108 protein-coding genes, 2 tRNA genes and 1 pseudogene (2 of these 111 only partly in view) are annotated in these 113,117 nt (G+C 69.3%); 38 read left to right on the top strand and 73 right to left on the bottom strand.

Annotated elements, in window-relative coordinates:
• The 5 genes from JOE57_RS13880 to JOE57_RS13860 form a co-directional block, all read right to left on the bottom strand.
• Positions 1-551, bottom strand: the start of a protein-coding gene (locus JOE57_RS13880) for a DEAD/DEAH box helicase (protein WP_275588511.1). It extends 2,308 nt beyond the left edge of the window; the window shows 551 of its 2,859 coding nt (coding positions 1-551); its start codon is at positions 549-551; its stop codon lies off the left edge, out of view.
• A gap of 272 nt (positions 552-823) precedes the next feature.
• Positions 824-1,180 (bottom strand): DUF2188 domain-containing protein, encoded by a 357-nt coding sequence (locus JOE57_RS19320; protein WP_239578948.1) that lies wholly within the window; start codon positions 1,178-1,180, stop codon positions 824-826.
• A gap of 34 nt (positions 1,181-1,214) precedes the next feature.
• On the bottom strand, positions 1,215-2,372 hold the full coding sequence (locus JOE57_RS13870) for an XRE family transcriptional regulator (protein ID WP_204918856.1): 1,158 nt from the start codon (positions 2,370-2,372) through the stop codon (positions 1,215-1,217).
• Between the two features lie 2 nt (positions 2,373-2,374).
• Complete coding sequence (locus JOE57_RS13865) at positions 2,375-3,121, bottom strand: hypothetical protein (RefSeq protein WP_204918854.1); 747 nt, start codon at positions 3,119-3,121, stop codon at positions 2,375-2,377.
• A 191-nt stretch (positions 3,122-3,312) separates the two neighbouring features.
• Positions 3,313-3,597 (bottom strand): hypothetical protein, encoded by a 285-nt coding sequence (locus tag JOE57_RS13860; RefSeq protein ID WP_204918852.1) that lies wholly within the window; start codon positions 3,595-3,597, stop codon positions 3,313-3,315.
• A gap of 657 nt (positions 3,598-4,254) precedes the next feature.
• Between JOE57_RS13860 and JOE57_RS13855 the strand changes: the two genes are divergently transcribed.
• The 7 genes from JOE57_RS13855 (at position 4,255) to JOE57_RS13825 (ending at position 10,748) form a co-directional block, all read left to right on the top strand.
• Positions 4,255-5,406, top strand: a complete 1,152-nt coding sequence (locus tag JOE57_RS13855) for a Mur ligase family protein (RefSeq protein ID WP_204920459.1) — start codon at positions 4,255-4,257, stop codon at positions 5,404-5,406.
• Between the two features lie 3 nt (positions 5,407-5,409).
• A complete protein-coding gene (locus tag JOE57_RS13850; RefSeq protein ID WP_204918850.1) occupies positions 5,410-6,135 on the top strand; it encodes a type 1 glutamine amidotransferase in 726 nt (241 codons plus the stop codon).
• Between the two features lie 134 nt (positions 6,136-6,269).
• Positions 6,270-7,154 (top strand): aldo/keto reductase, encoded by an 885-nt coding sequence (locus tag JOE57_RS13845; protein ID WP_204918848.1) that lies wholly within the window; start codon positions 6,270-6,272, stop codon positions 7,152-7,154.
• Between the two features lie 3 nt (positions 7,155-7,157).
• Positions 7,158-8,705 carry a phytoene desaturase family protein gene (locus tag JOE57_RS13840; protein WP_204918846.1) on the top strand — a complete coding sequence of 516 codons (1,548 nt, stop codon included), beginning with the start codon at positions 7,158-7,160 and terminating at the stop codon, positions 8,703-8,705.
• Positions 8,706-8,765: 60 nt separating this feature from the next.
• Positions 8,766-8,841: transfer RNA gene (locus JOE57_RS13835), tRNA-Lys, on the top strand.
• Positions 8,842-9,023: 182 nt separating this feature from the next.
• On the top strand, positions 9,024-9,668 hold the full coding sequence (locus JOE57_RS13830; protein WP_204918844.1) for a 3-keto-disaccharide hydrolase: 645 nt from the start codon (positions 9,024-9,026) through the stop codon (positions 9,666-9,668).
• Between the two features lie 45 nt (positions 9,669-9,713).
• Entirely contained in the window at positions 9,714-10,748 is a 1,035-nt protein-coding gene (locus JOE57_RS13825; RefSeq protein ID WP_204918843.1) for a synaptic vesicle VAT-1 family membrane protein, read from the top strand.
• Positions 10,749-10,754: 6 nt separating this feature from the next.
• Here the strand turns inward: JOE57_RS13825 and egtD are convergent, their stop codons facing one another.
• The 8 genes from egtD to JOE57_RS13785 all read right to left on the bottom strand — a co-directional run bounded on the left by egtD (position 10,755) and on the right by JOE57_RS13785 (position 19,371).
• Entirely contained in the window at positions 10,755-11,750 is a 996-nt protein-coding gene (gene egtD / locus JOE57_RS13820) for an L-histidine N(alpha)-methyltransferase (protein ID WP_338041314.1), read from the bottom strand.
• 30 nt (positions 11,751-11,780) lie between these two features.
• A complete protein-coding gene (gene egtC, locus JOE57_RS13815; RefSeq protein ID WP_204918840.1) occupies positions 11,781-12,518 on the bottom strand; it encodes an ergothioneine biosynthesis protein EgtC in 738 nt (245 codons plus the stop codon).
• Positions 12,518-13,846, bottom strand: coding sequence for an ergothioneine biosynthesis protein EgtB (gene egtB, locus JOE57_RS13810; RefSeq protein WP_204918838.1), 1,329 nt, complete (start codon positions 13,844-13,846; stop codon positions 12,518-12,520). Before egtB ends, egtC begins: the two co-directional genes overlap by 1 nt.
• Positions 13,843-15,057 (bottom strand): ergothioneine biosynthesis glutamate--cysteine ligase EgtA, encoded by a 1,215-nt coding sequence (gene egtA, locus JOE57_RS13805; protein ID WP_204918836.1) that lies wholly within the window; start codon positions 15,055-15,057, stop codon positions 13,843-13,845. Before egtA ends, egtB begins: the two co-directional genes overlap by 4 nt.
• A gap of 110 nt (positions 15,058-15,167) precedes the next feature.
• Complete coding sequence (locus JOE57_RS13800) at positions 15,168-16,043, bottom strand: ABC transporter permease subunit (RefSeq protein WP_204918834.1); 876 nt, start codon at positions 16,041-16,043, stop codon at positions 15,168-15,170.
• Between the two features lie 13 nt (positions 16,044-16,056).
• Positions 16,057-16,983 (bottom strand): ABC transporter permease subunit, encoded by a 927-nt coding sequence (locus JOE57_RS13795; protein WP_204918832.1) that lies wholly within the window; start codon positions 16,981-16,983, stop codon positions 16,057-16,059.
• A 1-nt stretch (position 16,984) separates the two neighbouring features.
• On the bottom strand, positions 16,985-18,178 hold the full coding sequence (locus JOE57_RS13790; RefSeq protein WP_239579781.1) for an extracellular solute-binding protein: 1,194 nt from the start codon (positions 18,176-18,178) through the stop codon (positions 16,985-16,987).
• Positions 18,179-18,558: 380 nt separating this feature from the next.
• On the bottom strand, positions 18,559-19,371 hold the full coding sequence (locus JOE57_RS13785; RefSeq protein ID WP_204918828.1) for a sugar phosphate isomerase/epimerase family protein: 813 nt from the start codon (positions 19,369-19,371) through the stop codon (positions 18,559-18,561).
• An 85-nt stretch (positions 19,372-19,456) separates the two neighbouring features.
• On the opposite strand from JOE57_RS13785, the gene JOE57_RS13780 reads away from it, so the two are divergent.
• Entirely contained in the window at positions 19,457-20,608 is a 1,152-nt protein-coding gene (locus tag JOE57_RS13780; protein WP_204918825.1) for a site-2 protease family protein, read from the top strand.
• Positions 20,609-20,878: 270 nt separating this feature from the next.
• On the opposite strand, the gene JOE57_RS13775 is transcribed toward JOE57_RS13780, so the two are convergent.
• Complete coding sequence (locus tag JOE57_RS13775; protein ID WP_204918823.1) at positions 20,879-21,901, bottom strand: acyltransferase family protein; 1,023 nt, start codon at positions 21,899-21,901, stop codon at positions 20,879-20,881.
• Positions 21,902-22,099: 198 nt separating this feature from the next.
• Between JOE57_RS13775 and JOE57_RS13770 the strand changes: the two genes are divergently transcribed.
• A complete protein-coding gene (locus JOE57_RS13770; RefSeq protein WP_204918821.1) occupies positions 22,100-23,131 on the top strand; it encodes an NAD(P)-dependent oxidoreductase in 1,032 nt (343 codons plus the stop codon).
• Positions 23,132-23,259: 128 nt separating this feature from the next.
• Here JOE57_RS13770 and JOE57_RS13765 read toward each other — a convergent pair whose 3' ends face one another.
• Complete coding sequence (locus tag JOE57_RS13765) at positions 23,260-23,556, bottom strand: GroES family chaperonin (protein ID WP_204920457.1); 297 nt, start codon at positions 23,554-23,556, stop codon at positions 23,260-23,262.
• A 63-nt stretch (positions 23,557-23,619) separates the two neighbouring features.
• Positions 23,620-23,943 carry a DUF3618 domain-containing protein gene (locus tag JOE57_RS13760; protein WP_338041313.1) on the bottom strand — a complete coding sequence of 108 codons (324 nt, stop codon included), beginning with the start codon at positions 23,941-23,943 and terminating at the stop codon, positions 23,620-23,622.
• Positions 23,944-24,046: 103 nt separating this feature from the next.
• Between JOE57_RS13760 and bcp the strand changes: the two genes are divergently transcribed.
• Positions 24,047-24,526 carry a thioredoxin-dependent thiol peroxidase gene (gene bcp, locus JOE57_RS13755; RefSeq protein ID WP_204918819.1) on the top strand — a complete coding sequence of 160 codons (480 nt, stop codon included), beginning with the start codon at positions 24,047-24,049 and terminating at the stop codon, positions 24,524-24,526.
• Positions 24,527-24,550: 24 nt separating this feature from the next.
• Positions 24,551-24,634 (top strand) — tRNA-Leu (locus JOE57_RS13750).
• 8 nt (positions 24,635-24,642) lie between these two features.
• Here JOE57_RS13750 and JOE57_RS13745 read toward each other — a convergent pair.
• The 12 genes from JOE57_RS13745 to clpS form a co-directional block, all read right to left on the bottom strand.
• The gene (locus JOE57_RS13745; RefSeq protein ID WP_204918818.1) at positions 24,643-25,182 is read right to left on the bottom strand and encodes a dihydrofolate reductase; all 540 of its coding nucleotides are present in this window, start codon (positions 25,180-25,182) and stop codon (positions 24,643-24,645) included.
• A 6-nt stretch (positions 25,183-25,188) separates the two neighbouring features.
• On the bottom strand, positions 25,189-25,983 hold the full coding sequence (locus JOE57_RS13740; RefSeq protein WP_204918816.1) for a thymidylate synthase: 795 nt from the start codon (positions 25,981-25,983) through the stop codon (positions 25,189-25,191).
• Positions 25,984-25,989: 6 nt separating this feature from the next.
• Entirely contained in the window at positions 25,990-26,661 is a 672-nt protein-coding gene (gene rdgB / locus JOE57_RS13735) for an RdgB/HAM1 family non-canonical purine NTP pyrophosphatase (protein WP_204918814.1), read from the bottom strand.
• Positions 26,658-27,377, bottom strand: coding sequence for a ribonuclease PH (rph, locus tag JOE57_RS13730; protein ID WP_204918813.1), 720 nt, complete (start codon positions 27,375-27,377; stop codon positions 26,658-26,660). Before rph ends, rdgB begins: the two co-directional genes overlap by 4 nt.
• Before the next feature lie 10 nt (positions 27,378-27,387).
• Positions 27,388-28,200 carry an MBL fold metallo-hydrolase gene (locus JOE57_RS13725; protein ID WP_204918811.1) on the bottom strand — a complete coding sequence of 271 codons (813 nt, stop codon included), beginning with the start codon at positions 28,198-28,200 and terminating at the stop codon, positions 27,388-27,390.
• 38 nt (positions 28,201-28,238) lie between these two features.
• Positions 28,239-29,045 carry a glutamate racemase gene (murI, locus tag JOE57_RS13720; protein ID WP_204918809.1) on the bottom strand — a complete coding sequence of 269 codons (807 nt, stop codon included), beginning with the start codon at positions 29,043-29,045 and terminating at the stop codon, positions 28,239-28,241.
• A gap of 26 nt (positions 29,046-29,071) precedes the next feature.
• Positions 29,072-30,259: an NAD(P)/FAD-dependent oxidoreductase gene (locus JOE57_RS13715; RefSeq protein ID WP_204918807.1), complete on the bottom strand. Its 1,188-nt coding sequence runs from the start codon at positions 30,257-30,259 to the stop codon at positions 29,072-29,074.
• Positions 30,260-30,327: 68 nt separating this feature from the next.
• The gene (locus JOE57_RS13710) at positions 30,328-31,278 is read right to left on the bottom strand and encodes a PLP-dependent cysteine synthase family protein (protein ID WP_204918805.1); all 951 of its coding nucleotides are present in this window, start codon (positions 31,276-31,278) and stop codon (positions 30,328-30,330) included.
• Positions 31,279-31,289: 11 nt separating this feature from the next.
• Positions 31,290-31,562, bottom strand: a complete 273-nt coding sequence (locus tag JOE57_RS13705; protein ID WP_204918803.1) for a MoaD/ThiS family protein — start codon at positions 31,560-31,562, stop codon at positions 31,290-31,292.
• A 69-nt stretch (positions 31,563-31,631) separates the two neighbouring features.
• Positions 31,632-32,051 carry a Mov34/MPN/PAD-1 family protein gene (locus tag JOE57_RS13700; protein ID WP_204918801.1) on the bottom strand — a complete coding sequence of 140 codons (420 nt, stop codon included), beginning with the start codon at positions 32,049-32,051 and terminating at the stop codon, positions 31,632-31,634.
• Positions 32,052-32,113: 62 nt separating this feature from the next.
• The gene (locus tag JOE57_RS13695) at positions 32,114-32,686 is read right to left on the bottom strand and encodes a DUF2017 family protein (protein ID WP_204918800.1); all 573 of its coding nucleotides are present in this window, start codon (positions 32,684-32,686) and stop codon (positions 32,114-32,116) included.
• Entirely contained in the window at positions 32,683-33,000 is a 318-nt protein-coding gene (gene clpS / locus JOE57_RS13690) for an ATP-dependent Clp protease adapter ClpS (protein WP_420827680.1), read from the bottom strand. Before clpS ends, JOE57_RS13695 begins: the two co-directional genes overlap by 4 nt.
• 137 nt (positions 33,001-33,137) lie before the next feature.
• Here clpS and JOE57_RS13685 point away from each other — a divergent pair, with 137 nt between their 5' ends.
• Both JOE57_RS13685 and JOE57_RS13680 read left to right on the top strand, forming a co-directional pair.
• Positions 33,138-34,493, top strand: a complete 1,356-nt coding sequence (locus tag JOE57_RS13685) for a nicotinate phosphoribosyltransferase (protein ID WP_338041403.1) — start codon at positions 33,138-33,140, stop codon at positions 34,491-34,493.
• Positions 34,490-35,062, top strand: coding sequence for an isochorismatase family protein (locus JOE57_RS13680; RefSeq protein ID WP_204918796.1), 573 nt, complete (start codon positions 34,490-34,492; stop codon positions 35,060-35,062). The genes JOE57_RS13685 and JOE57_RS13680 overlap by 4 nt, the downstream gene beginning before the upstream one ends.
• Before the next feature lie 31 nt (positions 35,063-35,093).
• Here JOE57_RS13680 and JOE57_RS13675 read toward each other — a convergent pair whose 3' ends face one another.
• From JOE57_RS13675 to JOE57_RS13665, 3 genes are all read right to left on the bottom strand, one after another.
• Positions 35,094-36,287 carry a homogentisate 1,2-dioxygenase gene (locus JOE57_RS13675; protein WP_204918794.1) on the bottom strand — a complete coding sequence of 398 codons (1,194 nt, stop codon included), beginning with the start codon at positions 36,285-36,287 and terminating at the stop codon, positions 35,094-35,096.
• A 9-nt stretch (positions 36,288-36,296) separates the two neighbouring features.
• Complete coding sequence (locus JOE57_RS13670) at positions 36,297-37,934, bottom strand: hypothetical protein (RefSeq protein WP_204918792.1); 1,638 nt, start codon at positions 37,932-37,934, stop codon at positions 36,297-36,299.
• 96 nt (positions 37,935-38,030) lie between these two features.
• Positions 38,031-38,420 (bottom strand): MmcQ/YjbR family DNA-binding protein, encoded by a 390-nt coding sequence (locus JOE57_RS13665; RefSeq protein WP_338041312.1) that lies wholly within the window; start codon positions 38,418-38,420, stop codon positions 38,031-38,033.
• Positions 38,421-38,483: 63 nt separating this feature from the next.
• On the opposite strand from JOE57_RS13665, the gene JOE57_RS13660 reads away from it, so the two are divergent.
• Both JOE57_RS13660 and fahA read left to right on the top strand, forming a co-directional pair.
• Complete coding sequence (locus JOE57_RS13660; RefSeq protein WP_204918791.1) at positions 38,484-39,353, top strand: hypothetical protein; 870 nt, start codon at positions 38,484-38,486, stop codon at positions 39,351-39,353.
• Positions 39,353-40,558, top strand: a complete 1,206-nt coding sequence (fahA, locus tag JOE57_RS13655; protein WP_204918789.1) for a fumarylacetoacetase — start codon at positions 39,353-39,355, stop codon at positions 40,556-40,558. Before JOE57_RS13660 ends, fahA begins: the two co-directional genes overlap by 1 nt.
• Here the strand turns inward: fahA and JOE57_RS13650 are convergent.
• Together JOE57_RS13650 and hppD are read right to left on the bottom strand one after the other, a co-directional pair.
• Positions 40,545-41,357: an RDD family protein gene (locus tag JOE57_RS13650; protein WP_204918787.1), complete on the bottom strand. Its 813-nt coding sequence runs from the start codon at positions 41,355-41,357 to the stop codon at positions 40,545-40,547. The genes fahA and JOE57_RS13650 overlap by 14 nt on opposite strands.
• Before the next feature lie 70 nt (positions 41,358-41,427).
• Entirely contained in the window at positions 41,428-42,627 is a 1,200-nt protein-coding gene (gene hppD, locus JOE57_RS13645; RefSeq protein ID WP_204918785.1) for a 4-hydroxyphenylpyruvate dioxygenase, read from the bottom strand.
• 102 nt (positions 42,628-42,729) lie between these two features.
• On the opposite strand from hppD, the gene JOE57_RS13640 reads away from it, so the two are divergent.
• Entirely contained in the window at positions 42,730-43,206 is a 477-nt protein-coding gene (locus tag JOE57_RS13640) for an Lrp/AsnC family transcriptional regulator (RefSeq protein ID WP_204918784.1), read from the top strand.
• A gap of 58 nt (positions 43,207-43,264) precedes the next feature.
• Here the strand turns inward: JOE57_RS13640 and JOE57_RS13635 are convergent, their stop codons facing one another.
• The 3 genes from JOE57_RS13635 to JOE57_RS13625 all read right to left on the bottom strand — a co-directional run bounded on the left by JOE57_RS13635 (position 43,265) and on the right by JOE57_RS13625 (position 47,956).
• Positions 43,265-44,659, bottom strand: a complete 1,395-nt coding sequence (locus JOE57_RS13635; RefSeq protein ID WP_204918782.1) for a pyridoxal phosphate-dependent decarboxylase family protein — start codon at positions 44,657-44,659, stop codon at positions 43,265-43,267.
• 77 nt (positions 44,660-44,736) lie between these two features.
• A complete protein-coding gene (locus JOE57_RS13630; RefSeq protein ID WP_420827679.1) occupies positions 44,737-46,485 on the bottom strand; it encodes a DEAD/DEAH box helicase in 1,749 nt (582 codons plus the stop codon).
• A gap of 70 nt (positions 46,486-46,555) precedes the next feature.
• Positions 46,556-47,956 (bottom strand): MFS transporter, encoded by a 1,401-nt coding sequence (locus tag JOE57_RS13625; RefSeq protein ID WP_204918778.1) that lies wholly within the window; start codon positions 47,954-47,956, stop codon positions 46,556-46,558.
• A 96-nt stretch (positions 47,957-48,052) separates the two neighbouring features.
• Between JOE57_RS13625 and JOE57_RS13620 the strand changes: the two genes are divergently transcribed.
• On the top strand, positions 48,053-48,319 hold the full coding sequence (locus JOE57_RS13620; protein WP_204918776.1) for a DUF3039 domain-containing protein: 267 nt from the start codon (positions 48,053-48,055) through the stop codon (positions 48,317-48,319).
• 30 nt (positions 48,320-48,349) lie between these two features.
• Here JOE57_RS13620 and JOE57_RS13615 read toward each other — a convergent pair whose 3' ends face one another.
• Positions 48,350-50,218, bottom strand: a complete 1,869-nt coding sequence (locus JOE57_RS13615) for an ABC transporter ATP-binding protein (protein ID WP_204918775.1) — start codon at positions 50,216-50,218, stop codon at positions 48,350-48,352.
• A 109-nt stretch (positions 50,219-50,327) separates the two neighbouring features.
• Here JOE57_RS13615 and JOE57_RS13610 point away from each other — a divergent pair, with 109 nt between their 5' ends.
• Positions 50,328-50,759 (top strand): MarR family winged helix-turn-helix transcriptional regulator, encoded by a 432-nt coding sequence (locus tag JOE57_RS13610; protein ID WP_275588348.1) that lies wholly within the window; start codon positions 50,328-50,330, stop codon positions 50,757-50,759.
• Between the two features lie 85 nt (positions 50,760-50,844).
• A complete protein-coding gene (locus JOE57_RS13605) occupies positions 50,845-51,393 on the top strand; it encodes a SixA phosphatase family protein (protein ID WP_204918771.1) in 549 nt (182 codons plus the stop codon).
• Positions 51,394-51,402: 9 nt separating this feature from the next.
• Here the strand turns inward: JOE57_RS13605 and JOE57_RS13600 are convergent, their stop codons facing one another.
• From JOE57_RS13600 to JOE57_RS13585, 4 genes are read right to left on the bottom strand one after another with little or no spacing between them, the layout of a single operon-like run.
• The gene (locus tag JOE57_RS13600) at positions 51,403-52,302 is read right to left on the bottom strand and encodes a transglutaminase family protein (protein WP_204918769.1); all 900 of its coding nucleotides are present in this window, start codon (positions 52,300-52,302) and stop codon (positions 51,403-51,405) included.
• Positions 52,299-54,842 (bottom strand): circularly permuted type 2 ATP-grasp protein, encoded by a 2,544-nt coding sequence (locus JOE57_RS13595; protein ID WP_204918767.1) that lies wholly within the window; start codon positions 54,840-54,842, stop codon positions 52,299-52,301. Before JOE57_RS13595 ends, JOE57_RS13600 begins: the two co-directional genes overlap by 4 nt.
• A gap of 26 nt (positions 54,843-54,868) precedes the next feature.
• On the bottom strand, positions 54,869-56,323 hold the full coding sequence (ahcY, locus tag JOE57_RS13590) for an adenosylhomocysteinase (protein WP_204918765.1): 1,455 nt from the start codon (positions 56,321-56,323) through the stop codon (positions 54,869-54,871).
• 51 nt (positions 56,324-56,374) lie between these two features.
• Positions 56,375-57,691, bottom strand: a complete 1,317-nt coding sequence (locus JOE57_RS13585; RefSeq protein ID WP_204918763.1) for a family 4 glycosyl hydrolase — start codon at positions 57,689-57,691, stop codon at positions 56,375-56,377.
• A gap of 157 nt (positions 57,692-57,848) precedes the next feature.
• Between JOE57_RS13585 and JOE57_RS13580 the strand changes: the two genes are divergently transcribed.
• Positions 57,849-58,898, top strand: coding sequence for a carbohydrate kinase family protein (locus tag JOE57_RS13580; RefSeq protein ID WP_204918761.1), 1,050 nt, complete (start codon positions 57,849-57,851; stop codon positions 58,896-58,898).
• 13 nt (positions 58,899-58,911) lie between these two features.
• Here JOE57_RS13580 and aroQ read toward each other — a convergent pair whose 3' ends face one another.
• From aroQ to JOE57_RS13550, 6 genes are all read right to left on the bottom strand, one after another.
• Positions 58,912-59,421, bottom strand: coding sequence for a type II 3-dehydroquinate dehydratase (gene aroQ / locus JOE57_RS13575; protein WP_204918759.1), 510 nt, complete (start codon positions 59,419-59,421; stop codon positions 58,912-58,914).
• A gap of 21 nt (positions 59,422-59,442) precedes the next feature.
• The gene (locus JOE57_RS13570; RefSeq protein ID WP_204918757.1) at positions 59,443-60,426 is read right to left on the bottom strand and encodes a cation diffusion facilitator family transporter; all 984 of its coding nucleotides are present in this window, start codon (positions 60,424-60,426) and stop codon (positions 59,443-59,445) included.
• A 63-nt stretch (positions 60,427-60,489) separates the two neighbouring features.
• Entirely contained in the window at positions 60,490-61,518 is a 1,029-nt protein-coding gene (locus JOE57_RS13565) for an SIS domain-containing protein (RefSeq protein ID WP_204918755.1), read from the bottom strand.
• Between the two features lie 15 nt (positions 61,519-61,533).
• A complete protein-coding gene (locus JOE57_RS13560) occupies positions 61,534-61,722 on the bottom strand; it encodes a Trm112 family protein (RefSeq protein WP_204918753.1) in 189 nt (62 codons plus the stop codon).
• Positions 61,723-61,772: 50 nt separating this feature from the next.
• Positions 61,773-63,167 (bottom strand): phosphomannomutase/phosphoglucomutase, encoded by a 1,395-nt coding sequence (locus JOE57_RS13555; RefSeq protein ID WP_204918752.1) that lies wholly within the window; start codon positions 63,165-63,167, stop codon positions 61,773-61,775.
• 103 nt (positions 63,168-63,270) lie between these two features.
• Positions 63,271-63,645 carry a DUF3499 domain-containing protein gene (locus tag JOE57_RS13550; protein ID WP_420827678.1) on the bottom strand — a complete coding sequence of 125 codons (375 nt, stop codon included), beginning with the start codon at positions 63,643-63,645 and terminating at the stop codon, positions 63,271-63,273.
• 91 nt (positions 63,646-63,736) lie between these two features.
• Here JOE57_RS13550 and JOE57_RS13545 point away from each other — a divergent pair, with 91 nt between their 5' ends.
• Together JOE57_RS13545 and JOE57_RS13540 are read left to right on the top strand one after the other, a co-directional pair.
• Entirely contained in the window at positions 63,737-64,186 is a 450-nt protein-coding gene (locus tag JOE57_RS13545; protein WP_204918748.1) for a metallopeptidase family protein, read from the top strand.
• Positions 64,164-65,003, top strand: a complete 840-nt coding sequence (locus JOE57_RS13540) for a GNAT family N-acetyltransferase (RefSeq protein ID WP_204918746.1) — start codon at positions 64,164-64,166, stop codon at positions 65,001-65,003. Before JOE57_RS13545 ends, JOE57_RS13540 begins: the two co-directional genes overlap by 23 nt.
• A 23-nt stretch (positions 65,004-65,026) precedes the next feature.
• Here JOE57_RS13540 and JOE57_RS13535 read toward each other — a convergent pair whose 3' ends face one another.
• The 4 genes from JOE57_RS13535 to JOE57_RS13520 form a co-directional block, all read right to left on the bottom strand.
• Positions 65,027-66,499: a DUF5719 family protein gene (locus JOE57_RS13535; protein WP_204918744.1), complete on the bottom strand. Its 1,473-nt coding sequence runs from the start codon at positions 66,497-66,499 to the stop codon at positions 65,027-65,029.
• Positions 66,496-69,690 carry a glycosyltransferase family 2 protein gene (locus tag JOE57_RS13530; protein ID WP_204918743.1) on the bottom strand — a complete coding sequence of 1,065 codons (3,195 nt, stop codon included), beginning with the start codon at positions 69,688-69,690 and terminating at the stop codon, positions 66,496-66,498. Before JOE57_RS13530 ends, JOE57_RS13535 begins: the two co-directional genes overlap by 4 nt.
• Before the next feature lie 233 nt (positions 69,691-69,923).
• A complete protein-coding gene (locus JOE57_RS13525; RefSeq protein ID WP_204920452.1) occupies positions 69,924-70,175 on the bottom strand; it encodes a WhiB family transcriptional regulator in 252 nt (83 codons plus the stop codon).
• 333 nt (positions 70,176-70,508) lie between these two features.
• The gene (locus tag JOE57_RS13520) at positions 70,509-71,600 is read right to left on the bottom strand and encodes a hypothetical protein (protein ID WP_204918741.1); all 1,092 of its coding nucleotides are present in this window, start codon (positions 71,598-71,600) and stop codon (positions 70,509-70,511) included.
• Between the two features lie 97 nt (positions 71,601-71,697).
• Here JOE57_RS13520 and cofD point away from each other — a divergent pair, with 97 nt between their 5' ends.
• The 3 genes from cofD to JOE57_RS13505 all read left to right on the top strand — a co-directional run bounded on the left by cofD (position 71,698) and on the right by JOE57_RS13505 (position 74,491).
• Positions 71,698-72,711, top strand: coding sequence for a 2-phospho-L-lactate transferase (cofD, locus tag JOE57_RS13515; RefSeq protein ID WP_204918739.1), 1,014 nt, complete (start codon positions 71,698-71,700; stop codon positions 72,709-72,711).
• Positions 72,708-73,622 carry a coenzyme F420-0:L-glutamate ligase gene (locus tag JOE57_RS13510; RefSeq protein WP_204918737.1) on the top strand — a complete coding sequence of 305 codons (915 nt, stop codon included), beginning with the start codon at positions 72,708-72,710 and terminating at the stop codon, positions 73,620-73,622. The genes cofD and JOE57_RS13510 overlap by 4 nt, the downstream gene beginning before the upstream one ends.
• A gap of 119 nt (positions 73,623-73,741) precedes the next feature.
• Positions 73,742-74,491, top strand: a complete 750-nt coding sequence (locus JOE57_RS13505; protein ID WP_204918735.1) for a DUF3105 domain-containing protein — start codon at positions 73,742-73,744, stop codon at positions 74,489-74,491.
• Positions 74,492-74,521: 30 nt separating this feature from the next.
• Here JOE57_RS13505 and JOE57_RS13500 read toward each other — a convergent pair whose 3' ends face one another.
• The gene (locus JOE57_RS13500; RefSeq protein ID WP_204918733.1) at positions 74,522-75,601 is read right to left on the bottom strand and encodes a mannose-1-phosphate guanylyltransferase; all 1,080 of its coding nucleotides are present in this window, start codon (positions 75,599-75,601) and stop codon (positions 74,522-74,524) included.
• 47 nt (positions 75,602-75,648) lie between these two features.
• Here JOE57_RS13500 and JOE57_RS13495 point away from each other — a divergent pair, with 47 nt between their 5' ends.
• Entirely contained in the window at positions 75,649-76,392 is a 744-nt protein-coding gene (locus JOE57_RS13495) for a TIGR03089 family protein (RefSeq protein WP_204918731.1), read from the top strand.
• A gap of 77 nt (positions 76,393-76,469) precedes the next feature.
• Here the strand turns inward: JOE57_RS13495 and JOE57_RS13490 are convergent, their stop codons facing one another.
• The 7 genes and pseudogenes from JOE57_RS13490 to iolC form a co-directional block, all read right to left on the bottom strand.
• A complete protein-coding gene (locus JOE57_RS13490; RefSeq protein WP_204920450.1) occupies positions 76,470-77,963 on the bottom strand; it encodes a CoA-acylating methylmalonate-semialdehyde dehydrogenase in 1,494 nt (497 codons plus the stop codon).
• Positions 77,964-78,077: 114 nt separating this feature from the next.
• Positions 78,078-79,133 (bottom strand): Gfo/Idh/MocA family protein, encoded by a 1,056-nt coding sequence (locus JOE57_RS13485; protein ID WP_338041311.1) that lies wholly within the window; start codon positions 79,131-79,133, stop codon positions 78,078-78,080.
• A complete protein-coding gene (locus JOE57_RS13480; RefSeq protein ID WP_204918729.1) occupies positions 79,126-80,064 on the bottom strand; it encodes a TIM barrel protein in 939 nt (312 codons plus the stop codon). The genes JOE57_RS13485 and JOE57_RS13480 overlap by 8 nt, the downstream gene beginning before the upstream one ends.
• Positions 80,061-82,016 carry a 3D-(3,5/4)-trihydroxycyclohexane-1,2-dione acylhydrolase (decyclizing) gene (gene iolD, locus JOE57_RS13475; RefSeq protein WP_204918727.1) on the bottom strand — a complete coding sequence of 652 codons (1,956 nt, stop codon included), beginning with the start codon at positions 82,014-82,016 and terminating at the stop codon, positions 80,061-80,063. The genes JOE57_RS13480 and iolD overlap by 4 nt, the downstream gene beginning before the upstream one ends.
• The gene (iolB, locus tag JOE57_RS13470) at positions 82,016-82,909 is read right to left on the bottom strand and encodes a 5-deoxy-glucuronate isomerase (protein ID WP_204918725.1); all 894 of its coding nucleotides are present in this window, start codon (positions 82,907-82,909) and stop codon (positions 82,016-82,018) included. Before iolB ends, iolD begins: the two co-directional genes overlap by 1 nt.
• Positions 82,910-83,004: 95 nt before the next feature.
• A pseudogene (locus tag JOE57_RS13465) lies at positions 83,005-83,895 on the bottom strand (Cgl0159 family (beta/alpha)8-fold protein); the annotation flags it as partial.
• Entirely contained in the window at positions 83,892-84,950 is a 1,059-nt protein-coding gene (gene iolC, locus JOE57_RS13460; protein WP_204918723.1) for a 5-dehydro-2-deoxygluconokinase, read from the bottom strand. The pseudogene JOE57_RS13465 and the gene iolC, both read right to left, overlap by 4 nt.
• A gap of 130 nt (positions 84,951-85,080) precedes the next feature.
• Here iolC and JOE57_RS13455 point away from each other — a divergent pair, with 130 nt between their 5' ends.
• Positions 85,081-85,827 carry a GntR family transcriptional regulator gene (locus tag JOE57_RS13455; RefSeq protein ID WP_204918721.1) on the top strand — a complete coding sequence of 249 codons (747 nt, stop codon included), beginning with the start codon at positions 85,081-85,083 and terminating at the stop codon, positions 85,825-85,827.
• 53 nt (positions 85,828-85,880) lie between these two features.
• Here the strand turns inward: JOE57_RS13455 and JOE57_RS13450 are convergent, their stop codons facing one another.
• The 3 genes from JOE57_RS13450 to JOE57_RS13440 all read right to left on the bottom strand — a co-directional run bounded on the left by JOE57_RS13450 (position 85,881) and on the right by JOE57_RS13440 (position 90,483).
• The gene (locus JOE57_RS13450) at positions 85,881-87,638 is read right to left on the bottom strand and encodes an alpha/beta fold hydrolase (RefSeq protein WP_204918719.1); all 1,758 of its coding nucleotides are present in this window, start codon (positions 87,636-87,638) and stop codon (positions 85,881-85,883) included.
• Between the two features lie 211 nt (positions 87,639-87,849).
• Entirely contained in the window at positions 87,850-88,914 is a 1,065-nt protein-coding gene (locus JOE57_RS13445; protein WP_239578943.1) for a glycosyltransferase family 2 protein, read from the bottom strand.
• A gap of 45 nt (positions 88,915-88,959) precedes the next feature.
• The gene (locus JOE57_RS13440; protein WP_204918717.1) at positions 88,960-90,483 is read right to left on the bottom strand and encodes an LCP family glycopolymer transferase; all 1,524 of its coding nucleotides are present in this window, start codon (positions 90,481-90,483) and stop codon (positions 88,960-88,962) included.
• Between the two features lie 147 nt (positions 90,484-90,630).
• On the opposite strand from JOE57_RS13440, the gene JOE57_RS13435 reads away from it, so the two are divergent.
• Positions 90,631-91,896, top strand: a complete 1,266-nt coding sequence (locus tag JOE57_RS13435; protein ID WP_204918715.1) for an LCP family protein — start codon at positions 90,631-90,633, stop codon at positions 91,894-91,896.
• Positions 91,897-92,727: 831 nt separating this feature from the next.
• On the opposite strand, the gene JOE57_RS13430 is transcribed toward JOE57_RS13435, so the two are convergent.
• Complete coding sequence (locus tag JOE57_RS13430; protein WP_204918713.1) at positions 92,728-93,897, bottom strand: acyl-CoA dehydrogenase family protein; 1,170 nt, start codon at positions 93,895-93,897, stop codon at positions 92,728-92,730.
• A 168-nt stretch (positions 93,898-94,065) separates the two neighbouring features.
• Between JOE57_RS13430 and JOE57_RS13425 the strand changes: the two genes are divergently transcribed.
• Complete coding sequence (locus JOE57_RS13425) at positions 94,066-96,588, top strand: glycoside hydrolase family 2 protein (RefSeq protein WP_338041309.1); 2,523 nt, start codon at positions 94,066-94,068, stop codon at positions 96,586-96,588.
• Between the two features lie 86 nt (positions 96,589-96,674).
• Here the strand turns inward: JOE57_RS13425 and JOE57_RS13420 are convergent, their stop codons facing one another.
• The 3 genes from JOE57_RS13420 to JOE57_RS13410 are packed head-to-tail and all read right to left on the bottom strand — an operon-like array spanning position 96,675 to position 99,162.
• Entirely contained in the window at positions 96,675-97,298 is a 624-nt protein-coding gene (locus JOE57_RS13420; protein ID WP_204918711.1) for a GDSL-type esterase/lipase family protein, read from the bottom strand.
• Positions 97,298-98,401, bottom strand: coding sequence for a Gfo/Idh/MocA family protein (locus JOE57_RS13415; RefSeq protein ID WP_204918710.1), 1,104 nt, complete (start codon positions 98,399-98,401; stop codon positions 97,298-97,300). Before JOE57_RS13415 ends, JOE57_RS13420 begins: the two co-directional genes overlap by 1 nt.
• Before the next feature lie 2 nt (positions 98,402-98,403).
• Positions 98,404-99,162: a sugar phosphate isomerase/epimerase family protein gene (locus JOE57_RS13410; protein WP_204918709.1), complete on the bottom strand. Its 759-nt coding sequence runs from the start codon at positions 99,160-99,162 to the stop codon at positions 98,404-98,406.
• Between the two features lie 202 nt (positions 99,163-99,364).
• Between JOE57_RS13410 and JOE57_RS13405 the strand changes: the two genes are divergently transcribed.
• Positions 99,365-100,408 (top strand): LacI family DNA-binding transcriptional regulator, encoded by a 1,044-nt coding sequence (locus JOE57_RS13405; protein ID WP_204918708.1) that lies wholly within the window; start codon positions 99,365-99,367, stop codon positions 100,406-100,408.
• A gap of 43 nt (positions 100,409-100,451) precedes the next feature.
• Positions 100,452-100,730, top strand: a complete 279-nt coding sequence (locus JOE57_RS13400) for a hypothetical protein (RefSeq protein WP_204918706.1) — start codon at positions 100,452-100,454, stop codon at positions 100,728-100,730.
• A gap of 192 nt (positions 100,731-100,922) precedes the next feature.
• Here JOE57_RS13400 and JOE57_RS13395 read toward each other — a convergent pair whose 3' ends face one another.
• Genes JOE57_RS13395 through JOE57_RS13385 form a run of 3 tightly spaced genes read right to left on the bottom strand, consistent with a single transcriptional unit; the run spans position 100,923 to position 103,485 of the window.
• Complete coding sequence (locus tag JOE57_RS13395; RefSeq protein WP_204918704.1) at positions 100,923-101,708, bottom strand: EI24 domain-containing protein; 786 nt, start codon at positions 101,706-101,708, stop codon at positions 100,923-100,925.
• A 42-nt stretch (positions 101,709-101,750) separates the two neighbouring features.
• Positions 101,751-102,260: a 5-(carboxyamino)imidazole ribonucleotide mutase gene (gene purE / locus JOE57_RS13390; RefSeq protein WP_204918702.1), complete on the bottom strand. Its 510-nt coding sequence runs from the start codon at positions 102,258-102,260 to the stop codon at positions 101,751-101,753.
• Entirely contained in the window at positions 102,253-103,485 is a 1,233-nt protein-coding gene (locus JOE57_RS13385; protein ID WP_204918700.1) for a 5-(carboxyamino)imidazole ribonucleotide synthase, read from the bottom strand. Before JOE57_RS13385 ends, purE begins: the two co-directional genes overlap by 8 nt.
• Here JOE57_RS13385 and JOE57_RS13380 point away from each other — a divergent pair.
• Entirely contained in the window at positions 103,484-104,005 is a 522-nt protein-coding gene (locus JOE57_RS13380) for a GtrA family protein (RefSeq protein ID WP_204918698.1), read from the top strand. The two genes, JOE57_RS13385 and JOE57_RS13380, sit on opposite strands and share 2 nt — an antisense overlap.
• Here JOE57_RS13380 and JOE57_RS13375 read toward each other — a convergent pair.
• The 3 genes from JOE57_RS13375 to JOE57_RS13365 are packed head-to-tail and all read right to left on the bottom strand — an operon-like array spanning position 103,923 to position 106,095.
• The gene (locus JOE57_RS13375) at positions 103,923-104,744 is read right to left on the bottom strand and encodes an enoyl-CoA hydratase/isomerase family protein (RefSeq protein WP_338041307.1); all 822 of its coding nucleotides are present in this window, start codon (positions 104,742-104,744) and stop codon (positions 103,923-103,925) included. The genes JOE57_RS13380 and JOE57_RS13375 overlap by 83 nt on opposite strands.
• Positions 104,728-105,261 carry a PH domain-containing protein gene (locus JOE57_RS13370; RefSeq protein ID WP_204918696.1) on the bottom strand — a complete coding sequence of 178 codons (534 nt, stop codon included), beginning with the start codon at positions 105,259-105,261 and terminating at the stop codon, positions 104,728-104,730. The genes JOE57_RS13375 and JOE57_RS13370 overlap by 17 nt, the downstream gene beginning before the upstream one ends.
• A gap of 36 nt (positions 105,262-105,297) precedes the next feature.
• A complete protein-coding gene (locus tag JOE57_RS13365; protein WP_204918694.1) occupies positions 105,298-106,095 on the bottom strand; it encodes a biotin--[acetyl-CoA-carboxylase] ligase in 798 nt (265 codons plus the stop codon).
• 105 nt (positions 106,096-106,200) lie between these two features.
• Here JOE57_RS13365 and JOE57_RS13360 point away from each other — a divergent pair, with 105 nt between their 5' ends.
• The 6 genes from JOE57_RS13360 to JOE57_RS13335 all read left to right on the top strand — a co-directional run bounded on the left by JOE57_RS13360 (position 106,201) and on the right by JOE57_RS13335 (position 112,468).
• Positions 106,201-107,772, top strand: a complete 1,572-nt coding sequence (locus JOE57_RS13360; protein WP_204918692.1) for an acyl-CoA carboxylase subunit beta — start codon at positions 106,201-106,203, stop codon at positions 107,770-107,772.
• On the top strand, positions 107,769-108,020 hold the full coding sequence (locus JOE57_RS13355; protein WP_204918690.1) for an acyl-CoA carboxylase subunit epsilon: 252 nt from the start codon (positions 107,769-107,771) through the stop codon (positions 108,018-108,020). Before JOE57_RS13360 ends, JOE57_RS13355 begins: the two co-directional genes overlap by 4 nt.
• Positions 108,021-108,090: 70 nt before the next feature.
• On the top strand, positions 108,091-109,323 hold the full coding sequence (locus JOE57_RS19215; RefSeq protein ID WP_204918688.1) for an MFS transporter: 1,233 nt from the start codon (positions 108,091-108,093) through the stop codon (positions 109,321-109,323).
• 74 nt (positions 109,324-109,397) lie between these two features.
• A complete protein-coding gene (locus tag JOE57_RS13345) occupies positions 109,398-110,129 on the top strand; it encodes a VOC family protein (RefSeq protein ID WP_204918686.1) in 732 nt (243 codons plus the stop codon).
• 2 nt (positions 110,130-110,131) lie between these two features.
• Complete coding sequence (locus JOE57_RS13340) at positions 110,132-111,841, top strand: DUF885 domain-containing protein (RefSeq protein WP_338041306.1); 1,710 nt, start codon at positions 110,132-110,134, stop codon at positions 111,839-111,841.
• Between the two features lie 3 nt (positions 111,842-111,844).
• Entirely contained in the window at positions 111,845-112,468 is a 624-nt protein-coding gene (locus JOE57_RS13335) for a Maf family nucleotide pyrophosphatase (protein ID WP_204918684.1), read from the top strand.
• A 15-nt stretch (positions 112,469-112,483) separates the two neighbouring features.
• Here the strand turns inward: JOE57_RS13335 and JOE57_RS13330 are convergent, their stop codons facing one another.
• A protein-coding gene (locus tag JOE57_RS13330; protein WP_204920444.1) for an Nramp family divalent metal transporter crosses the window boundary here: on the bottom strand, positions 112,484-113,117 show its 3' portion. The gene runs 596 nt beyond the window's last position; 634 of the gene's 1,230 nt are visible here — the last part of the coding sequence; its start codon lies beyond the right edge, outside the window — the gene reads right to left on this strand; the stop codon is at positions 112,484-112,486.

The raw sequence follows: 113,117 nt of genomic DNA, 5'->3' as shown, positions 1-113,117 counted from the left end.
AAGCGGAAGATGACACGACCTGGCAATGTCAATCCGTCGCGACGGAACGGTGTCGCCGTGAACAGAAGCGTGGGCCGCTCAGCGAACACGCGGATGATCTCTGTCCATGTTCGAGCAGGTGCATGGTGTGCCTCGTCCACAAGCAGGTGGGTGAATCCTTTGAAGAAGGCTTCTCGCACTTCAGGCTCGTTGGCGTGGATTGCGTTGGGGGTCGCGACGACGACGTTCGTCGTTTCGACGAAGGCTCTCGCTTCCCCTTCGTCGGCGAACCGACCTTCTAGCCGCCCGACTCTGGGGCGCAGTGCGCAGCGGTCGACAATGCCTTCGCTTTGGAGGATGCCCAGGGTCTCGAACTTGGCAGCTATCTGATCACGAAGCGCACTTGAGGGAACGACGACGAGTACGCGCTCTGGCCGTTGCGCAACGAGCCACGCCAGCATCGTCTCTGTCTTGCCGGTGCCCGTAGGCATGACCACGATCCCCGGCTCGGACAGGCCGGACGACTGATAGCCGACGATAGAGTGAAGCGCGGCGATCTGCGGGCGCCTCAGACTGTGTGGTAGGTCATGCGCGGTGAATCAAATGGCACCTTCGAAGGACTGGATGACCTCGCTCGCCTGGATCGCTTCTCGGCTACCTGCCCACCTGATCTGGGCATTCTTTGAGCGGCGGATCGGGAGCCTCGCCGCAAGCGGGCCGTCAGCTGGGAGATTAGCGGCTCGCGTTACGGTCCATTGCCCGAAAGGTGTGTTCACCACGTCGACGCCCGCTTCGGTCTCAAGCACCTCGACGTCGTCGTACGCCGGGACCAACAGCTGACGGACTACGTTCTTGCCCGCGACATGCGTCGTTGCCCATACGTCCTCGGTCCGGTACCCCACGTCGAGTCTCTTTCATCTTCGCTTAGGCAAGGATTGCCACCGTCAACAAGCCTGCCGAGATCACCCCTTGGACGAACTCGGATCGTTCCCGGGTACGATCGTGTCTTGCGCGCGGATCGTCCCTTTGAGCGAGCGGATCTGCACTTCGCCACCACCGTCGTTGCCGAGGATCGCGCGGGCCCGCTGAATGCCTCGGCCTGTGTCGGCGTGATGGCGCTGGCGCGATCAGCTCCTGGCTTCCGAACCTCCCAGTCGCCGTCGCTTCGGCGCTGGACTACTCGCTTGTTGGGTTCTGTCATGGTCCATTCCTTTCTCGGATGGGACTGCGTTCCGCTACTTCCTGGTGTCTGGATGGTCTTTCACCAGCGTCAGTTTGGGCTGAGGATCGTCGATGTCAGCTAGCCGTCGTATATGGCGCGTGGTCATCTGGAGGTCCTCCGCGACCTGAGTCAGAGGAACGCCCGCCTCGTCGAGCAGTTCGAGCGCGGACTTCAAGAGTTCTGGCCGCTCCCCGGGGTAGTCGTGAACCGGCATCGGGCGCCGCGCGATCCCATTCAGCGTGATGTACGCGCGCCGGGCTGTGGACTCTGAGATGAGTTCTAGTTCGCGCGACCGAAAGATCAGCGAGTTGATGGATACTCCCCACAACTGGCTCAGCTCTTCGTACCGGTTGAAGTTGATGCGTCGGGGCAACTGATCACGGATCACGTCACGGGGGGTGAGGAACTCCGCCGCGAACATGTCCGCCTGCCGCTCCAGTTGGCTGTCTGTTCCCTGCCGACCATGATGGAGGACGATGTGCCCCAGCTCGTGAGCTGCGGAGAAGCGATGCCGCAGCACGTCATTGGCCTTGTCTGGTGTCAGCACGATCATGGGCCGCGGTAGGGCGATGGTTGAGAAGGCGTCAATGCGGCTCTTCTCGTCGAGTGCGCTGTCCTCTCTCATGGAGAAGAAGACGGTCAGGATGCCGTGCTGTTCGAGCTGGTATATGAGGTGCTGAATCGGTGCGGCTCCGAGCATCCAGTGTTGGCGCATGGCCCGCGCTGCGGATGCAGGGTCCGGCACATCTAGCGAATCGGCATGTGCCCAGGCAGGGAGGTCCAATTTGGGGAACTCCACACTTTCTTCTAGGTAGCAGCTGAGTTCCCAGGCTTGCTCGACATACGCGGTCGCTTGCTGCTGTTGCGTAACTGTCGTTGATCGGAGACGACGGAACGATGCCTCGGCGATGTCCACCTGGACTCGGGGACGCCCGAGCGCAAAGAAGCCCGGTGGGACTCCCAGAGCCGCGGCTAGCGCTGCGACCGTCTCCGCACGAGGACGCACTTCTCCACGCTCATACTGCCCAATCGCAGCCGCGGATACGCCAACCTTCCGATGAAGATCGGTCTTCGACATCTTGCTGATCCGGCGCGCCTGGGAGAGCCGTGCGGGGTCAAACAGCCTGGCGATCCCCGCAGGGCCCACGTTCCCGTCGCGTGTGGTTTGCATGGTCAGCTGCCTTCCTGCTCGGACCGCTGCTTGCGCAGTTTCACCGAGGTGCGCGGGCGATCACCGCTGTTGAAGCCAGCGACCGGCCTCAACGCGTTGCGCGGAGCCTCGACCGAGGAAGGCGTGCGTTCGTAGGTGAGCCGCTCGGGGTCCGTGAACTCCAAGTACCGACCATTCAGCCTCGCGGGGGCGAAGTAGATAGTTCCAACGCCTTGCGGCGTGCTGCTGTAGTACGGAACGAAGAGCGTCGTGCGCGGAACAGCCATTTCTACGTGGCTGAGCGCATCCTCAAGCGACGCGGACTGATCTCCGTCGAGGACCTCGTTGATGTCAAAGAGCCCGGGGTCCGAGTACTTGACGTTGCTCGTCTTCGAGAGAAGCTCACGGCGTGAGTCGGGCAAGTAACTAAGCCGAACCCGTCGGAAGTTACGGGGCATCTGCTTGCCAACGCGCTGCGCGAAGATCAGCGTGTTGCCGACGAAGGTCAGCACCCGGCGGGTGCTGGCAACCTTCGTTTCACGGTAGGTAGGCAAGTCTGACAGGAGTGCGCGAAGCTCCTTCTGCGCTCCTCGGGCCATGCCCGCTCCATAGACGTCCTGATCCCCGTCGGGATCGTCATACGCCGCTTGGGCACGGGCCGAGCGCTCCTGACTCTGTTGGATGGCGGCCGGGATTCGCGCCCGAAGTGCTGCAAGCTCCGTCGACTGAAACTCGCTGCGCCAGTCGTCGCTGTCGTGCTGATGAGCCACTGCACTCCTCCTTCGTCGTCACGAAGACCATAGCACGTAACTTCACTTCTAGTCGTGATTCCGTCATTCTATGAACCATACGTGGCGCTCCGTCGTTCAGTCTTCGCCAGGTTCGACACACACAGACCGCCAGATTGGGCCATCTCGGGCCCATTGTCCAGGCCAAATCGCGGCAGCTGTCCGAACGTTGCTCACGAACGTTGGCTGGTGTTGTCCATGATGAGCCCAGCCTCGACCAGCGCCGCTCGCACGGCCTTGCGGTCTACGCCCATCCGGCGACCGATCGCCCGCATCGAGACACCTGCTCGCGCCAGCCGCACGGCCTCCGCCTTCTCGTCGAAGCCCAGCCCCGGTCGACGACTCGGCACGTTCCGGCGGCGGAGGTGGGAGAACACCGTGGCACGATGGATTCCGTACCGCTCGGCGAGCTGCTTGACGCCCATCCCGGCCAGGTAGTCGCCGACGAGAAAGTCCACCTCAGCAGCGGTCAGAAAAGTTTGAGCCGTCTCGACAGTCCTCACGACTGGCCCCCGATCGTCCCTCGGAGCGCTAATCTGGGGACGCCGGGAGACCTCGTAGACCCCACGATTCATGCGGTTAACTAGGGTCTTTGTCTTCGGGGAGGAGTTGCCGAACGTGCTACCCAGGCACCCCGTGGTGAGTTGTGGGTCGTGCCCTTCGGGGTACGGCCCACAGTCATTTCTGTCCACGTTCAGCGGGGCGACGTGGTCCACCCGATGGTGCCCCCGGTGAGCCGTACCCGAGGTCCAGACGGCGCACTGCCTCCGCTGTGCATTGCCTGTGGACGCGAAAGCGCACCTTCAGGGCCGCCGTCCACCCGAATGAGATACTGGCGCTGCAGCCACCGGCGCAGCCGCCGGCAGCTGAGGCCGGCCCTGACCCGGCCGCGTGACGGCCCGACTCCCGTACGACCCCCGACGACGACAGGCGACGACGACGCTATGGCCCCATCCCCCAACGAAGACCACGGCTCCCGGGCCGGCCGGCTCCGCTCCCGCCGGCCGACGGCCACCGTCCGGCTGAAGGCCGCCACCCTGGCCGGTCGGGTGGCAGCGACCGCATCGAAGATCGCCGGCCGCGGCAGCGGGGCGTCCATTCGCGGCAAGGTGATGATGCAGCTCGACCCGCAGGCGCTGGCCAAGCTGCTGGTGGGCAAGCGGGTGGCGATGGTGTCCGGGACCAACGGCAAGACCACCACCACGCACTTCCTGGCCGCCGCCGTCCGTGCCTCGCTCGGCCGGGACACCTATCGCCTGGTGCACAACGCCGACGGCGCCAACCTGCACCATGGCATCGCCTCGGCACTCTCTGAGCGGCCGCGGGCCGACATCGCGATCCTCGAGACCGACGAACGGGTGGTCGCCGACATGGTCCGGCTGGGCCGACCGGAGGTGCTGGTGCTGCTGAACTTCAGCCGTGACCAGCTGGACCGGCACCACGAGATCAAGGGCCTCGGCCGGAGCTGGCGCAACGCGCTCGACGCGGTTGGCCTGGACGGACCGGTGGTCGTCGCCAACGCGGACGAGCCGCTGATCGTGTGGGCCGCCCAGACGGCCCGCAAGGTGATCTGGGTCGACACGGCCACAACCTGGATCCAGGATGCCTCCCTGTGCCCGAACTGCGGGGCCAACCTGGTGCGTGACCAACCTGACCCTGAGGCGGGCACCGGCGGCGACTGGCACTGCACCGGCTGTGAGCTGGCGCAGCCGAAGGCGGACTATGCGGTGGTCGACGGCAGCATCGTCGACCCCGAGGGCCACCGCTGGGACCCGCAGCTCAACGTGCCCGGCTCGTTCAACGTCTCCAACGCGGCCTGTGCGTTGGCAGCGGCCCAGCTGATGGGCATCGACGCCGACACCGCCCTGGTCGGCATGCGTACGGTCACCTCGCCGGCCGGCCGGTTCGCCACCGCCCGGTACGGCGAGACCACCGCCCGGCTGCTGCTGGCCAAGAACCCGGCCGGCTGGGCCGAGGCTCTGCCTCTGGCGCAGACCGACACCGTGATCCTGGCGATCGACTCGGCGGCCGCCGACGGCCGCGACGTGTCCTGGCTGTGGGACGTGGACTTCGAGCAGCTCGCCGGCCGTACCGTGGTGGCGACCGGTCCGCGCGCCCAGGACCTGGCGGTACGGCTGACGTACGCCGGAGTCGAGCACCGCTGCGTACCGGACCTGACCGCCGCACTGGCCGGCCACCTCGCCCCGGTCGACGTGATCGCCACCTACACCCCGTTCCAGAAGCTCCGCAAGATGGGAGGCGTCTAGGCCATGGCCGAACGCGTCGAGATCGTCCTCGTCTATCAGTCCCTGCTCGGCATCTACGGCGACCGCGGCAACGCCACCGTGCTGGCGAAGCGGCTGGCCTGGCACGGCTACGACCCGGTGCTGACCGTGGTCGAGCCGGGCGACCCGCTGCCGGACACCGGCTCGGTCTATCTGCTCGGCGGCGGCGAGGACTCGGCCCAGATCTCGGCCGTCCGGGCGCTGCAGGCCGACGGCGGGCTGCACCGTGCTGTCGACCGCGGTGCGGTGGTGTTCGCGGTCTGCGCCGGCTATCAGATCGTCGGCCGCTCGTTCACCGTCGGTGACAACGAGGAGGCCATCGAGGGCCTGGGTTTGCTGGACGTCACCACCACCCGGGGTCCGGTCCGTGCGGTCGGTGAGATCCTGACCCGCTGGGAGGGACATGACGGCGACGAGCAGTGGATCACCGGGTTCGAGAACCATGGCGGCTACACCCGGCTCGGCCCGTCGGCCCGGCCGCTCGCCCGGGTCGAGATCGGCGTCGGCAACTGCAATGACGGCACCGAGGGGGCCGTCGCCGGCACCGTCATCGGGACCTACCCGCACGGACCCGTGCTGGCCCGCAACCCGGCCCTGGCCGACCATGTGCTCGGGCTCGCCCTGGACACCACCCTTCCGCCACTCCCCCGGCCCGAGCTGGATGAGCTGCGCCGACAGCGGCTGGTCGCGGTCCGCCGCTCCGCCCGCTGACCCCGCGTTGGGCCGGGGGCGTGCGGGTGTCGGTTTCCCAAGTCGGCTTGGGAATCAGTCACTCAGCCAGGGAGATTCCCCTGGCTCAGTGACTGTTTTCTTGGCTTCGTGGCCCACCCGATAGCCTGCACACCATGCAGACACGCACACTTGGACCGTTCACCGTTTCCGCCATCGGGCTGGGCGCCATGCCGCTCTCCATGGGCAACAACGCCAGGCCGGACGAGGCCCAGGCCCTCGCCACCGTGCACGCCGCGCTCGACGCCGGCGTCACCTACATCGACACCGCCGACATCTATGCCCCGAGCTGGGACACGATGGGCCACAACGAGCAGATCGTGGGCAAGGCCCTGAAGACGTACGGCGGCAGCACCGACGGCGTCATCGTCGGGACCAAGGGTGGAATCACCCGCGCCGAGGGCGAGCAGTGGGGCCGGGACGGGTCGCCGGAGTATCTGCGGAAGGCCGTCGAGGCCTCGCTGCGGGCGCTCGACGTCGACGTCATCGACCTCTACCAGTGGCACCGGCCGGACCGCTGGCGGGTGTACGGCGAGGTGGTCGAGACCTTCAAGCAGCTCCAGGACGAGGGCAAGATCAAGGCTGTCGGCATCTCCAACGCCAACGTGGAGGAGATCGAGGTCGCCCTCGAGGTGCTCGGCGAGGGCGGTCTGGCCAGCGTCCAGAACGAGTTCTCGCCCAGGTTCCGCTCCTCGCAGGACGAACTGGAGCTGTGCGGCAAGCACGGCGTCGCGTTCCTGCCCTGGAGCCCACTGGGCGGCACCGGCAGCGCGGCCAAGGAGATCGGCGACCGGTACGCCGCGTTCGCCGAGATCGGCCGGGATCACGGCGTCAGCCCGCAGCAGGTGGTCCTCGCCTGGGAGCTCAGCCTCGGTGATCATGTGATCCCCATCCCTGGGGCCAGCCGGCCGGAGTCGATCATCGACTCCGCCCTCGCCACCCAGCTCGTGCTCAGCGGTGAGGAGCTGGACCGGTGCTCGGCCACCGGCGGACCTCGGTGAGCGATGCCAGCTGATCATGGTGATGTGATCATCATCGGCGGCGGCCACAACGGGTTGGTCGCCGCCAGCTACCTGGCCCGGGCCGGTCGCTCGGTCACGGTGCTGGAGGCCCGCGACACCCTCGGCGGCGCTGTCGCCAGCGCCCAGGTGTTCGACGGCGTCGATGCCCGGCTGTCGCGGTTCTCCTACCTCGTCTCGGTTCTGCCGCAGTCGATCATCGACGACCTCGGCCTGGACCTCGAGCTGAGGTCGCGACCGGTCGCCTCCTACACGCCGGTCGGCGAGGGCGGCGTGCTGGTCGAACGCGAGGAGGGTGCAGCGACACGAGAGTCGTTCACAGCAGCCACGGGTGACGACGCCGACTACGAAGCCTGGCGTCAGCTCGAGCAGGCCATCAAAGAGTTCGCGGCCGTGGTGGCGCCGACCCTGACCTCGCCCCTCCCCCGCGCTTCCGAGCTGCGCCGACGCGTCGATCCGCAGCTGTGGCGCAGCCTGGTCGAGCGGCCGATCGGCGAGCTGCTGGAGTCGACGCTCACCGACGACACCCTCCGCGGGATCCTGCTGACAGATGCCCTGATCGGCATCTTCACCCGTGCCCACGACGCGTCCCTGCGACAGAACCGTTGCTTCCTCTATCACGTGATCGGCAACGGTACCGGTGAGTGGAAGGTGCCGGTGGGTGGCATGGGTGCGGTAGCCGCTGCGCTGCACCGAGCCGCCGTCGCAGCCGGTACGACCCTCCGTACCAAGGCAGCGGTGACCGCACTGACACCCGACCCGGCCGGCGGCGGCACCGTCCGGATCGCCGACGGTTCGGAGCTGCACGCGCGGCACGTTCTGGTCAACTGCGCCCCCGCGGTGCTGGCGCGACTGCTCGGCAGCAACGACGACGAGGAGCCGGAGGGAAGTCAGACCAAGATCAACATCGTGGTCCGAAGGCTGCCCCGGTTCCGTTCCGGCATCGACCCGCGGATCGGCTTCGCCGGCACCCTGCACCTCGGCCAGGGGTATGGACGGCTGGAGGCGGCGTACGCCGAGGCCGAGGCCGGACAGATCCCGGACCCGGTCCCCTGCGAGGTCTACTGCCACAGCCTGACCGACCCCTCGATCCTCAGCCCGGAGCTGCAGCGAGCCGGCTATCACACCCTCACGCTGTTCGGGCTGCACACGCCCGCCCGGCTGTTCCGCAGCGACCCCGACGGCGCTCGCGAAGAGGTCAGGACCAAGGCCCTGGGCAGCCTGCAGCAGGTGCTGGCCGAGCCGCTCGACGACTGCCTGGCCGTGGACGCCCAGGGTCAGCCCTGCGTCGAGGTGATGACACCACTCGACATCGAGGCGGCGGTGGGGATGCCCGGCGGCCACATCTTCCACGGCGACCTGGCCTGGCCGTGGCTGGCTGATGGCGCTCCGGCCGATACCCCGGGCAAACGTTGGGGGGTGGCCATCGGTCATCCGGGGATCCTGCTCTGCGGGTCCGGTGCCACTCGGGGCGGGGCCGTCAGCGGTCTGGGCGGGCACAACGCCGCGATGGCGGTGCTCGACGCGGACTGACGCGACGTCTTGGTGGTCGATTTCGGGTTTCGCGGGGCCTTTGCTAATGTTTCCTCTCGCGCGCCGCTAGCTCAATTGGCAGAGCAGCTGACTCTTAATCAGCGGGTTGGGGGTTCGATTCCCTCGCGGCGCACCACCGTTCGACCCGGCCAGTGGCCAGTCCGATCTGCCTGGGTGCGCCCTTGACATCGATCTTGCCTCAGGGTGTCGCCCAGCCAGTGCCGCCGAAACCCATGGTGCCAAGGATCATGCTCGGAACGCGGAGGCCGCAGACAACCCAGACGACGCCGTCTCGGCCGGCCTGTCATGATCGGCTCCATGACAACGGACAGTAAGACCACCACCGGCGGCGACGCGGCCGCAGCGCGCGGCCTCTTCAACGGCGCGGATCTGACGGGCTGGAGCGGCGCCCCCGCTCTCTGGTCGGTCGAGGACGGAGCCATCGTCGCTCGCAACGACGGTGTCGTCCCGACCAGCACCTACCTGTTCAGCGACGAGACGTTCACCGACTTTCGGCTCACCCTGCGGGTACGGCAGACCGTGGGCCCCGGTTATTCGACCATGCACTCCGCGGTGGCGGCCTGCGGTGAGCGGTTCACCGACGCCGGCGACCCGTACGGCTTCCGCGGTCCGCTGCTGATGTTCTGCCAGGACTGGGGCATCTTCGACGCCTACGGTCGGTCGCGGGTCGTACCGGCCGGCTACCCGACCTTCTGGAACCACGACGCCGAGCACATCGGCGACTGGAACGCGATCGAGATCCTCGTGCTCGGCGACCGGATCCGGATGGCCGCCAACGGCACCGAGATCTTCGATTTCACCGACGAACCCGGACGGCTGCACCCGAGCCCGATCGGCCTTCAGCTGCACGCGAACCAGGAACCGCAGGAGTTCCGCTTCACCGACCTCCGCGTCACCACCGGCGACCTGGCCGAACGGCTACTCACCTTGTCCTCGGAGTAGATGGGTCCGCGGAGCAGACCGCGGCAGAGCGAGTAGGTTCGTGCCATGAAGGCTGTGGTGCTGACCCGGACCGGCGGCCCTGAGGTGTTGGAAGTCCGCGAGTGGCCGACCCCGGCCGTGGGAGCCGGGGAGGTCCGGATCGCGGTCCGCGCCGCGGGACTCAACTTCGCCGACACCATGGCCCGCGTCGGCCTCTACCCGGCGACACCGGACAAGCCCTGCGTCCTGGGCTACGAGGTGGCCGGAGTGGTGGAGGCGCTCGGCGCCGATGTCACCGGGTTCTCGGTCGGCCAGCGGGTGATGGCGGGGACACGGTTCGGGGGGCAGGCCGAACTCGCCACGGCCCGGGCCAGGGACGTCTTCCCGATGCCGGACGCCCTCAGCTTCGAGCAGGGCGCCGCCTTCTGTGTGAACTACGGGACCGCCTATGCCGCGCTGATCATCATGGGCGGCTTACGCGAGGACACGCGCGTGCTGATCCATGCGGCTGCCGGCGGAGTGGGCATCGCCGCCACGCAGATCGCCCGCAACGTGGGCGCGGAGATCTTCGGTACCGCCTCCGCCGCCAAGCACGCCGCCCTCAGGGCCAACGGCGTACACCATCCCATCGACTATCACACCCAGGACTTCCAGGCCGAGGTGCGACGGCTGACCAGCGGTGAAGGTGTCGACGTGGTGATGGACGCCATGGGACCCACCTCGTTCCGCAAGGACTACCGGATCCTGCGACCCGGTGGGCGGTTGATCATGTTCGGGCTGTCTGAGGCACTGAACGAGGACGGGCGCAGCCTTCGAGCCGCGATTCGGGGCATGCTGCGGATTCCCACGTCCACCATGCCCTGGTGGAACGCAGGCCGGCTGCTGAACCAGAACCGAGGCGTGTTCGGGCTCAACCTGCTGAGCTGGTGGCGTCGTGAAGGCGGCATGGACCGGATCACCTCACCGCTGCTCGCGGATCTGGCCAGCGGGCGGCTGAGCCCAGTGATCGCGAAGTCCTTCCCCTTCGCGCGGGCCGCCGACGCCCACCGCTACCTCGCCGAACGGCGCAACATCGGCAAGGTGGTCCTCACCCCCGTCTAGGGCCTGCTACCTCTGGGTCGTCCGTGGCCGGGCCAGGGTGAGGGCGAAGTCACCGTCGGGGTCGGTCCACCATCCCTGCGTGACGAAACCGGCGGCCTCCAGCTCCTCGCTGAGGGGTTCCTTCCGGAACTTGGCGGAGATCTCGGTCCGCAGCTCCTCGCCGGTCTCGAATCGCACCTCCAGGTCCAGCGCCGCAACGTCCACCACCATCGGCACCCGGGCCCGCAGCCACATCTCCATCTGCTCCTCCTCGGCGTTCCACCGGGCGACGTGGTCGAACGCGGCAGGGTCGAAGTCGGCCGCGAGCTCCCTGTTGATCACCCGCAGCACATTGCGGTTGAACTCTGCGGTCACCCCCGCGGAGTCGTCGTAGGCCGCCACCAACCGGGCGGTGTCCTTCACCAGGTCGGTGCCCAGCAGCAGCGTGTCCTCCGGACCGAGACCGCGCCGGATCATCGCCAGGAACGCATGCCGGGCCCGCGGCTCGAGATTGCCGATGGTGCTGCCGAGGAACGCGACCATGCGGCGGCCTCCGGTCGGGAGCCTGTCGAGGTGCTCCTCGAAGTCGGCGACCACGCCGTGCAGCTCGAGATCCGGATAGTCCCCGGCCAGCGAGGTCATCGCGCCCTGCAGCGCGCTGTCGCTGACGTCGACCGGGACATACCTGTGCAGATGCCCGGCCCGGGCCAGGGCGTCGAGCAGCAGCCTGGTCTTCTCCGAGGACCCCGAACCCAGCTCGACCAGGGTGTCCGCACCGGACAGCCGGGCGATCTCGTCACCGTAGGCCTCGAGAATGGCGCGTTCGGTCCGTGTCGGGTAGTACTCGGGCAACCGGGTGATGTCTTCGAACAGCTCGCTCCCCCGGGCGTCGTAGAAGTACTTCGGCGGCAGCCCTTTCGGCCGGCTGGTGAGACCTCGGCGGACGTCGACTCTGATCGCCGCCTGCAGGTCGGCTGGCGCGAGGAAGACGTCGATGCGCAGGGTGGCAGTGCTGTCGGCCACAGGGCCTCCATTCGTTTGGGAAGGACAGGTTCAGGTGTTCAGGGCAAGGACTTCGATGCCGGCCGGGTCGGCCTGCACTTGCGACTCGGCCGGGAGCTCCCGCCACCCCGGGGAATCATCGATCGGCTCCGACGCCAGCAGCACACCACCGGCACTCTGGTGGCAGAACAGCGGGTCCCCATAGCAGGTGGCCGCCACCCGCTCGCCGTCGGTGGCCAGGAAGGAGAGCCGGCCACCGCCAGCCCCCAGCGCCGCCTGCAGAGACTCGGCAAGTCCCTCCGCCAGCGATGCCCCGGCCGACCAGGCGGAGACGGCGACGCCGAACAGCAGGGCGGAGTCCACCGGGGCCGCCGCCTCTGGGATGTCCAGCGTCCGATCGAGCAACGCCTTGCGTGCACGGGGCCAGTCGGCCAGAGCCCCGGTGTGGCTGAACAGCCAGCGACCGTGGGTGAAGGGCGCGGCCGACGACTCGTCGGAGGAGGCGAAACCGGGGGTGGCGTCACGGACCGCGCCCAGCACGCAGCGCGAGGCGATGGTGGGTGCCAGCGAGGCGAAGGACGAGTCGCCCCAGATCGGCTGCGCCCGTCGGTACCGCACTGGCTCCGGTCGCGTCCCCGGATACCAGCCGACGCCGAAACCGTCCGCGTTGACCACACCGTGCTGCTGGTGCCGGGGTGCGTAGGACTGCCGCAGCAGGGAGAAGGCCGGCTCGAGGATCAGTGACGCGAGCGTCACCGGCTCGCCGACCCAAGCCAGGTGACGGCACATCAGGCGTCCCTGGCGGTACGGAAGCCGGCGAAGATCTGGCGGCGGATCGGGTAGTCCCAGTTGCGGAACGTGTTTCGGCAGGCCAGCGGGTCGGTGGCCCAGGAGCCTCCGCGAAGCACCTTGTAGTCGGAACCGAAGAAGACCTCGGAATACTCCGGATAGGGAAACATGCAGAAGCCGGGATGACTGGTGAAGTCGCTGGCCGTCCACTCCCACACGTCGCCGAGCAGCTGCAGTGCGCCCACCGCCGAGGCGCCGGCGGGGAACGATCCGACCGGGCTGGGGCGGAAGCGCGCCTGCCCGAGATTCGCGTACTCGGCGGACGGCGGCTGGTCGCCCCAGGGGAACCGGCGCTTGGTGCCGGTGGCGGGATCCCAGGAGGCGGCTTTCTCCCATTCCGCCTCGCTCGGCAGCCGCCGTCCGGCCCAGCGGGCGTACGCCTCGGCCTCGAACCAGCAGACGTGCTGCACGGGCTCGTCGTCCGGCAGTGGCTCCACCACGCCGAACCTCCGCCGCTGCCACGACTCCCCCTCCTGGAACCAGAACGCCGGAGCCCGTTTGCCGGAGCGGCAGCGCCACTCCCAACCGCCCGTGCTCCACCAGCGGGCGTCGTCATAGCCACCGTCCTCGACGAAGCTCCGGTAGGCGCCGACCGAGACCGGTGTGGTGTCGATCCAGTACGGCGGCAGGAAAACGGCGCGGGACGGCCGCTCGTTGTCGTACGCCCACGGGTCGGTGGAGGTGCCCATCATGAACTCGCCGGCCTCCACGAGCACCTCGGCGGGCCAGGTCACGGCCCGCGGTGCCGGCATCGCCTCCCCCACCGGGAGCACCTGGGGTCCTCGACGCAGCTGATGGGTCGCAAGCATCGTCTCGTCGTGCTGGTGCTCGTGCTGCAGCACCATTCCGTAGACGAACCCGGCGTCGAGCAGCGGCACGGCCGGCTCGAAGCTGACGGTCTCCAGGGAGTCCAGCACCTTCCGCCGGACCAGGTCGACATAGTCGCTGGACTCCGCGGGTGACAGCAGCGGCAGGCTCGGGCGTTCCGACCGCGGATGCTCGAAGGCGTCGTAGAGGTCGTCGATGTCCGGCCGCATCGCCTCGAGCCCCGCCGTCTCGCGCAGCAGCCACAGCTCCTCATAGTTGCCGACGTGGGCCAGGTCCCAGACCAGCGGCGACATCAGGGCGGAGTGCTGCCTGGTGAGGTCGTCGTCGTCGAGGACGGCGGTGGTCAGGCCGAAGGAGCGGTCCCTGACTCGCTGCAGCTCGGTGGCGACGAACTCCTTCAACTGTCCGGGGTCGGCAGTGGCTGGGTCCAGCGCCGTCATGAGGGCTCCTTTCGGGCAGCGTCGTCGGCGGGCGTGCGACCCCGAGCGACGTAGTGATCGGTGAATTTCGCGACGGCGGCTTTGAGCGTCGAGTCGACCACCGACCGCTCGACCGCGTCGAACAGTGCCAGCGCGGCTCGGGCCAGGGCCGGATCCTCCAGACCGCAGCGGGCCGCCGTCGTCCAGGCGCCCACCACCGGCGCGCACGCCTCGGCAGCGGCGTCGGCGGCGGCCGGGTCAGCCATCAGGGTGGCCAGCACCGCGACCGGCACCGACCACCACTGCGGAGCCTGCGCGTCGATGAAGCGGACCTCGAACCAACCACGCGGGCGCACCGGCGGGAACAGGGTGCTGAGGTGGTAGGCGAGGTCGTCCTCCGTTGGACCCGGCAGGCCCGCGACCCGGCCGCCGACCCAGTCAGCGAAGGTGAAGCCCGGCGACGCCAGCCACGGTCCCCCGCTGGTGCGCACCATCATCACTGGCGCTGCCAGGGCGTAGTCAGCCCAGGCCGTGGCGGGATCGTCGCCGACAGGTGCGTGCGTGCGGTCCGGATCCAGATGCAGCCAGACCGCCTGCCGGGTGGACTTCCAGCCGGTCCGGCGGCGGTTGAGCACCGGGGAGTTGGCGAAGGCGGCGCTGACGGTGGGGCCGACCAGGTGCAGCAGGTCCCAACGGCGGGCGATGTCCGTGGGGTCAGTCCCTGCTTCCAGGTTGACCTGGACCGCGGCGGTGGACGACATCATCACTCGACCGAGCCCGTCAGGGATCGCGTCGAACCCGTGCGGGAGAGTGTCGAAATAGGCCGCCATCGCGTCGTAGCGGGCCTGGTGGAGCTGACGGAGCGGCGCCCGGTCCGGGTCGATGGCCGACGGGACCAGGGCCAGCCCGGCGCGGCTGAGGATCGCCTGCAGATGGGCGACATCGCGGTCGAGGGCGGCGCAGCATCGACCCATCTCCGCAGCGGGCGGGGAGCTCAGCTCGACCTGACCGCCGGGCTCAAGCGTGCACCGGCTACCGCCCGGGAACGTTCCGACGTCGTCCAGCAGGGAGCGGAGGGTGGTCACCGGAACGACGGACTCCGGCTCCTCCGGGCGCGCGACGATCCACTCGAGCTCCGCGCCCACTCGTCCCGGCGGACCCGTCTTGAAGCAGATGCGCTGCACATAACCGTGGACCTGATCCGCGTCGTGCACCCGCCGACCGTCTGACATCGAGCCTCCTCGCCGCACAGCGTTGCGCGTACGGGTAACTTACAGCCCACCCCTGACACTCGACCGGGGTGGATGCTGGGCTGTCCACGCCGCCGGCGCGAGCGGCAGACCTACTTGCCGAACCCCGCGGTGAGTCCGCTGAGGAGCTGCCGGCGGCCGACCACGTACAGCACCAGGATCGGCAGCGTCGACAGCACGACGGCTGCCAGCACGGCCGGGATGTTGACGCTGTACTCCCCCTGGAACGCCCACAACGCCAGCGGCATCACCCGGAGGTCGGGGCTCTGGGTCAGGATCAGCGGAAACAGGAAGCCGTTCCACACGTTCAGCCCGTTGTAGATGCTGACCGTGACGATCGCCGGACGGGTCAGCGGGAACGCCAGCCGCCAGGCGATCTGCCAGCTGGTGCAGCCGTCGAGCCGCATCGACTCGAACAGCTCCTTGGGCACGTCACGCAGGAACGTGCTCAGGATCAAGACCGTCAGCGGCACCCCGAAGGCGATCGACGGCAACACCAGCGCACCCAGCGAGTCATACATGTGCAACCGGGTGATCATCAGATAGATCGGGATGATCGTCGCCTGCAACGGAATGGCGAGCCCGAGCAGGAACAGGGCCCGGCAGAGTCGGAGGAACCGGCTGTTGCCGCGGACGATGGCGTAGGCGGCCATGAAGCTGAACAGCACGATCGGGATGACCGAGCCGACCGTCACGATGACCGAGTTGAGGAAGTAGCGTCCAATGCCCGCCCTCAGCACGTCGCCGTAGGCCTGCATCGTCGGTGGCATCGGCGGAGCCAGCGGGTTCTGGGTGAAGTAGTCGCCCTGGTTCTTGAAGGTGGTGATCACCGCGTAGTAGATCGGCAGGATGATCACCGCCAGCCAGATCCAGCCGAGCAGGCCGCCGAGATAGTTGCGCCGCCGAGACCGTCGGCCCCGACGCGTGGGCGGCGCTGCCTGGCTGGTTGTCTGCGCCTGTGCAGCCACGGTCGTCACGTCGTCACAGCCCTTCCAGCTGGCTGGCGGCTCGGTCGCGGCCGCCGATGCGTTGGATGCCGAGCGCGAGAGCCAGCCCGACGAAGACCAGAATCACCGCGATGACACTTGCCGCACCCATCTGGTTGGCCTTGAAACCACGCAGGTACATGTCCAGGGCCAGGATGCGGGTCGCGTTGCCGGGACCACCACCAGTCAGGACGAAGATCAGGTCGAAGTACGTCAACGAACCCACCAGGATCAAGGTGGATGAGGTGATGATCGTGTACTTGAGCTGGGGCAGCGTGATCGAGAAGAACTGCCGGACGCGGCCGGCACCATCGATCTGCGCCGACTCGTACAGTGACGCTGGGATCTGGCGGACGCCGCCCTGGTACAGCAGCGTGTGGAAGGGAACGAACTGCCAGGCGATCACGAAGATCACCACGAAGAACACCAGAGTGGGGTCGCCGAGCCAGTCCTGGGAAAGGAAGGGCAGATGCAGACCCGCGCTGAGCCCGAAGTTCGGGTCCAGCAGGGACTTGAAGGCGATCGCCACGGCAGCCGAGGACAGCAGCAACGGAAGGAAGTACAGCACGGCCAGCACCGCGCGATAGCGCTCGTGCCCGGCAACGAACACGCCGAGCAGCATGCTCACCGGGGTCTGCACCAGCCAGGACACGATCATGATCTTGAACGTCAGCCAGATCGCATGGTAGGTGCCGGGGTCGTTCAGGACCTGCGTCCAGCTTCCGGTGCCGGCATACGTGATGGCGCTGATGCCGTCCCAGGAGGTGAAGCTGAGCGCCACCACACCGACCAGCGGGATCAGCGCGAAGGCGACGAAGAAGATCAACGCCGGTAGGACCAGCAGGTCCAGCGGCGCCTCGCCGACCCGCCTGCTCTCGCTGGTCTGGTCCGGTGCGCCCGCAACGGAGGCGAGAGCAGCCACGTCACTTCCCCAGGGTGGCGTTCATGTTGCTGGCGAACTTCTCCGGCGTGATCTGCAGCAGGAACAACTGGTCGACGTTGTTCAACAGCGCATCGGCCTGCGTCGGACTGAGCGCCTGGTCCCAGGACTGCTGGAAGTTCGGCGCCTGGCTGCTCAGCTCGTAGATGAACTGGAGAAACTCCGGGTTGTCCGAGCCGGCCAGCTTGGACTGCGCCGCCTTCACCACTGGCAGGCCGCCACTGGCGATGTAGGCGTCGATGTCCTTATCGGTGAACAGCCCGTCGGTGAGGTACGCCTTGGCGACCTTCTTCTCGTCTTCGCTGGCCTTTGCCGAGATCGACCAGTAGTTGGCCGGGTTCCCGACAGTGTTCTTCGGATCTCCCTTGCCGCCGGCGATGGTCGGGAAGTTGGAGAAGGCGAGATGGTTCTTGACGAAGTCCGGCTGAGCGCTCTTCATGCCACCGTAGGCCCAGCCACCGTGCAGCATCATGGCCGCTTTGCCGGTGTAGAGCAGGGCCTGATCAGCGTTGGAGTCGGCTGCGATCGAGGAGAACCCCTTGATGAACCCCTTCGCCTTGACCAGCTCCTGCACCCTCTGGCCGGTCTGGATGACGGCATCGTCGGACCAGGCGTCGGACTTGTTCGCGAAGATCGCGTTGAACACCTCGGGTCCACCGATCCGATCCAGCAGATACTCCAGCCACATCATGGAGGTCCATTTCGACTGTCCACCCAGGGAGAACGGGGCAACCCCCTTACCGTTGAACACGTCAACCAGGTTCATCACGTCGTCCCAGCTCTTCGGCAGGTCCGCACCGGCCTTCTCGAACTGGGTCTTGTTGTAGTACATGACGATCGGCTGGGTGTTGTTGCACGGAATCGCGAAGATCTTGCCGTCGAAGGTGGCAGAACCCCAGGTGGCGTCCAGGAACTTGTCCTTGAAGTCGGCGTTGTCCTTCAGCCAGCTGGTCAGGTCCTCCACCTGATCGGCATCCGCATAGGACTTGAGAATGCCGCCACCCCAGCCGTAGATCATCGTCGGGGCCTGACCGGCACCGACCGCGGTGCGGATCTTGGTCTTGTACGCGTCGTTCTGGAAGAAGGTCACGTTCATCGTGCCCTTGCCCAGCTTGTTGAACGCGGCCACCGAGTTCTTCTGGATGTCCTCGTTCGGTTGACCACTCAAGGCCCACATGCTGGCGGTGCCGGCACCACTCTTCCCGCCGGAGGAACCGGCTGGACCCGACGTCCCGCAGGCAGAGAGGCCGGCGGCAGCCAGCGGGGCCAGCGCGGCGAGCCCGAGAAAGGAGCGGCGACTGCTACGCGGAATCGGCATTGATCCTCCAGATGATGTTCATGAGTCCCGATAGCCCGGAGCGCCCTGTTCAGCTTCGAACCTGTGAAAAAACTGGCTGTTCAAGAAAGGTATAACGAATGACGACCAGCGGCTAGGGCACCCGTGAAAGGTTTCGTGGCTGGTCACAGAGCCACCGGCTGACGCCTGATCGCCACGCCGTAGGCTCCCCTTCGATGACCAGGACAACGCCACCTTCCAGTTGCTGGAGCCCGGTGAGATCAGCCGAACACCGACTGCACGATCTCCTTCTCGCGTTCGAGCATCGCCCACTCGTCGTCATCGGGACCGTCGTAGATCAGGGCAAGCGGCCCCGCGTAGTCGGCCGCCCGCAACAGCTCCAGGCAATGGCGGAAGTCCTCCGCGTCCGGTCCGGTGGCGGAGAAGCCGCATTTGGCGTGGCAGGTCTCGGCCAGCGCTGAGACCGAAGCCAGATGGGTGTATTTCGTGGCGCCTCGCCAGTTGCCCAGGTCGAGGAGCAGGCCGACCTGTTCCCCCGTCTGCTGCAGCAGCTCGTGTACCTCCACCGAGGAAGGCAGCAGGTCCATCCAGTTCTCGGTGACCACCCGGATACCTGGATGGCCAGCAGCCAACCGGGCCAGCCGCTGGGCGCTTTCACTCAGCCGGTCCGGCGTCGGGGTGGCCATACCGGCGATCACCCGGGCCCGGTCGGCTCCAAGGGCCGTTGCCGTGTCCAGCCACTCCCCGACCCAGGTCTCGTGTGCGTCGGCCTCCGTCGGATGAGTGAGGTCTCCGTCGTCGATCAGCACCGCATCGAGGCGGATCCCCGCCTGGGCCAGGGCAGACCGCAACTCGTCCAGATAGCTCTGGTCGCGGGACGGCAGATGGAAGTGGCAGATCTGAAGCGTGTCATAGCCTCGCCGCCGTAGCTCGTCGGGCAGTTCGAGCAGGGACAGCCGGGGTTCTCCCCAGCGGGCTTCGGCCACCCCGTCACGGGGGTCTGCCGGAGTGTCGAGGTAGTACGAGCCCAACGTGCGGTGCAGCGACCAGGTCGACACGGCAAAGGTGGTCATGGTCCTCGACCCTACCGCCGGTGGCCCACTGATAGGGGCCTTTCGGCCCTCGACTGGACTGCCGCCGGAGCGGATCGTGGTTGACATGCGGGGCACGTTCGGAATCGGCCGCATTGCCGGGGTGGCCATCCGGATCCACTGGAGCGTCGCGGTCATCTTCGCCCTGATCGCCTGGAGCCTCGCCACAGTCACATTCCCGGGCTACTACCCCAAGGAGCCCCGCTGGATGCACATCGTCGCCGGGCTGACCGCCGCCGTGGTCTTCCTGCTCGGTCTGCTGGCTCACGAGCTGTCCCATGCCGTGGTGGCCAGGCGCAACGGGGTCGAGGTCGACAACATCACGCTGTGGCTCCTGGGAGGTGTCGCCCAGCTGCGCGGCAAGGCCGGAGACCCGGGATCGGAACTCCGCATCGCCGGAGTCGGGCCGCTGGTCAGCGTCCTGATCGGACTGGCGTTCGGGTTGGGGACGCTGCTGCTCAGCGTGGCCGGGGTGTCGGGGCTGTTGGTCGGGGCGTTCGCCTGGCTCGCCGGCATCAACCTACTGCTCGCCGTCTTCAATGCCATCCCGGCGGCACCACTCGACGGTGGCCGCCTGTTGCACGCGGCGCTGTGGAAGTGGCGCGGCGACTATGTGTGGGCCGCTGTCGCGGCCGCGCGTGCCGGGCGGGTTCTGGGTTTCATCCTCGTCCTGCTCGGCCTGGGACTCTTCCTGCAGACGGGCATCCTGTCGTCGCTGTGGTCGGTCCTGTTGGGCTGGTTCCTGGCCCGCGCTGCGAGTGCGGAGGAGCAGCAGGTGCTCCTCGACGATGCACTCCAGACGGTGCGCGTCCGCGACGTGATGTCCCCCGAACCCGAGACCGTCCCAGCCGACATCACGGTGGCGGCGCTGATCGACGAGTACCTCTTCCAGCGACGCCACTCGAGCTTCCCGTTGGTCGACCAGGACGGACGACTGGTCGGGTTGATCACGCTGCGCCGGATCAAGGAGGTCCCGGTGGCTCTCCGGAGCACGACCCGGGCCCGCGACATCGCCTGCCCGGCGACGGAGGTCGTGACGACGGCGCCGGACGAGCCGCTGCCCGAGCTCATCCCCCGGCTGGGCCTCAGTGCGGACGGCCGCGCGCTGGTTCTGCAGGCAGGCGAGCTGGTCGGGATCGTCTCCCCGTCGGACGTCAGCCAAGCGGCCCAACGGGCCATGGCGCGCTCCCATCCTGCGAGCCTGCTCAGGCGATTCTGACTGGTGTCGGTGCGGTCACGATCGCCTAACGGTCGAGTGACGGTTAATCATTTACGTCATAAGCGTTCCATATGACGCCTAGTGTTGACATTGACCAACTCGGGGTCCCGAAAACGCACCTTTTTGAAAGGGGTGACCCCGTTGCACGCCCTGCTGAACAGCATCTTCCTCCAACTGAACTCCATCTGCATCAGCTGTGTGGGCTTGTTCTTCTGAACAGGTCCAGACGTCCCTAAGGCCCCGTCTCCGACACCCGGAGCCGGGGCACGGTCATGTCTGGTGCGAGACAGCCGGGCGGCGCTCACCGGAGTCCAGCGTGGCAGCGTACGCCCTGCCGGCCAGCCACGGGGCCAACGAGGTCCGGTTGATCGCCACCCCGAGCGACCACGGCACCACCAGTGCCAAGGCGAAGCAGAGACCCAGCGGCCAGCCGGCCAGGGTGTCGGTGAGGTACAACACCGCGGCATGCGCCAGCAGCACTACAAGACCGGCCGCCGCCAGGGTGGTGATCAGCTGCTGCACGCGCGGTGCCAGCCTGGCGATGGCGTACTCGGCCAGCAGGATGAGCGCTACCCCGATGCCGATGGCCGCCAGGACGCTGACCACCGGCCGGCCGAAGTCGCCGTACTTGACGTCGAACGGTGCCGCCGCCCCGGTCACCACCAGAACGGCTGAGACCGCCAGCAGGATGAGGCCGACCAGTTCGGCATGAGCGATCCGCGCCCGGTGCTTCCGGAGCTCCTGCCCCACCAGCACGAACAAGGCGCACGGCAACACCAGCCCCACCGAGTAGGGGGTGTGAGCCATCGTCGGCCCCCACAGGTAGGCAGCGATCATCCCAGCGACGGCCAGCGCCCAGACCGCCATGCGTGGCAGCAGCTGACAGGCCCGCACGAACACTCCGGTCAGGAAGAGCGCCGCGACGAACCAGTAGGCGGAGAAGGGTCGACCCACCTGTGCTCCGTACAGCAGCCCAGCCGCCAACCGGACCGGCGACTGGCCCCGCTCGGCCCAGGCCCAGATCACGAAGGGGATGCCGATGATCGCCAGCCAGGCGAAATAGGGCCGCATCAGGGCCTTGCTGCGGTGGATCACGTCGCCACGCAGCGGACGGTTCCCCGACCACAGGTAGCCAGCCAGCAGGAAGAACGCCGGCACCTGCCAGAGCGAGATCGTCAGGTGGAGAGCGCGTTGCTCCGGCCAGGTGTGGCCGCTCACAATGGCGATGATGCCGAGGATGCGGATGGCATCGAGAGCGGCGGATCTCGGTCTGCGTGGGGCTGGGGCGGCCATGCGGTTCCTTCGGTCGGGTCGTGGCTGGCTGTATCTTTCCCTCTCCACCGAGGACAGGGCAACCGCAGCCTGACCATCCGGCACCGCCCAGCGGGGCGACACCCGCGGACCGTCGCGGCCAACATCTCTCTATCATGGTTCCTCGCTGGCACCCGACCATTCGGCGCGGCGACCACCGCCCGACGCAGAGGACACCCCGTGACAGACACCCACCCGACCGGACCCAGGCTCAGGGCGGCCTTCGCCATGGGCTCGAATGAGCTGCTGGAGCGGCTGTTCACTCCCGAGCTGCGGGATCGGCTGGCCTCGGTGGCCGACGTCGTCAGTGGCTCGGTCCTGACCGAGTTCGACTCGGCGGAAGCTCGGGCGGTACTGGCCGGGATCGACGTGCTGATCACCGGCTGGGGATGTCCGAAGGTCACGCCGGAGGTGCTGGACCGCGCCCCGAGCCTGCGCCTGATCGCGCACTCCGCGGGGACGGTGAAGGGTCACCTGCACCGTGCCTGTTGGGAGCGCGGGGTCGCCGTCACGACCGCGGCCCAGGTCAACGGAGTTCCGGTCGCCGAGTTCACGCTTGCCGTCATCCTGCTGGCCGGCAAGGACGCCTTCAACGCGTCATCGCTGGCTCGCCAGACCCGGTCCGGCGTCGCCAAGACCAGCCTCGCTGCCGAGATCGGCAATGTGGGCACCACTGTCGGCATTATCGGTGCGTCATCGATCGGCCGCGCGGTCCTCCAGCTGCTGCGTCCGTTCAAGCATCGACGGCTGTTGGCCGATCCCACCATCTCAGCGGCCGAGGCGGCGGAGCTGGGGGCCGAACTGGTGCCGCTCGACGAGCTGATGGCGCGGTCACGGATCGTCTCTCTGCATGCACCGATCCTGCCGTCCACGATCGGCATGATCGGCGCTGCCCAGCTCCAGGCGATGCCCGATGGCGCCACCTTCATCAACACCGCACGCGGAGTGTTGGTCGATCATGACGCCTTGCGTGCCGAGACCGGCACGGGGCGGATCAGTGCATTCCTCGATGTGACCGACCCCGAGCCACTGCCCGAGGGCGACCTGCTCTACACGTTGCCGAACGTGGTGATCACCCCACACATCGCCGGCTCGCTCGGCAACGAGCTGCCGTTGATGGCCGCCTCTGCCGTAACCGAGGTCGAGCACCTGGCCGCTGCCGAGCCGCTCGTCCACGAGGTCACCCTGCAGGTCCTGGACACGATGGCCTGACCGGTCCGCGGAGGTCATCTTCGCGCACCCTGGTCGCACCTCGCGTACGGTCGACCATGTGCGAGGCCCACGAACTTGTGCGAGGTGCCGACGTCGGGCCCGCGCTGGCGAACCTGGGGAAGTTCCTTCTACAGGTAGAGTCCGGTCTTGCCGTCGGACAGCCGCTCGGCCGCGACGGCGTGGAGATCCCTTTCGCGAAGGAGCAGATAGTCCTTGCCGCGCACCTCGACCTCGGCCCTGTCCTCCGGGTCGAACAGCACGCGGTCGGACACCTTCACCGTTCTCACGTTGGACCCGACCGCGACGACCTTCGCCCAGGTGAGCCGCCGGCCCATCGCCACCGTTGCCGGGATGACGATGCCTCCGCCGCTGCGCCGCTCGCCGTTCTCTCCTTCGGTGGACACCAGCACGCGATCGTGCAGCATTCTGATCGGTAGCGGTTCAGCGGACTCGCCACCGCCGTCGGATACGTGAACGTCAGACACGCGTCAGTCCTTCTTCTTCCCGCCGGACCTGATCTTGCGGATGATCAAGACGAAGGTGACGAAGCCCGCCACCGCTGCTCCGAGGATGACCAGCCTGCCGGTGCGCAGGCCGTTCTCGTCGACCACCTGGGCCTTGGCGTTCTCGAGCTCGGTGTGGGCCAGCTGCTTGACGTTGGCGATCTGCCGTTGCTTGATCCGCTGCGGGTGGACTCGGTCGATCAGCGTCTCGACCGAGGCGGTCAGTCGTTCCCGGGCGGCAGCCATGTCGGCCTCGATCTGCTGCTGGGTGCGCGCAGGCCCCTTGGGTGATGGATCACTCGGTGCCACGATGGGTCTCCCTCGTCAGCCGGACAGGTCTCAGCCAAGGGTATTGCAGCAGCCGGGTGGCCGGTCGGCGGCACCGGATGTCGGGGGGATTAAGGTGCATGCCATGACCACTCGACTGACCAAGGGGGACATCGCACCCGCCTTCACCCTGCCCGACGCGGACGGACAGGACGTCTCGCTCGCCGACTTCGCCGGTCAGCGGGTCATCGTCTACTTCTACCCGGCCGCGATGACTCCGGGGTGCACCACCCAGGCCGTGGACTTCACGGCCGCCATGGACGAGCTCAGGGCCGCGGGGCTCCAGGTCCTCGGCATCTCGCCCGACCCGGTGCCGAAGCTGGCGAAGTTCAGGGAGAAGCAGGCCATCGCCTTCCCGTTGCTGTCCGATCCGGACCGGACCACCCTGCGCGGCTATGCGGCCTACGGGGAGAAGACGCTCTACGGGAAGGTGGTCGAGGGTGTGATCCGCTCGACCTTCGTCGTCGACGTCGACGCCTCGGGTGTCGGCACCGTGGCGCTGGCCCAGTACAACGTCAAGGCCGCCGGCCATGTGGCCAAGCTGCGCCGAGACCTCGGGGTCTGACGGATCGGTAGGATGACCTCTCGCGCCGAAGTGGTGGAATTGGCAGACACGCAGGATTTAGGTTCCTGTGCCCATTTGGGTGTGAGGGTTCAAGCCCCTCCTTCGGCACTCAGTCCTCACCGGCCCGGGTCGTCTGTGTCACGGGTAGAGCCGATCCGCCGATAGGAGACGAAGGCGTAGCCGTCTCGCTGGTCGCGGTTTGTCTCAGCCCACTCGGCTGAGCTGATCGCGGGCAGCGTGACGTTGCCCTCGGGGGACCGGTCCACCTCGGTGAGCTCCAGCCGGTCCAGCCGCGGCCAGGCGGCGCGGTAGATCTCCCCTCCGCCGGCCACGAACACCGTCGCGCCCGGGAACTGCTCGGTGGCCGTGGCGAACGCCTCGTCCAGGCTGGTCGCGGCCCAGACGTTCGGCGGCAGCTCCCCGGTCCTCGGCCACTGCGGGTCGCGGGTCACGACGATGGTGCTACGGCCCGGCAGCGGCCGCCCGATCGAGTCGTAGGTCCGGCGTCCCATGATCAGCACGTGGCCCATGGTCAGGGCCTTGAACCGACGCCAGTCCTCCGCGATCCGCCACGGGATGTCCCCGTCGGCGCCGATCACGCCGTTGCCACCCACCGCCGCGATCCCGACCACCTCGCGGCTGTGCTGTGCCGACATGCGGGCTCAGACCGCGATCGGGGCTTTGATGCCCGGGTGCGGGTCGTAGGACTCGACGGCGATGTCGTCCATCCCGAAGTCGTCGATGCTGCGGATGGCCGGGTTGAGCACCAGCGTGGGCAACGGCCTCGGTGCGCGCGCGAGCTGGGTCCGGGCCTGCTCGAGATGGTTGAGGTAGAGGTGGGCGTCACCCAGCGTATGGATGAAGTCACCCACCTCCAGGTCACAGACCTGGGCGATCAGATGGGTCAGGAGTGCGTACGAGGCGATGTTGAACGGTACGCCCAGGAAGACGTCCGCGGATCGCTGGTAGAGCTGGCAGGACAGCCGACCCTCGGCGACGTAGAACTGGAAGAGGGTGTGGCAGGGCGGCAGCGCCATGTGCTCAAGGTCCGACACGTTCCACGCGCTGACCAGGTGCCGGCGGGAGTCTGGGGTGGTCCGGATGGAGGAGATCACAGCAGCGATCTGGTCCAGGTGCTCGCCCTCCGGCGTCGGCCAGGAGCGCCACTGGTAGCCGTAGATGGGGCCGAGCTCGCCGTCCTCGTCGGCCCACTCGTCCCAGATCGAGACGCCCTGCTCCTTCAGCCAGTCGACGTTGGTGGCCCCCTTGAGGAACCACAGCAGCTCAGCCTTGATCGACTTGACGTGCAGCTTCTTGGTGGTGAGCAGCGGAAAACCCTCTGCCAGGTTGAACCGCATCTGGTAGCCGAACGTGCTCAGCGTGCCGGTGCCCGTCCGGTCACCCTTGCGCACTCCGGTGGTGAGCACATGGTCCAGCAGGTCCAGATAGGTCTTCATAGCGTCCTAGGCTAATGCGTCGGCCAGCACCGGAATCATCAGCCGGAGTGCCTTCCCGCGGTGGCTGATGGCGTCCTTCTCCGCTGCCGCCATCTCTGCATAGGTACGCCGCTCGCCCTCCGGGACGAACATCGGGTCGTAGCCGAAGCCGTTGCTGCCACGCAACTCGTCGAGGAGCCGGCCCGCCATCTCGCCACGGCGGACCTCGGACCGACCGGTGGGCAGCACCAGCGCCATTGCGCAGACGAATCTGGCGACGCGCAGGGGTGCATCGACGTCGGCGAGCTGGCGGAGCAGCAGGGCGTTGTTCTCCTCGTCGCTGGCCCCTGGTCCGGACCAGCGGGCCGACCGCACTCCCGGCATCCCGTTGAGCAGGTCCACGGCCAGGCCGGAGTCGTCGGCCAGGGTCGGCAACCCGGTCCGATGCATGCCATACCTGGCCTTGAGCACGGCGTTGCCCTCGAACGTCGGCTCGGTCTCGGCTGGCTCGGGATACGGCTCCACGTCCGCGAGCCCAAGCACGGTGATGTCCAGCTGAGCCGCGGCCAGCATCCGGCGAAGCTCAGTGAGCTTGTGGGCGTTGTTCGTGGCCAGCAGCAGTTGGGTGGGGGTGCTGCTCCGCCCTTCGACAGGCTCAGGGCGCCTTGTTGCCAGGTCGGGGCGCGGAGGGCGGGTCATCGCAGGGCGGCGGCCTGGAGCTCCGTCAGGGTGGCGCAGCCGGCCGCGCCGAGGTCGAGCAGCGCGTTCAGGGTGTCCCGGTCGAAGGGAGCCTGTTCTGCGGTGCCCTGCAGCTCGATGAAGTCTCCGCCACCGCTCATCACGACGTTCATGTCCGTGTCGGCGGCGGAGTCCTCGGTGTAGCACAGGTCGAGCATGGGGGTGCCGCCCACTATCCCGACCGACACCGCGGCGACCGAGCCGGTCAACGGCTCACCGGCCAGCAGCCGACGGTCGCGCAGCCACGAGACGGCATCGGCCAGGGCCACGTAGGCTCCGGTGATCGAGGCGGTCCGGGTCCCGCCGTCGGCCTGCAGCACGTCGCAGTCGAGCACGATGGTGTTCTCCCCCAGCGCCTTGTAGTCGATGACGGCCCGCAGGCTGCGTCCGATCAGCCGGCTGATCTCCTGGGTCCGGCCGCCGACCCGACCCTTGATCGACTCGCGGTCCGTCCTGGTGTTGGTGGCCCGCGGCAGCATCGCGTACTCGCTGGTCACCCAGCCGAGCCCGGAGCCCTTCCGCCAACGCGGGACCCCCTCAGTGACGCTGGCGGCGACCAGCACCCGGGTCTCGCCGAACTCGACCAGCACCGATCCCTCGGCCTGGGACAGCCAGCCACGAGTGAAGCGGACGTCGCGGAGTTGGTCCAGGGCACGCCCATCGGCACGTTCGGTCATGTCGTCAACCCTACTGAAGCGCCGCCTGTGGCTCGCCGATGGTCCACCGGGCCCCCACCTCGGCCAGCTGGACCGAGCCGGCGAAGTGCGGCTGAGCCTCCTTCAGCACCTGCTCGGGATCGTTCCACGGCGGAATGTGGGTCAGCAGCAGAACGCTCGCCCCGGCCGCCTCGGCGTGCTCAGCCGCCTGCCTGCCACACAGGTGCAGACCGGTGGGCAGGTCGTCGCCGTCAAGGAAGGCGGACTCACACAGCAGCAGGTCGACATCACGGCTGAGCTCGACCAACGTCTGACAGGGTCCGGTGTCACCGGAGAACACCAGCGACCCGCCGCCGGGGACGGCCTCCTCGACCCGGATCGCGTAGGCCTCCACCGGATGGGCGACCCGGACGGTCCGGACGATGAAGGGTCCGATCCGCTGCTCGGGCAGCCAGACCTGGTAGCGGAAGTAGCCGCCGATCCCGGGGCCGGCCTCGCTGGCCGCCCCGTCCACCGAGGGCACGTCGTACGCGCGGGTCAGCCGCCCCGGGGTGCCATCCGGCCCGTAGACGCTGGCCGGTGGCCATGGCGCGGTGCTGGAGTAGCGGGCGGCGACGTAGAAGGCACACAGGTCGAGGCAGTGGTCGGGGTGCAGGTGGCTGAGCGCGATCGCGTCGACCTGGCGCGGGTCCAGGTAGCGGTAGAGCGCTCCGGCCGCACCCGGTCCGAGGTCGAGCACCAGGGTGAACGTCCGGCCCTGGTACGGCGCCTGCACCAGGTAGCAGGACGCCGGCGACTCGGGTCCGGACATCGAGCCGCTGCAGCCGACGATCGTCAGTTCCATCTTCTGCTCCGTTCAGGCGGACCCTGGGCAGAGGGTCCTCAGGCGAACTGTTGCACGTCGGTGACCAGCCCACCCATCAACCGGTGCCCGATCCCTTCGAACTGGTCCGGGCTGCCGGTGGTCAGGAAGCGGTAGCGCGCGGTCCGCGGCAGGTCATGGGTGAGGCCACGACGGGTCAACGTCGCATACACCTCCTTGGCGCACTCCTCGGCGCTGGACACCAGGCTGACCTGGTCACCGAGGACGAGAGAGATGACGCCGGTGAGCAGCGGGTAGTGGGTGCAGCCCAGGATCAGGGTGTCGATCCCGGCCTCCTGAAGGGGCCGCAGGTACTCCTGAGCCACGGCCAGCAACTCGGGCCCCCCGGTGACTCCGGCCTCGACGAACGAGACGAACAGCGGGCAGGCGGCGGTGATCAGCTCGATCTGCGGGGCGACCGCGAAGGCGTCGTCGTAAGCCTGGGAGGTCGCCGTCGCCTCTGTGCAGATCACCCCGACCCGGCCGGACCGGGTGGCGGCGACGGCGCGTCGCGCGGCCGGCAGGATCACCTCCACCACCGGCACCCGGTAGCGCTCGCGGGCGTCCCGGAGGACGGCGGCACTGCCCGAGTTGCAGGCGATCACCAGCATCTTCACGCCCTGGTCCACCAGGTGGTCCAGGCACTCCAGGGCGAACTCGCGGACACTCGCGATGGGCTGGTCGCCGTACGGCGCCCGGGCCGTGTCACCGAGGTAGATGACATCCTCGTTCGGCAGCTGGTCGATGACCGCCCGGGCCACGGTCAACCCACCGAAGCCGGAGTCGAAGATGCCGATCGGTGCCTCGCTGCTCACCTCGGTGTCCACGACGGACAAGCCTAACGAACGGGCTCTCAGCTCTTGAGCCCGTCCAGCACCCGCTGCTTGATCGGGTCGATGCCGTCGTCCCACAGGTTCACGTGCATGCCTGCCAGCACCCGGTCACCGGACTTCCAGAACGCCTGGAAGGCACGGCCCGGGACGTCGCCCACCAGCTCCACCCGGTCGGCCTCTCCCGGCCCTGCCAGGCCGATGTACTCCATTCCCAGGTCGTACTGGTCGGTGAAGAAGTACGGCAGCGAGTCGAAGCGGGCCTCTGCGCCGGCCATCGCCTGTCCTGCCACCGGGCCGGAGTCGTTGGCGAAGGCCCAGTGCTCCACCCGGACCCGCTTGCCCATCAGCGGATGGTCGAGTTCGGCGATGTCCCCGGCGGCGAAGATGTCCGGATCGGAGCTGCGCAGCGAGGCATCGACCAGAACGCCGCGGTCGGTCTCCAGGCCGGCGGCCTTCGCCAGCTCGATTCGCGGTGCCACGCCGACCCCGACCACCACGGCCCCGGCCTCGATCCGCTCGTGGCCAGCGGTGATCACCGCGGTCACCCGGCCGTCGGCGGTCTCGATGCTCTTCAGGCCGGTATGGGTCAGCAACCGGACGCCGTGCTCGGTATGCAGATCGGCGAAGACCTGGGCCACCTCTCGGCCGAGCGGTGCGATCAGCGGCAGCTCGTCCAGCTCGAGCACGGTAACGGCGAGATCGTGTTCGCGGGCAGCCGCGGCGACCTCAAGGCCGATCCAGCCGCCGCCGACGACCACCAGTGGCACGCCGGACTCCAGCACGGCCTTGATGGCGTCCGCGTCGCCGATGGTGCGCAGGTAGTGCACCCCGGCCGCGTCGGCGCCGGGCACGTTCAACCGTCGCGGTTCAGAGCCGGTGGCCAACAGCAGCTTGTCGTAGCCCAGCCGCTCGCCCGAGTCCAGCTCCACCTCATGCTTGGCCCGATCGATGGCCGTCGCCGTAGTGCCGAGCCGGATCTCGATCCCGGCCTCGTCGTACCACTGCTGATCATGGACGAAGGCCGAGGCGCGCTCTTCTGAGCCGAGCAGATAGCCCTTCGAGAGCACCGGCCGCTCATAGGGGAGCTCCGACTCGGTGGTGACGAGGATGATCTTGCCGTCGGTGTCCCGGTCACGGATCGCTTCTGCTGCCTTGGCAGCCGCGAGCCCTCCGCCGACGATGAGGTAGGTCTGCTGCTCCGATGTCATGGGTACAACTCAGCGCACTTGTCCAAGAACGTCAAGCAGGCCGCGCCAGGCAGCCGTCGGTGCGACCCTCAGGCCCACACCTGCCCGTCCAGGAACTCCTCGGCCGTGTCGATGTCGGTGTCGTAGGCTCCCGTCGACAGGTACTTCCAGCCACCGTCCGCGATGATGATCACGATGTCGGCGGACTCGCCCGCCTTGACCGCCTTCGCGGCCTGGCCGAGAGCCGCGTGCACGATGGCGCCGGTGGACAGCCCGGCGAAGATCCCTTCACGCTCCAGCAGTTCGCGAACCCGGCGAACGGCGTCGCGGGAGCCCACCGAGAACCGCGAGCTGACGTAGGACGCGTCGTAGAGCTCGGGGACGAAACCCTCGTCGATGTTGCGCAGGCCATACACCAGCTCGCCGTAGCGTGGCTCGGCGGCGATGATCTTGACCTCGGGCTTGTGCTCGGCCATGAACCGCCCGATCCCCATCAGCGTGCCGGTGGTGCCCAGGCCTGCGACCACGTGGGTCACCTCCGGCAGGTCGGCAAGGATCTCCGGTCCGGTGGTCTCGTAGTGGGCGTCGGCATTGGCCCGGTTGCCGTACTGGTACAGCATCACCCAGTCGGGGTGCTCGGCGATCAGCTTCTTGGCGACCGTCACCGCCTCGTTGGAGCCGCCGGCTGCCGGCGACGAGACGATCTCGGCTCCCCACATGGCCAGGATCTGTTTCCGCTCAACCGAGGTGTTCTCCGGCATCACACAGATCAGCCGGTAGCCGGCCAGCTTGGCGGCCATCGCCAACGAGATTCCGGTGTTGCCGCTGGTTGGCTCCAGAATGGTGCAGCCGGGCCGCAGAGTGCCGTCCGCCTCGGCTGCGCGGATCATGCCGAGAGCCGCCCGGTCCTTGATGGAGCCGGTCGGGTTGCGGTCCTCGAGCTTGGCCCACAGGCGCACCTTCGCCGACGGCGAAAGGTTCGGCAGGCCGACCAGCGGGGTGTGACCGACCGAGTCGATCAAAGAGGCGAAGCGAGTCATAGAGGGGAGGTTCAGCCGCCGGCGACGGCGGGCAGCACGACCACGACGTCGCCGTCAGCGGTCGGAGAGCCCAGTCCGCCGGTGAACCGGACGTCCTCGTCGTTGACGTAGACATTGACGAAGCGCCGCAGGTTGTCGGACTCCACCAGCCGCTCACGGATACCGGGGTGACGGGTCTCCAGGTCGTCGATCACCTGATGCAGCGTGGAGCCCTGGCCCTTGACGGCCTTCTCTCCGCCGGTGAAGGTACGGAGGATGGTGGGGATCCTGACCTCGACAGCCATGGGTTCTCCTTAGTTCATTTTGCTTCGGTAAGAGTGGTCTCGCGAGTTGAAACGTCAATCGTGCCGGGCCTATTCCCGGATCTCGATCTCTTCCTCGGTCACCGCACCCTCGACGATGCGGTAGGACCGCACCTCCACCGGTCCCTCCTCGGCGCCTGCCGCGGCCGTGGACACCAGCACATAGTGCGCCTGCGGCTCGGAGGCATAGGAGATGTCGGTCCGGGACGGGTAGGCCTCGGTTGCGGTGTGCGAGTGATACACGACGACGATCTCCTCGTCCAGGTCGTCCAGCTGCTTGTACAGCGCGAACTGCTCCTGCGGGTCGAAACGGAAGAAGGTCGGTGACCGGTCGGCGTTGGCCATCTGGACGAACCGCTGCGGCTGGTCGGATCCGGCGGGGCCGGTGATGACGCCGCAGGCCTCGTCGGGATGGTCGGCCCGGGCATGCGCCACCATGGCGTCGACGTGGGCCTGTGAGATCCTCAGCACCTCCCGAACACTAGGGGTCGGCCCCCTCCGGGCCGACCCGCTCTCGCACTCTGAGACCGCGCTCACAGCGCGTTGATCATCGTCTCCTGGGCGAACCCCAACCAGTCGTAGACGCTCATCATGAAGGCCCGCGGATCATCCTCGGGCAGCTCGGCGAGCTCGTCGGCCGACTCGGCATCGGTGATGCCCAGCCGGGTGGCCACCGCCAGCCTGAGGTTCGTCAGGGTCCGCAACCATTCCTCGACCTCCTCGTGACGAATCTGCAGCTCTCGCGCGCCGTTCTCGGTCTCCTCCAGAGCCCGCAGCACCACCTGCGACTCGGCGATCTTCTTGGCCCGCAGGTCACGCTCGGTGTAGCGGCGGAAGTCCGAGGAGGCCTCCGGGTCATGCGGGTAGGCGTTCGGGAACAGTCGCTGCAGGACCGGGTCCTCCGGCATCTCGGGCTGGTCGGGGTCGCTCTGCAGGTCCTGGGCCCAGCGCGCGAACGGGTCGTCGGACTCCTCGACCTCGAGCGGTTCGGGCATCCCCTCCGACACCATGTCGACCAGCTGGCCGACCAGGGACCGCAGCAGGTCGACCTCATAGGAGGTGAGCTGCGTCGAGAGCAGTCCCCCGCGACGCCGGAACTTCTTCACGCGTCCGTCCTGTCCAAGGTGGCCCACAGGCCGTAGTCGTGCATGGCCGTCACGTCGCGTTCCATCTCCTCACGGCTGCCGCTGGAGACGACCGCCTTGCCCTCCTGATGCACCTGGAGCATCAGCTTGTGCGCCTTCGCCTTCGGGTAGTTGAAGTAGGACCTGAACACGTGCGTCACGTAGGACATCAGGTTGACCGGGTCGTCCCAGACGATGGTCACCCACGGCGTCTCGGCGTTCACGAGCTCGGCAGGCCGCTCGGCGATGGCGGTGCCACCGGCGGGGGTGACAGGTGGGCCATCAGGTTCGGACATGAGTCCCATTGTGGCAAAGACCCGGCCGGCGGGGAAAAGGTGAGCGGTGCGAATGCTGCCGGTGGGCTGATCGGAGCCCCGATTAGGCTGTGGCCGTGACCGATACCGTGACCACCGGTTCGTGGGGTCCCAGCGAGGTGCCGACGACGGCGCTGCTGACCGACCACTACGAGCTGACGATGCTGCGGGCAGCGCTCAAGGCCGGCACCGCCAGCAGACGGAGCGTGTTCGAGCTGTTCCCCCGACGACTGCCGCCCGGTCGCCGGTACGGGGTGGTGGCCGGTGTCGGTCGGGCGCTGCGAGCCCTGTCGCATTTTCGCTTCGACGACGAGTCCTGCCAGTTTCTTCGCGACCGCGCCATCGTCGACCAGGAGACGGCGGACTGGCTGGCCGACTACCGCTTCGGTGGCCAGATCTGGGGCTACCCGGAGGGTGAGATCTATTTCCCCGGCTCGCCGCTGGTCATCGTCGAGGGGAGCTTCGCCGAGGGTGTGCTGTTGGAGACGGTCCTGCTCAGCATCTACAACCACGACTCGGCGATCGCCTCCGCCGCCTCCAGGATGACGGCCATGGCCGGCGATCGGCCGTGCATCGAGATGGGCTCGCGACGCACCCAGGAGCTCGCCGCGGTGGCTGCCGCTCGGGCGGCCTACATCGCCGGGTTCAGCGCCACCTCCAACCTGGAGGCCGGACGTCGCTACCAGGTGCCCACCACCGGCACGGCGGCGCACTCCTTCACCCTGCTGCACAGCTCGGAGCGCGATGCCTTCGCGGCCCAGATCGACGCGCTGGGCGAGGACACCACGCTGCTCGTCGACACCTTCGACGTGTTCGAGGCCGTCCGCACCGGCGTCGAGCTGACCAACGGGCGGCTCGGCGCAGTCCGGCTGGACTCGGGCGACCTGGCACTGCTGGCCAAGCAGGTGCGTGAGCTGCTCGACTCGCTAGGCGCCACCAGGACCAGAATCATCGTCACCAGCGATCTGGACGAATGGAACATCGCCTCCCTGGCCGGTGCGCCCGTCGACGGGTACGGCGTCGGCACGGCCCTGGTGACCGGTTCCGGCCACCCGACATCAGGATTCGTCTACAAGCTGGTCGCCCGGGCCGAGAGCAGCGAACCGGACGCGCCGCTGGTGTCGGTGGCCAAGAAGAGCAGCCAGAAGATCTCCATCGGGGGCCGCAAGTTCGCCCTGCGGCGGCTGGACGCTGCTGGAGTGGCGCGGATGGAGCTGATCGGTGTCGGCGCTCCACCACCGGGTGATCACAACGACCGCCCGTTGCTGGTGCAGCTGGTCCGCGACGGCGAGATCGTCGGCAGCGAGACCCTCGAGGCGTCCCGGCAGCGGCACTTCAGGACCCGTGCCGAGCTGCCGATGGAGGCGCTGAAGATGTCCCGAGGCGAACCGGTGATCGAGACCCGGTTCCTCGAGCCGGGCGGAGTCGAGGCGGTCAACCCCTTCGCCGACTCCGAGGTCAAGGGGACGCCATGAACAGGGCGCTGATCGTGGTCGACGTCCAGCGTGACTTCTGCGAGGGTGGCTCGCTGGCGGTCGCCGGTGGCGCTGCCGTGGCAGCCGCCATCTCCGAGCTGCTGGAAGGTGACCACGGCTACCGGCACGTGCTGGCCACCCGTGACCATCACATCGACCCGGGCAGCCATTTCTCCGCGCACCCCGACTTCGTGGACTCGTGGCCACCACACTGCGTGGTCGGCACTCCGGGCGTGGAGCTCCATGATCAGCTCACCTTCCGGGGTTTCGAGGCCGTCTTCGACAAGGGTGAGTACACAGCCGCCTACTCCGGGTTCGAGGGCAGGGACGTCACCGGCGTCGGGCTGGCCGACTGGCTGTCGCAGCACGCCGTCGACGAGGTGGACGTCTGCGGGATCGCCACCGACTACTGTGTCCGGGCCACCGCTTTCGACGCGGCGGCCGCAGGCTTCCTGACCACTGTGCTCGCCTCGCTGACCGCGGCTGTTGACCCACAGCGGATCGATGAGACCTGGGCGGCGTTGCGATCCGAGGGCGTGCTGATCAAGGGCGAGCTGTCGACCGACTGAGTCAGCACCGACTGGATCAGCACCGACTGGATCAGATTAGGGCGCGGTTCCAGCTCATCGCGTAGACGCCGTCGTCACAGGCCGTGCCGCCCTCGCCGAGCTCCAGCGGGCGGAAGGTGTCCACCATGACGGCAAGCTCGTCGAAGAAGTGCCGGCCGAGCGAGGCCTCTGCCGCGCCCGGCTGCGGGCCGTGACTATGACCACCGGGATGCAGGGAGACGGACCCGAGCCCGATGCCCGATCCCTTGCGAGCCTCGTAGTCGCCGCCGCAGTAGAACATCACCTCGTCGGAGTCGACGTTGGAGTGGTAGTACGGCACCGGGATCGACAACGGGTGGTAGTCCACCTTGCGGGGGACGAAGTTGCAGACGACGAAGTTGCCTCCTTCGAACACCTGGTGCACCGGCGGCGGCTGGTGCACTCGACCGGTGATCGGCTCGAAGTCGTCCACGTTGAAGGTGTACGGATAGAGACAGCCATCCCAGCCGACCACGTCGAACGGGTGCGTCGAGGCGACGACGATCGAGCCGGCGATCCCTCCGGGCCCGTTGCCGCGGTGCTTGGTGTAGATCTCCACATCGCTGCCCTCGACCAGCAACGGCTCGGCCGGGGCGTGCAGATCCCTTTCACAGTAGGGACTGTGCTCAAGCAGCTGACCGAACCGGGACAGATAACGTCGCGGTGGAGCGATGTGTGAGTTGGCCTCGATGAGGTACGCCTTCACAGCGCCGTCCGGCAGCCAGCGGTGCACGGTGGCACGTGGGATGAGCACGTAGTCCCGGTCGCGGAACGGCAGCACCCCGAAGACGGTCTCCACCACACCGGTGCCGGCCTCGATGTAGACGCACTCGTCACCGAGCGCGTTGCGATAGTGCGGGGAGGGCTTGGAGCCTACAGCGTAGGAGATCCGCACGTCCGCGTTGCCGAGCACCAGCCGCCGACCCGTGACCAGGTCGATCGACCCGGGGTCGCTGGAGGCGAACAGCTCGGGCAGCCGGAGGTGAAGCGGCCGCAGCGGATGGTTGGTGGTGGTGCCGAGGTCAGGCAGCTCCCAGACTCGGAGGTCGCTCATCGCCGAGGGGATGCCGCGGTGGTAGAGCAACGACGAGTCGCTCGAGAAGCCCTCCTCGCCCATCAGCTCCTCCGCGTAGAGTGACCCGTCAGGCTGCCGGAACTGGGTGTGACGCTTCGGCGGTAGCTCCCCGACGCTGCGGTAGAAGGCCATGGCGCCAGCCTAGTCCCGGGTCGGCGGCGCGCCAGACCTCATCGGCGAAACCACGCGGCCCAGATCATGCGTGCCGTCGACGTCGACGAGGTACACGAAGCCGTGCCGTGACCGCCAGACGAACAGCCCGGCGGATGGTTGTCTGACTCGCCAGCTGCGTCGCGTCTTGGCGTTGTGGTGTCGCCTGCTCAGGGGCCCGAGCCGCAGTTCACTGGTCTGACCTGGCGGGCCGCCTCTAGACATCGGCAGGTAGGGCGTGCTGTGATCGCAGTCGACGTGTCGGCCGGTGCCTGCTGCGTACGGGAAGATGTCAGCCGGGTTGCGCAGTCGCACCCGCTCCCGCATCCACGCCGGAATCTCCCAGGCGTCGACGGCCTTGACGGACTCAAGGTCGATCACGGGCTGAACCCGCACCCGACAGCTCTGACCGAGAAACCTTCGGACCTGCTCAAGGGTGACCGGACCGACCCCCTCGAGCCGGGCGCAGCCGGCAACCTCGCCGGTCATCACCTCCTGCTGGAGATGGACATACAGCACCGCCTTCGGCAGCAGTCGATGCAGCGGAACGTCCGAGCGCACGACGGCGTCGACGGCGCGGGCGGCCTGCTCCGGGCGGGCGCGCCGGTCGGCCGCCGACCGGGCTGCCGCAGCAGCATCATCGTCGGGACGTTCCGGCGGCTCGGTCGGCCTGGGTTCCTCTGTGGCGGTCTGCCGCCAGGCCCAGATCTGTTCCGCCAGGCGCCGCGCCTGGGCCGGCCACGGGTCGGCACACGGCCACGGGTCATCTTGTGGTGGTTCGCCATCGGCCGTCGCGAAAGGTCGCTGCTCAGGGTGGCCATGATCATCAGCGCCGGCGGGAGGACACAGTGCAGGTCCAGGGACGCTTGACTCTGGATCGGATGCGGGGCTGTCAGCTGATCCGCCGCACTGCGAGGCCAATAACCGCAACGCGAGCGCAGGGTTGGCCAGGATGCCGATCGCCCTGGACCGACGCACGTCCTCAGAGTCCGGGTCTCCCCGGTCGCCCAGGATGGTGGCGATCCGGTCGACCATGGCGACGAACCAGATGACCTCACCGGCCTGCGCTCTGGCGTACAGCGTCTTCAGTCCGTGATCGCTGGATCGCCCGGTCCGCACGAAACGCTCCGCCTCCGCCGCCTTCGCCCGCGCCTCCGCCTGTCTGGGGTCGGCCTCGATGATCTTGGCCGCGAGCAGATGCTGGAACCGCGTCCAGTTCAGTGCGGTCAGGTAACGGTGCACGGCTGTGTCGACGTATTCGGCGCCTGCTCGGTCCAGCTGCCTGGTCTGCTTGGCGATCTCCCGCGCCTTCCATGCCCGCACCTCGCCCTTGCGTACCCTCAGCCACACCCTCGGCAACCGGTGCTCGAGGTCCAGGGCGTCAGCGATCATGTTCTGGGCAGCCATCAGCCCGGCCTGCATCAGCGTGCCGAACTCCAGTGCCGCATCCTGCTCCACCGCTGGCGCCGCCTCGGGGTCCGTCGAGTGGGCAGCCGGGAACGTGTGACCCCACAACGCTGCCAGCTCGAGCATCGCCGCCTCGGCGTCGACGAGGGCCCGATGCGTCCGCGAGACCAGGGCCGCAAGAGACCCCGCGTCCAGTCGCTCCACCCCGGTGTGCTCGAGCATGCTCTGACCCTAACCGTGGGCACTGACAGAAACGGCGGCTCAGCGCAGCCTCCGCGGCGACCCGGCACGGGTCATCACGCTGATGGCCAACGCCGTTCAGGCCTGGTCCAGCAGGAGCAGCAGCTTCTTCGGCGCCACCGCCCGGAAGGCATCTGTCACGATCGCGTCCAGCTCCTGCTGGTCGCAGTCGAGCAGGTGCACGCCGAGCCAGCCCCGGTGGCCGACATAGGGCGGGTAGAAGAACCGGTCCGGCTCGGTCTCGATCATCTCGGCCTGCACCCCCTCGGGTGCGGCGCACCAGATCGCGAGCCGGCCGTCGTCGTGGTGGTTGTCCAGGAACATCGCGATGCACTTCTTGCCGTTGAGGAAGAAGGCCGGCCCGCCGTGGCTGGGCCGCTCGCTGATCTCCGGGAGTCGCAGGCAGGCTCGCCGAACCCGGTCCAGGGCGGCTTCGGCATCGGTCCGGCTGTACGACAGCTGACTCACCAAAGCAATTCTGCCCGCTCCCGGACGGCCGCACCAGCCCCGGCGACACGTTAGCCTGCAGGTGTGAGCTCGACCCCCGTCTCCCTGTTCCGGCGGTTGATCGATGACGCGGCGATGTTTCCGCCCGGCAACGCATCGGCGCCGATCGCGGTCGAGTCGCACCTGCGCTGCCGGAGCTCCTGGTTCGCCGACCTGATCGGTCCGCTGGTGGTGCCGGACCAGCGCCTGGCCGAGGTCGGACGTGCCGTCGCGGCAACCGACCGGTCGGTACAGGTCAGCGTGGTGAACTCTGCCGGAGCCGGCGGACTGATCGGCCTGGCGGCACGGAACGTTGCGGGCGTCGAGGTGGTCGCAGTCGAGACCGCCCTGCGCGACCTCGATGATCTTGCCGGGGCCGCTGCGCGGGTGGTCGCCGCTGCCACCGAGCTGGACGAGTCGGTCCGGGTCTTCGTCGAGCTGCCGTTCGCCCGCGGCTGGGAGCGTGCCGCGGAGACGGTCGAAGCGGCAGGGTTGGCTGCCAAGATCAGGACCGGTGGGATGGATCCCGAACTGTTCCCCACTGCCGACCAGCTGGCCGAACAGCTCAGTACGCTGATCGAGATTGATCTTCCCTTCAAGGCGACCGCTGGACTGCACCACGCCTGGCCGAACGAGAGCCGGAACGCGGCCGGCGAAACCCTGCCGCAGCACGGTCTCGCTTCACTGATGATCGCCATCCACGCACTGATCGAGGGTGCCGACGTTTCGGCGGCGGCCGGCGCGCTGCGGATTACCGACCATGATCAGCTGTCGTCGGTGATCAATGGCTGGACCGAAGCGGACGCCGCCCGGCTCCGGAGACGCTTCCACAGCTTCGGCTGCTGTGGGGTCGGGGACCCGGTCGCTGATCTCGTCCAACTCGGGCTGCTGACCGGGCCGGAGGAGACGGGCTGATGAGCTGGTTCAGCGTCGCACCAGGCGCTCCCTTCGGCACGGAGGAGCTCCCCTACGGGATCTTCTCGCTCGCTGGCGGCGATCCCCGGATCGGCGTCGCCATCGGCGACCAGGTGATCGACCTGGCAGTCGTCGCCGAAGCGGCCGACCGCTCCTCGGGCCACTTCCGGCAGCCGTCGCTGAATGCGTTCCTCGCCGCCGGACCGGAGGAATGGGGCCGGACCCGGGAGCTGCTGCAGTGGCTGCTCAGCGACGAGTCCGGACCGGACGCCCTGCAGCCGCATCTGCACCCGATGGCGGAGGTCAGGCTGCACCTGCCCTTCCAGGTCGCCGACTACGTCGACTTCTATGCCAGCGAACAGCACGCCACCAATGTCGGCCGCATCTTCCGACCCGACGGCGCCGCGCTGACCCCCAACTGGAAGCACATGCCGATCGGCTACCACGGCCGGTCGGGCACTGTCGTGGTGACCGGCACCGATGTCGTCCGACCGCACGGTCAGCGCAAGGCGCCCGAAGACGACGCACCTACCTTCGGTCCCAGCACCAAGCTCGACTTCGAGGCCGAACTCGGCTTCGTCGTCGGCACGCCCTCCACGCTGGGTGAACCGGTGCCGGTCGAGGACTTCCATGATCATGTCTTCGGCGTGGTGATCTTGAACGACTGGTCTGCGCGCGACCTGCAGGCCTGGGAGTACGTTCCGCTGGGACCCTTTCTCGGCAAGAGCTTCGCCACCTCAGTCTCGGCCTGGGTGCTGCCGCTGGCCGCGCTCGGGTACGCGGAGGTGGAGCTGCCCGACCAGGACCCGGAGCTGCTGCCCTACCTTGAGGGTCGCAGCCACGGCTACGACATCACCGTCGAGGTCGAGCTGAACGGTCAGGTCATCAGCCGCTGCCCGGCTGCGGGGCTGTACTACTCACCGGCGCAGATGTTGGCTCACCTCACCGTGAACGGCGCCAGCCTGCGGACCGGCGACCTGTACGGCTCGGGCACTATCTCCGGGCCCGCCCCCGGGCAGTGCGGCAGCCTGCTCGAGCTGACCTGGAACGGCGGCCGACCGCTGCAGCTTCCCGATGGCGGCCACACCTTCCTCAGCGACGGTGACCTGGTGGTGATGCGGGCGTCCGCGCCGGGACAGCACGGTCGGATCCGGCTCGGCGAGGTCGCCGGCCGGATCGTCGCAGGGACCGTCAGCGGATCTTGACCACCTGGGTCTTGGCCGCCAAATCATGGAGCGCCTGACGCTTCGGCTGCCAGAGCGGGAAGAGCACATCGAGCAGCTGAACCAGCAGCAGCACACCGCTGATCCCGGGCAACACCCAGACGGCGGTCCGCGCCAGCACCGCCGACCAGGCCAACCGGTCTCCCCGACGCCCCTGGTCGACCGGCACGATCCGCAGCCCGCAGACCAGCTTGCCGGGAGTGGCGCTCTTGAACCTCCAGAACAGCGCGTAGTAGCAGAACCCCACCACAACGGTGATCATGGTCAGCAGCAGCTGGTCGCCGGTGCTGATCAGGTCGGTGCCGAACGGGACCGGCGGCGGCGGCTGGCCGGCCTCGGCGGCTCGGAACGACTCGCGGAAGATCCGTGCCATGGTGACGAACAGCTTCTGGTAGATCGGGATGCTGGGGATCGAGGCGAGCGCCGAGACGATGAACGAGTCGACCACCACAGCCAGCACCCGCCACCACCAGCCCGCCAGCGGGACACCGTCCGCGGTCTGCACCGCCTGCGTACCGGCCACTCCGACCCCCGGCGGCCGGTAGGGGCCGGGCTGGGCCGAGGGGTGCTGGGTCAATGTGTGCTGGGTCGATGCGTGCTGGGTCGATGGGTATTGGGGGAAGGGCCCGGGTGATCGCTGACCCTGCCGGGTGTTGCGTGACCACTGCCAGCCGTCCCAGTACCGCTCCTGGCTGGGGTCGACCGGGTCCGGGTACCAGCCGCTGGGCGCGGCGTGGCGCCCGGGGGGTACCGGGGGCGAACCGACAGGAATATCGCTCACAGGTCGTCCTTCTCGGGGGTGGCCCACCATGGTCTCACCCTCGAGGATGCCAGTGGCACCAAGCCCGGGGTCAGAGGTTGCCGCGCCGCTCCTGCTCGCGCTCGATCGCCTCGAACAGCGCCTTGAAGTTCCCCTTGCCGAAGCCGAGCGAGCCGTGCCGCTCGATCAGCTCGAAGAAGACCGTCGGCCGGTCGCCGATCGGCTTGGTGAAGACCTGCAGCAGATAGCCGTCCTCGTCCCGGTCCACCAGGATGCCGCGTGCGTGCAGCTCGTCGATGGGCACCCGCACCTCGCCGATCCTGGCCCGCAGCTGCGGGTCGTTGTAGTAGGAGTCTGGCGTGTCCAGGAACTCCACCCCCTCGGCCCGCATGGCATCCACCGTCGCCAGGATGTCGTTGGTCGCCAGTGCCAGGTGCTGGGCCCCAGGGCCGCCGTAGAACTCCAGGAACTCGTCGATCTGGCTCTTCCGCCTGGCGACCGCCGGCTCGTTCAACGGGAACTTGACGCGGTGATTCCCGTTGGCCACGACCTTGCTCATCAATGCGGAGTAGTCGGTGGCGATGTCGTCACCGATGAACTCGGCCAGGTTCGTGAAGCCCATCACCCTGTTGTAGAAAGCCACCCAGTCGTCCATCCGGCCGAGCTCGACGTTGCCGACGACATGGTCAAGGGCCTGGAACAGCCTCCGGGGAGCAGCTGTGCGCCTGCGGTAGGTCGAGCTCCGCTCGACGTAGCCGGGCAGGTAGATGCCGTCGTAGCGGGACCGGTCCACCAGGGTGTGCACGGTGTCGCCGTACGCCTGCAGTGTGGCCAGCCGAACCGTGCCGTGCTCGTCGGTGAGGTCGTGTGCCTCGGCCACGATCGTGGCCCCTTGCGCGCGTGCCTGGCGGATGCACCGATCCACGTCCGGCACCTCGAGGCTGATGTCGACGACGCCATCCCCGTGCCGGCGATGGTGGTCCAGTAACGGACTGTCGGGCGCCACCCCGCCCAGCACCACGAACCGGCAGGCACCGCTGGTCAGCACATACGCCTTGTGGTCACGCTGACCGGTCTCCGGCCCGGCGTAGGCAACCAGGTCCATGCCGAACACGGACTGGTAGAACAGCGCGGTCTGGGTCGCGTTCCCCACCACCCAGACGACCGCATCCCAGCCCGTGACCGGGAACGGGTCAGCCGAGGCGTCGTACTCGACCAGTCCCACCAGCTGCTGCAGCTGGCCGAGGTCGAGCCGAGCGAGCTTCTCTTCTCCTGTCAGCACGTCAGTCATGGCTCCATGGTCACTTCCGTCGACAACCTGCGCAATGGCAGTGATATCGGTCCTACACTGTGCCCAGTGTCAGGCCGATTCACCCCACAAACAGGAGCCAGCATGTCCAGTCCGCCCATCGACGAGCTGGACCGCAGGATCCTCGGGTTGTTCAGTGTCGAGCCGCATGTGGGCGTACTGGAGGCGAGCCGGCGGCTGGGGGTCGCGCGCGGCACCGTCCAGGCGCGGCTGGACCGGTTGGAGCGCAACCACATCGTCACCGGCTGGGCTCCGGCCATCTCCCCCGCCGCGCTCGGCTATGCCGTCACCGCTTTCGTCACCCTGGAGATCGTCCAGCATGTCGGCCGAAACCGGGTCACCGAACATCTGCGGTCCATCCCGGAGCTGCTGGAGTGCTGGACCGTCACCGGCAGCGGCGACCTGTGGTGCCGGATCGTGGCCCACTCGAACGCGGACCTGCAGCGGGTCATCGACCTGATGGTCACCGACCCCGACATCGTCCGCGCCTCGACCCTGATCGGTCTGGCCGAACTGATCCCGTTCCGGACGGAGCCGCTCGTCCAGCAGGCGCCTCAGTAGGCCAGAACGCCCCCGATGGAGATGATCGGGTTGGCCGCCCCCGGTCTGTAGGCCTGGCTCAGCTCACCGGCGCCGCCGACCGGACCTCGGCGACAACGCGGCGTACCGCCTCCAGGGTGCGGTCCACGTCCTCGTCGGTGGTCCGCCAGTTCGACACCGAGATGCGCAGGATCGCCCGGCCCTGCCAGACCGACGGGGTCATCCAGGCGGTGCCCTCGGCGAGCAGCCGGCGGGCCACCTCACGGGTCACCTCGTCGGCGCCGAAGGACACGCATACCTGGGTGAACACCACGTCGTTGACCACCCGGGCGCCGTCGATCTCCGCCAGCAGAGCGGCGAACCTCTGGGCGTGGCCGCAGAAACGTTCGACCAGCTCGGCCACACCGTTCCGGCCGAGGGACCGCAGCGCCGCCCAGACCGCGAACCCGCGCGCCCGCCGGGAGAACTCCGGCACACTCGCCATCGGGTCGGGGCGTTCGTCCTGGATCAGGTACGCCGCATGCACCCCCATCGCGTCGTACAGCGCCTCGGCGTCGGCGACCACGGCAATGCCGCTGTCATAGGGGACGTTGAGGGTCTTGTGGGCATCGGTAGCCCAGGAGTCGGCCCGCTCCAGGCCGTGGACCAGGCCACGCATCCGGGGCGAAGCGGCCGCCCAGAGCCCGAAGGCGCCGTCGACGTGCACCCAGGCGCCGTGCCGGTGGGCCGTCTCGATCGCCGCCTCGAGCGGGTCGAAGGCGCCGCTGTTGACGTTGCCGGCCTGCAGCGCCACGATCAGCGGACCCGGGCCGAGACGATCCAAGTGCTCCGACAGCGCCTCCGGCCGCAGCCGGCCCTGTCCGTCGGCCGGCACCACCACACTGCGCCCCTGGCCCAGGCCGAGATAGCGCAGCGCGGCGTCGATCGTGTCGTGCCGTTCCTCGCCTACCACGACCCGCACCGGTGGAGCCCCGACCAGTCCGTCCCGGTCGACGTCCCAGCCCACCCGGCGCAGGACCTCGTGCCGCGCGGACGCCAGGCCGGTGAAGTTGGCCATCATCGCGCCGGTGACGAAACCGACGCCGGCAGTGGCCGGCAGGCGCAGGAGATCGAGCAGCCAACCGGCCGCCACCCGTTCGGCTCCGGCGGCAGCCGGGGAGGAGGCCAGCAGGCCGGCGTTCTGGTCCCAGGCCGAGGTCAGCCAGTCCGCCCCCAGCGCAGCCGGCAGGGTGCCGCCGATGACCCAGCCGAAGAAACGGCCGGACGGCATCGCCACCAGACCGGGCTCGGCTGCGGCGATCAGCTCCTCGATCACCTGCAGACCGTCCTCACCGTCCTCGGGCAGCGGCCCGCCCAGAGCGGTGGCGACCTGGTCGACATCGCTGCGCGCGGCCACCGGTCGGTCGTGCAGGCCCGCCAGGAAACCTGCGGCCTCGCCGAGCACGTGCTCAAGGATCTGCCGCTCGTCGCTCATCCGCGCTCCTCGTCACCGCCGGTGGCCCGTTCTCCTCTACCGCTGTCTTACACCTTGGCCGTCGGCGGCGCTGGCGCTCAGCCGCGTTGGGAGACCGCCCACTCGCGGATCAGGTCGATCCGCTGCTGGAGCTCGACGGCGCTGGCAGCCGCCGTCGGTGGACCGCCGCAGGCACTCCGCAGCTCGGCATGGATGACACCGTGTGGCTGGTCGGTGCGGTGGTGCCAGGCCCCCACCAGTCCGTTGAGCTCCTTGCGCAACGCCCGGAGCTCGGTGTGGGTGCTCCGTTCGGCCTGCTCGGGCCGCGGGCCGCGGGCCACCTGCTGCGCCTGGTGCCGGCGCAGCAGATCCTTGACCTGGTCCGGCTCGAGCAGGCCGGGGATGCCGAGGTAGTCCATCTCGTCGTCACTGCCGGCGCGCGCCGAGAGCCCGAACTCGCCGCCGTCGAAGACCACCCGGTCGAAGTCGGCCTCACTGGCCAGCGCCGCGAACTCCCCCTTCTCCGGGTCGGCGTCGGCCTCGGTCTCGAGCCGCTCGGCGGCGAGCAGCAGGTCCTCCTCGGTCGGCTCGCTGCCGGGTCGCCTGAGGGCATGGTCGCGTTCCACCTCCATCTCGGAGGCGAAGGCGAGCAGATTGGCGACGCTCGGCACGAACACCGAGGCAGTCTCCCCCCTGCTCCGGGCCCGGACGAACCGGCCGACCGCCTGAGCGAAGAACAGCGGCGTCGCCGTCGAGGTGGCGTACACCCCGACCGCCAGCCGGGGCACGTCGACACCCTCCGAGACCATCCGGACGGCCACCATCCAGCGCTCGTCCCCGTCGGCGAAGGCGGAGATCTTCCTGGACGCCTGCGCCTCGTCGCTCAGCACCACCGCCGGCTTCTTGCCGGTGACCGACCGCAGGATGTCTGCGTAGGCCCTGGCCGTGGTCTGGTCGGTCGCAATCACCAGGCCACCGGCGTCCGGGACGTGTTGGCGCACCTCGGTCAACCGGGTGTCGGCCGCCCGGAGGACGGCCGGCATCCAGGAGCCCTGCGGGTCCAGTGCCGTCCTCAGCGCCTGGCTGGCCAGGTCTTTGGTGAGCGGCTCACCGAGCCTGGCGGCGACCTCGGTGCCGGCGCTGGTCCGCCAGTGCAGGTCCCCCGAGTAGGCCATGAAGAGCACCGGCCGGACGATGCCGTCGGCCAGTGCCTCGCCGTAGCCGTACGAATAGTCGGCCCGCGACCGCAGTGCCCCCGCGCCGTCCGGCTCGTAGCGGACGAACGGGATCGGGTTGGAGTCGGAACGGAACGGGGTACCGGTCAACATCAGCCGGCGGGTGGCCGGCTCGAAGGCCTCGCGGACCGCGTCGCCCCAGCTGAGCGCGTCGCCCGCGTGGTGCACCTCGTCGAGTATCACCAGCGTCTTGAAGCCCTCGGTACGGATCCGCAGCGCCAGCGGGTTCATCGCCACCCCGGCATAGGTGAGGGCGATGCCGACGAAATCCCGGCTGGTCCTGCCCTGCTTGACCCCGAAGCTGGGGTCGATCGCGATGTTGATCTTGCTCGCTGCCTCGGCCCACTGTGTCTTCAGGTGCTCGGTGGGCGCGACGATGATGATCCGGTCGATCTGCCGACGGCTGAGCAGGTTGGCGGCCAGGGTCAGGGCGAAGGAGGTCTTGCCGGCGCCTGGCGTAGCAACCGCCAGGAAGTCCTGCGGGTTGGTGTCGAAATACCGCTGCAGTGCCGCCTCCTGCCAGGCCCGGAGCTGCTTCGCAGTCCCCCAGGCGGCCCGATCCGGGAACGCCGGCGGCAGGCCGGTGGTCGTGATCTCAGGCTGGGCACTCACTGGCCCGAGTCTAGAGCAGCGGGGCCTCCGGTCCGAACGACCCATGCCCTCCCACCGGGACCGGGACCGGTCAGCGGGCCAGCTCGTTGGCGACTCGACCGATCCGCAGTGACATCGCGATGCCGACCAGGGCGACGGCGGCCATCGCGGTCAGCACCACACCGAAGGTCAGCGGCAGGTTCCCGCCCGGGTGCAGGGCGGCGAAGATGGACCCGCTGATGCCGACGAACAGTCCCGCGCCGAGGGCCTCACCGAACTGCAGCGACGATGCACTGCGGCCCTGCTCGCTCACCGCCGACAGGCTCATGGTGGCCAGCGAGGTGCTGGCGATCGACATGCCCATGCCGAACCCACCGAGGATCCAGCCGACTCCGACCATCCCCACCCACACTGCCGGCCAGAAGGCGGCCGAGGCGGCGCACAGCAGACCGAGCAGGATGCAGGCCGAGCCCAGGGTGATGATCCGGTCGCGCCGCAGGGCCAGCGTCGGCCGGCTCTGGATCCAGGACCCGGTCGTCCAGCCGACGGCACCGATGGTCAGCACGGCGCCGGCCAGCACCAGCGCCAGTCCCCGCTGCTCCACCAGCATCAGCGGAATGAAGGCCTCGGCGCCGAAGAACGCGCCGGCCAACAGGCCGCGGACAGCGATCACGGCCGGCAGGCCGGTGTGGAACCGGAGGAAACCGGGCGGCATCAGTCGGGGCAGGCTCACCAGCAGAGCCGCTGCTCCGGCGAGGGCGACCAGGATCGAGAGAGGTTGCAGCCGCTGTCCGGCGAGCTGGATCAGCGCTGCACCGACCGCCGCCAGACCCGCCGCCCAGAGCGGTGCGGGCCGGGCGGTTGAGGGCTCGACCGGTTCGCGCAGCTCCGTCCGGGCCATCCGGACCAGGGTGGGAATGACCATCGCCGCGGCGAAGGCCAGCAGCGGCAGCACGCCGAAGAACACCCACGGCCAGCCGAACCGATGCGTCAGCCAGGCCGCCACCGGCGGTCCGACGAAGGAGGGCAGCACCCAGGCGGTGGAGATGTAGGAGAACATCCTTGGTCGCTGCCGCTCCTCGAACCCGCGGGCGATGCAGACATAGATGGAGACGCCCAAGATGCCACCGGCCAGGCCCTGGATGAACCGACCGGCGATCAGCTGCCACATCTGCTGTGCGCTTCCCGCCACCACCAGGCCGACCGCGAAGACCAGCAGGCCGGCGATCATCGGCCGCGATGGCCCGACCCGGTCCGCCACCCGGCCGGCCGCGATGGTGGCGAACAGCTGGCCGATCAGGAACAACGAGAAGGCCCAGGCGTAGACGCCGATGCCGTGCAACGCTGCGGCCGCCACCGGCATCGCGGTGGCCACAGCGATGGCCTCGAACGCGATGGCCACGATCGAGGCGCAGAGACCGATGGTGAGCGTCCGCCGCGAGACCGGGGGGGCTGCGTCCGCCGAGTCGAGATCGCGGGAGGTGCTGGTCACCGGGCCAAGTCCACCACCCCATTCCGCACCGGCGGCAACCGGGTTCCTGGTCCGACCCAGGGACCGGTGCGGGTGGTCCGCATTAGACTGGCGGCCGTGAGCCAGCAACAGCGCAGTCCCGGAGCAGAGACGATCGTCGACGAGCGGACCGACTACCGCCTGGACGAAGGCGATCACGAGCGGTTCTCGCACTACGTACCGAAGGACAAACTCACCGAGGCCATGGTGATGGGGACCCCGGTGGTCGCCCTCTGCGGCAAGGTGTGGGTGCCCAGCCGCGACCCACAGCGGTTCCCGGTCTGCCCTGACTGCAAGGACATCTGGGAGAGCCTGAACGATGACAAGCCCGGCGACGACGGCTAGAAAAGCCAGGCCCACAGCCCGCTCGCGGGGCTAGCTCACGGCAGTGAGCTCCGGCTCGCGGACGTGCTCTGCGCGGAGCAGCCGCCCGTAGCTGCCGCCGGCCACCGCCAGGCCGGCGTGGTCGCCCAGCTCAACGATCCGCCCCGACTCCAGGACCGCGATCTGGTCGGCGTCGCGCACGGTCGACAGCCGATGGGCGATGGTGAGTGTCGTGCGGCCACGGCTCAGCGTCTCCAGTGCCTGCTGGACGGCGGCCTCAGTGCTGTTGTCCAGCGCACTGGTCGCCTCGTCCAGAACGAGCACCCGAGGGTCCCGCAGCAGGGTCCGGGCGATCGCCAACCGCTGCTTCTCACCCCCGGAGAACCGGTAGCCGCGAGCACCGACCACCGTCTCGTAGCGGTCGGGAAGAGCCATGATCACGTCGTGGATCTGAGCCGCTCGACACGCCTCGACCAGCTCGTCGTCGGTGGCCTCAGGCCTGGCGTAGCGGAGGTTGTCAGCGATGCTGGCGTGCAGCAGATAGGTCTCCTGGGAGACCACACCGACCACCCGGGCCAGGGTCTGCAGCGGAAGAAGGCGCAGGTCGACGCCGTCGATGCTGACCACACCACTGGTCGGATCGTGCAGCCGGGCCACCAGCGCAGCCAGCGTGCTCTTGCCGGAGCCGGTGAGCCCCACCAGCGCCAGATGGGTGCCGGCCGGCACCTCCAGGGTGATCCCGTTCAGGGCATCCCGGTCGGCGCCGCGGTAGCGAAAGCCCACCTCGGTGAAGCGGAGGTGACCGCTGAGGCCTTCCGGATCCACCTCGGCCGGCACGCTCGGGTCGTCGATCTCCACCGGCAGGTCGAGGTACTCGAAGATCCGGCTGAACAGCGCCATCGAGCCGGTCACCTGGACGCCGACGTTGAGGACCCCCATCAGCGGACGGAACAGACCGGCCTGAAGTGCCGTGAAGGCCACCAGAGTGCCGATGGACATCCCACCGGAAGTCGCGGGGTGGCCGCCGAAGAGGTAGATCAGTGCCGGAATGGCGGCGAAGACGATGCTCGTGGTGGCCATCCGCCAGCGACCGGCCAGCTGGGCGGCGACCTCGAGCGAGAGCAGTCCCGCCGACGAGGTGGTGAAGCGCTTCGTCAGCGCCGGGCCGGCGCCGAGGGTCTTTCCGAGCAGCACACCGCTGACGGACAGGGACTCCTCCACCTGCGCGTGCAGGCCGGCCACGGCCCGCTGCCTCCTGGCGGTGACGTCACGCCGCATCGTTCCCACCTTCCGGGTCAGCCAGATCGCCGGCGGCAGCACGACCAAGGACAGCAATGAGAGCCGCCAGCTGAGGGCCGCCATCGCCACGGCCGTGCCGACTGCCGCCGTGACGTTGGAGGCGGACGAGGTGGCTGCGGTGGTGACGACGTTCTGCATCCCGGCGATGTCGTTGATCAGCCGCGACTGCACCTCGCCGCCCCGGGTGCGGGTGAAGAAGTCCAACGACTGGCGTTGCAGGTGTCCGAAGACCCGGCTGCGCAGGGTGTGCATGACCCGCTGTCCGATCGTGGTGGACAACCAGGTCTGCAGCACCCCGAGAACGGCTCCGACCACGGTGACCGCAAGCATGCCGCCGACCAGCAGGGCGAGCAGGGCGCCGTCGCGCTGCGGGATCGCCTCGTCGATGATCCGGCGGGTGAGGAAGGGAATAGCCAGTCCCACCGCCGAGGTGGCGGCGATCAGCGCCATCACCAGGCCGAGCTGCAGTCGGTACGGCGCGAACAGCGCGGCGACCCGGCGGAGGCTGACCGGGTGGGAGTCGAGCTGGGCCAGATCTCGGGGATCTGGACGTTGGCCGCCGCCACGACCGCCGCGGCCGGACAGGTCGGCGTCAGGATTTCGGGTGTCAGGGCTGCTCATGCGCACCACCTCGGTCTTTCATCTCGTCAGCAACTCATGTTGGTGAGGCTACCTCATTATGTGGTAGCCCGACAAACTCTGGATGCGGGTCCACCTCTACGCTGGGGCCATGGCGGCACCATCGGACCATGCGAGCGAACTGATCATGCGGGCTGCCCGCACGCTTCGGCACCGGTTCGCGGTGTCGCTGGAGCCCTGGGAGCTGTCCCCGCACCAGTCCCGGGCGCTACGGGTGGTGGCCGGCCGGGACGACCTCCCCGCCACCGAGCCGCTGCGGGTGTCCGCGTTGGCTGAGGCGTTGCACATCGCGCCGCGGTCGGCGACCGAGGTGGTCGATGCCCTCGAGGCCAAGGGGCTGCTCGAACGGTTACCGGATGAGAGCGACCGGCGGGCCACCTGTCTTCGGCTCACCGAGGCTGGCCGCACAGTGGCCCGCGAGGTCGAAGAGATGCGCGCCGCCCAGGCTGAGACGTTCCTGTCCGCCCTCCGTCCGGACGAGCGGGCGACCCTGGCTGAGCTGCTGCGCCGGCTGCTGGACTGAGCCTTCCTCCGGGCGGCGGGGTCACCACCGGGCGTCAAGCGGCGCTCGTAACCTTCCGTCAACCCGGCAGCCGTAGGCTCGCCGCATGAGTGACTCCGCCGCCTCGAAGACGATCATGCTGCTGCGGCACGCCAAGTCCGCCTGGGGCCTGGACGTTGACGACCACGAACGGCCGCTGTCGGGCCGCGGACGCCGTGACAGCCTTGCCGTCGGCGCCTTCCTGGCCGACCACGACATCCGGCCCGACCTGGTCGTCTGTTCGACGGCGACCCGGGCGCAGCAGACCTGGCGCCGGGCCGTCAAGGGCGGTGCTCCGACGTGCGAGGTCAGTTATGACGACTCCATCTACGAGGCCTGGGTGCCGGAGCTGATGGCCGTACTCCGGGGTCTCTCGGAGCAGGTGTCCACGGTGTTGCTGGTCGGCCACGCGCCGGGCATCCCGGATCTGGTGGACAAGATCGGCAACCGGGACGGGCGGCCGGACCTGTGGCGGGCCTTGGACGACAAGTTCCCGACCAGCGGGTTGGCCACGCTGCGGTACGACGGCAGCTGGGCCGGTCTCAGCGCCGGCTCGGCGACCCTGGTCGGTTTCGACGTGCCGCGTGGGGCCGCCAAGAAGAGGGCGAAGAAGTAGCCGTCGCCGCTAACGGCCGGCAGAGTCGGCGCGGGGCACCGGTGCCATGTCGACGCTGACCGTCATGTTCGACTCCTTCGCCTTGGTGAAGATCACGCCCTTCACCGGCGGTACGTCGCCGTAGTCCCGACCGAACGCGACGGTGGCGTGGGCCTCGTCGGTCAGCCGGTCGTTGGTCGGGTCCAGGTAGAGCCACCCGGCACCGGGCACCCAGCAGCCGGCCCAGGCATGGCTGGCGTCGGCTCCGACGAGCCGCGGCTGTCCCGGCGGCGGCCGGGTGGCCAGATAACCGCTGACGTACCGGCCCGCCAGTCCCTGGCTGCGCAGACAGGCGACCAGGAAGTGGGCGAAGTCCTGGCAGACTCCGCTGCGGCTGCGCAACAGGTCGGTGACGCGGGAGGTGACCGAGCTCGAGCCCGACTGGTAGTCGAAGTCGGCGTGAATCCGGTGCATCAGTTCGGTGGCCGCCTCACCCAGCGGCCGGCCGGCCGGGAACGAACGGCGAGCGTAGTCGTGCACCTCGTCGGGCAGGTCGACCAGCGGCGTGGCGAAGGTGTAGTCCACCGCCTGCCAGGCATCGGGCAGCTCCAGCCGCTGATCCGGCCGGGCCCGTTCCCAGGCGATGGACAGTCGGTCGGGCGGCAGCTGCTGGGGCGAGATCTGCACCTCGCTGACCGCGGTGACCTCCAGCACGGTGTGCGGCTCGATGACGTGGAAGTAGGTCTTGTCGTTGCCGAAGACGTCACAGTGCCGGAAGACATCGGCGGCAGCGGGCTCGATCCGCACGTCGTGGCTGCGGCACTGCTGCCAGGGCAGGTCCCGCGGACGGAGATGGAACAGCCCGTAGGAACCACTGACCGGTCCGTCGTAGCTGTAGCGGGTGGTGTGCCGGATCCGGTAGTCGGTCATGGTGTCGGCTCCACCCGCACAGTGAGCCGGGAGTCGGTCAGCAGCGGACGCCAGAGCGGCTGTGGCTGTGGCGGTTGGGTCAGGTACTCCTCGGCAATGGCCTCGGCGAGCCGCCGGAGCTGCTCCTGGAGCTCACCCAGGAAGGAGGCCAGCTGGTCGTATCCGCCGGCGTCGCCCGCCGCCACCAACTCCGTCGGCGAGGCCCCCGCCAGTCGCTCGGCGAGGTCGGACACCAGCCGCACCGGCCGGGACGTGCCGCTCGAGCCGGGCAGCGAACGGAGGTCAGCCGCCACCCGGTCGACCTGGTAGGCGACCGCTCGCGGGTTGTGCCGGTCCAGCACCAGCAGCTCCAGCATCGGGGCCACCCGGGTCTGGCCGCGGTAGCGGCGGCGATAGGTGACGATGCTCTCGGCCGCGGAGAGGGCTGCCTCGATGACCATCCGCTCGGCGCTGTCGGCATGCGGTCGGCAGACGGTCGAGCGCAGCAGGGCCAGCACCTGAAGACCGCGCTCGATGCCGCGGCCACTGTCCAGCAGATACCAGCCCGGATCGCGCACCATGTTCTCGCTGGTGATGCCGGTCAGGGCCAGCAAGCCCGACAGCAACCGCTCACTGGTGTCATAGAGTTGCGGGCCCTGGTCGTACGGCGCGACGGTCAGCGCGGCCAGCGCCCGGTCGACCCCGGCCAGCACCATCCAGACATCCTGCGACAGCTGGTCGCGGACACCCTGGGCGGCGTTGGTCAGCGCAGCAACGGACTGCGCCACCGTGCCGGTCCGACGCCGGTCGAGGACCATCGAACGCAGCTCGGTCAGCCACGCGTCGGTCTGCTCGGTGTAGCCGGGATAGGCGGCGCTGACATGGGTGACGGCCCTGAGCAGGGCATCCAGGGGCTGGCCGGTGGTTCGATCGCCGTCGGTCTCGACCGCGACCTGTCTGGTCGCCAGGATCAGCCGCAGCAGGTCCTCCGCCCGCTCGGCATAGCGGCCGAACCAGAACAGGTCGCTGAGCACGCGCGGCACCATCGCCGCAGGTGCCTCGGCGACGTGCAGCTGAGCGCGTTCCGGCAGCCCGCTCGGCGCACTCGGTGCGGGGCGTCGGCCACCCACCACCCAGACGTCCCTTGCGGTCCATGACCCCTCCGTGGCGCCGTCCGCCCCGCCGGAGTCGTCGAGGGTGCGCTCACGGCTGGTCGCCATCCCACCCGGCATGGCGGCGTAGGAGGCGCCGCGACGGACGGCGAAGCTGCGCAGCACGACGCTCCGCGGCTCCAGGCGGTCGTCGTCGGCGCTCGGGGGCGGCGACAGGCTGAGCTGCCGCTGACCGACGAACGCGTACGGCGTGGCCTCGATCCTGTCGGCCAGCCTCTCCCGCTCGGCCCTGGTCAGCGACGCGCCGATGACGCTCCTGCCGTCGGCCCGGGAGATGGGGCGGATCACCAGGGAGTCCAGGCTGGCCAGCACATGGCTGCGTGCCGTCCGGTCGCCGCACCAGAAGGTCTCCACCGACGGCAGCCGCAGCGGCTCGCCCAGCAGCCGTTGGCAGATCTCGGGCAGGAACGGCAGCAAGGCCGGGTTCTCCACCACCCCGGCGCCCAGTCCGTTGGCCAACGTGACACTGCCCTGCCGGACGCACTCCAGCAGACCCGGTACGCCGAGCTGGGAGTTGGGCCGCAGCTCGAGCGGGTCGGACCAGGCGGCGTCGACCCGGCGCAGGATCACATCCACCCTTTCCAGCTTGCCGAGCCCGCGCATCCAGACCTTGCCGTCACGGACCGTCAGGTCGTTGCCCTCCAGCAGCGGGAAGCCCAGCAGGGACGCCAGGAAGGCCTGGTCGAAGGCGGTTTCGGAGTGGGTCCCGGGACTGAGTACGACCACCCGCGGATCCTCGACCTGGCCTGCGGCGGCATCGGCCAGGGCGGCGCGCATGGACTGGAAGAACGGGGTCAGCCGGTGCAGGTGCGCGCGACCGTACAGCTCGGGGAGCGCCCTGGAGATGACCCGACGGTTCTCCATCGCGTAACCGGCGCCGGACGGCGCCTGGGTACGGTCCCCCAGTACTCGCCACTCCCCACCCGCGTCCCGGCCCAGATCGGCGGCCGCCAGGATGAGCTGGGGTCCGAGGTGGTCGATGCCCACCGAGGAGCGGAGGTACTCCCGGTGACCGAACACCACCGCCGGCGGCAGCAGACCGTCGGCGATCAGCCGGCGCTCACCGTACAGGTCGGCCAGGACCGCGTTCAGCAGCTCGGCCCGCTGGACCAGGCCCACCTCGAGGGTGGCCCACTCCCATTCGTCCAACACCAGCGGCACCGGGTCCAGCCGCCAGGCGGTGGGTTCGGTCAGCGGCGGCTCCGCGGCCGACGCCCCGGTCGCCGCCACCGTCAGTGGCGGGCTCGGGGTGTAGCTGACCCCGTCGTCCTCCAACAGCCGGGCCACCTCGCGCCGCACCCGCCCCAGGTCCTCAGCGCCGAGGTCCCGGATCCCCTCGAGCAGGTCCTGCCAGCCGGCCCCGGGGGACCCGTCGGCGAGCAGATTCATCGACGGCTGACGTCAGCGGCCACGGCTCAGTAGCGGTAGTGGTCGGGCTTGTAGGGGCCCTCGACCGGTACGCCGAGGTAGGCGGCCTGCTTGGCCGACAGCTCGGTGAGCTTCACGCCCAGCGAGCCCAGGTGCAGCCTGGCCACCGCTTCGTCGAGGTGCTTGGGCAGGACGTGCACGCCGACCGGGTACTCCTCGGGCTTGGTGAAGATCTCGATCTGCGCGAGCACCTGATTGGTGAACGAGTTGCTCATCACGAAACTGGGGTGTCCGGTCGCATTGCCCAGGTTCATCAGCCGGCCCTCGCTGAGCACGATCACCGAGTGCCGACCCGCGCCGTCGGCGGATCCGTCCGGGCCGGGGAAGATCCACTCGTCGACCTGCGGCTTGATGTTGTTGCGGGTCACTCCGGGCCACTTCTCCACCCCGGCGATGTCGATCTCGTTGTCGAAGTGGCCGATGTTGGCGACGATGGCCTGGTGCTTCATCCGGCTCATCTGGTCGGCGCTGATCACGTTCAGGCAGCCGGTCGCGGTGATGTAGATGTCGGCGATCGGCAGCGCATCCTCGAGGGTGGTCACCTGGTAGCCGTCCATGGCGGCCTGCAGGGCGCAGATCGGGTCCACCTCGGTGATGATCACCCGCGCACCCTGGCCGCGCAGCGACTCGGCGCAGCCCTTGCCGACGTCGCCGTAGCCGCACACGACCGCGACCTTGCCGCCGATCAGCACGTCGGTCGCCCGGTTGAGACCGTCGATCAGCGAGTGGCGGCAGCCGTACCTGTTGTCGAACTTGGACTTCGTGACCGAGTCGTTGACGTTGATCGCGGGGAACATCAGCGCCTGCTGGCGGTGCATCTCGTACAGCCGGTGCACCCCGGTGGTGGTCTCCTCGGTGACTCCCTTGATGGAGTTGGCCACCTCGGTCCAGTTGGTCCGGCCCTCGGCCAGTGACGTCTTGAGCAGCCCGAGGAAGACCCTGAACTCCTCCGGGTGCTCGTCGGTCGCGTCCGGCACAGCACCGGCCTTCTCATACTCGACACCCTTGTGGACGAGCATGGTGGCGTCGCCGCCGTCGTCCAGGATCATGTTGGGCAGTCGGCCGTCCGGCCAGTTGAGGATCTGCTCGGTGCACCACCAGTACTCTTCCAGCGTCTCGCCCTTCCAGGCGAACACCGGAACACCGCCCGGCGCCTCCGGCGACCCGTCGCCGACCACGACGGCGGCGGCGGCGTGGTCCTGGGTGGAGAAGATGTTGCAGCTGGCCCAGCGCACCTCGGCGCCCAGCGCCACCAGGGTCTCGATCAGCACCGCGGTCTGCACCGTCATGTGCAGGGAGCCGGCGATCCGGGCGCCCTTCAGCGGCTGGCGCTGACCGTACTGTTCCCGCATGGCCATCAGTCCGGGCATCTCATGCTCGGCCAGGTTGATCTCTTTCCGGCCGAACTCGGCCAGGGTCAGGTCGGCGACGCGATAATCCATGACTGCAGCCTAGGGGCTAGGGTCGCTCAGATTCGAACTGGAGACGGAAAATCAGGCCTCGGGCCAGGCGTAATCTGCCAGGATCCGACGGGCGGCACCCACCGAGGCGACCAGCGGATGGTCGGCCAGTGCCCGCACCGCCGCCCGGCGCGATCCGCTCAGGGCAGCCTCGATGGTCTGCCGCTCGACCGACTTGACCGCGCGGATTAGGCCGGACATGTGCTCGTCCAGCCGGCGGGCCGACAGCGGCTGGGCCCCGTTGGCGCCGACCAGACACGGCACCTCCACCACGGCGTCGTCGTCGAGGTCGGACAGCGCGTGCCGGTTGCGGACGTTGAGGATGATGGTCGACTGCTCGTTGCCGGCGATCCCGTTCATCAACGCCAGCGCGACCCGTTCGTAGCCGCCGAGCTGGATGTCGTCCGCGTCACGCTCCTGGTCCGCCGGCCGGGTCTCCTTCATATAGCTGGAGTCCCGCTCGGCCCGGGCCTGCCGCCACAACGTGAGGGCCGCGGCCGGGTCCGCCTCGACCGCGTCGTAGAACGCGCTCTGCTGCCGCAGCAGGTATTCCCCGCGTGTCTCCGGCTCGGCTCGGATCGCCTCCACCGCGACGTCGGCGCAGTAGAAGTAGTAGAGGTACTCATTGGGTATCGCACCCAGCGTCTGCAGCCAGTCCGCGCCGAACAGCCGTCCCTCCTCGATCCTCGCCAGCCGCGGCTCGTCGACCAGCAGCCCCGGCAGCCGGTCGCGGCCGTCGACCAGCACCTGGCGCACCCAGCCCAGGTGGTTGAGCCCGACATAGTCGAACCAGGCGTCCCGCTCGTCGACGCCGAGCGCGACCGCGATCCGGCGGCACAGCCCAGCCGGTGAGTCACAGATGCCGATCACCCGGTCGCCCAGCACCCGCGAGATCGCCTCCGTCACCATCCCGGCCGGGTTGGTGAAGTTGACGAACCACGCGTCGGGCGCGACGGCTGCGCACGCCTCCGCGATCCGGGTCGCCACCGGCACGGTCCGCAGTCCGTAGGTGACCCCACCCGCGCCGATCGTCTCCTGGCCGAGCACTCCGGCGGCCAGCGCGCGGCGTTCGTCGCCGGTGCGTCCACTCAGGCCCCCGACCCGGACCGCGGAGAAGACGAAGTCGGCCCCGCCGAGGGCATCGACCAGCCGGTCGCAGCGGCGGACCCTCGGGGGTCGACGAACCGGCGCGTTCAGCTGCTCCAGTACGGCCGCGATCGCGGCGACCCGGCGCTGGTCGGTGTCGAACAGGGCCACCTCGTCCACGGCCAGCCGGTCCAGCTGGCGCACCAGGGCCTCGTAGACGATCGGCACCCGGAAGCCGCCGCCGCCCAGGATCGCGATCTTCACCGGCACACCTCGTCCCTGTCGATAACTTCTGCGCTGTCGTGCGGTACGCGCACACGAATCGGCAGCCCCGATGGTCGCGAACTGCGATGATGATCTCTATCATCCCGTGCCTGGCGGCGGCTCGCCCGCCGGGCCGCACCGAACTCCGGAGCCTGCCATGACCGACGCTGAGAGCTGTCCCACCCCACCGGTGGACGCGTTCCTCACCGGCATGGTGTTCATGGACATGATCTTCTCCGGCCTGCCCTCCTCGCCGACGCCCGGGACGGAGCTGTGGACCGAGGGTCTGGGCTCGGCGCCTGGCGGGATGGCCAACATGGCGGTGGCGATGAGCCGGCTCGGACTGCACGTCAGCCTGGCCGCCCCGTTCGGCGGTGACTGGTTCGGTGACTTCCTCTGGGAGACGCTCGCCGACCAGGAGGAGATCGACCTGAGTCGCTCCCGCCAGTTCGACGACTGGCCCACCCCGGTCACCGTGTCTCTCTCGCACGGCGGCGACCGGTCCATGATCACCTATGAGCGACCGATGCCGGAGCCGCTGGAGACCCTGGCGCTGAACCCGCCTCAGTCGCGCAGCTGCTTCGTCGAGGTCGGCACCAGCGCTCCCGGCTGGCTGCGCCAGATGAAACGCGACGGCGCCCTCGTGTTCGGCGACACCGCCTGGGATCCCACCGGGACCTGGTCACCGGCGGTGCTGGACTCTCTGGTTGACGTGGACGTCTTCCTGCCAAACGCCACCGAGGCGATGGCGTACACCAGGACCACGTCTCCGGAGGCTGCGGTGGAGCGGTTGATGGACTTCGTCCAGACGGCCGTGGTGAAGACCGGCGCGGACGGTGTGCTGGCCGCCGACCGGTCCACCGGCACGATCCTGTTCGAGCCGGCCATCCAGGTCGATGCTGTCGACGCCACCGGAGCCGGCGACGTTTTCGCCGGGGCGTTCGTCTTCGCCACCCTGACCGGCTGGTCGCTGGCCGACCGGCTGCGGTTCGCCAACCTCTGCGCCGGGCTCTCGGTCCGCAACGTGTCGGGATCGTTCGGCTCGCCCTGCTGGCACGAGATCGGCGAGTGGTCGATGACCCAGGGGCCCGAGGTGCTGGACCGCTACGAGTTCCTGGCCGGGCTGCTGCCGGCCGAGAAGATCGCCGACCGTCACCGCGCCAGGCCGACGTTGGGCCTCGGCGGGCTGCACCGTCGCCTGACCTGACCGCCGCCGGCGGTCAGCCGGCGGCGAGCCTGGTCAGGGCCAGCACGTAGCCCTGCGGGCCGAGCCCGGCGATGACGCCGGTGGCGTACGGCGTGATGACCGAATGGCGCCGGAAGTCCTCTCTGGCGTGCACGTTGGACAGGTGCACCTCGATCAGGTCGGCCGTCCGCTGCGCGACCGCGTCGGCGACGGCGATCGAGTAGTGGGTCCAGGCGGCAGGGTTCAGCACCACCGGCGTCCGCCGGTCGGCCGCCTCATGCAGCCACCCCACCATCTCGGCCTCGGAGTCGGTCTGGCGCACCTCCACCTCCAGCCCCAGCCCGGCCCCGGCCGAACGGCACAGGTCGGCCAGCTGCTGATAGCTGGTGGTGCCGTAGATGCCCGGCTCTCGGGTGCCGAGCCGACCGAGGTTGACGCCGTTGAGCACCAGCACCGCGGTGGGCGCCGCTGCCCCCGGGGCTGCGGTGGGGGTCGGCTCCGCGGGCGGGGTCAGGTCGGCGGGTGGGGTCAGGTCGGCGGCCATCGCTGGATCGGCTCCTACAGGTCAGTGGCCGGCGGCGGCCGGCGGCTCGGGGCGGGCTGCGGGGACGTAGCCGGGGTCGTAGATGTCGGGCTCGAGATAGAGCGCGGTGACCATCGGCTCGGCCTGGCGGATCTGCACCTCGGCCCGGTCGATCACCTCGGCCACCTCGACTGCGGTGTCACCGGACCTGACCCCGATCTTGGCGGCCACCAGCACTTCCTCCGGACCCAGGTGCAGTGTCTTCATGTGGATGATCCGCTCGATCCCCGGGGTGCCGTTCAGCGCGGCCTCGATCCTGGCCACCGCATCCCTGGTCGCCGACTCCCCCAGCAGCAGGCTCTTGGTCTCGATCGCCAGGGCGACCGCGACAGCCACCAGCAGCAGGCCGATCAGGGCGGTGCCACCGACGTCGAAGTACCCGTTCTGGGTGATCAGCGTCAGCCCCACGCCCAGCAGCGCGAACACCAGCCCCAGCAGTGCAGCGAAGTCCTCCAGCAGGATCACCGGCAGCTCGGGCGCCTTGGCCGACCGGATGAAACGTATCCACGAGACCGAGCCGCGGCTCCGGTTGGACTCCCTGATCGCGGTTCGGAAGGACAGCCCCTCGGCGACGATCGCGGCGAGCAGGATGGCGATCGGGACCCACCACCAACGGCTCTCCAGCAGCTGGTTCGGATGACCCTGGGCGATCTCGTGGTACTTGTGGTACGCCTCGTACAGGGCGAACAGCCCACCGACGCTGAACAGCACGATGCTGACGATGAAGGCGAAGATGTAGCGTTCCCGGCCGTAGCCGAACGGATGCTCATCCGACGCGCCGCGCTTGGCCCGTCTGCTGCCGACCAGCAGCAACGCCTGGTTGCCGGCGTCCGCCACCGAGTGGATCGCCTCCGCCAGCAGCGACGAGGCACCGGTCAGCAGCCAGGCGCCGAACTTGGTCAGCGCGATGAACGTGTTCGCCGCCAGCGCGGCGACGACCGCCTTGTTCCCACCTTCTGCACTCACAAGGCCTCATCCTGCCAGAGACGGGTCAGGCTCAACCAACCCGAAGGCGCCGGTCGAGTGGGATCACAGGTCGTGGTAGCGGCCCAGTCCGACGGCGAGATAGACCGACGCGTACATCCCGGTCTGCAGCAGGGCTGCATAGCGCTCCACCGCCGAGCCGCTCTGATGGGCGATCACGCACACCCGGATGTCGTTGCGCTCGGCGGCGGCCAGCAGCCGGGTCTGCCCGGACCGCACCAGCTCGTCACCGTTGCCGTCGTCGAGCACCACCAGGCACGGACGCCGGTCGGCGCTGCCGAGGTCCTCGAACGGGTCCGCAAACGGGTCCCGCGGGGCGGCGGCGTCCAGCACCGGCAGCAGCTCCTCGACGTCGGCGGCCAGCGCAGCCCGTCCGCTGGCCGCACGGAAGGCCTCCGCGACCCTCCGGCTGGCCCGGGCCGCCAGCACCGAACCACCCCAGACCAGGGGCTGCGTGTCGGCCAGCCCCAACGCCACCTCCTTGGCAGGGTTCTCGATGGTCTCGACGGACGGCGAGCAGTCCTCGGCGACCTTGTCCATCGCCTCGGCGACCAGCTCGGAGTCGACCGAGGGGCCGAGCTGCATCACGTGCATCGCCGTCAGTGCCACGATCGCAGCGGCCAGCGTGTCCCCGGTGCTGGTCGGCAGCAGCGTGGTCGAGGAACCGGCGGCGTGCTCGGCGATTGGTGAGTGTCCCGGGCAGGCGATCACCACCTGGGCGCCTCGGCGGACAGCCTCGTGCACGGTCGAGATCAGCCCGGCATGGGCGGCGTCGCTGGCCAGCACCACCACCAGGTCCAGTGCACCCACCCAGCCCGGCAGTCCATGGGTGGGCCAGGCCACGAACGGGACCGGGCAGACCGGTTCGACTATCGCCCGGATGAACCGGGCCTCGGCTCCGGCCGCGACGACAGCCCGCGGACGTGGCGTGTCGGCCAGGGTGGTGGTCGCCCGGAGTGCCTCGCCGGCCTCTCGGCGCAACCGGGCGCCCGCAGAGGCCAGCCTGCGGAGTACCTCGTCGGCCCCCGCCAGCGCTGCACGGTCGTCCAGCCGGGCGTCATCGAATACCGACATGCTCGGTGCTTGCCGCTACTGGGACTCGGGTCGGCGGGCCTCGTCGATCAGCAGCACGGGGATGCCGTCGCGGACCGGGTACGCCAGGGCGCAGTCGGCCGCAGTGCAGACGAGCTCCTCACGTTCGTGGTCGACCGCGAGCGAGGCGTGGCAGTTCGGACAGGCCAGGATCTGCAAGAGCTCGGGGGCTAGGTCGACAGCCATGAATCTCCTCTGTTTCGGCCGGGCCAGCGGCTCGGTCTGACCCGATTGTTCTACAGCAGGGGCGATTGTTCTACCGCCGGCCCCCGGGCCGTGTCCTGGATGACGGCGAGCACCTCGTCACGCACAGCAACCATCGTGTCGTGGTCGGCGGCTTCCACGTTCAGCCGCAGCAACGGCTCGGTGTTGCTGGGTCGGAGGTTGAACCACCAGTCGTCAGCCGCGACGGTCAGCCCGTCCAGACGCTCGAGCGCGGCCCGGTCGGCAAACCGCTCCGCCACGGCGTCGGTCACCTGGGCTGTGTCGACGACCACGCTGTTGAGCTCACCGGACTCGACGTACCTGCTGTAGCTGCCGGCCAGCTCCGACAGCGGTTTGTCGCTGTTGCCGACCAGGGCCAGCACGTGCAGCCCGGCGAGCATGCCGGTATCGGCACCCCAGAAGTCCCGGAAGTAGTAGTGCGCCGAGTGCTCGCCGCCGAAGATGGCGTCGTGTTCGGCCATGGCGGCCTTGACGAAGGTGTGCCCCACCCTGGTCGTGACGATGTGGCCGCCGAGCCGTTCCACCAGCTCGGACACCGCCCGTGAGGTGATGGTGTTGCGGACGATCGTCGCGCCCGGCTCGCGCGCCAGCTCCTGGCTGGCGATCATGGCGGTCACCACCGAGGGGCTGACCACCTCGCCCCGCTCGTCGATGATGAAACAGCGGTCGGCGTCCCCGTCGAACACCAGGGCAAGATCGGCCTGGTGCTCGAGCACGGCAGCCTGCGCGTCACGCAGGTTCTCCGGCTCGAGCGGGTTGGGCGGGTGGTGGGGGAAGGTGCCGTCCAGGTCGGTGTACAGGCCGATCAGGTCGACGTTGGCCGACCCGAGCACGGCCGGCAGGGTGTGGCCAGCCATCCCGTTGCCGGCGTCGGCGACGACCCGCAGCCGACGGCAGCCGCTGAGGTCCACCAGGGTGTGGAGGTGGTCGGCGTAGGCGGGCAGCAGGTCCAGTTCGGACAGTTCGCCCAGGGCAGGTGCGGTCACCGGCACATCGTTGATCGCCCGGTCGGCGATCTCGACCAGGGTCGCGGAGGCGATCGGGCGGGCGCCGGCGAGGCAGAACTTCACCCCGTTGTAGCTGGCCGGATTGTGGCTGGCGGTGAACATCGCACCAGGCAGACCGAGCCGTCCGGAGGCGAACCAGAGCTCGTCGGTGCTCGCCAGACCGATGTCGACGACATCGGCTCCGCGGCTCAGCACGCCTCGAGCGAAGGCGGCCGCGAACTCGGGGCTGGTCACCCGCATGTCGCGGCCCAGCACCAGCGCGCCCTCGGCGGCCACCAGGTCGAGCGTGTCCACCAGCGCCGCGCCGACGGCGAAGGCGCCGTCGGCATCCCACTCCGGCGACGGGCCGACGGCGATGCCGCGGATGTCGTTGGCCTTGAAAACTCCTCGGGTGATCACCGCCCGAATCCTATCCGTCCGGCGTCTGGCCCGGGCGGGATGCGGTCAAGAGGTCTGATCTTTCCCTCGCCTCTGCCAGCGCCCAACCCGGATCGGGCTGGGCTCAGGCGTCCGGGTCGGCCAGCACGGTGAGGTGGCCACGCCGACCCAGCTCGACGATTCCCGACCTGCGGCGCACCGTCTCAGTCGGAGTCTCCGCCGCATCCTCATAGCCGAGGCCGACCTCACGGACGGCGTCGGCGAGCGCCAGCAGGTCGTCACTGTTCGGCTGCGGGTCCTCCGCGCCGCAGAGCCGGATGACCTCCCAGCCGCGGGGCGCCGACAGCGCCTGGGAGTGCAGCTCGCACAGGTCGTAGCAGTGCGGTTCCGCCCGGGTCGCCAACGGACCGAGGACGGCCGTGGAGTCGAGGTAGACGTAGGTCAAGGTCGCTGTGGCGGCACGGCTGCAGCCGGCACGGGAACAACGCCTGGACCTCACCAGGTTGACGCTACCGGCGACCGCGCGGCTTCGGCTGCATTGTCCGGCCGTGTCGAGCGACGTGTCGCCAACCCCGACTAGGGTTGAGGTCATGTCCAGTCGTCAGCGCGATCGCCATGGCCGGGGAATGCGTGGGCCGCTGGCGCTGCCCAACCCGCTGTCCGGTCGGCCGGCGACGCCACCTCGACCACAGAGCAAGGCGGACTACTTCGCCGAGGCGGTCCATGGGGCGGTCGACCGGATTGCCCAGCACTGTCCGGATGCCCTGGTCGGTGTCACCTTCGGCATCGAGGACGTGCCGCACCTCGAGACCGCCTGGTCCGGTGGCCGGGTCCCGTTGGCTGCTGCGCTGGAGGCGACCCCCGACCAGCTCAGCCAGGTGGTCGTCTACCGCCGGCCGCTCGAGCACCGGGCCGCATCCCGGCGCGGTCTGCGGATCCTGGTCTATCGCACGATCGTCGAGCAGCTGTCCGCGCTGACCGGGCGCAGCGTGGATGAGATCGATCCGGAGGGCGCGGGTGACGACGACGACCAGTCCTGACGGTCGGGCCGGTCCTGACCGTGCGAGGCGGGCGCTGGCGCTGCGGCTGGAGGCGTCCGCCGCGGAGCAGGGCCTGGCGCTGGTGCAGGCGTACCGGCGCGCCTCCCCGCTCAGCCCGGCAACCGGCGTCCGGCACGGCATCGGCGCCTTCTGCGCTCTGGGACCGGGCCGTTACGTCAACCGGGCGATCGGCTTCGGGCTGGCCGAGCCGGACCAGGTGGATCTGGATCAGCTGGCCGACTTCTTCGAGCCGACCGCACCACCCGCGCTGGAGCTGTCGAACCTGGCACCGGCCACCCTGCGCCAGGCTCTGGACGAGCGGGGCTACCGGCCGGACGCGGTCCGTTCGGTCCTGGTTCATGAGCTCGCGGACCGCGTGTCGCAGCCGGATGGCGCCGAGGCCATGGTGCAGGTGACCGAGGTGGACGACCAGTCGGTCGGCCGCTGGCGGGAGGTGATGGCGACCGGGTTCGGGGCGGTCGAAGAGGCGGCCCGGGCGGTGTGTGACGAGCACAGCTCGGCGCTGCAGGTGATGCCCGAGTCACTCCACCTGCTGGGGTGGCTCGCCGGCCGACCGGCCGCCTGCGGCTCACTGCAGGTGGTCTCCGGGGTCGGGTGGCTCGGCGGCGCGGCCACCGCCCCGTGGGCCCGCAACCGCGGCTGCCAGTCCGCCCTGATCGAACGGCGGCTGACGCTGGCGGCCGAACTCGGGTGTGACGTGGTGGCGGTCACCGCGACACCCGGCTCGGTCTCCGAACGCAACCTCGGCCGGCACGGGTTCCGCCTGCTGTACACCCAGCAGTTCTTCGTCGGCTGACCGCTGTTCGGCTGCGCCGGCTCTCAGCGGCCGGCGGCCGGATCCTGCCTGACCTGCGGTGCTCGGCTGGCGAGGTCCGGCGAGACCAGGCTCGGCGTGGTGAGGCCGGCGACGTCCCCCTCGTTCTGTTCCTGCGTTACCGAGGCGTGCACGTCCGCCCCCTCCGGGGTCCGCACCACCAGGTAGGCCGGAGGTGTCTGTGTCAGCACCCGAGTGTCAGAGCTGCCGGCCGCCATCGGTACATCGTCCTGCCGCAGGATCCGACCGGCGTAGGAGACGACGTCAAAGGAGACCGTGACCTCGGAAGGGCCGTTGTTGGCCAACTGCAGCGTGCTGGCGGCGCCGTCGAGGATGGCCGCAGCAGCGATTCCGCTGCGGATCACCGGCGGGTCCGCGACCTCGAACGCCAGGTCACTGGAGGCGCCCGACCGGCTGCTGGTCGACTGCACGGTCGCGGTGACCGGCTGGTCGCTGCTCAGCCGCAGGCCGGCCGCCTCACCGCCCAGGGCGTCGGCAAGGTCCACCGAGGCCGTGCTCTCCGGAGCCACATCGACGGTCTCGGCGCCGATCGGGGCATAGCTGCCACCCGCACCCAGCACCTCCACTTTCACCACGGCCCGCCGATCGCCGGGGTTGACGACGAGGAGCTCGCGGCCACCGGCACCACTGGGGAGACCAGGGACGACGACCTGCCGGCGGGGGCTGATGGCGCTGGGGTGCCAGTCCGCGCCGGCCGGCTCGTCGCCGACACTGCGCTGGTCGCGGCTGATCGCGGCGACCCTTCCCTTGGTGGCGTGGACCGAGACGGTGAGCGGACCCTGGGCGTCCACCAACGACGCCAGCCCGACCGTGACCGAGGACCTACCGGGAACGATCATGCCCGGGCTGCCCGGGACGATGATCATCCCCTTCGCGCCGAAGAACCTGAGATCGACCTCGGCCTGGGTCTCGTCGACATTGGTCAGGATCAACGTGCTCTGCTGCTGGTCACTGTGACCGACGCCGACGAACCAGTGGTCGACGGCGGGAGCAGTGCACGGTGCGACGCTGATCCCTTGATCATCACCCGACGCCGCGGTGGTGATCACCGATCCTGCACTGGCGGTGGCCATCACCCCTTCTCCGGACAGCAGCACGGACGCTGCGGGCTTGCGGAGCAGCTCGCCCGTGCCCTGCTCGTCAAGGGTGAAGAGCTTCTCGTCGCCGGTGAGCGGGCCGCCGTCGAGCCGACCCTCACGGCCCGGAGCCTTGCGCATCACCACTGCACCGATCTCGGTCCTGCGCTGGTCCGAGGCGGTGCCCTCGTCCCCATCAGGGACCGTGCACACGGACCGGGTCCGACCGACCAGCGGGATCCGTCCCGGGTCGAACGTCGCGGACTGGGCACCGATGAAGGACCCGCCGGCAGCGATCAGGATCGCCGCCAGCAGCGCGGTCGCCAGCGTCACGACGCTGCGCAACTGCCAGCCGGCGGCCCGTCCGGTCGAGCGTCTCATCGTGGCTGCGCCCCGATCACCGTCGCGGCCCGGCGGGCTGACCGGGCCGGGTCGCGCACCTCCGGCCGGCGGACCGCGGGTGCGGCCAGAACGGCGACCACGACGAGCAGCAGGCCCTGGACCAGCACCCAGCCGGGCCCGCTCGACCGGAGCGAGAACTCGACCCGACCTGCTGCAGCCGGCACCTCGAAAACCTGTTGCCAGCTGCCGGGGTCGACAGCTCGGAGCGGCCGGCCGTTGAAGCTGGCCGACCAGCGCGGGTCCTTCGGCTCACTGATCCGCAGCTCGCGGGCCTGGTTGGAGGCACCGACGGTGATCGCCGGTCCGGCCACCGGGATCTCCCGGTCGCCGTCCACCAGCATCACCCGGCCCACCGGCTGCTCGAGCTGCCAGACCACGCCCCGTCGGTTGCCGCTCGCGGTGCCGAGCCCGGGCGTGTTGTTGATCAATGACCGCTCCTCAGGGGTGGCGCCGGTGACCCAGATATAGCCGATGCCGAGGTTGACCAGCTCCGGGGCGATCTCCTCGTCTCCGGTTCCGGCCAGCAGCCGGATCACGACGTCCTCGGTCTGACTCCGGGCTGTGGTTGAGGCGCCGAAGGTGAAGCCGCGGTCGGCGTCGCCGAGCCGCACCTGGTCATCGGCCACGACCTGGTATCGGCCGATGTCCTGGGTCAGGTCGATGGCCAGCGTGCGTACTCTCAGGTCGGACTGCTGGGCGTTCAGCACGTATGGCGGGATGGCGGTCAGGCTGGTTCGAGTGACGGGACCGGCCAGACCTGCCCAGATCCACCAGCCGGCAGCCACCAGGCTGACCAGCGCAATGGCGGCACCGGCCATCACGACCGCGGGCTGGACGAAGGAGAAACTGCGCGACCCCAGGTCGTCGGTCAGTCCGTCGACCCCGGCGCCACCGGCCACGAGCAGTGCGCCGAAGGCGATCAGCAGGTAGGTCCCGGGCCATGGGCGCAGCTCGGTCCCCACCGGAGGGAGCGTGACGACCACCCGTGAGATCAGCACGGCCATCATCAGTGCGACCAGGGCCACCGTCCAGCCGGCCACCACGGCACGGCTGCGCGGACGCCGGGCCAGCCCGACCAGGGCAACCAGCCAGACCACGCCGAAGACCGTGACTGTCAGCCACAGGGGCGGCAGACCCGACCCGAGGTCCCGGCCGAGCAGCAGCGCCCACGGCGACGGTGCCGCGGGCGCACCGTCCAGCGCGGAGTCAGGACCGGCCAGCGCCCTTCCCCAGTGGGCGGCGAGGCTCGGCCACCACGGAGCCAGCACCACCAGCGGCACCGCCAGGGCGATACCGATCCGGCCGACCTTGCGCGGGGTCCGGAGCATCGTCACGGCACCGATAGCGCCGAGCAGCAACGCCATGATCATCATCGACGGCTCGAAGGCCACCAGCACCACCAGCACCAGGCCCGCACCCCAGCCACCGCGCCAGGCTTCCGGGTTGCGCGGGCGGCGCAGCACCAGCGCTCGCCCTGCCAGCACGAGCAGCGGCAGGGACACGGCAACAATGCTCATCGCCAGCCGACCCTGGTTGGTACCGCCGAGCAGTGCCGGCAGCAGCGCGTAGGTGGCGGCGACCCAGAGCCGGACCCGGCCGTCGGCGACGGCTCTGCGGACCACCGGGTAGGCACTGAGCAGCGACAACGGGACGATGCCGCACAGCAGCAGGGTGACCAGCCACTCCGGATGCCCGGCGGTCAGTGTCGCGCCGACCGCGACCAACCCCAGCCACGGCGGCGAGGACAGCTGCGGTGCTCCGACGATCGGGGCCAGGAAGGCGCTCCAGGCGTCAGCGGCGGTGCTGCGGGCCGGCAGCAGGACCGGGGACGTCAGGGACCCCGACCCGAACAACCGCCTGGCGGCGAACAGACTGGCGACCACCGCCAGTCCGGTGGCGATCACCACCGGCGAGAACCAGGGGCTGGAACGCCTCTCCTCGGCGACAGCGCTGAAGTCATCGCCGGTCAGCTCGTCCAGGGACGCGGAGTCACTGTCGCCGGCCACCGAGTGATAGCGGTCGGCGACGGCGGCCGAGACAGTCTCGACCGCGACCCGCAGGCTGGACCACCAGGGCGGTCGGAGCGCATCGACCCTGTCTCGAGCGCCGGGCGGGGCCTCGATCGAGCCGACCTTGGCACGCAGCTCATGGATCCGTCCGGGGTGGGCCAGGAACGACCCCAGAGCCAGCAGCTCGTCCAGGGCGCGGCCGGGCACCTTCCCGACCAGGTATCCGACCGCATGGACCAGACAGCTCCAGACCAGCCGGAGCCACACCACGGGCAACGCCGCCAGCGGCGCATGACCCGCCACCACCAGCATGCCGAGCAGCCGATCGGTCCGGCCGGGCCTGCTGCCGGCGGCGCTGTCCGGACGCAGACCAGCCCGACCGACCTGGCGGTGAACCATCTCCGCTGCCGGTGTGGTCATCACCCGGAAGCCGGCGAGGTGAGCACGCCAGCCGAACTCAACGCCGTCGCGGAAGACCGGCAGCATCGGGTCGAACCCAGCGAGCCGCTGCCAGACCGGGAACCGGACCAGCATGCCGCAGGTGGACACCGCGAGCCGGTCCGCCGGCTTGTCCCGCTGGCCCTGGTCGATCTCGCCCTGTTCGAGGTAGAGCTCACGCCGGCCGGTACCGGAGATGGAGATGCCGACCTCGCTGATCTGCTGCGGCAGCTGGCGCCGCTTCGGCAGCAGCAGCTTGGGTCCGGTGACGTCGATGGAGCTGTCCCGGCAGACATGTGTCAGCAACGCGTCCAGGGTGTCCGGAGCCGGGACGGCGTCGTCGTGCAGCAACCACAGCCACTCGTCAGCCGGCTGCCCGGCTGAGCGGGTGTGCCCACGGTCCTGGCGGAGTGCGTCCTGCACCGCCGCGCCGAACCCGTGCGTCCTGCTGCCGGTGTAGACCGCATCGATCAGACCGACCCGGGCGGCCCCGTCCAGCAGCTGCCGGGTCTGATCGGTGCTCTCGTTGTCAATGGCGACCAGCCGGTTCGGCCGATGCGAGAGCGCGGCTATCCCGGCCAGCGTGTCCGGCAGCCAAGGGGCCGCGTCGTGGGTGACCAGCACCGCAGTGACGACGCAGCCGGAGATGTCGACGTCGGTCTCGTCATCGTCGAACTCGGCCCAGGCCCACAGATCCTTCCCCACCGTGGCCTGCTCCGCCATGACCTGGGGGTCGTTCGGGGCTGCGTCTGGGTGAAGACCAGAGGCCTCCGCTGGAGCGGCATCTCTATCCATGGACGTCCGGGTTACCTCTGCGACTTCGTGTGGTCCCTGTGCATGGGCAACAACAAGGGCGCCCCACGACGGGGCGCCCCTACTTTAGGCGAGGTGGCCGCCAGACTCCATTCCGAGCCGGACCCCTCACAGCCCGGACTCCCTCGATACCGGGCGGGAGCTCAGACGGCGCGCTTCTTCAGCTTTCGCCGTTCCCTCTCGCTCAGTCCGCCCCAGATGCCGAACCGCTCGTCATGGGCCAGCGCGTACTCCAGGCACTCGCCGCGCACGTCGCACGACAGGCAGACCTTCTTGGCCTCGCGGGTGGACCCACCCTTCTCGGGGAAGAACGCCTCCGGGTCGGTCTGGGCGCACAGCGCCCGTTCCTGCCAGCTGAGCGCGCCCTCGTCGCCAAGGTCCTCTACTTCGTGCATCTCCTGTGCCTCCTCGACCCCGATGACTGCCTGGTTCACGTCGCGCACCGAGATTTCGCGGATCCCGGAAGCACTGCTCGATCGTTCGACGACCGACGGCCCGGTCGGGCACCGCGATCAACGAAGAACATAAATGAAATTACATGCCTGTCACTACCCATAAGTCAAGCCCGGACCTGATATTGCGCCCGCATCCCGGCAATCTCTCCGCACTTGTGATCATTTCCGTCGTCGGGTCGGCTGCAGAGGCGATTTCGCTTATCAGCAAAGGAGTCCGCGACGCAAGGGGAGAACCGGCCGCAGCCCGGCGATGATCATGAAACCGCTTCTGCGCTACTGCCGCGGAGCACTCCACCAGTCCTGGCCCGGCTGGTCGTCGCGGCCCTGCTGGTCGGTCGGTGCAGGGCCCTCGTTGCCTGTTGCGCTGGGCTGCGACTGCACCGGCAACACTCTCGTCTCCTGGGCGCTCTCGGGGTTGTGCTGTTCATAACGGTTCTGGGCAGGCTGGTTCTGGGCGGGCTGGTTCTGGGCGGGCCGGTTCTGGGCGGGCTGCTGTGCGGGCGGGAACTGGCCCTGCCGAGCCTGCCCCGGCTGCGCCGGCTGGATCGGCGAGTACGGCTGTTGCGGCGCGTGCTGTGGCTGCCAGTCTGAGCCTGCCGTGGGCTGGGAGGCAGACGGCTGGCCGGCCGACGGGGCGTTCCAGCCGCTGGTGTCGCCCGGTGCGCCCCAGCTCGACGCCGACGCGCCCGAGGCCGCATGGCCGGCGGTCTGCCAGCTGGCGCCGGAGGCCTGATCCGGCTGCCAGGTCGGCTGCACCTGTCCCGGGCCCTGGTCCGATCCCGGGTAGCGGCCCGACTGGGGGTGATAGCCGGGCTGGGCGTAGGGGCCGCCCAGCTGGCCCTGCGGATATCCGGGTGCGGCCTGGCGCTGCCGGACCTGGGCGGGCTGGCCCTGCAGCAGCCGGAAGAGCACGATCGCAGCCAACACCGCGGGGGCGAGACCGGCGAGGTAGGCGAAGAACGACATCACCACGGTTGGACCGCCCGGGGCCGCCAGGCCGATCACCGCGAAAAGCAACGACAGCAGCACCCCACCGCCGACCGCGATCAGCGACAGCAACGTCAGCAGCCGCGCATGCGGGGTCGGCTCCACCAGCACGCAGCTGGCGACGACCAGGGTCAACAGGACGACCAGCACCGCGCTGGAGAAATAGTCTCCGGCCACCGCAGAAGCGGAGGCGAAGCCGTACCCGTCGAGGGTCGCGAGGTAGATCAGGCTGACCAGCCCCATCAGCATGGTCAACGCCAGGGCGCCCAGCAGCACGAAGGCGGCCACCTCACGAAACTTCTTCAGACTCGTCACCACGTCGTTTCCATCTCCTCGGACCTTGGCCGGTCGACCATCGGCGAACGGGCTGAACGCCATCGCCAGCCTAGCGAAGAGCGGCCTGCCCGCCGCCCCGGTACCGCAGCCCTCCGCGCCTGCCGCCAGGGCTGCGGTGCTGCTCTGAGAGGATGTCGGCGTGCAGATCGTGATCTTGGCAGGCGGCGTCGGTGGGTCCAGGTTCGTGTCCGGGGCCCGCTCGGCCTATCCCGAGGCCGACATCAGCGTCATCGTCAACACCGCCGACGACATCACCCTGCACGGCCTGCGCATCTGCCCCGACCTCGACACCATGATGTACACCCTCGGCGGCGGCATCGACTCCGAGCGCGGCTGGGGTCGGACCGAGGAGACCTGGCGGGTGAAGGATGAACTGGCGGCCTACGGAGTCGAGCCGTCCTGGTTCGGCCTCGGCGATCTCGACCTGGCGACGCACCTGGTCCGGACCCAGATGCTGGACGCCGGCTACCCCTTGTCGGCCGTGACTGCAGCGCTCTGCACCCGATGGCTGAGGGAACAGCCACAGCTGCGGCTGCTGCCCATGTCGGATGACCGGGTCGAGACCCATATCGTCATCGACGATGGCTCCGGCCGTCGAGCCATCCACTTCCAGGAGTACTGGGTGCGACTGCACGCCGTGCCGGACGCGCTGGACATGGTGCGGGTAGGCATCGACCAGGCCACTGCCGCGCCGGGGGTGCTGCGCGCCCTGGCCGATGCGGACCTGATCTTGGTCGGACCCAGCAACCCGGTGGTGTCCATCGGTCCGATCCTGGCGGTGCCGGGTATCCGGGCAGCGCTGCAGTCGGCCCAGGCACCGGTGGTCGGCTTCTCGGGAATCCTCGGCGGCGCACCGGTGCTCGGGATGGCCCATCGGCTGCTCCCCGTGATCGGCGTCGAGGTGGATGCGGCAGCGGTCGGCCTGCACTATGGCGCAAGGCCCGCCGGAGGCCTGCTGGACGCCTGGCTGGTGGACAGCGGCGACGCCGCCGCGGCCCGGACCGCCACCGCCGCCGGGCTGCCCACCCGGGCCGTGGACCTGGTCATGCACGACCCGGCCACCACCGCCCGCTTCATCCGCAGCGGAGTCGATTTCGGCCTTTCGGTGCGGGCGCAGAGGATGCAGCTCGGCCAGGTGCGGGACGCGTCATGACGCCCTCGGCACTGCTCACCGTCTTCGCCCCGGACGGCATCGGCGAGGTGACCGCGACGACCGATCTGGCCGGAGCCGTCGTCGCCGCGATCGCCTCGGACCCCCAGGGCCCGTTGACCGATGGCGACATCGTGGTCGTCACCTCGAAGGTCGTCAGCAAGTCCGAGGGCAGGACCCGTCCTGCGGACGAGCGTCAACAGGCCATCTCCGAGGAGGCTGTGCGGGTCGTCGCGCAGCGCGGCGAGACCAGGATCGTGCAGACCCGGCACGGCCTCACGATGGCCGCCGCCGGCGTCGACAACTCCAACGTGCCCACCGGTGAGATCCTGTTGCTGCCCGTCGACCCGGACGCCAGCGCAGCGCGGTTGCGCTCCGAGCTGACCGGGCGGACCGGTGCCCGGGTCGGGGTGGTCATCTCCGACACCGCCGGGCGAGCCTGGCGGGTGGGCCAGACCGATATCGCCATCGGCGCCGCCGGCCTGTGCGTCATCGACCACTACGCCGGTCGGCAGGACGGCTACGGCAACGAGCTGCAGGTGACCTCCATCGCCATCGCCGACGAGCTGGCCGCAGCAGCCGACCTGGCCAAGGGCAAGCTGGACGGGCGCCCGGTAGCCGTGGTGCGCGGGTTGGGCCGCTTCGTCGCCGACGCCGATGATTGTCAGCCCGGCGCAGCGGCCCTGATCCGGCCCGCGGCCGGTGACATGTTCCGCACCGGCAGTCGGGAGGCGGTCGTACTGGCCGTGCTGACGGCGCTCGGCCGGCCCGAGCGCTACGCCGAGGTGATCGCCATCGACGACCCGACCGAGCGCGCCGCGGCGGCACTCGACGGTGCCGGTCCGGACGGGACGACGCTGCCGGCGGCTCAGGCCGAGCTGCTCACCGCCGTCCTCCAGGGCGGCTCGGGGTAGCCGCGAAAAGCGGGCTTCGGAGCCCCTCCGGCAGTGCGGCTAAACTCTTCTCATCTTGCGCGTACCACGACCCGGTGCGTTTTCCGAGCCGCAAGCCGTACAGACGTAGGAGACCATCGGTGGCCAAGTCCAAACCGAACAAGTCCGAGCCCGTCGCGGGCAACAGCCGACGCGACAAGCTGGCATCCCTGGAGGCGGCCCGCAAGTCGGAGCAGCGACGTCGGACGGTCATCCTGCTGTCGACCTGCCTCGTGCTCGCAGCGCTGCTGCTGGCCTACCCGGTCTACCTGTTCGCCCAGGACGCCCGGATGCGCTCTGCCTCGATCGCGGAGCTGGGACTCAGCCCGGCAGCCGCGGCCTGCCAGCCGGTGCAGGAGAACCCGGCCACCGGCAACCAGCAGCATGTCGCGGACGGCACCAAGGTCAACTACGACCGGCTGCCGCCGGACTCCGGCGCCCACCTCAACCACTGGGCGCCATTCGCCAAGAAGTTCTACACCGCTGAGGAGCGGCCGGTGGTCGAGGAGCTGGTGCACAACCTCGAGCACGGCTACACCATCGCCTGGTACAACCCGGACATGCCGAAGGACCAGCTGAAGGACCTGGAGTGGATCGCCAAGACCTTCAACGGCGGCGACTATGTCAAGGACAAGTTCATTGCTGCGCCCTGGACCCCGGCAGACGGCAAAGCGTTCCCCGCCGGTCAGAACATCATCCTGACGCACTGGTACGCCAACCCCCAGGACCCGGGCAACGCGGCCACCCAGAAGGGGGTCCGGATGGGCTGCGGCGGTGTCAGCGGTCAGGCGATCAAGGACTTCATGGCCAAGTACCCGTCGACCAGCGCCCCTGAGCCGCAGGGCGGCTGACCGGCCTCGGTCTTCACCCATAGCCCTTTTTCAGGCATAGTTGCCGCCCAGCTGATCGGTCACCGCGGCCACCAGCTCCTTGATCCGTTCGGCCTGTCCCATCGGGCAGACCAGCGTGATGTCGGGCGTCTGGACGATGACGGTGTCCCGCAGACCGACGACGGCGACGACCCTGCCGTCCTCTGACTGGTTGATCACCAGGTTGTCGCTGCTGTCGACCAGCACACTGGTGCCCTGCAGGGCGTTGCCGGTCGCGTCCCTGGGCAGGTGCTCCCCCAGTGCGGCGAAGCCGCCGACGTCGTGCCACGTGATCGGCAGCCGGACGGCCAGCACGTGTGCGCTGCCCCGGCCCTGCGACACCGGCTCCATCACGGCGTAGTCGACGCTGATCTTCTCCAGCCGCGGGTAGATGTCCGCCAGCCGGTCGGGGTGCACGGCCAGCTCGACAACGGCGCGGTGGGTGTCGGGCAGCAGGATCGACAGCTGGTCCAGCAGAGTCGAGGCCCGCCAGACGAACATCCCTGAGTTCCACCAGTAGGCGCCGGACTCGAGATAGCTCTGGGCCGTCACCAGGTCCGGCTTCTCCCGGAACGCCTGGACCTCGCAGACGTCGGTGAAGCCGCTGACGGCGTCGCCGCGGTGCAGGTAGCCGTAGCCGGTGTGCGCGGTGGTCGGCACCACACCGAAGGTGACCAGCGCGTGCTGGTCGGCCTCGGCCACCTCGAATGCCTGACGCAGCGCGCTCTGGAACTCCGACACTGGATGCATGATGTGGTCGGCGGTCAGCATCGCCACGACCGCGTCCGGGTCACGCTGCGCCAGCACCGCCGCCGGCCAGGCGACCGCGTTGAGCGAGTCGCGTCCGACCGGCTCCCCGAGGATGTTGCCGGCCTCGACCTCGGGCAGCTCGGACTGGACGACGTCGGCGTAGTCGGCGCCGGTGCAGACGAGGATCCGGTCCGGTTCCACCAGCCCACTGACCCGCTCGAACGCGATCCGCAGCAGGCTCTTGCCGCCGACCAGGTTCAACAGCTGCTTCGGCATATCCTGTCGCGACAGCGGCCACAGTCGTTTGCCCGAGCCACCCGCCATGATCACCACGTAACGCATGGGCGTCAGCCTAGCCGGTGGGTCTGACAGGGCTAGGATCGAACGTCGTGGCGCGAACCTTCACTGATCACCTGCGAGCACGGGCCCGGACGGCCGGGCCCGACCCGCTGATCACCTACTACGACCTCGGCTCGGGCGAGCGCACCGAGCTGTCGGGCGTCTCGTTCCTCAACTGGGTCGATAAGACCTCCAACTGGTTGCTGGACGAGTACACCTTGGACCCCGGTGACGTGGTGCGGATGGCTCTGGCCGATGCTCACCCGGGCCACTGGGTCACGCTGATCTGGCACGCCGCCATCTGGCAGGTCGGCGCAACGGTCCTGATCGGCGACCCGGTGTCGATCGGGGCGCAGGGACCTGCCGCTGGCCCATCGATGACCGTGCTCGGCCCCGACTGGGCCTCGGCCGACCGCAGCGGTGCTGGCGCGTGGGTGGCGTGCGCCCTGCACCCGTTGGGCCTCGGTTTCGCCCAGCGCCTCCCCGACGATGTGGTCGACTACGCCCTGGAGGTGCGGACGCAGCCCGACCAACACGTCCCCGCACCGGTCCGACCGGACAGCCGGGCCTGGTTGCAGCAGGGCCGGCACCTGAGCCAGGCCGAGCTGGTTGTCGCCGCCTCGGGCGGCCCGCCCGCCCGTCGGCTGGTGCAGCCAACGGAGGCGTGGCAGGGCGCGCTGGAGGGACTGCTCAGGCCGGTGCTGACCGGCGGATCGGCGGTGATCGTGGTCGGTGCCGACGAGGCCGCCCCGGATCGGCTGGATCGCATCATCGAGACCGAACGGGTCGGCTGACCGTCCCCTGCCGCCAGCGGTCACGCTGTCCGGTCGGCCTGCCCTCAGTGGTTCGTGTCGTCAGTGGTTTTGGGTCCTCAGTGGTTTTGGGGGAAGCCGAGGTTGATACCGCCGTGGCTGGGATCGAGCCAGCGTGAGGTGATGACCTTGCCCCGGGTGAAGAAGTGCACGCCCTCGGTACCGTGCGCGTGGGTGTCGCCGAACAGCGAGGACTTCCAACCACCGAAGGAGAAGTAGGCCATCGGCACCGGGACCGGCACATTGATCCCGACCATGCCCACCTCGATCTCGTTCTGGAACCTGCGGGCCGCGCCGCCGTCGTTGGTGAAGATCGCAGTGCCGTTGCCGTACGGGTTCTCGTTGATCAGGCGGACAGCCTCCTCGTAACTGTCCACCCGGACCACTGAGAGCACCGGGCCGAAGATCTCGTCGGTGTAGATCGACATGTCGGTGCGGACCCGGTCGAACAGCGTCGGCCCGACGAAGAACCCGGAGCCGTCCGCATCCGGCTGCACCCGCCGACCGTCGACCACCAGCTCGGCTCCGGCCGCCTCGCCGGCGTCGATGTAGCCACTCACCCGGTCCCGGGCAGCGGCCGTCACCAGCGGACCCATGTCGCAGCCGCGGGTGCCGTCACCGGTCCGCAGCTTCCCGGTACGGTCCTTGATCTTGGAGACGAGCTCGTCGGCGATCGGCCCGACCGCCAGTACCGCTGAGATGGCCATGCACCGCTCCCCCGCCGATCCGTAGCCTGCGTTCACCGCCTGGTCGGCGGCGAGGTCGAGGTCGGCGTCCGGCAACACCACCATGTGGTTCTTCGCCCCGCCCAGTGCCTGCACCCGTTTGCCGTGGCTGGTGCCGGTCTCGTAGACGTAGCGGGCGATCGGTGTCGAGCCGACGAACGAGACCGACTTGATGCTCGGGTGGGTGAGCAATCCGTCGACGGCGGTCTTGTCACCGTTGAGCACGTTGAAGACTCCGTCTGGCAGGCCGGCCTCCTGCCAGAGCCGGGCCATCCACAGGGCGGCGGTCGGGACCTTCTCGCTGGGCTTCAGCACCACCGTGTTCCCGGCCGCGATCGCGATCGGGAAGAACCACATCGGCACCATTGCCGGGAAGTTGAACGGGCTGATGATCGCGACCGGGCCCAGCGGCTGCCGGACCGAGTGCACGTCGACGCCGGTGGACGCGTTCTCGGTGAACGACCCCTTCAGCAGATGGGCGATCCCACAGGCGAACTCGACCACCTCCTGGCCGCGGCTGACCTCGCCCAGAGCATCGGAGAGCACCTTGCCGTGCTCGGCGGTGATGATCGCCGCGAGCTCCTCCTTGCGCTCGTTGAGCAGCTCCCGGAACCTGAACATGATCATGGTGCGTCGGGTCAGCGACAGGTCCCGCCAACCGGGGAAGGCCGCTGCGGCAGCGCCGACCACGGCGTCGACGTCCTGGGTCGAGGCCAGCGGCAGATGCGCGGTCACCTCGCCGGTGGCGGGATTGGTGACGTCGGCGAAGGCGCCGCTGTCGCCGCTGAACGGTGCCCCGGCCTTCCAGTGGAACAGAGTGTCAGCCATGTCGTCCTCCAGTACCTTGATCATCTTGGGAGTCTCGATCGTTTCGCGGGTCTTGATCGTTCGGGGCGGTCTTGATAGTTGAGCAGGGCACCTCTTGCGGGTCGAGGGTGAGCCTCACGGCCGTCTGCCCATCGTGACGGTGACCCGCTCGCCGGTCCGGACGGCCTCGACGCCGGCCTCGCACACCGCCACAGCGGCATAGCCGTCCCAGGACCCTGGACCGTCGATGGTTCCCCGCCGGGCGGCGTTCACCCAGTGCTGCAGCTCACGGTCATAGGCCGCACCGAAACGCTCGATGAAACCCGGGGTGATCTCGCCACCCCATCGGCCGTCGGCGCCGGTCCGGACCACGTTGTGGTCGAGTCCGATGGTGGCACTGCCGAGCTCGCCGACAAGCTCGGTCCGCACCTCGTAGCCGACACCGGTACGGACGAAGATCTCGTCGGTCACCACCCGGCCCGACTCGGTCTCGAAGATCACCAGCATCGGGTCGTTGAAGCCCTCCGGCGCCCGGCGCGTCGCGGCACCCTTGATCACCTGGACGGTGGCGATCTCCTCCCCCAGCAGGAACCGTGCGACGTCGACCTCATGCACGACCGAGTCCCTGATCATCATCTCGGAGTCGAACGTCGCCGGAACGCCCGCGTTACGGTGCGTGCAGTGCAGCATCAGCGGGTTGCCGAGCTCGCCGCTGACCACCAGCTGGCGCAGCCGGACGTACTCGCTGTCGAACCGGCGCATGAAGCCCACCTGGATCAGCTGCCGCCCGAGCTCCGCCTCGGCCTGCACGATGCGGTAGGCCGAGTCGATGTCGGTGGTCAGCGGCTTCTCACACAGGACCGGCAGCTGCCGGGCCAGGCACGCCCGGACCTGCTCGTCGTGCGCGGGGCCCGGGCTGGCGATCAGCACGGCGTCCACGTCGGGAGCATCGATGGCCGCCAGCGGGTCGGCCTCGACCCGAGCGCCGGGCACGGACGCGGCGACCTGCTCGGCCCGGTCAGCGGCGTAGTCGTTGACCACGGTCACGCGGGCGCCGCGGACCCGGCTGCTCAGCCCCTCCACATGAAAGGCGCCCATCACGCCGACGCCGAGGACCGCGACCCGCAGCTCAGCACCGGCAGGGACGGCAGCGGCCGGCCTGGACTCGACCGCGGTGGAGGTCTCAGCCACGGCGGTCCGCCGCCTTCGGCGTGCCGATCTCCAGCGAGGCGCCACCGCACGACCGCAGATAGGTGTGGGTCCGTTGGGCGATCGGCAGCGGCACCTCCGGCGCGCAGGGGTAGAGGTCCTGCTCGACGATCGCGAAGATGTCCACGCCGAGCTGCTCCACGGCCTCGAGCACCGGCGGCATCTCCGGCAGCCCGTTCGGCGGCTCGATCATCACGCCCAGCCGGACGGCCTCGGGGAACGGCAGGTCCTCCGCCTCGACCCGGGCCACGATGGCAGGGTCCACCTGCTTGAGGTGCAGGTAGCCGATCCGCTCCGGGTACTTGCGGATCAGCTCCAGGTTGTCGCCGCCGTAGTAGGCCACGTGGCCGGTATCCAGACAGAGGTTGACGTAGGCGGGGTTGGTGGATTCCACGAACCGCTGGATGTCCTGCTGGTAGCCGATGTGGCTGTCGGCGTGGGAGTGGAACTGCACCTTCAGCCCATACTCGTCCAGGATCCGGCGGCCGAGCTCATCCATGCCACTGACCAGCCGCACCCACTGGTCCTCGGTCAGCTCGCGGCTCTCCTTGGGCGCACCGGTCTTGTGGTCGCGCCAGGTGTCGGGGATGACGACGATGTGCTTGCCGCCGACTGCCTGGGTCAGGGCAGCGACGTCGCTCACCTGCTTCCAGACGTCGTCCCACGAGTTCTCGTGATGCAGGTGCTCGAAGACGGTTCCGGCCGACACCTTGAGCCCGTGCGCGTCCAACTGTTCCTGGAGCTCGGCCGGGTCGGTCGGCAGGTAGCCGTACGGTCCGATCTCGATCCACTCGTAACCGGCCCGGGAGACCTCGTCGAAGAACCGGCTGGCCGGTGTCTGCTCCGGGTCGTCGGCAAACCAGACCCCCCACGAATCAGGGGCGGACCCGACACGGATGGTGGAAGTGCTCACGCTGTCTCTCCTGCTGGCTGTCGTTGGTGGATGGGGTCGGCTGACGCCTGAACGTCGGGCGCCAGGAACGATCGCTGGGTGGCCTTGTGCTGCTCGTAGACCCTTCGCGCCTGCTGGGTCGACTCCAGCGTCGAGGTCTCGCTGACCGGGACGTCCCACCAGGACTCCGAGTCGGGTGCGCTGACCAGCGGATCGGTCTCGACGTGGATGACAATGCTGTGCTCGGCCTGCTTGGCGGTTTTGATCGCGGCGGCGAGCTCGTCGGCGGAGCCGACTCTGACCACGTCCACGCCCAGGCTGGCGGCGTTGGCGGCCAGGTCGACCGGCAGCAGCTCACCGTCCAGCCGGCCGCTCGCCGACCGCTGCCGATAGCGGGTGCCGAACCGCTGCGAGCCGAGCGACTCCGACAACGACCCGATGGAGGCGAAGCCGTGGTTCTGCACCAGTACGCAGATGATCTTGAGCCCCTCCTGGACCGCGGTGACCAGCTCGGTCGCCATCATCAGGTAGGAGCCGTCGCCGACCAGGACGAAGACGTCCCGGTCCGGGCAGGCCAGCTTCACACCCAGCCCGCCGGCTACCTCGTAGCCCATGCAGGAGTAGCCGTACTCGACGTGGTAGCCCTTGGGGTCCCGGGTGCGCCACAGCTTGTGCAGGTCGCCAGGCATCGACCCGGCCGCGCAGACCACCACATCACGCGGGTCGGACAGCTCGTTGACCATCCCGATCACCTCGCCCTGGGTGAGCAGACCACCGGCGCCCGCGTTCGGTGTGGCGGGGCGGTAGGTGGCCTCCACGGCGGCCTCCCAGTCGGCTGCCAACCGGGCGATCCGGTCGGCGTACTCCGCAGCGACCCGATAGCCGGACAGCTCGCGGCCGAGGGCGTCCAACGCCTCCCGGGCGTCGGCGACGACGCTGACGCCGGAGTGCTTCACCGAGTCGATGGCGGCCACGTTGATGTTGACGAACCGGACTCCGGGGTGCTGGAAGGCGGTCCGGCTGGCCGTGGTGAAGTCGGAATACCGGGTGCCGATGCCGATCACCAGGTCGGCCTCGCGGGCGATCGCGTTGGCAGCGGTGGTGCCGGTTGACCCGATCGCACCGACGCACTGAGGGTGGTCGTACAGCAGCGACCCCTTGCCGGCCTGGCTCTGGCCGACCGGGATGCCGGTGGCCTCGACGAACCGGGCCAGGGCGTCGGTGGCACCGGAGTAGATGACGCCGCCCCCGGCGACCACCAGCGGCCGCTCGGCCTTCCGGATCAGCTCGACCGCCTGCTGCAGCGGACCGGCCTCCGGCAGTGGCCGGGCGACGTGCCAGGTCCGCTCCGCGAACAGCTCGGCGGGCCATTCGTGGGCCTGCGCCTGGACGTCCTGCGGCAGGCAGAGGGTCACCGCGCCGGTCTCGACCGGGTCCGTCAGCACCCGCATCGCCGACAGCAGCGCAGCCGGCAGCTGCTCCGGCCGCCAGATCCGGTCGAAGTACCTCGACACCGGCCGGAAGCAGTCATTGACGCTGAGGTCACCGGCCTGCGGGGCCTCCAGTTCCTGCAGCAGGGGTGAGGCGGCCCGGTCGGCGAAGGTGTCCGACGGGAGCAGCAGCACCGGCAGCCGGTTGATGGTGGCCAGCGCCGCCCCGGTGACCATGTTGGTGGCGCCCGGGCCGACGCTGCTGGTGACGGCATAGGTCTGCAGCCGGTCCTTCATCCGGGCGAAGCCGACGGCCGAGTGCACCATCGCCTGCTCATTGCGGCCCAGCACGTACGGCAACGCGTCCGGGTCCGTCAGCTCGGCCTGGAGCAGGGCCTGCCCGACGCCCGCGACGTTGCCGTGGCCGAAGATGCCGAAGCAGCCGGCGAACAGCCGCTGACGGACGCCGTCCCGTTCGGAGTACTGGCGGGACAGGAACAGGACCAGGGCCTGGGCTACGGTCAGGCGGACCGGTGCGGACATCAGTCGTTCTCCTTCTCGGCTGGGGTGTCGGCGAGCAGCCGGGGGTCCACCGGCTGGTCGGCCCAGCTGGCCCGAACCCAGGCGTGGTCAGGGTGGTCGGAGATGAGCCAGGCACGCTGCTCGGCCGGCCCGGCCATCACATTGAGGTAGTACATGTCGAAGCCGGGGGCCGCCATACACGGCCCATGCCACCCATAGGGAACCAGCACGGTGTCGCGGTCGTGCACCTCGGCCAGGATGTCGATCTCTCCGGCCGGCGAGGAGCTGGTGCGGTGGTAGCCGAAGCCGGGCTCAGCGTTCGGGCCGTCGGCGATCTCGAAATAGTAGATCTCCTCCAGCTCGGACTCGGTGGCGCTGGCCTGGTCATGCTTGTGGGCCGGATAGCTGGACCAGTTGCCACCGGGGGTGATCACCTCGCAGGCGATCACTGCGCCGGTGTCGAAGGCCTCGACGGTGCCGAAGTTGCGGACCTGGCGGCTGCACCGGCCGGCCCCTCTCAGCTCCACCGGCACCTCGGCCCGGGGTCCGTAGCGGAACGGCAGCCTGCTGCTGGTTCTGGCGCCGGCGAGGGCGAACCGGCCACCCTCGGCGCTCTGGAGCCGGACCGTCGAGTCGATCGGAAGGTAGGCGACGTCGGTCGGGCCCGCGAAGACGTTCGGCCGGCCGGCCAGCAGGAACGTCTCGGCGCCCAGGGTCACCTCGACCGAGCCCTGCAACGGCACCACGAACATCTCGTCCCGGTCGGTCTCGATCTCCCGACCACCGCCGACGGCCAGGGTCAGCACCCGCAGACTGGAGTACCCCCAGCCCGCCGACTCCGGTGTCACGACCAGGTCGAAGTCGGCGCTGGCGGCCGAGCCGGCGGCCAGCACCAGTCCGTCTGCCCTGCTCATGACTCCTCCTGGTCGGGTGATCCAGTGGGCCCGTGCGTGTCGGTGGGCGGCTCGGCGGCCGGCCTCTGCGGTGCGGCCGCGTGACCGGCCTGCCGGACCAGGCCCGCGGCCGTGTCGACAGCGGCGGCGACGTCGTCGTCCGCCGGGTAGAGCAGGCTGCGGCCGACCACCAGGCCACGCACGGACGGCAGCGCCAGCGCCGCGCGCCACTGGGCGTACGTCTCGTCGGGGGCGCCGTCAGGGTCCCCGCCGAGCAGCAGCGTCGGCAGCGTGGTGGCCTCCATCACCCGTTCCATCTGCGCCACGACGGGCAACTTCAGCCAGGTGTAGGCGCTCGAGGCGCCCAGCCCCTGGGCGATGTGCACGGATTTGACCACCGCCTCGGGGGTCAGGTCGTTGACCACCCGGCCGTCGACCCGGCGGGACAGGAAAGGCTCGACCAGGGCCACCAGCTCGGCACGGTTGAGCTCGGAAACGGCGCGGCCGCAGGCATCCAGGGTGGCCACCGTGGCCGGATCTGCGAGATCGATCCGGGCCAGCATCTTGGCCCCGTCGAAGCACGCCTCGATGGTGCCGCGGACGTCGTAACCGGTCATCCGGTCGTCCAGCTCGAAGACGGATCCGGCCAGCCCGCCCCGGTTCAGCGAGGCGAAGACGACCTTGTCCTCCAACGCCCCCAGCAGCAGCAGGTCCTCGGCGATGTCAGCGGTGGCGAGCAGCCCGTCCACGCCGGGCCTGGACAGGGCGGTCTGCAGCCGGGCCAGCAGATCGACCCGGCTGGCCATGGCGTCCGGTCGACCCGCCGCGGCCAGCGCGCCTCGGGCCGGATGGTCGCAGGCCACGATCATCAACCGGCCGTCGGCCGGGACCACCGGGCGGCGCTTGCGGGCCAGCAGCAGCTTCCGGATCCGCTGCGGCTCGGAGAACCTGATGTCGTTGAGCTCGGCGACGCTGGTGGCGAAGTCCACGGCCGCGAGGCCGGTCATGCGGCGCCGCCGTCCCTGAGCCCGAGTACGGCTCCGTGCGACCGGGACTCGGGCCGGCCCTGGTTGGGGTCCCCGCCGGCGAGCAGCAACTCGATCTCCGCCTGGGTCGGCATGGCGGTTGAGCACTCCAGTCGAGAGGCGACGATCGCCCCGGCCGCGTTGGCGTGGTGCAGCACCTTCTCCAGCGACCAGCCGGACAACAGCCCGTGGGCCAGCGAACCGCCGAAGCTGTCGCCGGCGCCGAGACCGTTGACCGGCGCGATCAGGATCGGCGGCGACTCGACGCGTTCGTCACGGGTCTTCGCCAGTACGCCCCGGGGCCCCTGCTTGACGATGGCCAGCTCGACGCCGGCGGCCAGCAGCGCGTCGGCGGCCCGTTCCGGGTCGGTCTCGCCGACCGCGACCTCGCACTCCTCGCGGTTCCCCACTGCCACCGTCACCTGTGCCAGGGCGTGCTGGATCTGTTCGGCAGCAGCGGCCGGTGAGTCCCAGAACATCGGCCGGTAGTCCAGGTCGAGCACAGTGAACGACTTTCGGTTCCTGGCCCCGAGAGCCGCGAAGTGCGCGGCCCGACTCGGCTCTTCGCTCAGCCCGGTGGTGGAGATCCAGAACAGGTCGGCAGCCCGAACGGCATCCAGGTCAAGGTCGGCCGGTCGGACCTGCAGGTCGGGCGCCGTGGGCCGACGGTAGAACCACAACGGGAAGTCGTCAGGTGGGAAGATCTCGCAGAAGGTGACCGGCGTCGGGTAGTCGGCGTTGACGACCACGTGGCGGTCGTCCACCCCGAGGTCGCGAAGCGCCCGCCGCACGAAGCGGCCGAACGGGTCGTCTCCGACGCCGGTGATGATGGCCGCCCGGCGTCCGAGCCGGGCCGCGGCCACCGCGACGTTGGCCGTCGTGCCACCGAGGAACTTGCCGAAGGTCTCGACATCCTCGAGGCCCACGCCGATCTGGTGCGGGTAGATGTCGACGCCGCTGCGACCGAAGGTCAGGACTTCTAGAGCGGGATGGCTGCCCACTGCTCTCCTAGGTGTGATCCGGGTGGAATTCCCCATCAACTCTGCTGCCGGCCATGAGACGACAGGCAACACGTTAGGACGAACCGGTGAGTTTGTCCAGATTTTGTCCAGACAAAATATCAATAGTTGCTCTAGTGGTGCGGTCAGCTCCCACTAGAGTTGTGACATGGATCGCACCGTACCCAAGGAGATCGACGTGGTGCTGGACCGCAGCAGTCCGGTCCCGCTCTATCATCAGCTCGCCCAGGCGATCGAGGCGGCGATCACCGACGGGCACCTGGTGCCGGGTGATCGGCTGGAGAATGAGCTCTCACTGACCAGCCGGCTGGGGCTGGCCCGGCCGACGGCGCGGCAGGCGATCCAGGAGCTGACCAGGAAGGGGCTGGTGGTCCGCAAGCGGGGGGTCGGGACTCAGGTCCTGCATCCGCGGATCAGCCGGGACACGAAGCTCAGCAGCCTCTTCGACGATCTGGTGAAGACGGGCAAGAAGCCGTCCACCCGGCTGCTGGAGTTCTCCGAGGACATCGACGAGGACGTGCTGGCCACCCTGTTGACGTCCGCTCCCGATGGCAGGTTCGTCAAGGTCCGCCGGCTCCGCAGCGCGGACGGCACTCCGATCGCGATCCTCACCAACTATCTCCCGGTCCGGTTCGAGCTGACCGCGAGCATCCTCGAGAACGCCGGTTTGTATGCGGCGCTGCGCAGCCGCGGCGTCAACCTTAGGGTGGCGCACCAGTCGGTCCGCGCCCGGCTGATGACTGAAGAGGAGGCGACGTTGCTGGACGAGACCGAGCCGGCCGCCTGCCTCACCGCCGAGCGCACCGTCTACGACGACGCAGGGCGGTTCGTCGAGATGGGCCACCACGTCTACCGGGCTTCGCACTACTCGCTGGAGATCTCGCTGGTCCCCTGAGCCGCGCTGAACCCGCGACTCGACCCGCGAGAGGCCGGCGCGGACCGGACCGGTCAGCCGCCCAGCGGGGTGATGCGGCCGACCGGCCGCAGGAGCCTCTGCACCGAGCCGCTGCCGTTGCCGGTGTCGTCGCGGAACGGCTGGATGTCGCCGACGCAGCGCTTGCCCCGGGCCGGCAGTCGGACCTTGAGCAGGAAGCTTTCCATCGCCGTCGTCACGCACGCGGAGGTTCCGTAGGCGGTGTGACCCCAGCTGTCGCTGGTCAGCAGCCGGCTGTTCGGCAGCAGCGCGGCCGCCTTGCGGGCGCCCGCGAAGTTGGTCGCCGGGTCCCACAGGTTGCCGACGACCAGCACTGGCCCGAGGGTGGCACGGTTGAACGGTCCGTGATAGCCGTCCTCGTCTCCTGCTGTCCAGGTGCGCCGGGCACACGGAGCCGATGACCAGATCCAGGCGCGACCGAAGTATTTGGCCCGCCGATCGGCGGCGTCGGCCGCTGCCGGCCAGGACTCGGCGCTGATCGGGTTGACCGAGTCGGTGCACAGCACCGTCGTGAACGCCTCCAGCGAGTTGTCGTACGGGAAGCCGAAGCGCGAGGTCAGGGTCCGACCCGGGTCGATCTGCCTGGGCTTGGCCTGTTGGCGTTGCCGGTCGAGGATCTTGACCAACCGCCGGGTGGCCGTGGCTCTGCGTTTCGCTGCGGCCTTCCGGACCGACGCGGCCTTCGCCGTCGCCGCCGGCGGCTCGGTCATGATGATCAACTGCGACAGCATGTCGCTGATGTAGGCGTAGCCCATCGGGTCGTACAGCATTCCGAGGACGGACGAGACCAGCTCGGCGTAGCCGAACCGGAACACCTCCCCGGTGAACGGATCGGTCTCCACCAGCGGCTTGCTTCTCAGCCGGCGGGCGATCAGGTCGAAGTTGGCCACCGGGTTGCCGGGGGCGAAGCTGCAGCGCGTCCCACCAGCCCGGTCGCAGCGCACCAGGATCTCGTGCAGCGCCTTGGTCGCGCCGTCGGCGGAGCGGATCCGGTCGGTCTCCGGCCGGTTCCGGGTGCTGCGGGTGCCCGCCCAGGCGACCGGGTCGACCACGCCGTCGATAGCCAGCGCGCGCACCCGGTCGGGGAACAGGTTGGCGTAGACCTGGCCAAGGTAGGTGCCGTAAGAGAAGCCGAGATAGGTCAGCCGCCTGTCGCCGACCGCCCTCCTGATCACGTCCATATCGCGGGCCACCTCGGCAGTGGACATCGAGGCCGAGAGCGGTCGGCCGGCGCTGGAGCAGGCGCGGCCCAGCCGCTTCGACCCGCGGATGAAGGCGTGCTCCTCGGCTGAGGTCACGGGGAATGGAATCGACAGGTCGGCCAGCACCGTCGCCTGCTTGCCGGCGTCGGGGAAACAGGCGACCTGGTCGCTGAAGTTGGTCCCCCGCGGGTCCATCCCCACAATGTCGAAGCGGTCCAGGATGTCGCTGCCCAGGAACGAAGGTGCGTTGTAGGCGAGCTCGGTGGCCGAACCACCGGGACCGCCGGGGTTGACGAAGAGGCTGCCGATCTTGTGCCGCTGGTCACGGGCCTTCACCCGCAGCAGGGCCACCTCGACCTTGGTCCCGTTGGGGTGGTCGTAGTCGCGGGGAAGCTTGACGATGGCGCACTGGGCATAGGAGTAGCAGGTGTACCAGCCCAAGCGCGGGGTCTTGACCGAGTCGACGCGTCTGGCCTCCACCTTCGAGGTCTTCGCCGATCCGGTCAGTGCGGTGGCGGTGGGCGCGGACAGCAGGGCCGACCCGGTCGCCAAGGTGAGCGCGGTCGCCACCGCGAGAGTGCGTAGAAGTCGTCGTGCTCGCCCTGATCGCTCGGACAAGCCTGATCCCCCAGACAACATTGATCCCCCAAACCCTGTGCGCGGCGATCCCTGGTCGATGTGCGCGCTATGCGCTCACAGTAGGGACCCCTGACGGCGGCCCGATAGTGCCGCCTGGACACAACTTGATCACGGCCTGGGTGGTCCCGGCGGGCAGACTCGTTCAGCCGGCGCGACGCGGTGGAGGCGGCCGGCGCAGCCCTTGCGGCAGGCCGACGAGGAAGCCCAGGCCCCAGGCGAAGTGCATGGCTGCATAGACCAGCGGCAGCCGCGCTCGGGCAGCCGGGCTCAGCGTGCGGCGGGCCGTGGCGGCGCCGAGTACGACCAGCACCAGGTAGCCCAGCGGCGCCAGCAGTCCCAGCCTCAGCCACGACCTGCCCAGCACCGTGCCGAGCAGACCGGCCAACGTACCGACGCCGACACCCACCACCATCACCGGAGGAGCCAGATAGCGGCTGCCCGCCGTCTCGGGATAGCGCCGGACCACCTCGCGACGCCACTTCCCGGTTTCGTAGAACTGCGAGACGAGAGCCTTCAGACTCGACCGCGGCCGGTAGGTGACCTTCAGCTCCGGCGAGAACCACACCGTCTCTCCGCCGCGTCGCAGCCGGTAGTTCAGCTCCCAGTCCTGCGCCCTGTGCATCGTCTCGTCGAAGCCGCCGACCCTGGTCAGCGCCTCCTTGCGGAAGACCCCGAGGAAGACCGTGTCGGCCGGGCCCTCCGGGCTGTCCTCGTGGTGGAAGGTCGAGCCGCCGAGCCCGAGCCGGCTGGTGTAGGCACAGGCGACCGCCTCTTCGAACGGGGACTGGCCCTGAGCGTCCATCACTCCCCCGACGTTGGCCGCGCCGGTCCGCCCCAGCAGCTGGACCGCCCGCTCGATGTAGCCGTCGGTGAGCTCGCCGTGCCCGTCGACCCGGACGATGATGTCGTGACTGGCCGCCGCGATGGCCAGGTTCAGGGCGTGCGGGGTCCGGCCGGCGGGGTTCTCGACCACCCGCAGCCGAGGGTCGGCTGCGGCCAGCCCGGCGGCGATCTCCGCGGTCCGGTCCGAGCTGGGGCCGACCGCCATGATCACCTCCAGCTCACCCGGGTAGTGCTGGTCGAGCACCCGACCGACGGCCGCGGCCAGGTGCCGTTCCTCGTTGAGAACCGGCATCACCACACTGACCGGCGGCATCGTCGTCGGAGAGTCAGAGCTCTCGGCGGGCCGCGAGGAGGTCGAGGTCATGGCCGACATTCTGCCCTGAGCCGGCTCTGGAGCCTCGGCTGCACGTCAGGAGGCGTGGCAGACATTCTCGAGGTCGCTGGTCTCGGACCCGGAGTAGGGAGCGTCGCTGGCAGTCGACTCCGCGCTCTTCTTCGTCGGCTTGGTGGCGGGGGTAGAGTCGGCGGAGCCGCTGGGTGCGCTGGTGGCGCCGGCCGGCTTGGCCTTGGGCTGGGTGGTCGGCTCGCCGCTGTCGGCGGCCTCGGATTGAACGATCTTCTTCTGCACCGTGGCCCGGACCACGTCGAACTTGGGATTGCCCGGATAGACCAGCGGCGGCACGAAGGCGACGCTGGAGACGGGCAGTTGTCGCGCCTTGAGGGCCAGGTCCATCAGGGTGCTGATCTCGGAGCTGGGAACGTCGGTCTCGACGATCTCCTTGCCGGCGGCAGCGATCTGGTTGAACTTGGTCAGCACGGTCATCGGGTCGAGCTGGTTGAGCATGGCGTTCATCACGCACTTCTGCCGTACCATCCGCTCGTAGTCGGACGAGTCGTGCCGGGAACGCGCGAACCACAGCGCGTGGAAGCCGTCCAGTTTCACGCCCTTGCCGGGCTCGATGTAGTGCTTCACCTCGGTCGACCCACCCCCGATGGGGATCCGCTTGTTGATGTCGAGGGTGATGCCGCCAACGGCGTCGATCAGCGACTGGAAGCCCTTCAGGTCGATCATGGCGTAGTAGTTCACCTTCAGGCCGGTGACTCCCTCGACCGCCTCCTTGGTGGCCTGCACGCCCGGGTCCTTGACTCCGGGGTAGAGGTCCTTGTGCTCGCTGGCGTAGGTGTAGACAGCGTTCAGCATGCAGGAGTGGTCGGCGCAGGTGTAGCCCTTGGGGAACACCTTGTGCAGCGGCGAGTAGGCGGGGAACGGTACGTCCTCCATGTTGCGGGGCAGGCTCAGCAGGACGGTCCGGCCGGTCTCGGCGTCGATGCTGGCGACGGTGAGGCTGTCGGGCCGGAGCCCGACCCGGGTCTTACCGGCGTCGCCGCCCAGCAGCAGCACGTTGATCCGGCCGTCCTTGGCGTGTTTGTCGCCGCCGCCGGCGAAGACACTGGCCATGAAATCCCGCTGGGACGACACGATCGAGGCGCCGGCGAGCAGGCCGCCGACGACCAGACCGACCAGGGCCAGGTTGAGGACCGCGAAACCGAGGCGGTGCTGCCGGGCCAGCTCGGGTGGCCGGGCGATCCGCCAGGCGTCCAGCAGCAGCGCACCCCAGCCGATGCCGAGGGCGATCAGGCACACCTGGAGCACGCGCAGTGTCGGCGGGAAGGTCAGCAGCCCCACCGCGCCACTGCGCCAGGTCAGCGCCAGCACCCCGAACAGCACAGCGACCGTCCACAGCCCGGCCCAGACCCGGAGCGCCAGCCGACCCAGCCGCGCGTTGCCAGCCGACAGCTGGGCCGAGCCGGGGAGCACCAGGGTCATCCCGAGGTAGGTCAGAGCGCGCCGGAGCTTGATCCGGTCGCTGCGGTGCTGGGCACTGCGATCCTGGGCGGCATGCGGCGCTGATCCGGCAGCGCGTGCATCCACGGCGCGTTGCGACACCTGGGGCCTTTCGACGTGCGATGGGGGAAGGGATCTCCGGGGAGACCTTCGTCAGTATGTCTGCCGGTTTTGGCCCGGCTGGGTCCGCCACGCCGGGCACCGACTGGTTTAGGGCGGGTAAAGTCTCGATCCATGGCCACCAGCCGAAACGACGACCTCGACTGGCTCTATCGCCGTCCAGAGCCGGAGAACAACGAGCCGGAGCACACCCGGGTGCTGCCGCCGATGCCGGCCGATGAGGCTGCGGCGGGGCCGTCGACGGCGGTCCAGCCGCCGGTACGTGACCCCCGACACACACAGCAGCCTGGTCCGGCTGCGTCCCGGCCTCCTCAGCAGGGTCCGCGGAGCGGGGGCTGGCAGGGCGGCGGTGGCCTCCCTCCACAGGGCCCGCCGCCCGGAGGCGGTGGGGTGCCCGTTCCCACGCCGGGCAAGCGGCGCCACCCGGTCCGCACCACCTTCCGGGCCCTCGGCATCCTGCTGCTCGTCTTCGTGGTGGGTCTGGTCGCCGTCCCGGTGTACGCCTGGAGCAAGGTCAGCCGGGTCGACGAGGCACCCGACGGCGCCCGGCCCCCCGACCAGCCCGGCACCACGATCCTGCTGGTGGGATCGGACTCGCGGGAGGGCCTGACCAAGGCGGAGCGCAAGAAGCTCGGCACCGGCAGAACCGCGGGCGGGCGCACCGACACCATCATGCTGATGTACGTCCCGGTCGGTGGTGACCCCGTGCTGATCTCCATCCCCCGCGACTCGTTCGTACCGATCCCGGACAACGGCCGGAACAAGATCAACGCCGCCTACTCCTTCGGTGGCCCGAAGCTGCTGGTCAACACCGTGGAGCAGAACACGGGTCTGCGGGTCGACGGCTACGTGGAGGTTGGCTTCGGTGGTTTCGTCAACGTCATCGACGCGCTCGGTGGCATCCGGATGTGCCTGCCCAAGGCGATCAAGGACAAGGACTCCCATCTCAACCTGAAGAAGGGTTGCCACAACCTGGCCGGTGCCGACGCGCTGGGCTACGTGCGGATGCGCAAGGCCGACCCGCGCGGCGACCTCGGGCGGGTGGAGCGCCAGCGGGCGATGCTGTCGGCCATGGTGAAGAAGGGTGCCTCCCCCGCCTCAGTGCTCAACCCCGTCCGGTACTGGCAGCTGAACAACGCCGCAGCAGAGTCGGTGACGCTCGGCGAGAAGACCTCGGCCCGCCAGCTGGTCACCCTGGCGCTGGGGATGCGGAAGGTGTCGAACGGCACGGGGCTGACCCTGACGGTGCCGATCTCGGACCCGAACGCCTCCACCTCCGCAGGGTCGGCGGTGCTCTGGGACCAGCAGCAGGCGAAGGAGATGTTCGGCGACATCGCCCGCGGAGACACCTCGAACTTGAAGAAGTTCGCCAAGAAGTAGGCGTCCCGAGCAGGCGACGGCTGCGGCCCCTGGCGCCCGCTGCCCGTCGCCCTAGGACCGCCGTCCTGCCCCTGGCCCTGTGGCCCGGTCCTTGCGCCGGTCGCCCTGTGCCCGTCGCCCGGTGGCCCCGTCCCGTTCCCTGTCCCGCCCTTACCGCGGTCCCGTCCGTTCCCTGTCCCGCCCGTTCCCTGTCCCGCCCCTCCCGCGGCCCCGTCCGTACGGCGGCCCCGCCCGTTCCGCGGCCCCGCCCGTACGAAAACTCATCAGAACGCGAGTTCCATCGCCGTTTTGGCCTCAAAGGCCCGCAAAAGTCGCGTTCTGTCGAGTTTTCGACCGGGCGAGGTGGGTGGACGGCGCCCCAGACGCGATCAGGCAGCCCGGCCTGTCCCGCTCGGTCGAAAACTCATCAGAACGCGAGTTCCATCGCCGTTCTGGCCCCAATAGCCCGCAAAAGTCGCGTTCTGTCGAGTTTTCGACCGGGTGAGGTGGGTGGACGGCGCCCCAGGCGCAATCAGGCAGCCCGGCCTGTCCCGCTCGGTCGAAAACTCATCAGAACGCGAGTTCCATCGCCGTTCTGGCCCCAAAGGCCCGCAAAAGTCGCGTTCTGTCGAGTTTTCGACCGGGTGAGGTGGAGCGCGCACGGGGGACGCACCCGCGTCGCGAGCGAACGGGCGTACTGCGAACGGCCAGACGCGCGTAACGCGAAACGCCAACGCTCGGACGCGCGTAACGCAAAACGCGAACGGCCAGACGCGCGTGAAGCGAAACGCGAACGGCCGGACGGGGGTCACGGGCGTACCGCGAACGGTGGGACGCGCTTCAGGGGCGGGACTAGTTCGTCGGCAGTCCGGCCAGCAGCTGACGGGCCATCACGATTCGCTGGACCTGGTTGGTGCCCTCGTAGATCTGGGTGATCTTGGCGTCCCGCATCATCCGCTCGACCGGGTAGTCGCGGGTGTAGCCATAGCCACCGAGCAGCTGGACCGCATCGGTGGTGATCTCCATCGCCACATCGGAGGCGAAGCACTTGGCGGCGGCGCCGAAGTAGGTCAGGTCGGCATCGCCGCGCTGCGACTTGGCGGCGGCGGCGTAGGTCAGCTGGCGGGCCGCCTCGAGCTTCATCCCCATGTCGGCGAGCATGAACTGCAGACCCTGGAACTCGGCGATCGCCTTGCCGAACTGCTTGCGCTCCTGAACGTAGCCGAGGGCATAGTCCAGCGCGCCCTGCGCGATCCCGACCGCCTGCGCGGCGATGGTGACCCGGGTGTGGTCGAGGGTCCGCATCGCCGTACCGAACCCCGTGCCCGGAGCGCCGATCATCCGGTCGGCCGGAATGCGGACGTTGTCGAAGTACACCTCGCGGGTCGGAGAGCCCTTGATGCCGAGCTTCTTCTCCGGGGCACCGAACGAGACCCCGTCGTCGGCCTTCTCGACCACGAAGGCGCTGATCCCCTTGGACCGTGCTCCGGGGTCGGTGACGGCGAAGACGGTGTAGAAGTCCGAGAGGCCGGCGTTGGTGATCCAGCGCTTCACCCCGTTCAGCAGGTAGCCGTCACCGTCGGCGACGGCGCGGGTGGTCATCGACACGGCGTCCGAGCCCGCCTCCGGTTCGGACAGGCAGTAGGAGAACATGGCGTCCCCGCTCGCCACCGGTGGAAGATACTTCTGCCTGAGCTCGGCCGAACCGGCCAGGATGATCGGCAGGGTTCCGAGCTTGTTGACCGCCGGGATGAGTGAGCTGGCGGCGCAGGCCCGGGCCACCTCTTCGATCACGATCACGGTGGCCAGCGCATCGGCACCGACGCCGTCATACTCCTCCGGGATGTGGGGGGCGTGGAAGTCCGCCGCCCGCAGCGCCTCGTAGGAGGCCTTGGGGAACTCCCCGGTCTCGTCGGCCTCGGCCGCGTTCGGGGCCACCTTGGCTTCGCACACCTCACGCACCGCCGCTCGGAAGGCCCGGTGCTCCTCGGTGGGGGTGTAGAGATCGGTGAAGTCGGTCACGCACCCAGGGTAACGCGGCTTGCTACCGGCCAGTAACCCACACGGAGCTGCGGTCCTGACCCGCGGGAAGAACGACCGAACGGCTTCACTGTTCGGCTACTGAACCGGTAAAGTGCCGGGCAACCCGAACTGCACGAGCAACCCGCGTGCCCGACGAAGGACCGAACTGTGAACAGCTCCCAGAAGATCCGCACCAGCTCCCTGACCACGGCGGCCGGTGCCGCTTGGACCGTGCTCGCCACCTCGTCCGGCACCGTGCCGGACACCTGGTCGAGCCTGGCCACGACACCGACCGAGGCCACCGTTCCTGGCGAGGTGTATTGCGACCTGATGGCGGCGAACGCCATCCCAGACCCGTTCGACGGCGACAACGAGAGCCTGCTCTCCTGGATCGGTCGTACGGACTGGACCTACCGGACCACCTTCGCCTTCAGCCGCGGCAACGAACAGCGTCACGACCTGGTCGCCGACGGGTTGGACACCGTGGCGACCATCCGGCTCAACGGCACCGAGGTCGCGCGGACCGCCAACCAGCACCGGAGCTATCGCTTCGACGTGACCGACCTGCTGGTGGACGGAGACAACGAGCTGGTGATCGACTTCGAGGCTCCCGTCACGGCAGCCGAGCGGCTGTCCGAGGAGATCGGACCGCGGCCCCAGGTGGGCAACCAGCACCCGTTCAACGCGATCCGCAAGATGGCCAGCAACTACGGCTGGGACTGGGGTCCGGACGTGGCCGGGGTCGGGATCTGGAAGTCGATCGGGATCGAGTCCTGGAGTGGGGTGCGGATCGCCGCGGTCCGCCCGCTGGCCTCACTGGACGGTACGGACGGGATCCTCGAGACCCATGTCGACCTCGACTGGCAGGATCCCGCCACCTCCGGGCCGCTCTCAGTGACTGTCGAGGTCGGCGGCAACACCGCCTCCGCCCAGGTCCCGGCCGGTCAGCGGTCGGTCGTGTTGACCGCGAAGGTCGAGCAGGTCGACCAGTGGTGGCCTAGCAGCCACGGCACCCCGCACCTCTACGACGTGGCCGTCGGCCTCCACTCCGGCGGGGACGACCTCGACGGCTGGCAGGGTCGGGTCGGTTTCCGCACCATCGAACTGCGGACCGAGCCGGACAGCACCGGCGTCGGCTTCGTCTTCGTCGTCAACGGCGAACCGGTCTACATCAAGGGCGCCAACTGGATCCCAGACGACGCCTTCGTCACCCGGATCACCGCCGAGAAGTACACCGCTGGGATCCGCGAGGCGGTCGAGGCGGGGATGAACATGCTCCGGATCTGGGGTGGCGGGCTGTACGAGAGCGAGGACTTCTACAACACCTGCGACGAGCTCGGTGTGCTGGTGTGGCAGGACTTCCTGTTCGCCTGCGCCACCTACAGCGAGGACGAGCCGTTGCGCAGCGAGGTGGAGGCCGAGGCGCGACAGGCGATCACCAGGCTCAGCCGGCACGCGAGCCTGGCGCTGTGGAACGGCTGCAACGAGAACATCTGGGGCTATGTGGAGTGGAACTGGCTGGCACCGCTGGCCGGCCGCAGCTGGGGCGACGGCTACTACACCGAGCTGCTGCCCGCCCTGGTCGCAGAGCTCGACCCACGGACGTCCTACTCCCCCGGCAGCCCGTTCTCCTACGCCAAGTACCACCACCCCAACGATCCGCGCAGCGGCACGATGCACATCTGGGACGTCTGGAACCAGAAGGACTACAGCCACTACCGCGACTACCCCGCCCGGTTCGCCTCCGAGTTCGGCTTCCAGGGCCCGGCGGCCTGGTCGACGCTGACCCGGGTGGTCCACGACCAGCCGCTCGACCCCTACGGTCCGCAGATGCTGGTGCACCAGAAGGCGGCCGACGGCAACGCCAAGCTGGAGCGAGGTCTCGGTGATCATCTTCCCAAGTGGTCCACTGTCGACGGCGTCGCCGACATGGACGACTGGCACTGGTTGACCCAGCTCAACCAGGCTCGTGCGGTGGCCTACGGGATCGAGCATCTGCGCAGCCACTTCCCGCTCAACCAGGGCGCGATCATCTGGCAGTTGAACGACAACTGGCCGGTGGTGAGCTGGGCTGCGGTCGACGCCGACGGGATCCGCAAGCCGTTGTGGCACGCCCTGCGCCGGGTCTACGCCGAGCGGCTGGTGACTATCCAGCCGCGGGACGGGGTGCCGACGCTGATCGCCCACAACGACTCCGCCGACGGCTGGACAGGCGACCTGGTCGTCAGTCGGCGTGGGACGGGCGCCGGCGGCCAGGTCCTGGCCAGCCAGGTGGTGCCGCTCGACGTCGCCCCGCGGAGCGCGGTCACCATCGCCCTGGACGAGGCGGTCATCACGCCCACCGAGGACAGCGCCGAGTACGTCGTCGCCGTCGCCGACGGGATTGCGCCGGCCTTCTGGTACTTCGTCGAGGACACCGCACTGCAGCTGACGCCGATCGGCTCGGCCGCCGACGTCAGTGTCAGCCGCGGCCCTGACGGCTTCCAGGTGACGGTGGCGGCCAACGCCCTGGTCAAGGACCTGGCGTTGTTCCCGGACCGGCTGGATGCCGCGGCCCGGGTCGACAGCGGGCTGGTCACGCTGCTGCCGGGCGAGAGCCACACCTTCACGGTGAGCGGCGCGGACCTGGACGCACAAGCCCTGGTCGGCAAGCCGGTGCTGCGTAGCGTCAACGACGTCGTCGCCGGCTAGCCACCGCGATACGAAGGAGCCCCTCCACCCGGCCGGTCGGCTGGGTGGAGGGGCTCCTTCGACTGTCGCGTGCAGAGGGTCGGCCGCTAGCCGGCCTCCTTGATCACCGTGCGGTGCCACAGCTGGGCCAGCTCCACGTGGCCTAGCGGAGTGGGATGCACGCCGTCGGCCGCCAACGCCGCCGGACCACCCTTCTTGGCGATCCTGTTCAGCTCGGTGTCGGCTGGCACCAGAATGGCTGAGAACTCGGATGCGAGCCGATGGACGGCTTCGATCTTCGGATCGAGGTCCTCCCGCCAGCCGTGTTGATCATCATCGATGGCGAGCAGGAACGGCTCGATCAGCACGAGCTGCGACCCTTGGGCGGCCACCTGCTGCAGAATCGCACGGTAGGAGCTCTCGTAGGACTCCACCGTGGTCGGGTCATCGCTGTCGTAGCGCCGCCAGGTGTCATTGATCCCGATCAAGATCGACACCAGGTCGGGACGATGATCAAGTACGTCGCTCTGGAGACGCCCCTGCAGGTCGACGGCGCGGTTGCCGCCGATCCCGGTGTTGATCACGGTCGGGGCCGCCTCGGACCAGAGGCTGGTCAGCACCCGTACGTACCCGTGCCCGAGCTGTCGGTCCACATCCTCGCGGCGACCGCAGTCGGTGACGCTGTCCCCGGTGAAGAGGAACGTCGACTGCGCGTCCAGCAGAACCGTCACTAGACAGTCGCCGCCTTCGGATCCCAGTCGTCCGGCAGTGGCTCGGCGCGTTCGACGGTGCTCTGCACCTTGACGAACTCGCTCGTCTCCATCGACTCGCTGGCCGACACCATGATGTCGAGCACGTGGTAGGCCAACGCACCCTGCGCCCGGTGCGGGCGGTCCTCCCGAATGGCGCGGGCCATGTCCAGGACGCCGGTGCCGCGCGACGACAGCTCGGTGGTCGTCTCCAGCAGCTCCCAGTCCTCACCGGCAGGACGGCGCACCTTGATCTCGCCGGCAAAGGTGTTCGGGTCCGGCATCAGCAAGGTGCCCTCGGTCCCGTTGATCTCCAGCAGGGTCCGTCGGACCGCCGAGTCGAAGCTGAAGATGCTCTGGAACGACTGCCCGCTCTCGAACCGGGCCAGACTGCCGACATGGGTCGGCACCGTCACGTCGAACTTCTCGCCCGCCTTGGGGCCGGAGCCGATCACCCGCTGCTCGCGCGACTTCGAGCCCAGTGACGCGATCGAGGCAACCGGACCGAACGACTGCACCAGTGCCGTCAGGTAGTACGGGCCGATGTCGAACAGCGGGCCGGCACCCTCCTGGAAAAGGAAGGCCGGGTTCGGATGCCAGGACTCCGGGCCCGGGCTCTGCATCAGCACCAGCGCTGTCAACGGGGTGCCGATCGCGCCGCTGTCGATGATCTTGCGGGCGGACTGCAGCCCGGCACCGAGGAAGGTGTCCGGCGCACACCCGACCCGGAGGCCGGCCGACTCGGCCGCTGCCAGCAGCTTGCCGCCGGACTCCCGGTCCAGCGACAACGGCTTCTCGTTCCAGACATGCTTGCCGGCCAGGATCGCGGCGGTGGCCACCTCGACATGCGCCGCCGGGGTGGTCAGGTTGACGACGATCTCGACGTCGTCGTTCTTGAGGACAGCATCGATCGCACCGTAGGCGGGGACGTCGAACTCCTTGGCCCGCGACTCGGCGGCCTCTGTGACGATGTCACCGATGGCCACGACTCTGGTGTCGGCGAAGCTGTTCAGGTTCTCCAGGTAGGTCTTGCTGATGACACCGGCACCGATGATGCCGACGCCGACCGGTCCGGTCTTCGCCATGATCACGCGGCCTTTCCGGCAGTCAGGTAGGCGAAGCTGCGCTCGACGCACTCGAACACGTCACCGGAGGTGTCGTCCAGCTCGACGACGCCGAGCTTCATGCTCGGAGCGGCCTCGATGAAGTCCCAGACCGGCAGGCTGCCGTCGCCGACCCCGACCTGCTTCTTGTTGTCCATCGACCCGTCGCCGTCCTTGATGTGCAGCGCGTACACCCGGTCGCCGAGCCGGCGCAGCAAGGCGGGGACGTTGGCGCCGCCGGCGAACGCCCAGTAGGTGTCGACCTCGAGCACGACCTCCGGCGCCAGGTGCGCCGCCAGCACCTCCAGCCCGTGCTGGCCGTCGATCATCGACTCCAGTTCGAAGGCGTGGTTGTGGTAGCCCACCGTCAGGCCGTGAGCCGCAGCGCGCTCGGCGGCGGTGTTGAGGCCGTCGGCGATCTCCTTGATGCCCTCGGCGGTCTGCCAGCGTGCCGGGTCGGTGTGCGGGTCGATGACGGTCGTGATGCCGAGGTCCTTGGCGGCGGCGAAGATCGTCTCCTGCCCGGCCTCGTCAGCCTTCAGCAGCCCGACGTGGGTGCTCGGCGCCGACAGCCCGTACTTCGCGAAGCCGGTCGCGAGACCGTCGGCGAAGTCGAGGAACGCGAACGGCTCCACCTGGGTGTAACCGAAACCGGCGATCCGGCCGAGAGTGCCGTCCAGGTCCTCGGCGAGGGCGTTACGAACCGTGTACAGCTGGAGCGACAGGTTGCTGGCAGTGAGCATGATGTCTCCTTGAAGCGGTGGATGGTGCAGAAATGCGGGCAGGTCAGCTGACGCCCGAACCCTCTCTGCGGATTCAACCCTTCCACAGCGTGCGGTCCATGAACAGCGACGTCCCACTCTGTGACGCACTCTAGCGAACCGGTTCAGTAGCGATGCAGTACGGTGAGGGCAACAATCGGTTTCGGGATATGAGGCGGCCAGGATGCCACGGATCACGATCAACGAGATCGCCCGCCGCACCGGTGTGTCCAAGGGTGCCGTCTCGTACGCGCTGAACGGCCGACCAGGGGTCTCCGAGGCCACCAGGGAGCGCATTCTGACAGTCGCTAGGGAGCTGGGCTGGGCGCCGAACCGGACCGCCCGGCTGCTGTCGGGATCGCGCACCGACACCTTCGGACTGATCCTGGCCCGGGACGCCCGCACCCTCGGCCTGGAGCCGTTCTACATGGAGTTCGTCGCCGGGCTGGAGAGCGAGCTGGGCGACCGCTCCTATGCGCTGCTGCTGCAGGTGACGCCGAGTCTCGAGGTGGAGCTGGAGACCTACCGCAAATGGTCCTCGGAGCGCCGGGTGGATGCCGTGGTGGTGGTCGACCTGCGGGTGGACGACCCGCGGCTGGCCCTGCTCGACCGGTTGGAGATCCCAGCGGTGTTCGTCGGCGACCCCTCCGTGGTGCCGGGCCACACCTGCGTCTGGACCGATGACCGGACCGCGATGGCCGAGGCGGTCGCTCATCTGGTCGAGCTGGGCCATCGCCGGCTGGCGCGGGTGGCGGGCATCTCCGACTTCGCCCACGTCGCCATCCGGGACGAGGCGTTCGGGCTCGCCGTCGAGCGGGCCGGCGTCCAGGGGACGATCCTGCACGCGGACTTCTCCGGCGAGGAGGGCAAACGCGCCACCCGGGAGCTGGTGCTGCGCGACGGCGCCCCGACCGCGATCCTGTTCGACAACGACCTGATGGCGATCGCCAGTCTGGCGGCGCTGTCCGAGCTGGGAATCGAGGTGCCCGACGACGTGACCCTGCTGGCCTGGGACGACTCGCCGCTCTGCTCGATCACCCACCCCCAGCTGTCGGCCATGAGCCACGACGTGGTCGCTTTCGGCGCGCACGTGGCGCGGCGGTTGTTCGCCGTTCTGGAGGGAGCTCCGCCGGCGGCCCATCTGGACTCGACCCCGCAGTTTCGGCGTCGGGGCAGCACCACCCCGCCCCGGACCGGCCCGCTGCCTTCCCGGCCGGTCGGCGGCTGAGTGTCACCTCGCCATTGCCCCGACCCGGCAGCATAATCGGGGCATGTCCGAGGGGTCGTTTGCACGGCGTGCCCGCACCGTCGCGCCATGGCTGGGCCTGGTGCTGATGCTGGGGCCGCTGCTGCTGTACGCGGTGTCCGGGCTGGTGGCGCCCGGCTGGGCGGTCATCTGCCTGCTGGTGCTCTGGGCGGCGGCGTTCGTCTGCTGCCTGCTGCTACGCCGATCACTGCCCTACCTGGTGCTGGCGATGCCGTTCATCCTGGTGGCCCTGTGGTTCGCCGTCATCAGCGCAGGCGAGCACTGGCTCGGCTGGACGGCCTGACCTGCCGCAGGGCCCCGGGACGTGTGGGGGCCGGTAGTCCGCAGGTCCTCGGGGGATAGGACGTTCAGGGCTACCGGTCCGCTACTCAATGGTGGCACGGCCTCGGCACGGACAACAGACCCTGAGGCAGTTGGTGCACAACTGTGCCCTGAGGCGTGACCGGCCCTCTGCAGCTCCCGGTGGAGCATGCTCTCAGCGGCGCGCAGCCGGCCTGTCGGGATGCCGGTCATTGGCCAGCAGGTCGCGGGCCAGCAGGGTCCCGGCTGCGGCGGCCGCCGGGAAGACCACCACCGCGGCGAAGGGCACCGCCAGCAGCAGGAAGGTCGGCACCGCGAAACCCAGCACCCGGGCCCGGTTGCGGCGCATCGCCGCCCGCCGCTGGGACAGCTGGAGGAGACCGCGGCGTTCGAACGCGGTGCCGATGAGCTCGGTGCACAGCATCCAGCCGCCGAACACCGCCGACAGCACCGGCGCCGCCAGCTGACCCACCAGCGGGACGAACCCGGTGAGGAACAGCGCCACACTGCCCAGCAGCGAGACGGCGATGAAGGCAACCGACTGCCGGACGCTGCGGGCCAGGGAGGTGGTGGTCGGCTCCGGCGTCGGGATGGGGGCGTCACCCAGCTCGTCCTCCACCGACTCGGCGATCTTGTCGTACAGCGGGGACCCGACCGCCAGCGTGATCGCGGTGAACGAGATCACCATCACCAGCACCGATCCACCGATCAGCGCGGCCCCGACCAGTACCCGGACCACTGTGGCCAGGTCCCGGCTCCAGCCGGCGGCGAACGGCGTCAGCCAGGCGGTGATCGGCTCGATCTGGGTCGCGAGCGCCACCAGCGCGGCCAGGAACACGATCGAGGTGATCAGCGGCGGCAGCGCCCCCCACAGGAAGAGCCGCGGTCGCCGGACGACCAGCCCGAGACCGCGCGGCAGCAGGCCGACGCCGCCGAGCAGCTCCTTCAGGTGATTCGTCACCCGGCGACCTTAGCGCCGACGGCCCTGTCAGCCGTTATGGAGTCAGCCGTTGCGGACGCGCTCACCCTTGGCCTCGGCCGCACGGCGCAGCTCGTCCTGGAACCCGATCATCCGCTCGGTCAGCTCGGCGTCGCCGGCGGCCAGGATCCGGACCGCGAGCAGGCCGGCGTTGCGGGCGTTGCCGATCGCCACCGTGGCCACCGGGACACCCGCCGGCATCTGCACGATGGACAGCAGCGAGTCCATCCCGTCCAGATACTTCAGCGGGACCGGTACGCCGATCACCGGCAGCGGGGTCAGTGCAGCCAGCATCCCCGGCAGGTGCGCGGCACCGCCGGCGCCGGCGATGATCACCTCGATCCCCCGCGTGTGCGCCCCGCGGCCATAGCTCACCATCGCCTCGGGCATCCGGTGCGCCGACACGACGTCGGCCTGATAGGCCACATCGAACTCGCGCAGCACGGTCGCCGCCGCCTCCATCACCGGCCAGTCGGAGTCCGAGCCCATCACGATCCCGACCCGGGCCGGGCCGGTGGAGCTGTGCTCAGGCATGCTCGTCTCCCATCAGATAGCTGGCCGCGTGACGTGCGCGTCGCCGTACCTCGTCCACCTCGTCGCCGACGGTGGTCACGTGGCCGACCTTGCGTCCGGGCTTGACCTCCTTGCCGTAGAGCTGCACCCGCAGCTGCCGGTCCCGGGCGAAGCAGTGCAGCAGCGCCGAGGGCAGGTCGGTGACCGAGCCACCCAGCACGTTGACCATCACTGTCGTCCGGTTCCTGGCGCTCGGGTCACCCAGCGGCAGGTCCAGCACGGCCCGGAGGTGGTTCTCGAACTGCGACGTGTAGGCGCCGTCGATGCTCCAGTGCCCGGTGTTGTGCGGCCGCATGGCCAGCTCGTTGACGACCACCGACCCGTCGGGGCGTTCCATCAGCTCGACCGCCAGCACGCCGACCACACCGAGCTCGTGGGCGATCCGCAGGGCCAGCTGCTCTGCGGCCATCGCCTGCTCGTCGGTGAAGCCGGGCGCCGGCGTCGTCGTCTCGACGCACACGCCGTCGCGCTGCACCGACTCCGAGATCGGGTAGGCGACAGCCTGGCCGGACGGCGAGCGCACCACCAGCGCACTCAGCTCGCGGACGAACGGGATGAACTCCTCGGCGACGATCTGCACCCCCTCGGCAAGGTCGGCGAACGGCAGCTCGGCACCTGAGGCGTCGTCGATCTTCCAGACCCCCTTGCCGTCGTAGCCGCCTCGGGACGTCTTGGCGATCAGCGGCCATCCGTGCCGGTCGCCGAACGCCGTCAGCGCAGCAGCGTCGACGACGACCTGGTTGACCGGGCAGGGAGCTCCCATCGCTCCCAGCCGCTCGCGCATGATCGCCTTGTCCTGGGCGTGGATCAGCGCCTCCGGCCCTGGACGGACCTGGACCCCGGCGGCCACGAGGTCGCGCAGGATGCCCGGTGGCACATGCTCGTGGTCGAAGGTGACCACGTCGCAGCCGGCCGCGAACTCCCGTACCGTCTGCGGGTCGGTGTAGTCACCGACCGTCACGTCGGCGACGACGTGGGCGGCCGAGACATCAGGGCCCTCCGCGAGCAGTCGGATCTTGATGCCTAGTCCGATGGAGGCCGCATGCATCATCCGGGCCAGCTGGCCGCCGCCGATGATGCCCACGACGAAGGGGCGGGTGTTGGTCACGGTGGTCGAGCCTAACCGAAGCGGCGGAACGGCGACGATCGCTGTCCAGGCCGAAACCGGTAGCCTTGCCCCTGCCATGTCCCTTGCCACCCTGCTCGACCGCGTGCGCCATCTCGGCCCGGAGGCGGTGAAGTTCGGCATCGTCGGCCTGACCGGGGTCGCGGTCCAGATCGTCGCGTTCAACCTGCTCCGCTATGCAGGCCCCGGCGGGGTCGGGGTCCTGGAGCCGAAACCCATCACCGCCCAGGTGCTCGCCATCGGCCTGGCCACCGTGATCACCTACCTCGGCAACCGGCACTGGACTTACCAGCACCGGGAGAAGGGCCGGGTCGGCCGGGAGCTGCCGATCTTCGTGATCCTCAACGGCATCGCGATCGGGATCGGGGCGCTCTGCCTCGCGTTCAGCCACTACGTCCTGGGACTGACCAGCCCGTTGGCCGACAACCTGTCCGGCAACGTGGTCGGGCTGGGCCTGGGCACGCTGTTCCGGTTCTGGTCCTATCGACGGTTCGTCTTCACGGGTGACTCGAGCCGCCCGGAGAGCGCGAGCCCGGCCCCGCCGGAGGATCCGGCCAGCGCGGAGCCCGCTTCTCGTTGAAGGCAGCGATCCCCTCGGCCCGGTCGGCCGAGAACGCCGTATCGGCCCAGGCCAGGTCCTCGATCTCCAACCCGGCCGGCAGGCCGACGTCGAAGCCTCGGCGCAGCGCAGCCTTGGCGTTGCGTACCGCTACCGGCGATCGGGTGGCGATTCCTTCGGCCAGCTCGACAGCCGTGAGACGGGCCAGGCCGGCCGGCACCCGCCGGTCCGCCAGCCCGATCTGCAGGGCCTCCTCCGCGCCCACCCGACGGGTGCTGAAGATGAGATCAGCTGCCCGGTTCCAGCCGATCCGCCGAGGCAGCAGCTGGGTGCCTCCGCCTCCGGGGATCAGACCCACCCCGACCTCCGGCAGGGCGAAGACAGCCGTATTGGAGGCGACGATCAGGTCGCAGGCCAGTGCGAGCTCGCAGCCACCGCCGAGGGCATAGCCCTCGACAGCGGCGATCACGGGCACCGGGAGGCCGAGCACTCCCCCGTACGCCGCCCGTGCCACCGGGCGCTGGGCGCGCAGGTCCTCGTCGGAGAAGCCGGCGCGCTCCTTCAGGTCCGCCCCGACACAGAACGCCCGCGACGCCGAGCTGGACAACACCACCGCCCGGACCGACGGGTCGGAGGCCAGCTCGGCGCAGGCGGCGGCGATGGCGGCCGCCTGCTCGGTCGAGACGGCGTTCAACGCCTCCGGCCGGTCCATCACGATCTCCGCGACGAACTCAGACGTTCGCTCAATCCTGACGGCCACGGTCCTCCTGGTCCCCGACGGCCGGCCGGTGCGCGGAGGTGCCGAACAGCAGCTCCGTCATCGCCACGTGCACCCGCTCGACGTCGGGCACGTCGGACAGCACGATGGTGCCGCCCTCGGCCGCGGTCTGGATGTTCAGCGTGCCGCAGCCCAGCATCCGGTCCGTCAGGCTGCGCTCGTAGCTGACGTCATTGATCCGCATCAGCGGCAGGTCCTTGCCGGACCTGTTGATGATGCCCCGGCGGGTGATCAGCCGACGGTTGGTGATCGTGTAGGTGCTGGTCCGCCAACGCAGGAAAGGGATCACTGACCAGAGCAGCACGACCAGCACGGCCAGCGCGGCGGCCACCACCAGGCCGACCTGGTGGTACTCGGCCGGGATCAGCGCGGCGGCGACGCCGAAGCCCGCACCGGCCAGGATCAGTACCAGGGCCGGCAGGATGAGCGCCTTGGCATGGGTGCGCATGTGCACGACCACGTACTCGTCGGCGCCAAGCAGCTTGGGGGAGAATCCCATGGCCCCATGCTGGCACAGACCGGTGCGGCCGGCGGCTCAGCGCAGGTGCACGATATCGGCGGCGCCGAAGGTGCGGCGGCCGGCGGCGGTACGCACCACCAGCCGACCGTCACCGTCGATCGCCTCCGCCGTACCGGTGACCTCGGAGTCGGCGGCCAGCACCACCTTGACCTGGCGGCCGATGGTCGCGCAGCGGGCGATGTAGGCGGCGCCGAAGGCGGCGTCGTCGTCGGAGCTCTCCCACTGCTGGTAGATCAGCGCGAAGGCCCGCAGGATGGTGGCGATCAGCGTGTTCCGGTTGGTGGTGGCGGCCCCGGCCAGCTGCAGTGACGTCGCTGTCGGCACCGGCAGCTCGTCCTCGGCCAGGCTGACGTTCAGCCCGATCCCGACCACACAGGCCGGTCCGCTCGGTGTCTCCACCCGCTCGGCGAGAATGCCGGCCAGCTTCCGTTCCCGCACCAGCACGTCGTTCGGCCACTTCAACATCGCCGGCACGTCGGCTGCGCGGCGCAACCCTTCGACCACCGCCAGCCCGGTCAGCAACGGCAGCCAGGTCCAGCGCCAGGAGGCGACCTGGTCGGGACGGACCAGCAGGGAGAGGGCGATCGACGACTCGGCCGGTGCCACCCAGCTGCGGCCCAGCCGTCCCCGGCCCGCCGACTGGAAGCCGGTGACGAGCACCGAGCCGCTCTCGGCACCGTGCCGCGCCTTCTGGGCGAGGTCGGCATTGGTCGAGCCGGTGCTGGCCACCACGTCGACCCGCCGCCAGAGCGAACCGGGCTTGACCAGCAGCTCGGTCAGCAGCAACTGGTCGATCGGTTCTCCTCGGTTCACGCTCCGATCGTAGCCACCGGTCCGGCTGCTGCAGACGTCGTCATCCGGCTCGCGCGGCGGGCAGCCGCGTGCCGATCGGAAGACGGAAACACTAGGGTGCACACCATGGACCTAGACATCCACACCACGTCGGGCAAGCTGGCCGATCTGGAGCGGCGCATCAACGAGGCCGTGCACGCCGGCTCCGCGGCAGCAGTCGAGAAGCAGCACGCCAAGGGCAAGCTGACCGCACGGGAGCGGCTTGAGCTGCTGCTCGACCCGGGTTCCTTCATCGAGCTGGACGAGCTCGCTCGGCATCGCTCGACCGCCTTCGGGATGGAGAAGCGCCGGCCGTACGGCGACGGCGTGGTGACCGGCTTCGGCACCATCCACGAGCGCCCGGTCTGCGTCTTCTCCCAGGATGTCACCGTCTTCGGTGGCAGCCTCGGCCAGGTCTACGGAGAGAAGATCGTCAAGATCATCGACTTCGCGCTGAAGACCGGCTGCCCGCTGATCGGCCTGAACGAGGGCGGCGGCGCGCGGATCCAGGAGGGAGTCGTCTCTCTCGGCCTGTACGGCGAGATCTTCCGCCGCAACACGCACGCCTCCGGTGTCATCCCGCAGATCTCGTTGATCATGGGAGCGGCAGCGGGCGGTCACGTCTACTCCCCCGCGCTGACCGACTTCACGGTGATGGTGGACCAGACCTCGCAGATGTTCATCACCGGACCCGACGTGATCAAGACCGTCACCGGCGAGGACGTCTCGATGGAGGAGCTGGGCGGCGGCCGGACGCACAACAGCAAATCCGGCAACGCTCACTACCTCGCCACCGACGAGGAGGACGCGATCTCCTACGTCCAGGCGTTGGTGTCCTTCCTGCCGCAGAACAACCTGGAGGACCCGCCGGTCTTCGACTCTCCAGTCGACCTCGACATCTCCGACACCGACCGCGAGCTGGACGCCCTCATCCCCGACTCGCCCAACCAGCCGTATGACATGCACGAAGTGATCGGCGCCATCCTGGACGAGGGCGACTTCCTGGAGGTGCAGGCCCTGTTCGCGCCCAACATCGTCGTCGGCTTCGGCCGGATCGAGGGACGCAGCGTGGGTGTGGTGGCCAACCAGCCGCTGCACTTCGCCGGCTGCCTCGACATCGACGCGTCCGAGAAGGCCGCTCGGTTCGTGCGCACCTGCGACGCGTTCAACATCCCCGTGATCACCTTCGTCGACGTGCCCGGCTTCCTGCCCGGCACCGACCAGGAATGGAACGGCATCATCCGCCGCGGCGCGAAGTTGATCTACGCCTATGCCGAGGCGACCGTCCCATTGGTGACGGTGATCACCCGCAAGGCCTATGGCGGCGCCTACGACGTGATGGGGTCGAAGCATCTGGGGGCTGACATGAACCTGGCCTGGCCGACCGCCCAGATCGCCGTGATGGGAGCCCAAGGGGCGGTGAACATCCTCTACCGCAGGGAGCTGGCCCAGCACCCGGACCCGGAGCGACGGCGCGCCGAGCTGATCTCCGAGTACGACGACGAGCTGGCCAACCCCTACATCGCGGCCGAGCGCGGCTTCGTCGACGCCGTCATCAGCCCGCACGAGACCCGGATCGAGATCACCCGGGCCCTGCGGCTGCTGCGAACCAAGCGCGAGACGCTGCCGCCGAAGAAGCATGGGAACATTCCGCTATGAGCAGCGACTCGGTTCCGGAGTCCGCTCCGACGCCACCGGCGCCGGTGTTCACCGTGACGCACGGCAACCCGACGCCGGAGGAGCTGGCGGCCCTGGTTGCCGTACTCACGGCCCGCGGCAGGCAGCCGCAGCCGCAGCCGAACGAGCCGGCGCGGACCAACTCGGCCGGCTGGTCGGCCTACTGGCGCGGGGTCCGGGCGCCGCTGCATCCCGGCCCGGGCGCCTGGCGCGCCTCGGGGCGCCGCTGAGCCAGCCGATCGGTCTCGTCAGCTGGGAGGTGCGGCCGGACCGGTGGCCGCGCGCCACTATGTTGGGCCGGTGACCTCCTCCAGCGGCGATGTGCCGGCCCCCCCGGCTCCGGCGCTTCGGGTACGCGCGGCCATGGTCGGCACCTACGCGATCTTCGGTCTCAACGGCCTGGTCTTTGCCAGCTGGGCGGGTCGGCTGCCGTCGGTGGCGATCACCCTTGACCTCACCCCGGGCGGTCTCGGACTGCTGCTGCTGATGATCGGCCTCGGCTCCGTGCTCGGTCTGCCGTTGGCCGGGGTGATCGTGGACAGGTTCGGCACCGCCGTCTCCGTTCGACTGACCGGCAGCCTGATCGGCCTGAGCCTGCTGGTGATCGCGGTCTCGCTGCTGATGACCTGGCTGGTCCCGGTGGCCATCGCCCTCTTCTTCTTCGGCTTCGGCGTGGGCGTCTGGGATGTCTCGCAGAACATCGAGGGTGCCGAGGTGGAGCGCCGGATCGGGCGGACGATCATGCCCAAGTTCCACGCCGCCTTCAGTGGTGGCGCCTTCGTCGGTGCCCTGATCGGCTCACTGATGGCCAGGATCGGCGTCGGACTGCCGGTGCACCTGTTCGGCGTGGTCGCGCTGGGCGCCGTCGTGGTCTTCCTGTGTACCCGGGTGTTCCTGCCCGCGACCGCGCACGCCGAGCACACCGAGGGCCCGGCAGAGCCGAGACGCCGGACCGCCGCCTGGCGGGAGCCGAGGACGCTGGTCATCGGGTTGGTGGTGCTGGGCGCCGCGTTCACCGAGGGTGCGGCGAACGACTGGGTGGCCAAGGCGACGGTGGACGGGCTGGGTGCCTCCGAAAGTGCAGGGGCGATCATGTTCGGCGTCTTCGTCGCGGCCATGACCGGCTTCCGGTTCGCCGGCAGTGCCCTGCTCGACCGGCTGGGCCGGGTGGCGGTGCTGCGGATCTGCCTGACTGCGGCCATCCTCGGCCTGGTCCTGTTCGTGTTCGCGCCCAACATCTACCTGGCCGCCGTCGGCGCCGTCCTCTGGGGCATCGGGGCCGCACTCGGCTTCCCGGTCGGAATGTCGGCCGCTGCTGACGAGCCGCGCTACGCGGCGGGCCGGGTGGCGGTGGTGTCCACCATCGGCTACGCCGCGTTCCTGATGGGTCCCCCGCTGCTCGGTTTCATCGGCAACCACGTCGGCGTCCGGCACTCACTGCTCGCCGTTGCGGTGGTCGTGCTGGCCTCCCTGCTGACCACGTCGGCCGTCCAGCCCAAGCAGAGCGCAGTGGTCGGAGCCGACGTGGCCTGAGGCCACCTGCGACGGAGGAGCAGCCTGACGGACTCTGTGCCGGAACTGTCAGCGTCGGGTGTCAGAGTGGCCGCATGGCTGAAACCCTTACCCGATCCGCCGCCTCCGCAGCCGTCGCCGACTCCTCCTGGCGCTATCTGCTGGCCTGTCTGGCGACCTCCGTCCCGGTCGGCTCGCTGGCCGAGGCTGTCCAGGTGGCGCAGGCGGCCACCACCGCGTGCGGCGACCAGGCCGACGACCATCTGCGTATCCATCTCCGCTCTGACCGGGTGGAGCTGACCCTGCAGACGGCCGGGGCGGCCGATGTCACCGACACCGACGTCGACCTCTCCGGTCAGATCACCGAGGCCGTCGCCGCACTCGGCCGCAGCACGAGCGGAGTCACCTCAGCCGACGGCAGGCGGTCCGTCCAGCTGCTCGAGATCGCCATCGACGCGCTCGACATCCCCGCGATCCGTCCGTTCTGGAGGGCCGTCATGGGCTACGTCGACGAACCGGGCCATGGCGACCTGAACGCCTCGATCGTCGACCCCGTCTGGCAGGGTCCGGTGATCTGGTTCCAGCAGATGGACGCACCCCGGCCACAGCGCAACCGGATCCACTTCGACCTCACCGTTCCGCATGACGAGGCGCCCGGGCGCTTGCGGGCGGCACTGGAGGCGGGAGGTCGGCTGGTCAGCGAGGCGGCGGCCCCGTCGTTCTGGGTGCTGGCCGACCCTGAGGGCAACGAGGTGTGCATCTGCACCTGGCAGGAGCGCGACGACCAGGCCCGGCAGGAGGCGCCGGAACCGGGGCTAGGCTGCTGACCGTGAGCCACCACCCCACTGACCCGGCCCGACCGCTCCGCACCATCGACGCGATCGCCGACCGCTACGTGACCGAGTGCACCGAGCGCTATCCGGAGCTCGCCACCTACCTGGGGGTGGAGGGCTCCGACGACCGGTGGAGCGACTACTCGCTCAACGGCCATGCCGAGCGCATCAGTCACGTCCGCGCCACCATCGCCGCCCTCGAGCAGGCCACGCCGGTCGACGACCGCGAGAAGGTGGCACAGGAGGCCATGCTGGAGCGGTTGTCTCTCGAGGTGGAGCAGTACGAGGCGCATATCCCCACCAGCCGGGTGAGCGTGATCGCCGGCGGCGCGCAGGAGATCCGATCCATCTTCGACCTGATGCCCACCGACACCGAGCAGGCCTGGGCCAACATCGCCGCCAGGCTGAGCAGCATTGCGGTGCCGCTGCAACAGACCCGGGAGGCGCTGACGGCCGAGGCGGACGCCGGCCACATCTCCGCGGTCCGGCAGATGACCGGAACGGTCGAGCAGATCCGCTCCTGGACCGGCGAGACCGGCAGCGACGACTTCTTCGCCGGCCTGGCGGGCCGGATCCCGGCGGACTTCCCGGAGGCCCTGAGCCACCGGGTGCGCGAGGCGGCCGACACCGCCCGGGCAGCCTTCGCCGACTTCGGCCGCTGGATGGCGACCGAGCTGTCCCCCCGCGCTCCCGAGCTGGATGCGGTCGGCGAGGAACGCTACGCCCTCGAGTCGAGGTACTACCTCGGCGCCACCATCGACCTGCGCGAGACGTACGCCTGGGGCTGGGATGAGCTGCACCGGCTGCAGGACCAGCAGCGCGCCATCGCGCGCGACCTGGTCGGCACCGACAGCATCCCCGATGCCTACGCGTTCCTGGACGCGGACCCGACCCGGCGGATCAGCGGCGCCGAGCAGTTCCGCGCCTGGATGCAGGGGCTGGCCGACCGGGCGGTCGCCGATCTCGCCGGCACGCACTTCGACATCCCGGACGAGATCCGGCGGATCGAGTGCTGTCTCGCCCCAACCCATGACGGCGCGATCTACTACACCGGACCGACCGAGGACTTCTCCCGACCGGGGCGGATGTGGTGGGCGGTGCCGGACGGCATCGACGCCTTCTCGACCTGGAAGGAGGTCACCACCGTCTACCACGAGGGCGTGCCGGGGCATCACCTGCAGGTGGCCCAGAACGCCTACCGGAAGGACCTGCTGAACCGGTGGCAGCGGCAGATGTGCTGGGTGTCGGGCCACGGTGAAGGCTGGGCGCTGTACGCCGAACGGCTGATGGATGACCTGGGTTATCTTGACGACCCGGGCAACAAGATGGGCATGCTCGACGCGCAGGCCTTCCGGGCGGTCCGGGTGATCATCGACATCGGCATGCATCTTCAGCTGGAGATCCCGAAGGGCAACGCCTGGGGCTTCCATCCCGGTGAGCGCTGGACCCCCGAGCTGGGCTTCGAGTTCCTGGTCGGCAACTGCTCCACCGACGAGCCGACGCTCCGTTTCGAGCTGGACCGCTACCTCGGCTGGCCCGGGCAGGCGCCGTCCTACAAGGTGGGCGAGCGGATCTGGCTGCAGGCCCGCGACGAGGCGAAGGCACGCAAGGGTGCCGGCTTCGACCTCCGCCGGTTCCATGCCGACGCCCTCAACCTGGGCTGCCTCGGGCTGGACCCGCTCCGGCGCGCGCTGGCCCGGATCTGAGCTGTGCCCTACCGACTGATCCTGGCCTCGGCCTCCCCGGCCCGACTGAGCACGCTGCGCCAGGCGGGACTCTCGCCCGAGGTGATCGTCTCCGGCGTCGACGAGTCGCAGGTGGTCGCCGCTGACGCCGCAGAGCTGGCCCTGCAGCTGGCCCGGCTGAAGGCGGCCACGGTGGCCGACGGACTGCAGGACGACCCGGCGCCGACCGGCCTGCCGTCGATGATCATCGTCGGCTGCGACTCGGTGCTGGAGCTCGATGGCGAGGCGTACGGGAAGCCGGACAGTGCCGAGATCGCGGTCCAGCGTTGGCAGGCGATGCGGGGCCGTACCGGGGTGCTGCACACCGGCCACCAGGTCATCCTTGACAACGGCCGGCAGCTGGGGCGGACGGCTTCAACCGTCGTGCACTTCGCCGACCTGAGCGACGCCGAGATCACCGCGTACGTCGAGACCGGCGAACCGCTCGTCGTCGCCGGCGCCTTCACCCTGGACGGGTTGGGCGGCGCCTTCGTCACCGGCATCGAGGGCGACCCGCACAACGTGGTCGGGATCAGCCTGCCGCTGCTGCGCGAGATGCTGCTCGACCTCGGCATCGCCTGGCGCGACCTGTGGTCGACGACGCGCTGAGCCGCACTTTCGAGTTCAGGTGACCAGCGGGGCGACAGTCAGGAACAGCAGCGCCGCGTTCAGGAACACCACCACGCCGACCACCACCCAGGCGATGACCAGGGTGACCGGATGGGTCGGTGCCAGCGCCATCAGCTGACGGTCGCGGGCGATGGACACCAGCGGCACCAGCGCGAAGGGGATGCCGAAGGACAAGATCACCTGGGACAGGATCAACAGCCGGGTCGCGTCCATCCCGCCGGCCAGCAGCAGCAGAGCCGGCACTGCGGTCAGCACCCGACGCCACAGCAGCGGCACCCGGCTGTGGAGCAACCCGGCCATGATCACCGCCCCGGCATAGCCGCCGACCGAGGTGGAGGCCAGGCCGGACGCCAGCAGGGCCAGCGCGAACAGCAGCGCGATGACCGGTCCCAGCGTCTGCCCGAGGGCGGACTGCGCGCCCTCGAGGGTGTCCACACCCGGCTGGCCGAACAGTGCACTGGCCGCAATCAGCAGCATCCCGATGTTCACGCTGCCGGCCAGCATCATCGCCAGCACGACATCGAGACGGACGGCACGCAGCAGCGAGTCGGCCTCCCGGGCGTCCACCCGACCGTGCCGGTCGCGGACCAGCGCCGAGTGCAGATAGATGGCGTGCGGCATCACCGTA

The organism is Microlunatus panaciterrae (genome assembly GCF_016907535.1).
Classification (GTDB): domain Bacteria; phylum Actinomycetota; class Actinomycetes; order Propionibacteriales; family Propionibacteriaceae; genus Microlunatus; species Microlunatus panaciterrae.
The sequence above is the reverse complement of the archived record's forward strand: the minus strand, read 5'-3'. Positions and strand labels throughout refer to the sequence as shown.

What these genes read in the sequence shown, in the direction of transcription:
- JOE57_RS19320 (WP_239578948.1), bottom strand. Translation starts at nt 1,180, where the DNA reads ATGACAGAACCCAACAAGCGAGTAGTCCAGCGCCGAAGCGACGGCGAC.
- JOE57_RS13870 (WP_204918856.1), bottom strand. Translation starts at nt 2,372, where the DNA reads ATGCAAACCACACGCGACGGGAACGTGGGCCCTGCGGGGATCGCCAGG.
- JOE57_RS13855 (WP_204920459.1), top strand. Translation starts at nt 4,255, where the DNA reads ATGCAGCTCGACCCGCAGGCGCTGGCCAAGCTGCTGGTGGGCAAGCGG.
- JOE57_RS13850 (WP_204918850.1), top strand. Translation starts at nt 5,410, where the DNA reads ATGGCCGAACGCGTCGAGATCGTCCTCGTCTATCAGTCCCTGCTCGGC.
- JOE57_RS13845 (WP_204918848.1), top strand. Translation starts at nt 6,270, where the DNA reads ATGCAGACACGCACACTTGGACCGTTCACCGTTTCCGCCATCGGGCTG.
- JOE57_RS13840 (WP_204918846.1), top strand. Translation starts at nt 7,158, where the DNA reads ATGCCAGCTGATCATGGTGATGTGATCATCATCGGCGGCGGCCACAAC.
- JOE57_RS13830 (WP_204918844.1), top strand. Translation starts at nt 9,024, where the DNA reads ATGACAACGGACAGTAAGACCACCACCGGCGGCGACGCGGCCGCAGCG.
- JOE57_RS13825 (WP_204918843.1), top strand. Translation starts at nt 9,714, where the DNA reads ATGAAGGCTGTGGTGCTGACCCGGACCGGCGGCCCTGAGGTGTTGGAA.
- egtC (WP_204918840.1), bottom strand. Translation starts at nt 12,518, where the DNA reads ATGTGCCGTCACCTGGCTTGGGTCGGCGAGCCGGTGACGCTCGCGTCA.
- egtB (WP_204918838.1), bottom strand. Translation starts at nt 13,846, where the DNA reads ATGACGGCGCTGGACCCAGCCACTGCCGACCCCGGACAGTTGAAGGAG.
- egtA (WP_204918836.1), bottom strand. Translation starts at nt 15,057, where the DNA reads ATGTCAGACGGTCGGCGGGTGCACGACGCGGATCAGGTCCACGGTTAT.
- JOE57_RS13790 (WP_239579781.1), bottom strand. Translation starts at nt 18,178, where the DNA reads ATGTGGGCCTTGAGTGGTCAACCGAACGAGGACATCCAGAAGAACTCG.
- JOE57_RS13785 (WP_204918828.1), bottom strand. Translation starts at nt 19,371, where the DNA reads ATGACCACCTTTGCCGTGTCGACCTGGTCGCTGCACCGCACGTTGGGC.
- JOE57_RS13780 (WP_204918825.1), top strand. Translation starts at nt 19,457, where the DNA reads ATGCGGGGCACGTTCGGAATCGGCCGCATTGCCGGGGTGGCCATCCGG.
- JOE57_RS13775 (WP_204918823.1), bottom strand. Translation starts at nt 21,901, where the DNA reads ATGGCCGCCCCAGCCCCACGCAGACCGAGATCCGCCGCTCTCGATGCC.
- JOE57_RS13765 (WP_204920457.1), bottom strand. Translation starts at nt 23,556, where the DNA reads ATGCTGCACGATCGCGTGCTGGTGTCCACCGAAGGAGAGAACGGCGAG.
- bcp (WP_204918819.1), top strand. Translation starts at nt 24,047, where the DNA reads ATGACCACTCGACTGACCAAGGGGGACATCGCACCCGCCTTCACCCTG.
- JOE57_RS13745 (WP_204918818.1), bottom strand. Translation starts at nt 25,182, where the DNA reads ATGTCGGCACAGCACAGCCGCGAGGTGGTCGGGATCGCGGCGGTGGGT.
- JOE57_RS13740 (WP_204918816.1), bottom strand. Translation starts at nt 25,983, where the DNA reads ATGAAGACCTATCTGGACCTGCTGGACCATGTGCTCACCACCGGAGTG.
- rdgB (WP_204918814.1), bottom strand. Translation starts at nt 26,661, where the DNA reads ATGACCCGCCCTCCGCGCCCCGACCTGGCAACAAGGCGCCCTGAGCCT.
- rph (WP_204918813.1), bottom strand. Translation starts at nt 27,377, where the DNA reads ATGACCGAACGTGCCGATGGGCGTGCCCTGGACCAACTCCGCGACGTC.
- JOE57_RS13725 (WP_204918811.1), bottom strand. Translation starts at nt 28,200, where the DNA reads ATGGAACTGACGATCGTCGGCTGCAGCGGCTCGATGTCCGGACCCGAG.
- JOE57_RS13715 (WP_204918807.1), bottom strand. Translation starts at nt 30,259, where the DNA reads ATGACATCGGAGCAGCAGACCTACCTCATCGTCGGCGGAGGGCTCGCG.
- JOE57_RS13710 (WP_204918805.1), bottom strand. Translation starts at nt 31,278, where the DNA reads ATGACTCGCTTCGCCTCTTTGATCGACTCGGTCGGTCACACCCCGCTG.
- JOE57_RS13705 (WP_204918803.1), bottom strand. Translation starts at nt 31,562, where the DNA reads ATGGCTGTCGAGGTCAGGATCCCCACCATCCTCCGTACCTTCACCGGC.
- clpS (WP_420827680.1), bottom strand. Translation starts at nt 33,000, where the DNA reads ATGTCCGAACCTGATGGCCCACCTGTCACCCCCGCCGGTGGCACCGCC.
- JOE57_RS13680 (WP_204918796.1), top strand. Translation starts at nt 34,490, where the DNA reads ATGAACAGGGCGCTGATCGTGGTCGACGTCCAGCGTGACTTCTGCGAG.
- JOE57_RS13675 (WP_204918794.1), bottom strand. Translation starts at nt 36,287, where the DNA reads ATGGCCTTCTACCGCAGCGTCGGGGAGCTACCGCCGAAGCGTCACACC.
- JOE57_RS13670 (WP_204918792.1), bottom strand. Translation starts at nt 37,934, where the DNA reads ATGCTCGAGCACACCGGGGTGGAGCGACTGGACGCGGGGTCTCTTGCG.
- fahA (WP_204918789.1), top strand. Translation starts at nt 39,353, where the DNA reads ATGAGCTGGTTCAGCGTCGCACCAGGCGCTCCCTTCGGCACGGAGGAG.
- hppD (WP_204918785.1), bottom strand. Translation starts at nt 42,627, where the DNA reads ATGACTGACGTGCTGACAGGAGAAGAGAAGCTCGCTCGGCTCGACCTC.
- JOE57_RS13640 (WP_204918784.1), top strand. Translation starts at nt 42,730, where the DNA reads ATGTCCAGTCCGCCCATCGACGAGCTGGACCGCAGGATCCTCGGGTTG.
- JOE57_RS13635 (WP_204918782.1), bottom strand. Translation starts at nt 44,659, where the DNA reads ATGAGCGACGAGCGGCAGATCCTTGAGCACGTGCTCGGCGAGGCCGCA.
- JOE57_RS13615 (WP_204918775.1), bottom strand. Translation starts at nt 50,218, where the DNA reads ATGAGCAGCCCTGACACCCGAAATCCTGACGCCGACCTGTCCGGCCGC.
- JOE57_RS13610 (WP_275588348.1), top strand. Translation starts at nt 50,328, where the DNA reads ATGGCGGCACCATCGGACCATGCGAGCGAACTGATCATGCGGGCTGCC.
- JOE57_RS13605 (WP_204918771.1), top strand. Translation starts at nt 50,845, where the DNA reads ATGAGTGACTCCGCCGCCTCGAAGACGATCATGCTGCTGCGGCACGCC.
- JOE57_RS13600 (WP_204918769.1), bottom strand. Translation starts at nt 52,302, where the DNA reads ATGACCGACTACCGGATCCGGCACACCACCCGCTACAGCTACGACGGA.
- JOE57_RS13595 (WP_204918767.1), bottom strand. Translation starts at nt 54,842, where the DNA reads ATGAATCTGCTCGCCGACGGGTCCCCCGGGGCCGGCTGGCAGGACCTG.
- ahcY (WP_204918765.1), bottom strand. Translation starts at nt 56,323, where the DNA reads ATGGATTATCGCGTCGCCGACCTGACCCTGGCCGAGTTCGGCCGGAAA.
- JOE57_RS13580 (WP_204918761.1), top strand. Translation starts at nt 57,849, where the DNA reads ATGACCGACGCTGAGAGCTGTCCCACCCCACCGGTGGACGCGTTCCTC.
- aroQ (WP_204918759.1), bottom strand. Translation starts at nt 59,421, where the DNA reads ATGGCCGCCGACCTGACCCCACCCGCCGACCTGACCCCGCCCGCGGAG.
- JOE57_RS13565 (WP_204918755.1), bottom strand. Translation starts at nt 61,518, where the DNA reads ATGTCGGTATTCGATGACGCCCGGCTGGACGACCGTGCAGCGCTGGCG.
- JOE57_RS13560 (WP_204918753.1), bottom strand. Translation starts at nt 61,722, where the DNA reads ATGGCTGTCGACCTAGCCCCCGAGCTCTTGCAGATCCTGGCCTGTCCG.
- JOE57_RS13545 (WP_204918748.1), top strand. Translation starts at nt 63,737, where the DNA reads ATGTCCAGTCGTCAGCGCGATCGCCATGGCCGGGGAATGCGTGGGCCG.
- JOE57_RS13535 (WP_204918744.1), bottom strand. Translation starts at nt 66,499, where the DNA reads ATGAGACGCTCGACCGGACGGGCCGCCGGCTGGCAGTTGCGCAGCGTC.
- JOE57_RS13530 (WP_204918743.1), bottom strand. Translation starts at nt 69,690, where the DNA reads ATGGCGGAGCAGGCCACGGTGGGGAAGGATCTGTGGGCCTGGGCCGAG.
- JOE57_RS13525 (WP_204920452.1), bottom strand. Translation starts at nt 70,175, where the DNA reads ATGCACGAAGTAGAGGACCTTGGCGACGAGGGCGCGCTCAGCTGGCAG.
- JOE57_RS13520 (WP_204918741.1), bottom strand. Translation starts at nt 71,600, where the DNA reads ATGGCGTTCAGCCCGTTCGCCGATGGTCGACCGGCCAAGGTCCGAGGA.
- JOE57_RS13510 (WP_204918737.1), top strand. Translation starts at nt 72,708, where the DNA reads ATGACGCCCTCGGCACTGCTCACCGTCTTCGCCCCGGACGGCATCGGC.
- JOE57_RS13500 (WP_204918733.1), bottom strand. Translation starts at nt 75,601, where the DNA reads ATGCGTTACGTGGTGATCATGGCGGGTGGCTCGGGCAAACGACTGTGG.
- JOE57_RS13490 (WP_204920450.1), bottom strand. Translation starts at nt 77,963, where the DNA reads ATGGCTGACACTCTGTTCCACTGGAAGGCCGGGGCACCGTTCAGCGGC.
- iolD (WP_204918727.1), bottom strand. Translation starts at nt 82,016, where the DNA reads ATGTCCGCACCGGTCCGCCTGACCGTAGCCCAGGCCCTGGTCCTGTTC.
- iolB (WP_204918725.1), bottom strand. Translation starts at nt 82,909, where the DNA reads ATGAGCAGGGCAGACGGACTGGTGCTGGCCGCCGGCTCGGCCGCCAGC.
- iolC (WP_204918723.1), bottom strand. Translation starts at nt 84,950, where the DNA reads ATGGGGAATTCCACCCGGATCACACCTAGGAGAGCAGTGGGCAGCCAT.
- JOE57_RS13455 (WP_204918721.1), top strand. Translation starts at nt 85,081, where the DNA reads ATGGATCGCACCGTACCCAAGGAGATCGACGTGGTGCTGGACCGCAGC.
- JOE57_RS13445 (WP_239578943.1), bottom strand. Translation starts at nt 88,914, where the DNA reads ATGACCTCGACCTCCTCGCGGCCCGCCGAGAGCTCTGACTCTCCGACG.
- JOE57_RS13435 (WP_204918715.1), top strand. Translation starts at nt 90,631, where the DNA reads ATGGCCACCAGCCGAAACGACGACCTCGACTGGCTCTATCGCCGTCCA.
- JOE57_RS13415 (WP_204918710.1), bottom strand. Translation starts at nt 98,401, where the DNA reads ATGGCGAAGACCGGACCGGTCGGCGTCGGCATCATCGGTGCCGGTGTC.
- JOE57_RS13410 (WP_204918709.1), bottom strand. Translation starts at nt 99,162, where the DNA reads ATGCTCACTGCCAGCAACCTGTCGCTCCAGCTGTACACGGTTCGTAAC.
- JOE57_RS13405 (WP_204918708.1), top strand. Translation starts at nt 99,365, where the DNA reads ATGCCACGGATCACGATCAACGAGATCGCCCGCCGCACCGGTGTGTCC.
- JOE57_RS13400 (WP_204918706.1), top strand. Translation starts at nt 100,452, where the DNA reads ATGTCCGAGGGGTCGTTTGCACGGCGTGCCCGCACCGTCGCGCCATGG.
- purE (WP_204918702.1), bottom strand. Translation starts at nt 102,260, where the DNA reads ATGCCTGAGCACAGCTCCACCGGCCCGGCCCGGGTCGGGATCGTGATG.
- JOE57_RS13380 (WP_204918698.1), top strand. Translation starts at nt 103,484, where the DNA reads ATGTCCCTTGCCACCCTGCTCGACCGCGTGCGCCATCTCGGCCCGGAG.
- JOE57_RS13385 (WP_204918700.1), bottom strand. Translation starts at nt 103,485, where the DNA reads ATGGCAGGGGCAAGGCTACCGGTTTCGGCCTGGACAGCGATCGTCGCC.
- JOE57_RS13370 (WP_204918696.1), bottom strand. Translation starts at nt 105,261, where the DNA reads ATGGGATTCTCCCCCAAGCTGCTTGGCGCCGACGAGTACGTGGTCGTG.
- JOE57_RS13360 (WP_204918692.1), top strand. Translation starts at nt 106,201, where the DNA reads ATGGACCTAGACATCCACACCACGTCGGGCAAGCTGGCCGATCTGGAG.
- JOE57_RS13355 (WP_204918690.1), top strand. Translation starts at nt 107,769, where the DNA reads ATGAGCAGCGACTCGGTTCCGGAGTCCGCTCCGACGCCACCGGCGCCG.
- JOE57_RS13345 (WP_204918686.1), top strand. Translation starts at nt 109,398, where the DNA reads ATGGCTGAAACCCTTACCCGATCCGCCGCCTCCGCAGCCGTCGCCGAC.